Genomic DNA, 115343 nt, shown 5'->3' on the forward strand with positions numbered 1-115343 from the left:
TTCTCTGGCGGCGAACACCATCATGTGGCCAACCTGTCCCCGATAACTCATGCGCTGGGTGGCCAGTGTGCTGACGTATTGTTCTCCGAAAGCCTTGGCGGTCAAGGCGATATAGCGGTGGCTCATCAGATCACCTGGGTCGGGACGTGGGCTTGCGTGGTGCCCAGGGCTCCGTTCAACACCCATGAGCCGTGTTGAACCCATGCGTGGGCGGAGAATGGATCGGCAGCGATGCTCAACACGAGCCGAGCGTGCAGGCCGTGGGCGGCGAGAAAGCGGACCATCGCCAGCGGGTCGATCAGGCGGCGCGTGGGGATGGGCACGAAAGGACGCCCGCGATGGCATTGCATGGACGCTTCCAGCGGGCGCTGGTGGTAGCGGGCATCATCGTCGCCGGGTGGTAAAGCGTTCCGCTGCCGGTAGCCGCTCAAGGTCGTGAGAATGGACTTCAGGGGCCGCGTGTTCAGTTGCCTGCGTATCGCCGCGACGCTGAGAAACCCCTGGCTTGCCGCCGGGACCGAAGCTGGGATGTCGGCGTTGGGCACTTCAAGCGCGCCATGCCTGGGCGCCATGGTCTTGGTGGTGGCGCACGAGGTGGGCACCTCGGGGGAGAACACACCACGCTCGATCAGTGGAGCGACATCGACGTCCGTTCCATCGACGTCCGTTCGGTTGGGGGTGTCCAGGTAATCGCGCAACTGACGTTTCAGCGCCTGGCACCGCTGAAAATATCGGTCCTTCCGGATGTCGAGGACAAACAGTCGACCGTCCAGTTGGCAGAACGAAAGGTCTTCACCCAGATAGCCGATCATCGTCGTGGCCCAGGAAAAAGGGACGCGCCCAGTGACGCGTCCCAAGGGGTCAGCTTTCGGAAATACCCATGACCTGGGTGCCACCGATGGCCTCATCGTTACCGAGGCCGCCCTGGGTATCGACGCTGGCCAAGCCGAGTTCGATCACGTCTTCCGACGCCTGGGTGCGGGTGTCTTGGTGGGCGTTCATATCAGTCTCCTACTGTTGGCGTCGTCGCGGCTCCATGGCGAGGGCAACGTAGGAAGCAAATATTTTAATTATCAATTAATTATCTGATAATTATTTACGCAGTGTGACGCCCGTCACAGCTGAAGTCGTGATGCGTTCAACCGTCGTTGCAGGCTTTCAGAGCGAGGAAGTTGGCTGCCGAACCCACGCGGTTGTCATCAACGAGTGAGCATCCCGTCTGGTTTGAGTCACCGGCCCAGAATGGAGTCGAGCGGACACTGACAGTGGGGTTCCGGCGATCATTCGAAGCACAAGTGGCGACTGCAATTTATATATCATCGCTATACGGCTGATTGTATCGCCGCTATAGTTCATGCATGAACATGCGTGCCGCTTTGCTTACTGCTGCTTTGAAGGTGCTCGAGAACGAAGGCGAGGCTCGGTTCTCGACGCGTGCCGTTTGTCACTTGGCCAAGGTCACCGCCCCCACGCTCTATCACCACTACGGGAGTGCTGATGGGCTGTTGAGCGCAGCGATGACGGAGGCGTTCTCCCAGTTTCTGGCCAGCAAGAAAGCGGCAGCGAAGTCCAGCGATCCGGTCGTTGCCCTGCGAGAGGGTTGGGATGACTACGTCCGCTTCGCTGCGGCGCGTCCTCGCATCTATGCCGCGATGATGAGTCGTGTCCTTCAGGGCGCCCAGATTCCGGCGGCCCAGCAGGCGTTCGCGCTTCTGCTCGAGCGCATTTCAACCATTCAAGATGAGGGGCGGCTTGCACTTGAAGTCGAGGTTGCCGCTGACCTGATGTGGGCGTCGGCGAACGCTGCGTCGCAACTGTATGTAACGGCCCAACTGCGTGGCACCGAGCCACCCACCAAGGGCGTTCTCGAGGCCATTTGCGCAAACGCATTGAGCGCCATCCTGGTTCCAGCTGCTGTATCGGAGGGCTGATCGCCATGCGTATTCTTGTCACGGGAGGCACCGGTTTTCTTGGTGGCTACTTGATCCGGCAACTTGCACAAGCGGGCCACCAGGTGATTGCCCTGACTCGCTCATCGGCGTCTCATGGGCCGCTGCGGGCATTGGGCGCCTCCCCGGTCGATGGCGACCTTGCGAGCACGGGGCCACCATCGCTCCCGGCGATTGATGCTGTCGTGCATGCAGCGGCACTGTTTCGGTTTTCCGGACCGCGCGAACCGTTTTTCCGTACCAATGTGGACGGTACCGGCAGGTTGCTGGCATGGGCCAAGGAGGCCGGCGCGAAGGTTTTCATCTACATCAGTGCGGCAGGCATCATCATGGATGAAGCTGGCACGCCCGTGCATGGTGCCGATGAGCAGGCAGCGACATTCCCGGACCATTTCTCGGCTTACCTGGCAAGCAAGGCACAGGCGGAATCGATGGTGTTGATGGCCAACATGCCAGGTTTCCGCACGCTGGCGCTTCGTCCGCCGGCGTTATGGGGCCCTGGTGACCCATTTAGCCGGGCGCTACCTCAGGCCATCGACTCTGGACGGTTTGCCTTCGTCGACCGAGGTGACTATGCCTTCGACACCTGCCATGTCGACAATGTGGTCGAAGCGGTCCAATGTGCTCTGCAGCACGGCGAGGGTGGGCGCGCCTTTTTCATCACCGATCAAGAGCCACTGACGTTTCGCCAGTTTGTTGCCTCGCTCGCCAGCATCCAGGGCAGGTCCATCGAGCACGTGCGTTCAATCTCCTACGGCATGGCATCGACGCTTGGTCGCATGATGGATGCAATCTGGTCCATCGCGCGTAAAAGCGGCGATCCTCCGATTTCCCGTTCCATGATGCGTATGATCGGGCGCGAGTTCAGTGTCAGCGATCAGGCCGCGCGCTGCGAGCTCGATTATGTCGGGCGAACGTCTCGCGCCATGGGATTGCGCGGCTATGGATAGTCAAGCCGGCTTCGATGGGCGCCGAAGCAAGGCGATCTTTCGGGCTCTTGTTAGAGCCTGGCTTGAATTGTTCCAGCCCCAGGGGGGCAAGCCGATACCGCTTCTCCAGCAGGCGATGAGAGCCTTTAGTGAAGGTCTTCTGCACGCTCACTGAGCAGGCTCACAATGCAGGGAACCAGCTTTTTGCGATGCTCGTGATAGTCCCGGAGCGCAGACTTCAAGGCAGGTATATCGCTCTTCTGCCAGCAGGTCATCAGCTGCGACAGTTCGTCCTGGGTTTGCTTGACCAGGCTTTGCTTGGCACGGCGCACGGGCGCCAGGCGGTCGTTGGCGTGGCAAATGGCGCGCTGCAAGGAGTCATGCATGGTCGCGCGGGCCATCGCATCGAACAGCTGCCATGTCCGTTTGGCCATGTCACCGTTGAGCGTTGCATCCGACGTGCCGTGCCTGTGCTCAGCCGACGCCAGGTTCCTGTCGCAGGCCATCAGCAGCAGGCGTTCCATCCAGTCGTACAGGTCGCGCAGGGCGACTTCATTGAGCAACGGTACCTGTAGTCCACCGCGGGCATGGTCGGCGACCAGACCTTCGCCCACCAGGCGGTACAACGCGAACCGGACTGGCGTGGGACTGGTACGGAACTGGGTGGCGAGCATGGCCGGATCAATGCGTTGGCCAGGAGCGTAGTGCCCTGATCGAAGGTGGCATTTAACCTGCCGGTATACCAGGGCGCTTTTGGAGTAGGACGTGTTCATCGCGGGACTTCATGTCTGCGGATATCACTCCATTCAAGAATGCGTCTCATATCTATGTCCGCGCAAGACCGTCGACCGAGCCGCGTAGGTTTAGACGTGAAGCCGGTCGCTTTACGCCGTGCTGCTTGCCGGTGGTGCTGCGGGCCCTCTGGGCGTGCATGCGTTGGCCATGAAGGGGCGGCGCCTTGTCAGGTTCGTGTTTCAGCGCATCGCTGCGGTTTGGGATTTCATCCCAGATATTACCGAAACCTTACGAAATGCCTAAACTTCCTGGATGTTCGGCCGATAAGTCGATTAGGCCCTTCCCGCACAGCCGATGGTTGCGGGGGCCATCTCCCCTGGAGAGATCAAGGACGAGCCGGCGATGCAGGCAGCTATAGCCGCCAAGGGTGTCCTTATAAAATCGGGGGGAGCTTTATGCTCAAGCTCAGACTGAGTGTTAAGTACAAGATCAGCCTGGCCATGGCGGCCTGCGCGGTCGTTCTTGTGGCCATCGGTGGGACCGCGTTTTGGGCGTCTCATCGGCTCAATAGTCAGATTGAGGGCATTTACAATTCCAACGTCATGCCCCTGCGCTTGCTCAGCGAGGTGCGCAAGCATGTGGCTGGCAATCGCGATGCGATCCTGGTGGCGGAAATTGACCCAAAGGCCGACATCACGACGCTCGCGCAGACTTTCCAGACTCACGATAACGCCCGTTCCAAGGCCTGGGCGGGCTATTATCCGGAGCGTGTCACCGACCCGGCGGAGTTGGCGAAGGCCAAGAAGTACCTTACGGCTCAATCGGCCTACGAGGCGGCGCAAGACCGCGTTTTGGCGGTGTTTCAGAGCGGCGATCGAGCGGGCGCGGTAGCCCTGGCCCGTAGCGAACTGCGCACGCTTTATCCAGTGGTTATCGGTGCTCTTGATAGCCTGGTGGATATCAATGTGGATGAAGCCAACCGTGCCAAGGGTGCGGCGACGGTTGTCTACAGCGACACCCGTGTGGCCCAAGCCGTGCTGCTGGTGGCGGGACTGGTCGTTTTTGCGCTCATCGCGTTCGGTTTGATCAGGATGATCATTCGCCCGCTGTTTCGCGCCGCCGGTTTGGCGCAAGCGATTACGGCAGGCCGTCTTGGCAACTCGGTCGATGTGGAAGGGCACGACGAATTCGCCCAATTGCTGCGCAGCCTCAGGCAGATGGACCTGACACTCAGTCGGATTGTCGGCGAGGTGCGCGAGAGCTCGGCGTCGGTGAGTGAATCGGCGCGTCAGATTGCCCTGGGCAACGATGACTTGAGTCAGCGTACCCAGTCCCAGGCGGCCAGCCTGGAGGAGACTGCGTCGGCCATGGAAGAAATGACCGCGACAGTCAAACAGAACTCCGACAGCGTAAGTGCTGCCAGCCAATTGGCCACCGGTGCTCGTACACATGCCGAACGTGGCGGAGAGGTGGTCTCGCGGGCGATATCGGCCATGGAAGACATCAGCACTTCCAGCCGGCATATTGCCGATATCGTGGGGTTGATCGACGAAATCGCCTTCCAGACCAACCTGCTGGCGCTCAATGCAGCGGTGGAGGCCGCGCGCGCTGGCGATCAGGGACGAGGCTTTGCCGTGGTGGCCTCGGAAGTACGCGGCCTGGCGCAGCGAAGCGCTGCCGCGGCCAAGGAGATCAAGGAGCTGATCACCCATAGCGTGGCCAAGGTGAAGGTCGGCGGTGAGCTGGTTGGCGAGAGTGGCGAAGTGCTCTCCGAGATTGTCGAAAGCGTCAAGAAGGTCACGGAGATCGTCGCCGAGATTGCCGCGGCCAGTCAGCAGCAGTCGACCGGTATTGACGAGGTCAATACCTCGGTCATGCGCATGGACGAGACCACGCAGCAAAACGCGGCGCTGGTCGAGCAGGCGGCCGCCGCCAGCCGCTCCATGGAGGAACAGGCCAACCGGCTGATTGAGCAGGTCGCCTTCTTCCGTACCAGTGACACCCTCGCGGCAGGTGAAGGGCACGAGACCTCCCGCCGTCGCGCCGTCGATGCGTCCGACATGGCGCGGACGGCAACGCCGACTGCGGCGCATGGGGAGAGAGGTATGGCGCACGGACGGATGCTCAGTCACTCACATCAGAGCGGCCATCGTTCCCGCGACCATGAGAGTGCAGGCACCGACGCAGACGCATGGGCATCGTTCTGAATTGATGCCCAAGCTTTTCGGTGCACCCAGGAGTGGTCATGGGGCGCTCTGGGGTTGGAGCGAACCGACTGGGCGGCTCGTGTCCGCCCTTGTGGAGCTGGGTGTCTGCAGGTTCTGGCCAGGGAAGGCCCTTTGCTGGCGCGTGCGTACCCAAGCTCAGCGTGTATTAGCGTTGGCGCTGCCGTGGGTACGCGGCGTGGTGCGACCGGCACGCGTTGGCGCGCGCCGGTCGTTGTTGCGGGTTACCGGGTCAGCGCAGACCGCCGCCGGCGAAAATCTTTTCACCGGTGAGCCAGTAGGATGCATCCGATGCCAGGAAGGTGACGATCGAGGCGATGTCCTGTGGTTGGCCGAGGCGGCCAAGCGGGGTTTGCGAGACGATGCCTGTCTGCATCTCCGAGCCGATGAAACCGGCCGTGTGTGTGCCCTCGGTTTCCACCATGCCGGGGTTCACGGCATTGACGCGGATCTGGCGCGGTCCCAGCTCCTGCGACAGCACGCCGGTGATGGCGTCCACCGCTCCCTTGGTACCCGTATAGACGGCGCTGGCCGCCGGCACCGAGCGCGACACCACCGAACCGATGTTGATGATGCTGCCACCGTCGTGCATGTGCGCGGCGGCGGCCTGGGTCACTTGCAGCAGGCCCAGCACGTTGATGTTGAACTGGCGGTGGAATTCCTCGGCGGTGATGTCGGCCAGGGCGCCGAATGCGTACACGCCGGAGTTGTTGACCAGCACGTCCAGCCTGCCGAACGTGTCCACGGCGGCGTCGACAATACCCTTGGCCTGGGCGGCGTTGGACACGTCGCCCTTGACGGCGACGGCCTTGCCACCGCCCGCTTCGATGTCCGCGACCACGGCATCGGCACCAGCCTTGCTGGACGCGTAGTTGACCACAACCGATGCGCCGGCCGCGGCCAGTGAGCGGGCGATGGCCGCGCCGATGCCCTTGGATGCGCCGGTGACGACGGCGACTTTGCCTTCAAGCGTGTTCATGGGGATTTCCTGTGGCGGATGAGAGGTTGTTGTTCCGAAGTTCGTAAATTATGAACTATAGAACTGTAAATCAAGGCTTGCTACGCTTTCCCTTATGAAACCGCTGGTTCACCCGTCCATCGACGATGTCACCGTGGAGGGCATTCTGCATGCCCTTTCCGACCCGGTGCGCACGGCGATTTACCTGGGCATGGTCGATGCGGGCTGTGCGCAGACGTGCTCGACGTTCCAGCAGGTGAGCGACCGCGCCATCCCCAAGTCGACGCTGTCGCAGCATTTCCGCACGCTGCGCGAGGCCGGCCTGATCCGCAGCGAGCGGCAGGGCGTGGAAATGCGCAATACCACGCGCTGCGCGGAGATCGAGCAGCGCTTTCCGGGGCTGCTGTCGGCGATCATGGCGGCCTACCGCGCCCAGGCCGCGAAGGAATCCACCCACAGCGCAGATTGATGCGGTGAGATGGCGTCGACGTCACTGGCGCCGACGGAACCTTCCTCCGGTGCCCGGTGGCTTATTGCCGTGGGGCAAGTTCAGGCCGGGTGCCGTGGGGCGAGTCTTCTCATGATTTCCGGTTTGTCTTTCCTTATGGCCCTTGGCGTGGCTGGGAGATACCGGTGTCTCGTCGTTTGCGGTGCTGATTAGCGCCGGGGGCGTTTTCGAAATCTTCTTGCACGCGGCTGATGGCGCCTATACAGTGAACCATATGGTTCAGTATAAGGCCCGTCTCGACACAACCTTCGCCGCGCTCTCCGATGTCACCCGGCGCGGTGTGCTGGAGCAACTGGGACGTTCAGACGCCTCGATTACTGATCTTGCCCAGCGGTTCCAGATGACCCTGACGGGCATGAAGAAGCATGTCAGTGTCCTGGAGCAGGCGGGGCTTGTGACCACGGAAAAGGTCGGGCGTGTACGAACCTGCCGGCTGGGACCGCGCCGGCTGGAAGAAGAGGCGGCGTGGATCGAGCAACACCGCCAGCTCTGGAGCGCGCGTTTCGACGCGCTGGATGAGGTTGTTGAAGACTTGAACCGGAAGGAGAAGGCACATGCCAGTCGCAAAAGAAGGTAGTTCCGCTGCCACGAACCGCACCGTCGTGGAACGCAAGTCCGACCGCGAACTTGTCGTGACGCGAACGTTCAACGCCCCGGTGCACATCGTTTTCGAGGCCTGGAGCCGAGCCGAACTGTTCGCGCGTTGGTGGGTCCCGAAGTCGGTGAGCCTGACGCTACTGTCGTGCGACATGGATGTTCGCACCGGGGGCACGTACCGGCTGGTGTTTCGCCATCCGATGAGCGAAGAGCCGATGGCGTTCTTCGGCACGTACCAGGAGGTGACGCCGAATGAGCGTATCGTCTGGACGAACGAGGAAAGCGGCGAGGGCGCCGTGACCACGGTGACGTTCCAGGAACGCGCCGGCAAGACGCAGGTGACCTTCCACGAACGCTATCCCACCACTGCGGCCCTGGAAGAAGCTCTCGCCGGTTCGGCCGAAGGCTTGCCCGAGCAGTTTGCGCAGCTCGATGAGCTGCTCGCAGGCAGTTCCTGACCAGATAGCGTTTACCGAAGGTATGGAAGCGCGACGGTGGCTGTGTGTTCACCGTCGCGCGGGTGCATTCCACGTTGCGTGAGGACGACGTGCTGACACGTCATTGCTGCGATCCGATGCGGCCCGAGGTGGTCCAATGCTTTCTTGCCGCGGGGCTATCAACGGCCGGTCGGCGCGACGCGGCCACCTGAGTCCCCGGACCGCCACCTCCAGCATGTATGCTCAGGTTTCCGCCAAGTCTGGCGATGATGCGTGCCGATGCACGGAAGCCGCCGAATGAACGTCGACAAGAAACGCATCATCCGCATCCTGCGCGTTGTCATGCCTCTGGTGGCACTGGTGTGCATCGTGACGCTGCCACCGTGGGCGGGCATCAAGGCCTGGTTGTCGCCGTTACCCGATAGCGTTCAGCAGCAGGTCGATGACGCCGTGCACGATGGGCTGGATGGCGTCATCGTGTATGTCGATCAGGGTGGCAGGGCACCCCGGCTATACGCGGCTGGCTGGAAGGATGCCGCGCATCGGGTGCCGGCCGATCCGCACGCGCTTTTCAAGATCGCCAGTATCAGCAAGCTGTACATCGCCGCGGCGACGGTCAAGTTGGTGCACCGGCATGTCCTTTCGCTGGATGACACGCTGGCCCAGCGGCTGCCGGAACTGGCCGGCCACATTGCCAACGCCGATCGCATCACTTTGCGCATGCTGCTGCAGCATCGCAGTGGCATTCCCAATTTCGTCGACGCTGACGGTTTCGATTGGGCGCGGCGACAGGCCGATTCCAACGACAATCTGAAACTGGTACTGGACAAGCCGGCCGACTTTGCGCCGGGTGAGCGTCGCCGTTACTCCAACACCAACTACCTGCTGATCGGCGCCATCCTCGACCGGGCACTGGGTTACAGCCACCAACGCTATATCCAGCAAGAGTTGCTAAAGCCGCTGGGGTTGAACCACACCTATGGTTCGCTGCGCGATGTGAACCCCGCCGACCTGGCCAGTGGCCATCAGCACGGGATCGACGCGGACCTGAAAACGCTGGACTTTGAAACGCCCGGCGGTTCGATGGTGGCTACGGCGCGTGATGTCGGAGTCTTCGTGCGGGCTCTGAACGATGGCAGTCTGTTCGACCCCGAGGAGCGGGCTCTTTATGCCTCGGTCTATGAATACGGACATGCCGGCTGGCTACCGGGCTACCACAGCATTGCGCGCTATCACCGCGACATCGACACGGTCGTGGTCGAGTTCGTGAGCACCACCGGCGGTGATCGGGAGCTGCTGACCAATGTCGTCTACAAGCGGATAGTCCGTATCCTGCGGCGGCAAGCGCACGCGAAGATGGACCCGATGCCTGCCCCTTCAGCGTAGTTGAACGCCTGGACCTGCTCGACAAGGTTGGTGTGCGTCGAGGCCTGCGCTCCGCTCCAGCGGCTCAGGGCGCATTCTGCCGCCAGCTGTGTGCGGCAGACGTCCAGCCCAGACATGAGGGGAAACACGCGGCCACCGCGGGAGGTGCCGCAAAGGCGGCTGTCTGTGCGTGGTCAGCATCGTTTTCGGTGATGCGTTGTGAGCCAGCCGCGGTGTATGGTTCCAGCGTGCGGACAGCGCGTCGACCACCGCGGGCGGGCCGCGCATCGAGGAGTACGTGCAATGTCCGATCAGGCACCCCGGGCCTCTTGGCGCCACCCCGTCTGGTCGACGGCGCGAAAGGATGGCGTGGGCACGGCGCTAGGCACTTCCCGACTATGGTTCACCGTGGGCTCGGGCATTGTCACTGAAGTCTATTATCCGCGCATCGATATTCCGCAGGTCCGCGATCTGGGCTTCATCGTCGCTGATGACAACGGCTACTGGCGGGAGCTCAAGGCACGGCCTGAGGCCGAGATATCGTTCCAGGATGCTGACGTGCCTTTGCCGTCGGTGCGGCACCACTGCGACCGGTTTACCTTCTCGATGCAGGTATGCGTGGACCCCCGGCGCGATGTGTTGCTGGTGGACTATGTGCTGGAAGGGGATCCGGCACTTCGCCCCTATCTGCTATGCGCTGCACGGCTTGGTGAGGATGCCGCCAATAACCTGGCATGGGTTGGGGCGTGGGCTGGCAGACGCGTGCTGTGGGCCGAGCAGGGACCGTTCGGACTGGCCCTGGCTTGCCGTGATGCGGAAGGAAGCTGCGCACTCGGCCGCAGCTCGGTCGGCGAGGTGGGCGCCAGCGATCTGTGGCAGGACTTTCACCTGCACGGCCGCATGCGCGCGCACTACGAGCATGCCGGACCTGGTGAACTGGCCATGGGCGGGGAGTTGCCTCGTCGTGGCACGATTGCCCTGGGCCTGAGCACCAGCAAGGAGTCGGCGGCCACGCTGGCGTGGTCTTCGCTGACAGAGGGCTTTGCCCCGGTGAGCGATGCCTACCGCCGGGAGTGGCATGCATGGCGTCACCAGTGCCTTCCGCCCGAGCCGGTGCTGCAGGCGTTGAGCGAGCCGGCAAGGCTGCTTTACCGGCGCTCGGGCCTGGTACTTCGCTGCCACGAGGATCGGACGTTTCCGGGGGCCATGGTGGCCAGTCTTTCCATCCCCTGGGGCGAGGCCAGCGACAGCCGCGGCGGGTATCACCTGGTGTGGTCCAGGGATCTGGTGGAATCGGCCGGCGCGCTTCTGGCGGTCGGCGCCGTGCAGCAGGCACGCGATGTTCTGAGTTATCTCATCAGCACGCAACAGGCCGATGGCCACTGGCTACAGAATCAATGGCTGGGTGGAAAGCCATTCTGGCAGGGCGTACAGCTGGACGAGACGGCCTTTCCGGTGTTGCTGGCGGCGGCGCTGAGCGGGCAGGGCGCGCTTGCCGACGTGGCCGTGCATGACATGATCTGGCGGGCACTGAAGTTCATCATTGCGCATGGACCTGCCACTGTGCAGGACCGCTGGGAGGAAGACAGTGGCGTCAATACCTTCACGCTGGCCGTGGTGATTGCGGCCCTGGTGGAGGGCAGCCAGTTTCTGCAGGGCGAGGCCAGGGCATGTGCGCTGATGGTGGCCGATGACTGGAATGCGCGCCTGGAGGATTGGACCTTCGTGGATGGCAGCGCGCTGGCCGCTCGACATGGTGCGCGCGGATATTACATGCGCATCAGCCCGGCCGGCGTGCTGCTCAACGAGGCGGCCAAGGACGAATGGCTGCTGATCAAGAATCGCGCGGAAGATCCCCATTTATCGGCCGACCAGCAGGTGGGAACGGATTTTCTGCAGTTGGTTCGCTATGGCCTGCGTGCCGCGGATGCCCCGGCCGTTGTCGATTCGATAAAGGTGATGGACGGATTGCTAAAGACCGACACACCATGCGGGGCGGTCTGGCATCGATATACGGGAGACGGTTATGGCGAGCATGTTGATGGTGCGCCCTTCGACGGCACCGGCATCGGTCGGGGATGGCCTTTGCTGGTCGGTGAGCGCGGTCATTACGCGGCAGCGGCCGGGGATGACGTGTTGCCGTACATCGAGACCATGGCGCGGATGACTGGCGCTGGCGGTTTGCTGCCCGAGCAGGTCTGGGACGACGCTCCCATCCCGGACCGGGGGCTGTATCCGGGGCAGCCCAGCGGTTCGGCGATGCCATTGGTCTGGGCGCACGCGGAGTTCATCAAATTGTGTCACAGCCGTGTTCTGGGTTATCCGGTGGATCGACCAGCGGCGACCTGGGCACGCTATCAGGGGCAACGTCCGCAACCGGGCTTCCGTCTCTGGCGATTTCAGCAACGGCCCAGTGTCATTGGCGCCGGTCAGGAGCTGCGCGTGTTGCTGGATGCGCCTTTCACCTTGCACTGGGGCGTCGATGGCTGGCGGGACATCCAGGATGTGGCCTCCAGCGACTGGCAGTTCGGACATGTTGCGACCATCCCTGCGCTTGCCAAAGGCAAAGCCTCCCGGCTGCAATTCACGTTCCGCTGGCAGGAAAGTGGCCAATGGCAGGGTGAGGATTTTGAAGTCGGGATTGAGGCCGAGCCGTCCTGAGCCGGCGTACTGGCGCAGCCGAGGCTGGCGAGGGCAAGCGCAAGGACGATGGTCTGCCTGTTCATGGCGTCACTCCGGCTGGGGAGTGGTGCCGGTCCGGATCGCCCGCCGCTGGCGCTGCATAGGCGCAAGGTGGACGACAAAACCATGCAGATCCGAGCGCGAAGACGCCACGGATACCTGCAAACGATGGCGGGTAGTGACCGTGCGACATCGTAGATACGACCCGCTCCGTCGCGGTTGCACTGGCTCCAGCCGCCCCGCATTGGAAAGGGCGGACTCTGAGGTGGCCATGTGCATCGCTTCGTGAGCGCACATGGCTTTGGGGCGTCCAGCCATGATGTTGGCGTGCGGCTTTCAGCGGGAACCGGGGTGACCAATGGAACCGTCACCGCCATGGTCGTGATGGAGTCGAAGGGCAACGGCGCCCGCCATGTGATGACCGCACGCGTCTGGCAACGAAACCATCTTCAAGGCGAGGTGGAGTTGGCATTGGCGGGAAGAAGGCCACTGACATAGCCGTTGAACCGTTTGTCGCGCACTTGATGTGGATGCGATGGCCGCTGACGGCCACGGCGGGGCGCTATAAGTGAGGGAGCGCGATGAAACCGGTGCTGGCCCAGGCACTGGTGGAGGTCAGCCTGGTGGCGTGATCCTGAGACGTGATTCACGTATTTGAAAGCAATCCTTGAGGAATAGGTTCGAGGACCTAAAGCTTGATCAGGCAGGTGCCGAAGGTGCATATAGCCTGCAAGAGGCAGGTGTGGCCGGAATGGAGTTCCCGCGTCCAATGCTTAGTGCCGTTGAGTTTTTCCGTTCCATTGCGTCGAAGCTTGGATCTGCCGAACATCGTTACCGGGAGGCCCTGGTCCGTGGGCAGGCGGTGATCGACTTCCACGCGGATGGCACCATTCGGCGCGTCAATGACGACTTTCTTCAGCTGTTCGGCTATGCGCGCCATGAGGTGATCGGACATCACCACCGCATGTTTGTCGGCCATCACGCCGAGACGGACGAGTATCGTGCGTTCTGGGCCGATCTGGCCCATGGCCAGTTCAAGCAAGGCGTTTACAAGCGCTACACCAAGGCAGGGCGTGAGGTTTGGATCCAGGGCACGTACAGTCCGCTTTTCGATCGGCGAGGGCGTGTGGTGGGAGTGGTCAAGCACGCCGTCGATGTCACCGATAATCTGCTGAGACAGGCGGACATGCGCGGGCGTCTTGCCGCCATCGACCGTTCCCAGGCTGTCATCACGTTTGACCTGAACGGCATTATTCTGGATGCCAATGAGAACTTCCTGCGCGCCACCGGTTATGCGCTGGAGGAGATCGTTGGTGCCCACCACCGCATCTTCGTGCCTGGGTCAGAGCATCAGTCGCAGGCGTACGCCGATTTCTGGGCCCACTTGCGCAAGGGCGAATACCGAGAGGCGCTGTTCAAGCGTCTTCGCAAGGACGGCTCCGAGCTGTGGATACAGGCCACTTACAACCCCATCCTTGATGCCGCCGGTCGTCCGGTGAAAGTGGTGAAGTACGCCACGGATGTCACCGCGCGCACCCGGGCATCGATGTGCATGTCCAAGGCACTGGGGGATCTGTCCGCAGCGATACCAAGCATCGCCGAGCAGTCGATGGAGGCGGCCAGTCTGGCTTCCAGCGCCAGCGAACGGGCCAAGATGGGCAGTCACACCGTTGCCGAGTTGGACAAGGCCATCTCGGCGATCAACCAACACGCCAAGGACATGAATGAGATGGTCAGCACCATCAATGGCATTTCCTTTCAGACCAACCTGCTGGCGTTGAACGCCACGGTCGAAGCGGCTCATGCCGGTGCGCTGGGACAGGGTTTTGCCGTGGTTGCCAAGGAAGTACGCGAGCTGGCCACCCGCAGCGGTCAGTCCGCGACACAGATTCGCCAGGTCATCGAGCACGTCGCCGATGCGTTGACGCAATGCACGGGTCATGCCGCCCAGGCGCGCCAGGCCATGGAGGATATTCTGCTGTCGTCGGTTAATGTGAGTGATCACATCCGGCGCATTGCCGCGTCCACCCAGCGCCAGAGTGCCGACGTGGCGGAGATCGATCGGGCGGTGGGTACGATGAGGTCGCCCTGAGCCGATTGGAGGTAAACCGGAGACCGATCAAGCTGCCATTGCCGGAGTTTCTGCCGGGGGCACGAGCACAACGAAAAAGGCCGCCGGTCGCGACCGGCGGCCTCTTGTCTTGAGTTTCCCGTCCGATGCGGGTCAGCGTCCGAGCAGTTTTTGATCGATGCGCTCGCGCGCGATTTTGTGGGAAGTATAAAGTGCCAAACTCTCGGAGTTGGCCATGTGGGAGCGTTCAAAGCGCGCCAGCTGCTTACCGCCGCGCCACTCGATCCCCTTGAGATTGAAGATGGCGACACCACCCGGCTCCGTCTCCAGGCGCTCGATTTCCAGCGTGTAGCCCTCGCCCCTGTGCTTTCCGCGATCAGTGAAGCGATTCACACGGTAAGGATGCTTGGTGTCTGACATGGTCAGTCCTCCAGCGTTTGCGAGAGGTTCCCATCCTCCTCGGGGGTGAGGCATGACTTCAAGCAAGCCGATCACAGTCGGGGGGGGCGTGTTCAGGCCACGTTTGGACGGGTATTCACTGGCCGTTGTGCTGTCTCGGAAAGACGTGATGGCATGCGCGCCTGAACCGCGCCAGGGGCGGCGTCGGGCAGCGTTGGTTGCCAACAAGCCGACGGCCAACAGCCCGAAGGCGGCGAGCAGGTTGGGCTCGGGGACCGGTATCGGGTCCGTCCTGACTCCAACTGCCAGTAGCCGCTGGCTCCCGAGCAGAAGTCCTGATGACAAGGTTCGGAGTTTGTCGGCGATATAGCTCACGCTCCAAAGGGGAAACGATGGCCCTGCTGTGGAAGTCATTTGGTAGATGTGGTCCAGGTCAAAGACCGTGATGCTGCCGGACAAGTAGGTGGTGAACTGAACATTTGTCTGGATCGCCCAGTAGGAGAATCCCTCTTGCGCTCTCGGCGACAGCAGTCGTCCGCTGAAATCGGTACCCAGCAGGGGGGAGTGGGGATCCTCTTCCGGGATGCCATAGTGCAGGAATTCGTAATGCATGCTGCCGGCGCGGTAGGCGGCATCGGTGACTTCGAACGTTGCATGGGATGGCACGGGATAAGTCCCATCATCCTGGACCGTATGCCAGCCGTAAATGACGGTGGCGCCCGCAGGCAGGCTCAGCAGAACCCATAACGACACAGCGGCGACGAGCAAAGCCGCCAGCTTGATACGTTTCACGGCACCCCTCCTCATTGACGTTCGTCATGGATCGGTACGGATGAACCCGAGCCTGGACTGCCCGCTCTGGGGCGCTTTGATATGGATCAAGCCTTGTGGTCACCCGGGTGCGCGCTGCCGGCGGCTACATGGCCTTGGCTCATGTATGCCTTCATGCACATGTCCGGTCGTGTGTAGCGGGTTAGGTTCGATGGCTGTCCCCCATCGGTGTACATCATGGCTTCTGCACGTTTTTCCTTGTCCTTGCTGTCGGCGGTGGTGTCGCTGGCGCTGGGTAGCTCGGCTGTCGCTGCGCCTTCCGCGCCGCCGCCGACGCACTCGCACTATCCGAACCTGCCCAGCGAGACACCGGCGAACTTCAAGCCGGTGACCAAGGCCATGGACTACACCAAGCGGGTGGTGCAGGTGCCGATGCGCGATGGCATCAAGCTCAATACGGTGATCGTGATTCCCAAGGGCGCGCACAACGCCGGTATCGTGCTGGAGCGCACGCCCTATAACGCCGACCATTTCGCCAGCAACGATCGCGAATCGCACGATGCCATCCTGAAGGCCGGTTACATCCACGTGTATCAGGATGTGCGTGGCAAGTACGGTTCGGAAGGCGACTACGTCATGAACCGCTACGTGCGCGGTCCGCTGAACCCGACGCCGGTCTCCGACGCCACCGACGCCTCGGATACCATCGGCTGGCTGGTCAAGCACGTGAAGCAGAGCAACGGCCGCGTCGCGATCATGGGTATTTCCTATGATGGCTTCGAGGCGCTGATGGGCCTGGTGCATCCCAACCCCGCGCTGAAGGCGGCGGTGCCGGAAAACCCGATGGTCGATGGCTGGAAGGGCGACGACTGGTTCCACAATGGCGCCTTCCGCGAGCAGATGATGCCGTACATCTATTCGCAGGAGGCCACGCGCGCCAACAAGGACGAGTGGTGGTCGAACTATCACGACGACTACACCATGTACCTGGATGCCGGTAACCCCAGCGTGCTGGCCAAGCAGCACGGCATGGAGCAGTTGGGCTTCTGGAACAAGTTGGTCAAGCATTCCTCGTATGACCAGTTCTGGCAGGACCAGGCGGTCGACAAGATTCTGGCCAAGGAGCCGCTGACCGTGCCGACCATGCTGGTGGCCGGCGAGTGGGATCAGGAGGATATCTACGGCGCGCTGGCCGTGTATCGCGCGCTGTATGCCAAGGCCGGCAACCGCCAGAACCTGTATCTGACGCTGGGCCCTTGGTTCCACGGTGAAGAGGCCGGGCACGGCACGCACCTGGGTGCCATCAAGTTTGGCTCCGATACCTCGGCGTATTTCCGCAAGCACTTCCTGATGCCGTTCCTGGCTCAGCATCTGAAGAGTGATGGCGCCGACGCACACCTGGCGCATGTGAATGCCTACGTCACCGGTACCAACAAGTGGGAGCAGCTGCCAAGCTGGCCGGCGTGCCCGGGCGATTGCTCCATTCAGCACGATCCGATCTACCTGCAGGCCGATCATGGCTTGAGCTTCAGCGAGCCGACGGCGGGCCAGGGCAAGGGCTACGACCAGTACATTTCCAACCCGGATACGCCGGTGCCGTATCGTGCGCGCCCGGTGCCGCCGGCGGAAACCAAGACCTGGCCGCAGTGGCTGGTCGGCGATCAGCGTCCGGCCGCCGCACGCCCGGATGTGGAAACCTACGAAACGCCGGTGCTCAAGCATGCCGTGCGCATCAGCGGACGCCCGATGGTGCACCTGATCGCCTCCACCAGCGGCACCGATTCGGACTGGGTGGTCAAGCTGATCGACGTCTATCCGCAGCAGGATGCCAAGGAGCAGGACATGAGCGGCTATCAGCTGGCCGTGGCCATGGATATTTTCCGCGGACGCTTCCGCCAGAGCCTGTCGCACCCGACGCCGCTGACGCCGAACAAGCCGCTGACCTACGGCTTTGCACTGCCGGCCGCTGACCACGTGTTCCTGCCGGGTCACCGCATCATGGTGCAGATCCAGTCCAGCTGGTTCCCGCTGTACGACCGCAACCCGCAGAAGTTCGTCAAGAACATCTTCAAGGCCAAGCCGTCTGACTATATCGAGGCCACCCAGCGCATCTACCATAGCCCCGCGCACACCACCTACATCGACCTGCCGGTGGCCAAGAGCAAGTAAAGCCAAAAGCCTGATGGCGCCTGTCTGAGTCAGGCAGGCTGGAAAGCATGCGGCGGGGAGAGTCGATGATTCTCCCCGCCGCTTTTTGTGGGCAGCGATTGACCTGCGGATGAGTACGCCTGGTTCCCCGATTTATGAAAGGATGATCGGGTGCAGGCACTTTCTCGAGAGAGACGCCTGTTTTCACACCACAACGAAAAGGAAGTCCACATGCACTGGGCACGGATGATGACGCTTGTCGGGATGGTTTTTGCTCTGCCATTAGCGGCTCATGCGGACGCTTCAACGGCAAAGAGCGAGGCCAAGGCCAAGCTGATCGCCCAGCGCTGGAAGGTGGAGCACCAGCTGCAGCATCTGGCCGTTATTGATCGCCAGGTGATGATTAGAATGCGCGATGGCAAGCGCATGGCGGCCGATATCTATCGACCCAAATACGCCAAGGGCAGGGTGCCGGTGATCCTCTGGCGCACCCCATACAACACCAACTACTGGGATGTAACGTTGGGCGCGCCCGCCGACTTTCAGAAGCTGGCGCTTCCGGCCATCAAGCATGGTTACGCGTTCGCGGTGGTCACCGAACGCGGTCATTACTTTTCCGAAGGGAACTACGACATTCTGGGTGCGCCCACGACCGATGGCAGTGACGAGGTCCACTGGTTGGCCACGCGCCCGTGGTCCAACGGCAAGGTCGGAACGATGGGGTGCTCATCGTCCGCCGAATGGCAGTTGGCGGTGGTGGCGCGCGATGACCCCGGGTTAGCCACCTTCAACGTGCAGGGTTTCGGCGCGGGCGTGGGTCACGTGGGGCCCTATTACGAGCAGGGCAACTGGTTTCGCGGCGGCGCTGTGCGCATGGCATTCATCGAGTGGCTCTACTACGAGCAGAACACGCTGCGCCCCATGTTTTCGCATGACATGTCGCGCGCTGACCGCGTGCGAGCGGCGAAAATGTATGACCTGGAGCCGCACCTGCCAGCGGTCAAATGGGACAAGGCGCTGTGGCATCTGCCGGTGCGCGACATCATCAGGCATGCCGGTGGACCGGCGGGTATCTTTTCGCACGCCATGCCCGTGCCCGATGGCGGCGACATGATTGATCGCACGCCCAGTGACCCGGCCTGGCGCCAAGGTGGGCTCTGGCATCAATCGATGCCCATCACCAAGCCGGGGCTATGGTTCATGAGCTGGTACGACTATTCCATTTCGCCCAACCTCGCGGCCTATAACTATGTGCGCGACCATGCGCCCAAAGCGGTGGCCGACAAGCAATATGCGGTCATCGCCCCTGATCTTCACTGCGCCTATGGCATGGAGAAAAAGGACACCAAGGTCGGCCAGCTGGACGTAGGCGATGCGCGCTTTGATTATGACCAACTGATCTACGGCTGGTTCGATCACTTTCTGAAAGGCGAGCACAACGGCATTCTGCAAAGGCAACCGAAGGTGATGTATTACTTGCTGGGCGCCAATACCTGGAAGCACGCCGACACCTGGCCGCCGGCCGGTGTGGTAAAGCAAACCTTCTACCTCCACAGCGCGGGCCAGGCCAACACGTTGCGCGGTGACGGCTCGTTGCAGGCAAAACCGGCCGTGGGCGACTCCCCCGACCGCTTTACCTATGATCCGGCGCACCCGGTGCTGACGCATGGCGGGTGTTGTATTGGTGACTTGAGGCATGCCGGGCCCATGGATCAGACACCCTTCGAAACGCGCCAGGATGTGTTGGTCTATCAGACCCAGCCATTCAAACATGGCATGGTCGCGACCGGTCCGGTCAGCATGACGTTGTACGTGTCATCAAGCGCACGAGACACCGATTTCACCTTCAAGGTCATCGACGTCTATCCGGATGGCAAGGCCTATGACCTGGTCGACAACATCCAGCGCATGCGTTGGCGCGAAGGCTATAACCGGCCGCCGGTCTGGATGCATCCGCATCAGGTGTACAAGGTGAGATTCCAGCCGATCGATATCGGCAATGCGTTTCTTCCTGGGCACCGGCTGCGGGTGGAAGTCAGCAGCAGCGACTTCCCGCGCTTTGATCGCAATCTCAATACCGGCGGCAACAATGAGGCCGACAAGCATTGGGTGAAGGCCCATAACGCCGTTCACCATGGGGGTGTTTATCCGTCCCAGATCACATTCACCGTGATGCCTGGCGCAGCGCATGGTTGATACCCCGCGCTGCGTCCGGCATCACTAGGCGGCCAAGATGCAGGATTATCCGCCATAGACAAGCACGAGGCTTGTCAGGCTATTAAAAGACTTTTGAGGTCTTCATAAACGCTTTGCGCCGCTTATTTCCGAACGGCTTTGCGCTGGCGCAGCACACCCAGGCTGATCAACCCCAATCCCAGAACGAACATGCCCCAGGAGCCCGGCTCCGGCACAGATGTCACAGTGGCACCGTCAAGGCCTTCGATGACGTCATTGCCGCAATACATGGTCCAGTGAAAGCCCAGGTCTTCTGGATCCAGATCGAGGCCGGTGAGGTCGAAGCTGAAGTTCAGCACCCCGTCGCCGACGCTCCAGCTACCCGTGTTGCTGGTAGCGGTCGCGCGGTTTTTGTTGACCGCCACTTCCTGGCCATTGCGATAGGTGCAACGGCCCGAGCAATTGATGAAGTGGTCCGATAGCAGAGCGTCGGGGTTGTGATTGCGCGAGTTGCCCGCGCCCAGCGCGTAGATCGTGCCGTTGCCACCGGTATTGTTGAGCGGATCATCCAGCGAGAACGCGTAGGTCCAGTGGTTGCCATTGGCGGCGTTGTCACTGTTGTAGTTCCCCGAGCCGTAGGGGCTCCAGCCGGTCGACAGGAACAGGTCGCCGTAGCCGATGCCTGTATGGTTCGTGGTGTATTGCGAATCGACACCGGCATGCCCGGCGAAGTTGGTGTAGATGCTGACGGTGAGCCGATTTCCGGCGATGCTGGATGTCAGACCCTCGACGTTGAAGGTATCCACGCCGGGATTGGCGACCACGTCACCATAATTGTGGCCATTGGAACCGTTGTACGAGTCATGCAGGACGGTTGCGGACGCACCGGAGAAGACGGCTGACAGGCTAAGCGCCGCCAACCATAGTGACCATTTGGCTTTCATGAATGTCCCCTGTTTGCCGGTCTGCCCTGGAGAGGCGTCCCGGTTCTTGCGGTGCGGAGACATGGTGTCCTCCGCTGTTGAATAGGATGGATGGTATGTTTGCTTGTGATGCACTTAAGCAAAATGGGTGCCACAATAAAAATATATTTTAAATCAAAATAGTAAGATCACATTTGGTGATGATCTGAACGCTTTTTGTAAGTTTTTCCGACAAGCGTGAGCATCCGGTTCCTGTTCGTGTCCATTCAGAAGCATCGCGTGACCGGGACGGTGCTGCTCCATGGGGAAGAAAGGGCTAAAGTGGCGTATTTGGCGTGGGCCAGAGGCCAGGATAGGGGGCAATGCGTATGCGAATGCTCGGTGGAGGTCGGCGCGGAGGGGCTGGCATTGGCATCGCGCTATTTGGACTGTCTGCGCTGCTGATGTGGTTACCCGCTGTGCATACGCCCTTTTGGGGCGATGACTATGTTTTCCTGAGTGCCGCGCACGCGGCCAACGCGTCATCCCAGCCATGGTGGTCGCCCTTCTGGCCGATGCACCCGGTGCCGTTCTGGCGTCCGCTTTCGCAGGAAGGCTACTGGCGCCTGGTTGATGCCTGCTTGCACGACAACGTCGTGGCCGTTCATGCCGTGAGTCTGGTTTTGCATGTATTGGCCAGTGCCAGTGTCGGCTTGCTTGCGCTGATGGTGGCGCGTCGCTGCCAGTGGTCTGGGGCGCGCATGACGGCGGCGCTGGCAGGCGTGATCTATTTTGGGCTGGGCATGCACATGCTGCCGGTGCACTGGGCCGCGGCTGCGAACAACTCGTTTTTGACCCTGTTTACCAGTCTGTGCGTGGCGGCTTGGCTATATGCCGCCCTGGCGCAGCGTCCGTGGCGCGCCGCGCTGCTGATGACCGCGCCGCTTCTTCTCGCGTTGGCCTTGTTGAGCAAGGAGTCGGCGGTGCTCACCGTGGGGCTGATGATGGTGATGCAATTGTTCACTGCATCGTGGCGGATGCGCCGCGGCGAATGGTTTAGTTTGCTTGCCTGTGTGCTTGTCAGCGCGATATGGCTGGTGCTGCGCGCGCGCTTTGAAGCGCAGACCGATGACACCTACCAGCTGGAGCTGGGCGGGAACGTGCTCCGCAACGGGCTGGCTTTCGTGGCGTGGATGCTTAATGTGCCGCGCGAGGCCTTGCGTATGGCGGTAACGGGCAACCGGCTACTGGCACTGGCCTGGGTGGCGGCCACGGCGCTGCCGATGCTGATTGCGATGTTCCTGGGTTTCTGGCAGCGGCGCTCGCGGCTGAGCGGCCGTCAGTGGGCGTGCATGGTGATGTTTGCAGGGCTGGCGTACGGGCCGTATTTCCTGCTTGCCTGGAACAGCTATGCCTATTATGCGGCGATCGCCGCGATCCTACCGGTGATTGTGCTGGCGCGTTGCGGTCTCGACCATCCACGCCTGCTGTTGATGCTGGGCTTGATCGCCGTATCCTCGTGGGTGGCGGTGCAGGGCACGCGCATGCTCGATCATCCCGGCTTGATTGGCCGTGCGCGCTGGGGTGAGCGACTGCTCACCGATCTGAAGCACCGCAAGGTGACGACACCCTTGTGGGTGCAGGTCCCTGATCAGCATCGTTTCTACGCCGTGGGTGTGGCGGGGCTGTCGTGGCGGCTGGGTCTTCCATCCCATGCCATTCACGTCACCAGACACTGTCCGACCAAAGCGCATCAGTGCCTGAAGATCGATGAGCACGGCGACTGGCAGTTGACCGCGCCACTTCGATGACTTCGCGCTTTTGGCGGCCGGCGGCTTGAGCCTTCTGCCACAGCACAAGGCGGCCGGGTTCGCGCGGCGCAGCCCCATGGTCGCCTTCGCGGGTCAGTGAATGCGGCTTGCTTTTCGTCTTGACAGCACACCGCGCTGCCTTGTCTCGTCGGGTACACTTTGCCCTGAGCTTTTCAGGTTTTTTATAGCGCATGCAAACGCACGAGCCGGACGGGCGGTATGTCCGCATCGCGGTATTGGTGATGCTGTCGTTGGCCCTTGTATCGGGGCTATGTGCCACGGTGATCAGCTGGCTGGCTCCAGTGCACCGGTTGATGGATCAGATCATTCCGCCAACCATGAGCATTGCTCTGGTCAGCTTGATCGTGCTGCTGTTACGTCATCCCGAGCGCGTGCTGGGCATTGCCCGTATTGGCTTGCTGGCAAGCGGTCTGGCATTGATCGCGCCGGCGTGGTTCTACAGTTTGCAGGCCGCCTTCACGCCGGGTCTGGAGTTGATCCATACGTTGCCCCCGATTCCCTCGTTATTCGTGGTGCTCCTGGTGATGGTGATGACATTCATCCCCGGCAGGCGGGCCTTTGTTCTGGCGATCTTGAGCTGGGCACTGATCGCCTTGCCCATTCTGGTGTATCTGGGCTTTCATCCACAGGAGCTGATGTCGCCGCGTGGACGCGATCTGGTCATGGCTTATGGGCCGGTCAGTATCATGGTCGTGGCCCTGCTGCCCGTGCAGCACGGGTTGGCTGGCACCATCCGGCAAATGGCCGCGGAGCAGGCGCGAATGCAAAGCTTGTTGCAGCGTGACCTTCTCACCGGTGTACATAGCCGTCATTTTGGTGAGTTGCGGCTGCAAGAGGTGCTGGCATCGACCTTGCCGGGCGGTGTGATCATGTTCGACCTGGATCAATTCAAGGCCGTCAACGATACCCATGGTCATCCGGTGGGGGACCGGGTGTTGCAGGCGGTTGCCTCGCGCTGTCAGGCGCTGCTGCGCGAAGGTCAGTGCATCTCTCGCTGGGGCGGCGAGGAGTTCCTGGTCGTCGTGCCGGGCATCGATCTCACTGGTCTGCGAAGGCTGGCCGAGCAGCTGCGAGGCCATATTGCCGCGCTCAGGGTACCCTCAGTGGAGCAGGTGACGGCCTCGTTCGGAGCCGCGTTGGTGCGCACGGATGATTCCCAGGACAGCCTGTTGCGGCGAGCTGACAATGCGCTCTATCAGGCCAAGCATGGCGGTGGCAATAGTGTGGCGCTGGAGTCCTCATCTGCGATGGGGCCTGCTCATCGGGTGGCAACTGCGGTGTCGACGACCGAGCCGGCTTCGTGAGCGGCGCCGGTCTGGTCGCTTATTTACGTGATGTGGACTGACGCACCATTAAAAAAAGCCCGGTCCTTCGAGGACCAGGCTTTTTTTTGCACACGCGGGGTGAATGTCAGTCCGAGGCCTTGAGTGACGATACCTCGGTCCGCGACACCACTGGCAGCAGCACGGCGCTGTGGGCGCTTGGATTGTGCTCGATGGTGATGGTGGCCTTGCGGTAATCGGCCGGCTTGGCGAACAGGATATTCTTGACGTAAGTCTGCGGGTTGCGGTCATACAGCGGGAACAACGTCGACTGGATCTGCACCATGATGCGGTGACCCGGCTTGAACTCGTAGTTCACCGTCGGCAGGCGGAATTTGTACTCCTGGGTGGTATTGGCCGGAATCGGCGACGGGTGCGCAAAGCTCTTGCGATAGCGGCCGCGGAAGATATCCATTGACACCGGCAATTCGTAACCCCCCATGGTGGGGTTGGTCGGCACACTGCCCGGATAGACGTCGATCAGCTTGACCACGAAGTCGCCATCAGTACCGGTGGTCCGGGCGAAGATATCGGCAACCGGCGCACCGGTGACACGCACGGTCTTGGTCAGCACCGGCGTGGTGTAGGAGAGCACATCCGGGCGCGTTTCGACGAAGCGCTGGTCGTGGACCAGCCAGGTGCGCCAACGGTCCTCGTTCTTGGCCGGAATCGGGCGCGGCAGGTACGGCACCGGCTTGGCCGGGTCCGAGACGTAGCTGTCACTGCCACCGCTGGGCTGTTCAAAGCCCAAGCCGAAATGCGACTGCAGATAGATCGGCGTCAGCTTCTGGTTGCCAGCCACTTTCCAGGTCGCGAAGCGATCCCAGTGTTTTTCAGTGGGGTTGTAGATCATCGCTGCCGGCAGCGGCTTGGCCATCGGCGTGCCGCGCAGGTAGTGGTTGAACCAGGGGATGATCACGTTCTGGCGGAACTCGGCGGTGGTATTGCCCGGCCATTTCAGCGGGCCAATGTGCCAGCCGTCGCGATTGATCTGGCTGTGCCACCACGGACCCATCACCAGATGGTTGTTGGCGCCGTGACCGGCTTCTTTAAGGGCTTCCCAGGCGTGTACGGCACCGTAGATGTCTTCCTGGTCCCACAGGCCTTGCAACCACATGGTCGGCACGTTGGACGGATGCTTGGCGACCAGCTTGTCCAGCGCCTGCAGCTGCCAGAACGCATCGTAGGCCGGGTGCGCGGAGAAGCGATTCCACCACGGCAGCTGCTTGAAGCCGTTGGCGTCGGCGTAGGCACCGGCGGAGCCAGCTTGCAGGAAGTTGGTGTAGTCGTCGTAGTTTTCGCGCGGAATGCCGTCGCCCGAACCCTTGGCAGTCATCTGGCCGGTGAAATAGTCCAGGTTGACCTGACGCAGCGCGCCGTAGTGATACCAGTCATCGCCCATCCAGCCGTCGATCATGGGGCTTTCCGGCGCGGCGACTTTCAGTGCCGGATGCGGGTGCAGCAGCGCCATCGCCACGGTCCAGCCGTCGTAGGACGATCCGATCATGCCGACCTTGCCATTGGACTGCTTGATGTTCTTGGCCAGCCAGTCGATGGTGTCCCAGGCGTCGGTGGTGTCGTCGGTCTTGGTTGGGTTAAGCGGACCCATTGGCGGGCGCGTCATGATGTATTTGCCCTGCGAGCCGTATTTGCCGCGCACGTCCTGCCACACCAGGATGTAGCTGCCATCGGCCCAGTCCTTGTCGCCGGACCACACGGCGTCGGCCATGTGCGGGCTGTCATTGGGCGCGAAACCACTGGCGTTGTACGGCGTGCGCTCCAGCAGCATGGGCAGGTTGTGCGCGCCCTTGGGAATCATGATCACCGTATGCAGCTTGACGCCGTCGCGCATCGGGATCATCACGTCGCGCTTGATGTAGTTGAAGTTGCCTTGCGGCTGATTCCAGTGCGCCGGAATGTCCGACTGCGTCTGGATCATGTCCGGCGTTACCTGCGGCGTGTGCTGGCCCGGCGATGCCGCGAACGCGGCGGTCGAGAGAACATAGGCCAGCGAAGCGAGCGCCAGGCCTCGAGCGGCAGTCTTCATGTGCAAACCCCTTGGGACGATCGTGGCCGCAACCGCTGCGGCACGTACCAGCTCACTATGCGAAGCGGGCCAGGGTGTTTGCAACTGCAAGAAGGCATGCCGCTATGACGCGTCCATCACCACGGCACGGTGTCGCCCCTGAAGTCCAGGTATTCCAGACCCGGGCGGCCCATTTTTTCGAGAAGCACATTGACCAGCTTCGGTACGTTTTCATCCATGCTGTAGGGCGCGTCCGCGCCACCCAGTTCGGTACGTACCCAGCCCGGCGCCATTAATACCATGGCGCGCTGGCCGGAGGCGTGGCGGGCCGCATAGCTGCGCATGAACATGTTGAGCGCGGCCTTGCTGCCCCGGTAAAGCTCGCGCTGCCCGCGCGTGTTGTCGGTGATGCTGCCCTGGCCAGAGGACATGATGCCGATCATGCCGTCGCTGGTGACCTTGTCCTGAAGCTGCTCGATCACGCGCAGTGGACTGAGCGCGTTTGTCAGCATCACCTCAATGAATTCCTCGGTGGAGACTTCGCCGATGGTCTGGTTCGGATCGCGGTTGGTAATGCCGGCATTGACGAACAGGATGTCGAAGTGGCGATGGTCCAGGCGCTGCTTGAGCGCCTGCAACTGAGCGGCGTCACGTATGTCCAGTTGCTCGATGTCAAGGGCGTCGGTGTGCTGGGCAGCCAGTGCGTGTAGTGGCGTACCGGCATCGGCACGTACGGTGCCGGTGACGTGCCAGCCCTTGTGCAGGAACTGCGCGGCCATGGCGTGGCCCAGTCCGCGCGAAGCACCGATGATGAGTATGCGTGGTTGCGACATGCGTTGTGCCTGGTGGGAAGGTGCCGTCATGGTGGCACTGGCAATAAGGCATGCGCCAGACGCAAGACTTGCAACAAATAGTTGCATCAAACGCTTCTATGGGCGCTTTAGCCGCTATGCTTGGTGTCCATGGCAGACATCGATCTCAACCTGCTGCTGGCGTTGGACGCACTGCTGGCCGAGCGCAGCGTGACAGCAGCGGCGCATCGCCTGGACTTAAGTGTGTCGGCGATGAGCCGTACCCTGAAGCGACTGCGCAAGGTGACTGGGGACCCGCTGCTGGTGCGGGCCGGGCGCGGTCTGGTGCCGACACCGCATGCACTGGCCTTGCGTGAACGTGTGCAGGGTCTGACGCAGGAAGTGCGGACGGTGCTCAGCCCGCCGCGCGAGCGCTTGCAGCTGGCCACGCTGGCGCAAACTTTCACACTGCGCGCCAACGAATCATTTGTGCAGTTGCTGGCCGCGCCACTGGTGGCCGCTGTGGCCAAGGTCGCGCCGCGTGTGCAGCTGCGCTTCGTGGCCAAACCGGACAAGGCGCCCGCACCATTGCGGGAAGGGCGCATTGATCTGGAAATCGGCGTGGTCGATGACGCGGCGCCGGAGCTGCGCACGCAAGCGTTGTTCCACGATCGCTGGGTGGGTCTGGTGCGTCGCGGCCACCCCTTGCTGGCAGTTCCCACCATCACCGCCAACGACCTGACGCGCTATCGCCACGCGGTTGCCGCGCCGGGTGGGCGGGTGAGCCGTGTGGCGGATGAGGCGCTCGACGCGCTGGGGCTTGTGCGCGAGGTCGGTGTGGTAGTGCCAGGGTTTCCTGATGCCATGCGTATGGCCGCGGCATCGGAGCTGGTCGCGGTGGTGCCACATTCCTGCCTGGGCCATGCGATGATCGGCGAGGACGCCAGCGCGCACGGGGTGGAACACTTCGAGTTGCCGCTGGCGCTACCTGGCTTCACCATCAGCGCGATATGGCATCCACGACTGGACGCCGATCCCGCACAGCGTTGGTTGCGTGGGCTGGTCAGCGAGCTGTGCCGCCGTGCTTATCCTGCACACTGACGCGACCAGGGCATCCGGCTAAGTTCGCGTAGATACGTGCGTGGCGTCTGCAGGACATTGCTGTGAAGAGGCTCGACCAGGTTGCCGGCTGTCAGATGCTCGCGGGCGATGAGGTGATGGCCGTCGGCCAGCACTGCGCGCCAGGTGTGGTGTCGATCTGGGGCTTCTCTCAATGCCATCCGAAACGCGCCGCAGCGACTACCAGCGCGGCTGCAGCTGCAGCACCTATGAATCTGGTGGTGTTGATGGGTGTCTCATCGTTGGATTGGCGTGAGAAATCCAGGCCCACGTGCAGGAATATGCCAGTGGCCAGGCCGCTGAGCAGGCCGTCGCCGTGATTGCTGGAATGGCCCGCCCAGATGGCGACGGGAATGGCTACCAGTCCCACCGCGCAGGAGGGCGCCAGGAGGGGCAGGCGTGAATGTCCGATGCGCTTGCGCATGCGCGCAATGGCGAAGCCGGCGGGTAGTTTATGCGCGATGATCACTAAGCCAAGGGATACGCTCAGCGTTGGCACGGCGGTATAGGCCAGGCCCATTGCCGCGCCGGCCGCTGCCGCGTGCACGGTGATCGATATCAGTGCACTGTCGCCGCCAGCGCGATGGGGGCGGTGGGGAGTCAGCAAACGGTCCAGCGCCATGCCCAGAAGCAGGCCGATACACACGCCGAGGCCTCCGCCGCGTGGGTCGCCGTGCAGCGCCGAGGGCAACAGGAACAGGCACGCGCTGGCGATCATGGTGCCGGCGGCCAGCCCGTCGGTGATGGCCAGGCCGCGTCGTCCGGCGGGCAGCGTCAGTTCCGCCAGCAGCCAGCCCAGCAGCATGGCCGCCAGAGCCATGGCGGAAATCACCACCAGCTTGCCGTGATGCACGCCAAGGCCCAAGGCCATCAACGCCACCCATACCAGCGACAGAAGCGCCCACCACGATCGCCGATGTGCGTCGGCTTGCGGCGACGAGATCGGTGAGCGGGCGTTGGAATCGGAAACCGAGTGGTTCATGGGGCTGCAAGGAGATGGCTGGGCCTGCTGTGGCCGGCGGCGCCCAATGAATACGGGCGAGGAGTGTCCTGGCGGGTATCGGGAGGCGTGAGTGTTGTCTGCGATAAGCGGCTGTCTTTGATTGTTATAATATAACATTAAATGCAGGATGGCGAGTTCTGTTCTCCCGCGGTGATACAAAAAAACCCCGGACTCGTCACCGAGTCCGGGGCCGCACTTCGCAGCGGGGTTTACCCGGGGCCGAGCAAACTCCCGCTACGCGAGGGGAACGTGCGATTTACTTGCCGGGGCCGAACTTGTAGGTCACGCCCAGGTAGTACTGACGACCCGAATAACCCAGCGAGTTGAGGCGCAGCTTGGTGTCATCACCAAGATACGAACGGGTCGTGGAGCGGGTCAGGTTCATGATCGAAGCGGTCACCATGAAGTGCTTGTTGAACTCATAGTCACCGTTCAGATCCACCTGGTGGTACGGCGCCTGATACTCGGTCAGACCGGCCACCAGACCATTGACCACACGGCCGGTCCAGTTGGACGAAGCACGCAGCAGCAGCTTGTCATTCTGGTAGTACACCGACAAGTTGCCGGCAAACTTGGCGCTGCCGATCAGGGCCGATTCGCCGACCTTGGTGTCGCCAATGGATACCGCCGTCTCGTTGGTCTTGTTGAGCGTGTAGTTGGCGATCACGCCAATACCGTTGGAGAAGTCGTGCTGGGTGAAGATCTCCACGCCCTTGGACGTGCCCTTGCGGCCGTTCGCATTGGTGCTGTACTGCATGAACTGTTCAGGCGTGCCGTCGACGTTGACGGTGCGGTTGGTCACCGTGACCGGCACCACGAAGTTCTTCACCGTCTTGTCGAACAGGTTCATGCCGATCACCGAGTTCGGCGCGTAGTACCAGGCGGCACCGAAGTCGAACTGGGTGGCCGTGAACGGCTTCAGGTTCTTGTTGGCACCGCTGCCGTACCAGCCGGGCAGGGGCGAACCGAACTGCTTGCGGTCGTTGTAGTAGTCCTGCGAGTAGTAGGTCAGGTTGCCGAGCTGGGCCAGATCGCCGTAGTTGGCGCGGGCAATGGCCTTAGAGCCGGTCAGACGCAGCACCACGTTGTGCGGCAGGCTGTAGACGATGTTGAAGCTCGGCAGCACATTGGTGTAGCGCGAACGTTCCGAGTCGATGGCGTAGGTTTCGGTGTACTGCTGGCTGCGCGGAAGGTACTGGAAGTCACCCGGTGCACAGGCGCCGCCACCGGCGTTCACGCCCGAGTTCGGGCAGATCAGGATGTTGCCGTTGGCGTCGTGGTAGTAGACCGCGTGGTTCTTCGTGATCTTGTCGGCCGTATAGACGTCCTGCATGGTGCTGACAAAGCGCACGCCGACGTTGCCACGCCAATTGCCGGTGTTGTAGTTGGCCTGGATATAGGCTGCCGAGATCGCCTCCTTGATGAACGACTGGTCGTCCGGGTGCATCAGGCGCTGGGTGTCGTAGGTGTTGTTCAGATAGTTGTAGTAGGCCGGGAAGTTCAGGCCCGGGAAGATGCTGTCACTGAACACGCGGGTGTTGGAGGTCAGCGAATGCGGCAGCAGGAAGCTGGACTGCAGCGTACCGGCGCCTGGATCGCAGGACTGGAACTGCTCGGTCGTGCCGGGGCAATACCAGCGGATTTCGCCACCCTGCTGATGGGCGTGCGTGTCGCGGTACTTGGCGCCGAACTGGATCGAATCGAGCCAGCTGACGTTGGGCGTCCAGGTGAAGTCCAACTGGGCGAAGTTCTGCGAGGTGTCGGTGTTGACGAAACCCGAACCGGTGGAGCCCAAGTCCATCTGGCCGATACCGTTGAGCATGTTCTGCAGCACATCCGGCGATGCAGTCATGGTCGGCTTGCCGTTCAGCGTCCACTGGCTGATCTGGCTGCCGTCCTCCCAGTGACCGTTGACGAACACGCGCGGCTTGGCAGCGGCGCCAAATTCCACCGACGGGCCGCCCTTGGCCCAGGTACGGCCGATGTTGAACGAGCCGCTCAGGTAATCACCACTCCATTCACCGGTGATGTTGGCGACCTGCGAGGTGGCTTTCTCGACTGAGTAGTTGCCGGTCAGCCACGGCGTCTGCGTGGAGCATACGTCCACCGCCTGGCGCGCTTCGCCGGTGCTCGGATTGACCGTCGCGTTGCAGCCGGTGCCCGCGGCCGGCAGCTGATAGTTGGCGCCGGTGACAATGGTGCCGGACGAATCAAACGTCAGGCCATTGGGCGCCAGCAGGCGGCCTTGCTCACTGGAGTAGGGGCTGTTGGACAGGTTCCACTCCGGCATCTCGAACACGTTGGTGATCTGGGTGCGCTTTTCCTGGAAATGGAAATAGTTGGCCGTCAGCAGGAAGTTGTCGGTGGGCTTGAACTGCATGGTGGCCTGCACACCGGTGTTCTTCAGATCCAGCTGGGTCTGGCTGGTGCTGAACTGCTGCGGCATGAAGTAACCGGAGTAGGTGTTGCCGGCCTGGTCGACCACGCCACCACCTGGCCACAGGTCGATGTTCGACTCCTCAGATCGGGTTGAACTGGTTGCCGTGGACATTGGTCGGCGGCTGCGCGTCGTAGTCGTTGGCCCACCAGTGCCAGCTGGAGGCGTTGGCCGAATATTCGGTCTGATGGCGCTTGCGGTAGGTGCCACCGAGCAGGAAGCCGAAGGTGTCGTCCTTGTTGTGCCAGGAGTACAGCGCCGAACCGCTGGGTTCGGTCTTGTGGTTGGCGTCCTCACCGGAAGCTTCCACTGAGACGAAGCCCTTGTTGGACGGCATTTCCAGCGGACGGCGCGTGTGCAGCTCGACCACGCCGCCGATGCCGCCTTCATCCAGGCTGGACTGCTGGCTCTTGTACATTTTCACACTGGAAAACATGTTCGAGGGCAGCAGCAGGTAGTTGAACGAGCGACTCAGGCCCGCCGAGGTGTCGGCGGAGGCCACGTAATTGCCGTTCAACTCGGTCAGCGTCAGCTGCGGCGCCAGACCGCGGATGCTGACCGTTTTGCCTTCACCCTCGCTGCGGCTGATGATTACGCCAGGCACGCGCTGCAACGCGTCGGCGATATTCTTGGCTGGGAACTGGCTGATGTTCTGCGCGTTGATGACCTCGACCACGGCGTTGGAGTTGCGCTTTTGCTCCAGGTTCTCGTGGATCGATTGACGAAAGCCGGTGACCACCACCGTCTGCAGGTCAGAGGCCTGCTGCTTGGCGATCTTGGCCTTGGCGGCCTTGTTGCTGGTCGACTGCTGCACGGCCGTGGTGGCCGGCGAAGCGGCTGCGTCCGGTTGCGCCGCCATGGCGATGCCGGTGCTGGCCAGGTAGCCGCCCACCGATAGCGTGGCCACGGCGATGGCGGTATACAGCGGTTTGCGTGCGAATGCCTTGGATTGGTTGTTCACTTTGTGGTCCCTCCCCACATGTAAGGTCACGGTGACGAATGTCAGTGCGTCCTGATCCGGTTGGTGCGATGTGCCTTCATGGAACGGCTGATGTTATGTCTCGCAGGGCAGGCGCGATGGCTTGCCGGGCCCGGAACGTGTCGATCGAAAAAATGTGAATCGCTGGGTCGTATCTCTAGGTCAACTGAAAGGGCGTGAGCCTGCAGGTCTCGCCGTACGCGCATGTCCTCCTCTGGTTTTGATTAGAACGATCCAAAATTTGGACGTAATGAATCGCCGATGCAGCGGCGCCTGCATGACATGGTCATGCCTTCCATTCGTTTGCCCGCAAGTGAACGGTAACGTTACCTAGGGCACGCGATACCACTTTCGAAAGTCGCAGAGCTTGGTCAACCCCTTGAATCTCCGCGAGACGGGCAGTGCACCGGAAAACGGTGCGAGTAAAGCTGTCACAACAGTCTTATTCCCGAACCGTCTCCGCACAGGCCATGCATTCATGTGTGGAATGTCGTCCATGCGTGTGCGTGGAGGTAACGCTACCCAACTCTTTCTCCAGTTTCAACCTTTGTCTAATGTTTTTTTAAAACGAGCTATCCGCCCTGTACGCTGGATCGGATCGGCCGCGCGGCGTAAATTCAAGGCTACGTCGAGATTTTGGGCCACAAGGAGATGCGATTATGCTTCGACATAAAGGGTTTTTTGCGATGGCGGTTCTGGGGGCCCTGACGTTGGCGCCACCACTGGCAACGGCGAAAGATTCGCCATTACTAGGTCGTTGGATGATACCTCGCGTCTGCCGATGTCACCCTCGGCGCGACCCAAGCGCGTCATCATCACCCTGTCTCGGGTAGCCACGCACCGACTCAGCATGGATGTCGCCATCACCTATGCCGATGGCTCGAAGGTGCATAGTCACAATGTCGCTACGCTGGATGGTTCGGCGGTCAGGGTGACGGGCACGCCGGAGGCCGATCAAGCCGCCATGATCGAGCCGCGCGCCAATGTGCTGGTGTTGGCGCTGGGCAAGAACCACATGCCCGCCTCAACCCGCGTGTACAGCGTACAGAGCGATGGCCGGCACATGGTCGAAACCGCGGTGGGGTACGACGGCCAACCAACGATACATACACATTACTTCACGCGTCTGGTGTCGGGGCCTGCACATCAGGTGGTACCAGACCGATCGTCACATTGATGTCTCTGGCGGGTGGCTACGATGTCGTGCGCATACTCGGGTGCGGTTGTTGGTCGTGCGGCTGGTGGTTGCATCGCTTCGGCCAGCACTTGCGTGTAAACGCCGAGCCGGATCCGAAGGCTTATTGTGATCAAGCTTTGCCAATACATCCCTGCCAAGGCGCAAAAACCGATGACCTGCAGCCACGAGGGATGGGGCGGCCAGTGGGCATCCTTGAACTGTAGAAACAGGGCAGCCAGCAGTGGCAGCACGCCGAGCTTTTCCAGGCTGCCGGTGATCAGTGGCGTTTTCTGCATCATCAGCTGCTGGCGTTGTGCTGCGAACGCATGCAGTGTTGCCAGTTGGGCCTGAGGGTATTGACGCAGCCAGGCGGTCAGCTCAAGCCGCTGGGGCAGATCGAAGTCCAGCACCTCGGCGAAGATTCGTCGCTCATGTTTGAGTCCTCTACACATCTGTGGAAGGGTGCTTGCTACGAGCATGAGCAGACCGACCAGTTCGAGCACGAGCGCGGTGAAAAGCACCCAGCGCGTCCACTCATGCTGGTGTGGCAGAAGCTTGGCCAGCAACAGGCTGCCGCCACCTGCGGTGCAGATCAATGCCAGCCCGGTCTTTTCCAATCTTCCCATTCGCAGATCAAGCGATGCATGCTGCGGCATCTGATCGAGACGTGTCTCCAGTGTGCTGAAGCTCAGTCGAGGTGGGTCCATGGCCAGAGCGATCTCCGTGTGCTGTAGAGGCACGCCGAGCATGGCGCCTTTCGCTTCCCGCCGCCAAGCTCGGCGTCATGAACATGAATGTTGACCTGGACCCATGGCGGGTCTGTGAAGCAGTGCGCGCTTCTGTCGGATCAGTTTTCACATAACCGGACGCAGGTCGAAAATCGTTGACGCCGGCACTCCCAGTATGGATGGCGGTTTGCACGTGGGGGCGTGCGAGCCGGGTGCATGGCGCATGCGCCCGACAATCGTCAGAAGGACTTGATCCAAGGAGAGCAGCTATGAAACGGTTTACCTTATGGTTGGGCGTGCTGATGGCATGTCTGATGTTGCTGGTACCTGCCGCGCAGGCACAAACGGCCAGCGACTACAGCCAGGGCGTGGATGTGTCCGGGTCCACCGCCACTATTTGGTTTTTGCCGACTGGCACGGACACCAGCTGGGTGGATGTGCACTACACGCTCAATGGCGGGAGTCAGCAGAACCTGCGCATGAGTGCCGTCAACGGACGCTATGAGACAGCGCTGTCACCGGTATCCGCTGGCGGCACCATCAGTTATTGGTTCACCTACAACAAGGGTACGCCGGCCTACAACAGCGCGACCTACAGCTACACCGTCAGTGGTGATACCGGCGGCGGTTCCGGTGGCGATAATGGCAGTGGCGGCAGCTGGAATGGGCAGACCACGTTCCATATCGTCAACCACACCAACGGGCAGTGGGCCGACAACCAGGTCTACTGGGCCATCATCGGCAAGGACTGGAACACCGGGAAGTTCGTCTATGTGGACCAGTCAGGCAACCTGCATCCGATGTCCACCGCCGACAATGGCGCGCTGGTCAAAGATGGCGTGGGTTACACCAATTACTTCCACACCATCGCACAGGCCGGCGCGGTGACCATCCCTCCGATCAACTCGGCACGCATCCTGTTCTCGGTGGGCTCGCCGATGTATATCCGCGTGGTGAAGGACGCCAACGGCAATATCGGTTATGCGGGCGCCAATATCGATAATCCGAGCGATCCGAACATAGACGTCTATTTCGATTTCGGCGAAATGGCCATCCTGCCGCCGAGCAATGCCAACCCGGGCATCTTCGTCAACACCACGCGTGTGGATCAGTTCGGCTTTCCGTTGAAGCTGCGCGTGCAGGGGCTAAATGGTTACGACCAGACCGTGGGTGAGCCACTGACCGAGTCGCGCAGCCAGCTGATGTCGGAATTTCAGTCGCAGCTGCCGTCACAGTTTGCCTCGCTGGTGCATTCGCCGTATCGCATTGTGGCACCGGCTCACGGCAGCTTTGGCTCGGGGCAGGCCAACGTCAACTACATGCAGAGCTACATCGACTCGGTGTGGAGCTATTTCCGCACGCATGATCTGGTGTTCACGCTGGACAACATGGGTACCTTCCATGGTCATGTCGAGGGCAACACGTTTGTCTTCACCGGCGGCAATGCCAATGGCACCTACTACATCAACGGTGAGCCGAGCACGCAAGAGGTTTTCCTGGGCAATGGCCTGTTGAACGATCCCGCTGGTGCCAGCGATGTCGGCGTGCAGCTGCAGATCCAGGCCCAGCTTTGCGCGGCGCTCAATCGCCATGTCGCCGAGAATCCTTCACTCTGGTACGACCAGTCGGCGCATTATCCGGCCGGGCAAGCCGCCAACTGGTATGCCAAGTTCTGGCATGACCACAGTATCGATGCCAAGGCCTATGGCTTTGCCTACGACGATGTCGGTGGCTTCAGCCCGTCGCTGCACACCAATGCACCCACGGATGTGACTTTCACCATCGGTTGGTAATGGGCTCCGTCAGGAGCGTTGTGCAAGGCGTGGCAGGTACCAGCCGGCCACGCCTTTCTTCAGCCAGGCCGGAGCAGGCATGGACAACCGGCATTGGCACATGCACACTTGTATTTATATTTAAGTGAAATATAAAAAGTGCCTGCCTCAACCTTGCTACAAATTCGCGCGGAGCGAACGGCTGCGCTGCTGCGGGCTCTTGGCCACGCCAAACGCTTGCGGATCCTGTGCAGATTGCACGCGCAGGGAGAGGCGTGCGCGGGTACGCTCTCGCACGAGCTAGGTATTGGGCCTTCAGCGTTGTCACAGCATCTGGCGCGCATGAGGGAAGAGGGCCTGATACGCCAGGAGCGTCGAGCTCGCCGGGTCTTCTACGTGGTCGATGAGCAGTGTGCGCCAAGCATCGCTCCCCTGCTTGAGGGCATCTGTTCACCACTGATGGACGAAGATGCGCCATCGCAGGTGCCATCGGGTGCGCTGAAAGCTGTGATGGGACTCGGGAAGCTGCCATCTGGCTTGGGGCAGGAGGCCTCCGCGCCGGAGGTCTTCGCCGGGGAAGATGTCGGGACGAGCCTTCGCTACCGACCCGATGAGCGAGCATCTCATCGGCTGGTTTTCGCTTTGACATCGGCACCGGGCAAGGGCCTGGGGCATCCGGGGTTGGCTCGGGTGGCGCGGGTCCAGCGCCTATACACGGCAGCGGGAGTGCCCGCCTCGCAATTGCAGGTCAGCGTGGTAGTCAGTGGCGCCGCGCTTACATCTGTGCTTGATGAGCGTTCGCCAGATCAGGAGGCGCGACGGCACGCGGACGCAACGCTGATTCGGCAGCTGGTGAGGGATGGCGTTGAAGTTGTGGTCTGCGCGCAGGCCATGACGATGAATGGCCTGGGGGCTGCGGCGCTGCTGCCGGGCGTCGCGATGGCCTATTCCGCGGTCACCGCACTGGACCATCTGCAGCAGGCGGGTTACAGCCTGCTGCAGGCGTAGTGTCATTGGGACCCCTGGCATTGCCGGCCGTGGTCTGGGCCTGTCTGGTGGGGCTTGTCACCGCACAGGTGACTGCTCATACCCTCGCGCGTCGGGGCAAGCAAGATGCCGAGCAGGCCCTCTGGTGGAGCGTGCTGGCGGCTTGTGCCCTTGGTCGTGCGGTGTTTGTGACGCGATGGTGGCGGCACTATGGCACGGACCCGCTGGGCATGCTGGATATCCGCGATCGCGGCTTCGATGCCATCACGATGGTGGCGACCTTGCTGATGGCGGTCTTGTGGTTTGCTTGGCGCCGCTCCGCGCTGCGTTGGCCGCTTGTATGGTCGACGGGGACTGGCGGGCTTGTGGCGGGTTTCGTGTTCTTGACGGCGGGACTGCTGGAACACGCGACGCATCAGCCCCTGCCACACCTGAGTTTGCCGACACTGAAGGGCAGGCGCGCCGACATCGCGTCCGATTCGGGCCAGCCCGTAGTGCTCAATCTCTGGGCGACCTGGTGCGGGCCATGCCGCCGCGAGATGCCTGTGCTGGCTCGTGCTGCGGATCGACACAAGACCATCCGCTTCGTGTTCGCCAACCAGGGAGAATCCGCCGCCGTGGTGGGTCATTTCCTGCGGCACCGGGGCTTGGGGCGTGCGCATCAGTTTCTGGATACAGGGCAGCGACTGACGCGCCGGTTCAACGTTCACGGCTATCCCACCACGCTTTTTTTCGATGCCAGCGGCACGCTGAGAAGCGTGCACCTGGGTGAGCTTTCGCCGGGAACACTGGCCGAGGAGCTCGCCCACATCACCCCTTCTTCTCCCAACCCTCACGGAAAGACTCCATGAAACACTGGTTACCGCTGTTGGCGTTGGGCCTTGTGGCCTGTTCGCAGGCCAGCGATGCGCCCAACACCTATCCCGCTCCCATCCAGGCACTGCAGAACAAAGGGGTGAAGATAAAATCAACCATGCAGGCGCCGCCTGGCTTCAAAGGCTATCTGGGCGAATATGCCGGACATCCGGTGCCGGTATATCTGTTGCCGGATGGCAAGCATGTGTCTATCGGTGAGCTGTTTGATAGTGCCGGCGAGGATGTGACTCAGCAAGCCTTGCAGGAGGCGACGCAACAGCCACTGGGCGCGGCCACATGGAACCAGTTGGGTAAGGCGACCTGGATTGCCGAGGGTGCGACGCATCCAAAGCACGTAGTCTATGTGTTCACAGATACAGAGTGCCCGTTCTGCCATCGACTCTGGGCGGCTGTGCAGCCCATATTGTCCCGTGGCGATACGCAGGTGCGCTATATCCTGGTCGCGGTCATTTCACCTAAAAGTGAACCCCGCGCGGCAAGTATCCTGGATGCGGCCAACCCGCTTGCTGCCATGAAAAGTCACGAGGCGGGGTTTCGCCATAGTCCAGTCAAGCCCTCGATATCCATCTCATCTGCGACCCAAGCGCATATCCAGGCCAATACCCGGCTGATGAGTCATCTTGGTTTTCAGGGCACGCCTGCCACGGTCTACAAGGATGACAAGGGGCGTATACGAACAGCCGTTGGCATGCTGCCGCAGACGAGAGTCGAGCGGATATTCGGCCGTTAGCTGCGACCGCAGTGGCGGGCGGACTCAGTCTTTGCGTGTCCACACGCCGACGTAGTCCACCAACATGGAGTGACCGGGGTCGGTGCTGGCGACCGGAGTCCTGATGTTGCCGGCCAGCGCATTGGGAAACTCGCCGCCCATGGCCACATTCAGCAGCAGGAAGAAGCCGCGCTGATGCGTCAGGGTGTTCCAGACCTTCGCGGTTAGCTGGTCACGAGTGATGCGGTGGTAAAGCTTGCCGTCGACGTACCAGCGCAGTTGGTCGCCGTGGTGGCGCCGATCCCATTCAAAGCGATAGGTGTGGAATTGCCCGACGCAGCTCTTGTCGGGGCAGGGCTCGGCCTGGCCAATGCCGGAGGGTTCGTTGCAAGGCCCGCCCGGCGCATAACCACAATGTAGCGTGCCCCACACCTGATCCATGCCATTGACGCTTTCCATCACGTCGAACTCACCGGCGTGAGGCCAGGCAAAATGCTTGCGGTAACTGGCGCCGATGGACCAGAACGCGGGCCAGTAGCCCACCGCGTGCTTATCGCTGACGCCCGGCATGCGGATGCGCGCCTGGAACCGGACAATCCCGCCGGGTGGCGGCGCAAAGTCGGCGCGGCGTGTCTCGATGCGCCCGGACGTCCAATGACCGTTCTTGTCGCGAAGTGGGGTGATGCGCAGGTGACCGTGTCCGTCCAGGCTCAGGTTGTCGGGGTGGCGCGTATAGCGCTGGCGTTCATTGTTGCCCCAGAACACCGGGCCGCCCGAGTAACCGTGTCCGGTGTCGATAATCCACTTGCTGTGGTCGGGCAGCTGCCGTTGCGCGCCCTGGAAGTCATCGCTGAACTGCAGCGACCAGCCAGCAAGCTTCGGTACCTGCGCTCGAACCGGAACGGCGATAGCCGCCAGCAGGCAACCGGTAGCCAGCAGCACGCGCAAGGCGAAGTGACGCGGAGGGGTGGGATCGTTACCTGAATCGACGAAAGCTGACGTTTTCACAGATGGCGGCGTCCATGGAAAGGGCACCGGCTCAGCGCCGGTCGGCGGAGTCTGCAAGAACAGGGCCAGCCAGAAAAGGCCTGGCTGGTTCGACGGCTGTCGGCGCAGGCGTCGACCGGGCCGTCACGCGGCCATCTTCAGCACCAGTTTGCCGCGAATATGTTCGCACTGCAGAACGTCCTGCGCACGGGCAGCCTGCTTCAGCGGGAGGCTTTCGTGCACCGTCACGCTGACTTCTTTGGCGTCGATCATGCGGCCGATGCGCTGCAGCTGAGCGGCGTTGGGCTGCACGGTATAGCGTGTGGCGCGCATGTGACGACGATGCGCCTCGTCCTGTGAGGGCTCGCCAAGGGTCGAAACCAGCATGCCGCCAGGTTTGAGCACCTCGAACGAGCGCTGCTGGGTCTCGCCGCCGATCAGGTCGAACACCACGTCGACGTCGCCCAGCTGGGCAGAGAAGTCCTCATGGCGATAGTCGATCACCTGGTCGGCGCCCAGGGCTTCAAGAAAAGGCGCATCTTCGGCGCGGGCCGTGGTAAGCACCTGGGCACCGGCACCGCGTGCAAACTGCACGGCGAAGTGGCCGACGCCGCCACTGGCACCGTGGATCAACACACGCTTGCCCTGTGCCACATGGCCATGGTCGAACAGGCCTTGCCAGGCCGTCAGCGCCGCCAGAGGCACCGCGGCCGCTTGCACGGCGTCCAGCGTCGACGGCATCGCGGCGACCTCGCTGGCACGCACGGCGACATAGTCGCCATAAGTGCCGCGACCGGTGGCGGCCATGGCGTACACGGCGTCGCCTTTTTGCAAGCCTTCGACCCGGGCACCGACCTTGCTGATCACGCCGGCCACATCACGACCCATGCCGACCGGCAGCTGGCTGGCGACCACGGGCGGATAGTCGCCTTCGCGAATCTTGAAGTCGACCGGATTGATGCCGGCGGCCTGAATATGGATGACCACCTCGTCCGGCTCCGGCGAGGGCGTGGGCACCTGGTCGGTAACCAGGGCGCTGGAATCTCCAAATCGATGAATGCGGACCAGTTTCATAGCGGTCTCCTTCAGCGGTGAGCGAGGGGCAGCGCCGTATGGCGCCCTGGCCGACGCCAAGGCTGGCGGGCGCGGGCGCAAGGCGACGTGAAGGGGCGGCGTTTCAAAGCGCCTGTAGCGCGGCATCGATCGGCGTGTCGCCGCTTATCAGGTCAAAGGCCTTGTGCTGTGCGGATGGCATATCCAGACAGCGGGCGATCACATGAGCCACATCGGCTCGTGCGATCGAACCACCTTCAGGAAGGTCGGTCGCCACGTGCACGTGGCCGGAGCCGTCATCGTCGGTGAGTCGCCCCGGGCGCACGATGGTGAAATCCAGCCCACTGTCGACAAGCAGCCGATCAGCATAATGCTTGGCCGCGTAGTAGGGGCGAAGCACGTCTGACCAGTGTTCCCGGTTGTGGGCCTGCAACGCGCTCAACATGACAAAGCGCCGGATGCCGTTTTGCTGCGCGGCCTCGATCAGTTTGCCTGCGCCGTCCAGGTCGACCAGCAGGGTCTTGTCCGGCCCCGTCGAGCCGCCGGAACCGGCAGTGAAGATGATGGCGTCAGCGTCCTGGGTCGCTTCAATCAGTTTGGTGACGGGCTCTTCCAGCGATACCAGCGTGGCCGGAATGCCCCGGCCAGCAAAGCCTTCCACCTGTGCCTGCTTGCGTGCCAGCACGTGAGGTGTGTGACGACCTTCTTCGGCCAGGCGTTTGACCAGATGGCGGCCAACCTGACCGGTGCCGCCCGCGATTACAACCTTCATGTCCTGCCTCCTTGATTGAAATGCTGTTGCCAGAACACTTGGGGCAGGGCGAGGGCTTGCAAGCCGGGCCATCAGCGCGCGCTCAGGAAGCGAGTGGGTGACGTCGGTGTGATCTCGGTCACGTCCGCCCTGTTCATGTATGGCGCCAAGTGTTGGGGCTGTTTGTTCAGTGGGGTGCGCCGTGTGTATGTCTAATGTTCTGATCCTTGGACGAAAACGGGAGTTTGGCATCTTCCGGTGTTGTGTCGAATCTCTGAGAAGTGCCTCTCTCTGTGACTGAACTGGCCACCCATAGGGTGATGTCCGCTATCTGTTGTCGCCTAACCGTCAAGTTGCGCTGTTTCAATCGGATGTGATCGCCTCGCCTGGACGCGGCGATTGTCCATAGGGGAATCCGTTACCCGGTATCGACGCACCTTCGCGTTCGGTGCCCGTCCTTCTTCAAGGAGTCCTTTCATGTTTCGTCGTCGCATGTTTGGCCGTATCTGGTTGCCGGCATCGCTGGCCGCAGCAACTTTGATGGCTGCGGTTGGGGCGCAAGCCGTGCCCGGGCACTCGCTGGGAGCCGGCTGGGGAAACCAGGGTGGGCCCTGGCACGGAGGCTCATCACCGCAGGATCGCGTGGCCACCGCTACGCCGATCAAGCACCTGGTGGTGATCTTCAGCGAGAACCGCTCGTTCGATCACTATTTCGGTACCTATCCGCACGCTGCCAACCCGGCAGGAGAGCCGCGTTTTGTGGCCTCGCCGTGGACACCGCATGTGCACGGCCTGGACGCCGCACTGCTGATGCAAAACCCCAACAAGCTAAACGCGGTCAATGGCGAAGATGGCGTCAACCCATTCCGTCTGGACCGCACCCAGGCCAACACGGAAGGCCAGAGCCACAGCTACACGCCCGAGCAGCTGGCCTACGATAATGGCGCCGCCGATCGCTTCCCGGCCTACACCGGCAACAACAGCGTCAGCAGCACCGGCACGTTCGGCACGCATGGCCTCGTGATGGGTTATTACGATGGCAACACGGTGACGGCGCTGTGGAACTACGCGCAGCATTTTGCCATGGACGACAACGCCTACACCGACACCTACGGCCCATCGACGCCGGGTGCCATCGAAGTGGTCTCTGGCACCAACAACGGTGCGCGCATCGTCAAGGGCACAGGCGCCACCATTGCCGACGGGCAGGGCGGCCTGACGCTGATTGGCGACACCGACCCGGCTTACGATGTGTGCTCGTCGACGACCAGCACGCTGATGATGACCTCCAGGAACATTGGCGATCTGCTCAGCGCGCACAAGCTCAGCTGGGGTGGTTTCATGGGCGGTTTTGATCTGACCGCCACCAACGCCAATGGCTCCACCGGTTGCCAGCGCAGTACCTATTCCAGCGTGCTGGACGCCACCAAGACCGACTACATCCCGCATCACAACTGGTTCCAGTACTACGCCTCCACGTCCAACCCGACGCATGCCCGCCCGACCGCGGTGGCTGATATCGGTTACACCGATCCCAAGGACGCCACCGACACGCCGGTGCATCACGAGTACGATCTCAACGACTTCTTCGCCGCAGTGTCGGCGGGCAATTTCCCGTCGGTGAGCTATCTGAAGGCGCCGGCGGTGGGCGATGCCCATCCGGGCAATTCCGATCCGCTCGATGAGCAGGCCTACATCGTGCGCGTGGTCAATTTCCTGGAGCAGCAGCCGGACTGGAAGAACACCGCCATCATCATCACCTACGACGATTCGGATGGCTGGTACGACCACCGCTACGCTTCGCCGACCACTTCATCGTTCGATGCCGATACCCCGCAGAGCACGCATCAGGGCACGGTGCTGGGGGCCGATCAGCTCAATGGTCCGGGCGTGTGCGATGCGCCGGGTGCCAAGCCGGGCGTGGGTGTGCATGGCGGCAAGGTCAATGGCCGCTGTGGACCGGGCACGCGTATTCCGTTCATTGTGATTTCGCCATACGCGCGCCAGAACTTTGTTGACGACACTCGCCTTACGCAGTCCTCGGTGGTGCGTTTCATCGAAGACAATTGGCTGCACGGCGAGCGCATTGGCGAAGGCTCCAACGATGCCACCGCCGGCAACATCATGGGCATGTTCGACTTCCGCCGTCCGCCGGCGTTCGATGCCCAGCCGCTGATGCTTGATCCGGACACCGGAACCATCGTGCCGTCCACGGTGCATGGCCACGGTCATCATGGCTGGCCGTGGCCCGGTCACGGCTTCTGGCACGGTTGATGGATGGACGCGGCGCCAGCTGTTGGCGCTGGTGCCGCGTCAGCCTTTCCTCGTGCCGCGTGTGAACCGCACGCGGTGCGTTGACGCGGAACGCTTCATGCAACGACCGAACACGCCCGCATCACGGCGCCGTCGCGGTGGCGCATACACGCTAATCGCTTGTGCTGCGCTGGTGCTTGCCTTGAGCTTTGCCTGGCTGGCACGGGCCAGTGGGGTCTCTGCGTCCGTTTTGCCAGGGTCTAACCCGCATCCGGTAACACTCCACTTTCCCCGCAAGCGTGCACTGAGCGCGGTGGCGCAGCTGGGTAAGGCGCTGTTTTACGACCCGATGCTGTCGGCGTCGGGGAAGCAATCGTGCGCTTCCTGTCACGATCCAGCCTACGGCTACAACCCGCCCAATCACCAGACGCTGCAACCGGGCGGGCCGCACCTGCACAAACTGGGTAACCGGCCGCCGCCGTCGCTGGCTTATCTGTATCGCCAACGGCCTTTCAGTATTGGGCCGGATGCCGGCGAAGTGGAGGTGCCGGTCGATCTCAATACCGTGGCCGCGGCCCAGCGCGGGCAGGCGCGTGCGACCAAGTCGGCGGGCCAGTTGCCGACGGCGGTGCCGATGGTGCCGCAGGGTGGGCTGTTCTGGGACGGACGCGCCGATTCGCTGCAGCGCCAGGCCTACATTCCCATGCTCAATCCAGTGGAGATGGCCAACCCGAGCATCCAGGCGATTGCCCGCAAGTTGCAGCGCAGCCGCTACCTGAAGCAGTTTGCGCTGCTGTTCGGGCCGGGCGTGGCGCACGATCCCGAGCAACTGGTATCGGAGGCCATGTTCGCGATCGGGCGCTACCAGATCGAGGACAGCTCAATTCACGCCTTTACCAGCAAGTACGACGCCTGGCTGGAGGGCCGCGCGCGCCTGGGCCCCTCCGAGCTACGTGGCCTGCAGGCATTCAACGATCCGAACAAGGGCAATTGCGCGGCCTGTCACTTGAGCCAGGTCGGCAAGGACGGACTGCCGCCGCTGTTCACCGACACCCAGTACGAAGCGCTTGGCGTGCCACGCAACCGTGCCTTGCCACTTAATCGCGACCCGGCCTTCCACGATCTTGGCTTGTGCGGCCCGTACCGCAAGGACCTGGCCAGGCAGACCCAGTACTGCGGCATGTTTCTGACGCCGACGCTGCGCAATGTCGATCGCCGCGCGGTGTTCTTTCACAACGGCGTCTACCACTCGCTGCGACAAGTGCTCGACTTCTACAATCTTCGCGCCGTGGCACCGCAGAAAATCTATCCGCGCATCGCCGGCGGAAAGGTGGCGATCTACAACGACTTGCCCAGGCGCTTTTGGAAAAACGTCGATACCACCGACGCGCCTTTCAATCGCCGGCGAGGCGACAAACCGGCGATGAATGAGCGCGATATCAGCGACATCATTGCCTTTTTGCATACGCTGGACGATGGCTATATGGCGCGCCCTGCCGAAGAGCGTTCGAGATGACGCGTGGCGCGCTGCCACGCCCTGGCTGTGTTATCTGGCCCATCGAAGGCAGGCATGCGCAGAGGCTCTGGTTTAGCTCATTGGCTTGGGTGTCGCTCGCTGTGCGGAAGGCCGCCTGGTGGCGGAGTGGCTAGTGCCAGTGCGTGGGGTGACTGGCCCAACGTGACGCTCCGGTGGCGCAGGCTGCGGGGCTGGTGCTGGTCCCACGCGTAGTGCGACCGGGCAAGGTGCCCTCCGGAAAGGGGGTAAAGCACGGATACGAACGAGGGGGTTGACCGTCGCGCATGGCCCGTCCCATCGACGCAATCGACGGGTGCCGGCGGTTACGGCTGCAACCAGTGCCGACTTGGAGGTATCGGTTGTAGGTGAGCGGATATGACGTGTCTATCCGTGATCGCGCAGACGTGTCACGGGTTTTTGCCTGGCATCGGTCGCGCCTGGATAGCCTCAACGGGAGTTTTCTATGCCTCGTGTTCGTGCCACAGCGCTGTTGTTGACACTTACGAGCGTCGTCTCGCCATTGGCCATGGCCGCGTCAGCGCATGCGGCGGCGCCTGGTGTGGACGGCTATCGGTCCCACGCGCGGCTGTCGTCGACCAGGGACCATGGATGGCGCGCGGACATTGGTCGATATGCCAGGCGCATGATCGCGGCGGGCTTCTTTCCCGGCATGCAGGTTGCGGTCACACGCGGCAGCAGGGTGATATACACCGGCAGCTTCGGCTTGGCCGATATCGACAGCCGTCGCCGCGTGGATGACCGCACTCGCTTTTACATCGCCTCGACCACCAAGGCGCTGACGGCCACCGCTGTGATGCTGGAGGCTTCGCGTGGGTCGCTGCAGCTCGATGCCCCGGTGACGCGTTACATACCTGATTTACGCTTCAAGGCACCGTTGCGGGCAGACAGCGTGACCCTTCGGAGACTGCTGACCATGACCGACGGCATCGGGGCCTGCGAGCCGGTCGGGTTCCGTACGGCTTACAGTGGCGTGTTCACCCAGGCGCAGTTGATCGGGCTGATGCGCGATTGTGGCCCTGCGCGCACCGGTCACACCTTCGTTTACCGAAACCTGCCATACAACATCCTCGGTATCGTGCTGGCGCCTGGCCGGCGCGATGGCTGGAAAGCCGTGGTACGTAGAGATGTCCTCAAACCCTTGGGTATGGGCGAGACCACAGCAAGGGTTTCGACGCTTGCCACCGCGCGTATCGCCATGCCGCACAAGGCCACCGCGAGAGGGTTCCGACGCATTCGTCTGGCCAAGTCCGATGCCAATCTGCATGCCGCTGGTGGCTACTTTTCGACGGCAAGGGATCTGGCCAGATTCGTTGCCGTCAATGCCGCGGACGGCGAGCTGGACCGCCATCGTATATTCCCGGCCGATGTCATCGCGTCGATGCACGCAAGCCATGTTGCCCAGGACCGGGATTTCGGCCCCTACCATCGGTTTGGATGGGGTTTCGGCTGGGACTTGGGCCGCGTTGACGGAGCGATCATTGTGCAGCGTTTCGGCGCGTTCGCCGGGTATCGGTCACATGTCTCGTTCATGCCGCGCACGGGTATCGGCGTGGTCGTGCTGGTCAATGGCGTTGCGGTCCCCTATGCCGTCGACGAGATGGCCGACTATATCTACGACCGTCTGGATGGGCGGTTCGTGCAAAACCGCAAGCAGCACGCGGCCGCGTGGTTGAAGCTGGAACAGCGCAAAGCGCGTTACGCCCGTTATCTGCGTGCCAACGATCTGAAGCGGCATGCCCGCCAGAAGCCGTCGCTGGCCCATGCGATGTCCGCCTATGCCGGGCGCTATGCCAACGCGCAACTGGGCACGATGATCTGGAAAGTGGAAAACGGGCATCTTCATGTTTCGATCGGGATCGCCCGAAGCCAGGCGGAGATCTATGACGCCTCCAAGCAGCAGATGCGTGTGGAACTGACTGGTCGCGGCGAGGTGGTGAGCTTCCAGTTTGGCGATGGCACCGGCAAGGCCAGCGCCTTGCGCTATGACGGGTACAGGTTTGTTCGCATCGGAGGCGGCGCAAGTAAGAGTCTTGGCTCACACCCAGAGCGATGAGTGGACGTTAGGGATGATGCACCCACACGCGTCCGGTCAATCGCCGGCGCGATGAAAAGCCCGCAAAGCAGCCAACTGGACAGCGCGACGGCGCGGGCGCTCCAGAATCGGCGCGAACGATGTTAGTTTTGGCGTTTCGTTCATGTTTACGCCGGAGCTTTCCATGTCCCGAGTTTCCCTAGTCGCCTCGCGTCTCGCGCTGGCTGTGTCGATGGCGCTGGTGGCGACCGCGGCCGGTGCGCAGCAGAACCGTCAGGCCAACGTGCCGGCGCCCAAGGATGTGCCGTATCCGGGCAAGGTGGCCATCCATGTCGACGCCACCGACAACGCGCAGGGCATTTTCCGCGTGCACGAGTCGATTCCGGTGGCGCCGGGCAAGACCACGCTGCTGTATCCGGCATGGATTCCTGGCGCACATTCGCCCAGTGGCCCGATCTACGCGCTGGCGGGCTTGAAGCTCACCGCCAACGGCAAGCCGGTGAAGTGGACGCGCGACAAGTACAACGTCTACGCCTTCCATCTGGATGTGCCGCAGGGCGTGTCCACGCTCCAGGCCGACTTTGAATACCTGTCGCCGCGCCGCGGTGGTTTCGAGATGACCGACCGCATGCTGATGCTGGAATGGGACAAGATGTCGTTGTACCCGGCCGGCTACTACACGCGCGACATCACCTTCGAGCCCACGCTGACGCTGCCGGACGGCTGGAAGTACGGCAGTGCGCTGCGCGCGCAGTCCCGCTCGGGCGATACCACCACCTTCAAGCCGTTGACCTACAACAATCTGGTCGATTCGCCGGTGTACGCGGGCAAGTACTTCAAGCGCGTGGACCTGACGCCCAAGGGCGGTGCACCGGTGCATCTGGATATCGTGGCCGATGCGCCGAAGGACCTGGCGATCACGCCCGAGCAGCTGAGCAAGCACCGTGCACTGGTCAAGCAGGCGGTGACGCTGTTCGGCTCGCATCACTACGATCACTACGACTTCCTGTTCTCGCTGTCGGACCACCTGGCCGGCAACGGACTGGAGCATCACCAATCCAGCGAAAACGGCGTCGAGGCCGATTATTTCACCGCCTGGAAAACCAACGCGCCCAATCGAGACTTGCTGGCGCACGAATACACCCATTCGTGGAATGGGAAGTTCCGCCGCGGCGCCGATCTTTGGACGCCCAATTTCAACGTGCCGATGGGCGATTCGCTGCTGTGGGTCTACGAGGGACAGACCCAGTACTGGGGTTTTGTGCTGACGGCACGCTCTGGCCTGTGGTCACCTGAGCAGTTCCGCGATGCCTTGGCGATGGTGGCGGCCAACTACGACCGCAACCGTGAAGGTTTCCAGTGGCGCACGCTGGAAGACACCACCAACGATCCCACTGCCGCGCACCGCGCGCCGCTGCCGTATCGCAGCTGGCAGATGAGCGAGGAGTATTACAGCGCCGGCCAGATGATGTGGCTGGCCATCGACGCCAAGATTCGCCATCTCACCCACGACAAGAAGTCATTGGATAATTTCGCCAAGGCGTTCTTCGGCATCGACAACGGCAGCTACGTGACGCACACCTACACGTTTGACGATGTAGTGGCGGCACTCAACGGCGTGGTGAAGTACGACTGGAGCGACTTCCTGCACCAGCACGTCGATTCGCTCAACCCGCCGCTGCTGGGCGGGCTCAAGGGCACCGGCTGGAAGCTGGTCTACACCGACAAGCCCAGCACCTACGAGAAGGAATATCAGAACCGGCCCGAGTCACCGCGTCATATCTACAACTTTGCCTGGTCGATCGGCATGACCATGGCGCGCGATGGCTCGGTGAACGACGTGCGCTGGAACGGCCCGGCATTCAAGGCCGGCGTCAGCACCGGCGCCACGCTGATGGCCGTCAACGGCACCGAGTATTCGTCGGATGTGCTCAAGCAGGCCATCACCGACGCCAAGGGTTCGAGCACACCGATCAAACTGACCTTCAAGTTCCAGGGCAGTGTGCGCACGGTGGATGTGGACTATCACAAGGGGCTGCAATACCCGCATCTGGTGCGAGTAAAAGGCACGCCCGATTATCTCAGCCAGATCATCGCGCCGAAGAAATAAGCCGCGGCCCATGCCCGCCGCCCGCGTTCACCCAGACGCGGGCGGCCTCGGCTGGACACGGTCTTGCGTGGCGGGTGTGACAAATGGCTGTCGCTTCGCCGTGGGCATGTCTGCACCATGAGGTCTTCCATGATGGGCGGAGTCGGTTTCATGCAAGCACGTAGTTACCTGGCCACGGCGTTGGCCTTGGGCCTCACCAGCGGCATGGTTTGGGCGCAGGGCACGCAGGCACCGGTGCCGGTCAAGGGTGATCGTGGTGTGGCCATCGCCGATGCCGGTGTGCCGCGTCCGACCACGCAGCCGTGCGTGGTGTCGCTATACAGCGAGGTGAAATTCAACGCTCACGGCGACCCCACCTCTCGCGCTGCACACCCGCATACCTGGGACTACGCGCCGCCGGCCAAGTGTGCAGGGCCGTGGTCGAAAGTGGTGCTGGAAGCGGACTTCTCCGTCAACGCCGGGCGTCAGTACGATCGCACCGCCAGTCTGTGGCTCGATGGCGTGAACCTGTACTTTGGCACCACGCAGGAGCCCAGTGCCGACGTGGGGCCGCACTGGCATATCGAGCGCGATGTCACCGACTACGCCAGCCTGTTCCGCAAAGCCGGGCAGGGCCAGATGATCCTCAACAACTGGGTCAGCGCCAAATACACCGGCGTCATCAAGGGCAGCGCGCGGCTGGTGTTCTATCCGGCCGCTCCAAAGGCCAAACCGACGCGGCCGGCCGATCAGGTGATGGGCCTGGTCGGTGCCGGCAACGGCCATCCGGTCGGCGTACAGGACGGCACGCAGGCCTTGTCGCGTACCTTCACGCTGCCGCGCAATGTCGAGCGCGCCTATCTGGATGTGATCGCCCAGAGCCAGGCGGTCGATGAGCAGTGGTACATGTGCATCGACGATGCCGACGTCAAACGCACGCGCAATTATTCGCTGGGCCCGCCCAACGCCGGCGATCCGTTGGAGCAGTGTGGCGGCGGCAATTACCGCGAGGTGGCGGTCAGCATCGATGGCCAGCCGGCTGGCCGCGCGCCGGTGTATCCGTGGACCTATACCGGGGGCGTCAATCCGCTGCTGTGGCGTCCCACGCCGGATATCCAGACGCTCAATTTCAAGCCGTATCGGGTCGACCTGACACCGTTCGCCAGCGTGCTGGATGATGGCAAGCCGCACACCGTATCTGTTCGCGTGCTGGGCGCGCATGACTTTTTCAGCGTGGCCGCCAACCTGCTGATCTATCGCGATCACGGCCGCAAGGTGCTGACCGGCAAGCTGATTCGCAACACGCTGGCGATGGACCCGGCGCGTTTGAAACCCGAGATCAGCCGCCATTGGAGCAGCGCGCTCAACGGCCACATCGATACCGTGCAGCACGGTGACTACATGATCGAGGGCGAGCTGCAAACCTCGCACGGTCCGGTGCGCACCCTGGTCAGCCAGCAATCGAGTTTCGCCAACCGTCAGCATTACAAGCATCCGGACAAGGCCACCTGGGATCAGGTGATCGATATGGACACGCAAGTGTCCAGCACGGTCACCACGCAGCGCGAAGGCAGCACGGTGACGCACCGCACGCATGTGCACTATCCGCTGCGCGTCGATGTGCACAAGGTGGTCAAGCCGGATGGAAACTTCAGCGCCGACATCACCATGAAGCAGGGTTATCAGCGCCAGCGCCAACGCATGCAGGGTGGACACAAGGCGTTCCACTCCACGTTGGACAACCAACTGGTGAGCCAGGCCTCGGCCGAGTTCAATGCCGGCGGCACCGCGCTGCTGGGTACGCACGGCCAGCACGGCAACCAGGTGTACCGGTTCAGCGATTCGCTGGGCAGCTGCTACGCGCGCCGCATCGCCACGCGCGATCAGGCCGTGACCAAGGTCAGTTCAGGTCAGGGTTGCCCCGGCGGACACAACCATCTGGTGGCTGGCTCAAAGCTATGAGCCGGCCACGCCGGCCTTGTTACGCGTGATGGCGAAGATACTCTTCCAGCGCACGTAGCGCCGCGCTCACGTCGCAGGCGTGTGAGGCAAAGTCTAGCGGCACATCCAAAGCCGCGCCGTTGCGGATTACCGCATCGGGCAGGGTCAGCGCCGGCGCGCACTCAAGGACATGCATCTTGACCGCGCCGGCCACCTGCCGAAGCTGCGCGGCGCACTTGGCACCGCCATGGCCACCGTAGCTGATGATCAGCGCCGGCTTGTCGCGCCACTCGGCGTAAAGGTGGTCGATGGCGTTTTTAAGTATGGCCGGGTAGCCCCAGTTGTACTGGGGCGTGACCAATACCACTGCGGCCGCGTGCTGGACCTTGGCGCTCCATGCGCGCGTATGTGGCTGCGTGTAGAGGCCGGCGGCGGGAACGCCGGGCTCGTCATCCATGGGTAGAGGCCACTGCGCCAGGTCGATGGTTTCGTAGTCGAGGCCGGTGTGGGCTTGGCCCAGCTCGCCGACCCATTGCGTGATGGCGGGGCAAAGTCGTGCCGCGCGCGTGCTGCCCATGATCAACAGGACCGGGCCCGTGGGTGCGTTCATGATCACTCCAATGCATGTATAGTGCATGCAGTTTGCGGCAAGCGTGCGCCGGAGTAAAGCATGGTTGATACACGTAATTTGGACGCGCTGGCGACGGCGTTGATGGAACTGACCGGCTGCCTTAATAGCCCGCGCCAGGATGATGTGCTGCTACGTGAAGCCGGCGTGACCCTCGATCGCGCGCTGTTCCCGCTACTGGTGCGCTTGCACACCGCAGCGCCACTTCCGGTGGCCGCACTGGCCGAGCAGGTGGGCCGTGATGCATCGACGGTCAGCCGCCAGCTGGCAAAGCTGCAGGCCGATGGTCTGATTGAACGCACGCGTCTGCCCGAAGATCAGCGTACTCGTGCCGCCGCCATCACGGCACAAGGCATCGACACGCTCAAGGCCATTACCCGTGCCAGGCGTCGCTTGCTCAATGAAGCGTTGTCAGACTGGACGGCGCAGGAGCGTGCGTCGTTTCCACAACTGGCCTTGCGCCTAGCCTCCGCGATGAAGGCGCGCGTCGACGCCGATCGTCGCTGAAGCGGTTGAATACTAGCGCTTGCTGTTGAACGGCGGGCGCGTCAGCCACAGGATCGGCACCAGCGCCACGAACACCCATCCCAGCACGTGCATGATGTCGTTGAAGGCCATCTGGAAGCCTTGCCGGGTGATCATGCCGTTGATCACTTCCTCGGCACGCTTGATGTGTCCGCCGCGGGCCATGTTTTGCAGCGCGTTGCGGGAGATGGGGTTGTAAGGCGTGATGTGCGAGGCCAGCTGGGCATGGTGCACCACCGCGCGCCGGTCCCACACAAAGGTGGTGATCGAGGCGGCAAAGCTGCCACCCAGCGTGCGCAGAAAGGTCGAAAGCCCGGAGCCTGCGGCGATCTCGCCGGGTTTCAAATCCGACAGCAAAATGGTCAGCACCGGCATGAAGAACAGCGCCACGCCCAGACCCTGGAAGCCGCGGGTCAGGAAGATGTGCATGAAGTCGATGCCGATGAAGTATTGCGACTGCTCAAAGCAGGTCAGCGCCAGCACGATGAATGATGCGCCGGCGACAAGGCGCAAGTCGGTCTTGGGCGCGTACTTGCCGACGAAGAAGGTCAGCAGCACCGGCAAAATGCCCACCGAGGCGCCGGCCAGGCCGGCCCAGCTGGCGGTGTAGTCCAGCGTGCGTTGCAGCCACAGCGGCAGCAGCAGCCCCATCGAGAAGAACGTCGAATAGGAAAGAATCAGCAGCAGGGTGCCGAAGGCGAAATTGCGATGCCTGAACAGCTTGAGATCGACGATCGGATCCTCGTCGGTCAGCTCCCAGATCACGAAGAATATCAGCCCGATGGCGGCGATGATCGACATCACCACGATGAAGCTGGAGTGGAACCAGTCCGCATCGTTGCCCTTGTCCAGAACGATCTGCAACGAGCCCACGCCGATGATCAGTGAGATCAGGCCGAAGATGTCCACGCGCGGGCGCTCGGTGGTCTCCTTCTTGCCGGCCAGCTGTGTGCCGATGACGATGCTGGCGAAGATGCCGATCGGCACGTTGATGAAGAAGATCCACGGCCAGGAATAGTTGTCGGTAATCCAGCCGCCCAGCGTGGGGCCGACGATCGGCGCCACCACCGTGACCATGCCCATCAGCGCCAGCGCCATGCCGCGTTTTTCGGCCGGATACACCGCAATCAGCAGGCTTTGCGTGACCGGGTACATGGGCCCGGCCACGGCACCCTGCAGTGCGCGGAACACCAGCAGCATGCCCATGCTCTGCGAGATGCCGCACAGGAACGAGGTGATCGAGAACAGCAGCGTGGACCACACAAACAGCTTGAACTCGCCGAAGCGACGCACCAGAAAGCCGGTCAACGGCAGCGAGATCGCCATGCATACGGTGAACGAGGTGATCACCCATGTGCTCTGGTTGTAGCTGACGCCCAGATTGCCGGCGATGGTCGGCAGTGACACGTTGGCGATGGTGGTATCCAGCACACGCATGAAGGTGGCCAGGGATAGGCCAATCGTGGCCAGCGCCAGGTTTGGCGGCCGGAAGTGGGCGTCTTCGCTCATAGGTGTCATGGCAGGTAATTAACCGCTCAGCTTCCCGATCTGAGAGCCGCTGTCAATGCGTGATTGACGCTCAAAAAAAATAAATACTTTATTTTCAATAAATTATAAAATAAATATAAGGTTTTATATCACCTTTAGGAGCAGACTAAATTGACGTGCTAGCAGTTGGTAGGGGGACGGATGCCCGCGCTTTCCCAAAGGCTTCGGGCAGGCTCTGGTGGATCGCGCGGCCGCCTCATTCACGGCAAAGGACGCATGCGGACGTTGACCTGGGTGCTAAAGTGCCCAGCCCGCCAGAGATGCAACAAGGAGCGCGCGCATGAACGCCCATACTTATCCCATCGGTACGCCCGGGCAGCCCTGGGGTGAGGCCGAGAAGGCCGACTGGCTGGCGCGTCAGCGCCGCCGGCGTAGCTATGTGGATGACGTGCTGAGCCGCATTGGGCCGCTGCGCGAGGCGTTTGACATATCCCAGTACGGCGAGCTGGATTACGTGGGCGAGCGCTTCCCGCTGCTTGCGGTGAAAAGCCGCGATGGGCGTGATGATCTGCCCACCGTGCTGGTGACAGGCGGTGTGCACGGCTACGAGACCAGTGGCGTGCACGGCGCGCTGCAATTTCTGGAGCAGCGTGCGGCCGACTACGCCGGGCGCATCAATCTGGTGGTCGCGCCTTGTGTCAGCCCATGGGCATACGAGCGCATCCATCGCTGGAACATGTTTGCGCTGGACCCGAACCGCTCTTTCGTGGCCGATAGCCCGGCACCGGAATCGGCCGCGCTGATGGGTCTGGTGGCGCCGTTCCGGGAACACGCGCTGCTGCATATCGATCTGCACGAAACCACCGATTCGGACGAGTCCGAGTTCCGCCCGGCGCTGGCCGCGCGCGATGGCGTGGACTACGAGCCGGGTGAGATTCCGGACGGTTTCTACCTGGTCGGTGACAGCGACAATCCGCAGCCGGCGTTCCAGCAGGCCATCATCGAAGCGGTGGCCAAGGTCACGCACATTGCGCCGGATGATGCCAAGGGCGAGATCATCGGTTCGCCGTCGGTGGCGCCGGGCGTCATCAACTATCCGCTGAAGAAGCTGGGTTTGTGCGCCGGGATCACCAACGCGAGCTACACCACCACCACCGAGGTGTACCCGGACAGCCCCAAGGCGACGCCGCAGCAGTGCAACGATGCGCAGGTGGCGGCGGTCTGTGCTGCCATTGATTTTGCACTGGCGCACGCGCCTTAACGAGGCGCTGCGTCAACGCAATGCGCTCAGGCGGCTCTCCCGCGTGAGCGCTTCACACATCGGCGCTGGCGTCGGCCACGCTGATGCCTCGGTCGCGGTTTGCCGAGGCCAGCAGGGCGTGGATCAACCGATGCACGCCCAGGGCACTGGCACCGGAGGCCACCGGTTCACGGCGCTGCCTGATGGCCTGCAGCATGTCGACCATGACATCGCGGTGCCAGGTGTGGGTGAACGCCATGGGATCGGCGCCGCCGCCCGAGCGGGCCGTGTCGCCATGGCGGTCGGTGTGCCCGTCCTGATGACGAACGGTCAATTGGCCGGCCTCCAGGTGCACGCTGGCTTGTTCGAAATCCAGCGCCAGATATTCGCTTGCGCCGGGATAATGCGCGGTAGTGGCACTCAATGAGAGCAGGGCGCCGTTAGCCCAGCGCAGCGCGCCCTGGACGGTGTCTTCCGATTCCATGCGGTGCAGGCGCGAGGTGCCGGTCATGGCCATGACGGAGGCTGGTTCGCCCAGCAGCCAGACGGCGAGATCCAGCGTGTGGATGGCCTGACTGATAAGCACGCCGCCGCCATCGCGTGCGTGGCTGCCGCGTCCGGGCACATCGTAATAGGACTGCGGGCGCCACCAGGGCACCACGATGCGCCCGCCACACAGCGCACCGAGCTGGCCTTCATCCAGCAACGTTTTCAGCACCTGCGAACTTTCGCGAAAGCGGTGTTGCAGCATGACACCGTGCGTCACGCCGGCACGTTGGCACAGTTCGACCAATTGTTGCGCTGTAGCCAGGTTGCGCTCGATGGGTTTTTCCATCAGCACGTGTTTGCGTGCTTGCGCGGCCATCGACACGTACGGCGCGCGAGCGTTCGGCGGTGTCAGCAGCAGCACCAGGTCGACATCCTCGCGTGCGATCAGCTCATGCGCTTCGCCTTCCCACACGGGCAGGGCAAAGCGCGTGGCGAGCGCATCGCGGCGGTCGGCGCCTCGGCTGTAGATGCCGCGCACGGTCACCGTGTCGGCCAGGTCGGCCAGCGCGCGGGCGTGTGTGTCGGCCACCATGCCGGCGCCGATCATGGCGATGCCAAGCGTCATGGGTTGGCCTTTGCTGCAGTGGAAAACAGGGGCATCGGTGCGACCTTTGAAGCGCAAATGTTTGGAAAAATGGTAGCGCTAACGTATAAGAAAAAGGCATCACGTCAATGCCACGAGGTCATATCACGATGTTCAAGCAGGTGCGGTCGGTTCGAGGAGTGAGGGTGCGCAGTGCACTGATGTGCGCGCTGCTGGGCGCCATGACGCTGGGCGCAAGCGCGCATGCGGCCACCAGCGGTTCGACGTGGGTGGGCAGCTGGGCCTCGTCACAGCAGATTCCCGAACCGCGCAATGTGCTGGCGCCGGCATCCATGAACCAGGCCACGGTGCGCCAGATCGTGCATCTGTCGCTGGGCGGGCACACGCTCCGTGTGCGCTTCTCCAATGCCTTTGGCACGAAGCCGCTGCGTATCGATGCCGCGCACATCGCGCGCGCAGTGGCACCGGACAGCTCCGCCATTGCGGCAGGCTCGGACAAACCGCTGACCTTTGGCGGTGCGGCGCAGGTGACCATTCCCGCCGGTGCTGAATACTGGTCCGATCCGGTGCACTTGCAGATGGCGCCGGGTGCCAGCCTGGCGGTGAGCTACTACCTGCCCAAGGCGCCCGCGCGTGAAACCAGTCACCCTGGCTCGCGCGCCACCTCGTACTACGTGGCGGGCGATCACGTGGCGGATCACGTACTCAAAGGCGCGAAAACGGTCGATCACTGGTTTCAGCTGTCGGGCGTGGATGTAAAGGCCGATACGCATGCCCGCTGCATTGTCGCGCTGGGCGATTCCATCACCGATGGTCACGCCACGCAGACCAACAAGAACCAGCGCTGGACCGACTACCTGGCCGCCCGCCTGCAGCATCACGCCGGCACGAATGATGTGTGCGTGCTCAACGAGGGTATTGGCGGCAATCGCCTGTTGCACTACGGCTTGGGTCCAGCGGCGATGGCGCGGTTGAATCGCGACGTGTTGGCACAGACCGGCGCGCGTTATGTGATCGTGCTGGAAGGCATCAACGACATCGGCACCCTGGGGCTGGAAAAGCACGTCACTGCGGCGCAGCACACGGCGCTGGTGCATCAGCTGATTCTGTCGTTCAAGCAGATCGTTGCGCGGGCGCACGCTCATGGCCTGGAAGTGATCGGCGGCACCATCATGCCGTTCGCCCATTCCGATTATTACCACCCCAGCGCGGCCAGTTTGCGTGATCGCGATCAGGTCAACGCGTGGATCCGCGCGCCCGGTCACTTCGACAAGGTGATCGATTTCGACAAGGCCATGCGTGATCCGGCGCATGCCGAGCAGCTGAATCCGGCCTATGATTCAGGCGATCATCTGCACCCTGGGCCGAAGGGTTATCAGGCCATGGCGAGGGCGATTCCGCTGTCGCTTTTCACCGCGCGCTAGGGCTTTTTTTTCCGTCGTTTTCACGGTGCGCTGCACAATGGAAATAGCGGGTCTGCGTGCTATGGTAGCGCTATCATTCTGGCTCGACGCATCGTGAATGCGGTGCGCCGGGGTCGTCTATCAAAGCGGCGCTGTGGCGCCAACGCACGTAAGGGAAGGGGATGGCCGTGACACTGCGTGTTGCCCGCTGGAAGTCTCGCTGGATGCCGTTTGGTACCTGTGTCTTTTCGCTGGCGCTGATGGGGGGCGCAGCTCACGCCGCCACGACGCAAAGCGCGCCGTGGCGCAACACCCAGTTGCCTTTGAAGCAGCGTGTGCACGCCTTGGTGTCACGCATGACGCTGGCGCAGAAAGTCGGCCAGATGATGAACCAGGCACCGGCGATTCCCAGCCTGGGCGTGCCGGCCTACAACTGGTGGAGCGAAGGTCTGCACGGCATTGCGCGTTCCGGCTACGCCACGGTGTTTCCGCAAGCCATCGGCATGGCCGCGACGTTTGATCCGGATGCGGTCGGTCAGATGGCCGACATCATTTCCACCGAGGCCCGCGCCAAGCACAGCTGGGCGTTGCGTCACGGCATTCACAGCATCTATTACGGGCTGACGCTGTGGGCACCCAACATCAACATCGTGCGTGATCCGCGCTGGGGCCGCGGGCAGGAAACCTACGGTGAGGATCCGTTCCTTACCGCCACCTACGCGGTGCGCTACGTCAAAGGCCTGCAAGGCGACAACCCGAATTATCTGAAGACGGTGGCAACGCCGAAGCATTTTGCGGTCTACAACGGACCCGAGCCGCTGCGGCACAAGATCAACGTGGTCGCCTCGGCACATGACCTGGAAGCGACCTACTACCCGGCGTTCCGTGCCGCCATTGTCGATGCGCATGCCGACTCGATGATGTGCTCGTACAACGCGATCGATGGCGTGCCCTCGTGCGCCAATCGCAAGTTGGCGCAGGTGGTGCGTGGTGACTGGGGCTTCAAGGGTTTCATCACCTCAGACTGCGGCGCCATCTCCGACTTCTACCGCAAGGACGGCCACGGTTATTCCAGCGACGAGGCACACGCCGCGGCCGCTGGCGTCAAGGCAGGCACGGACACCGACTGTGGCGATGCCTACAAGGGACTGATCAAGGCGGTGCATGAAGGCTTGGTCTCCGAAGCGGACATCAACCAGGCCGTCGAGCGACTTTTCACCGCACGCTTTCGGCTGGGCATGTTCGACCCCGACAGCAAGGTGGCCTACGCACGCATACCTTTCAGCGAGGTCAACTCGCCGGCGCATCACCAGGCGGCGCTCGATGCCGCGCGCAAGGCCATGGTGCTGCTGAAGAACAAGGATGACGTCCTGCCTCTGAAGAACGGTCAGACCATCGCCGTGGTCGGCCCCAACGCCGCCGAGCTGTCGGCGCTGGAAGGCAACTACAACGCGGTGCCCTCGGCGCCGGTGATGCCGGTCGATGGCATCGCCGAGGCATTTCCGGCCAGCCGCGTACTGTATGCGCAGGGCGCTTCCTACGATGCACGTTTGAGTGTGCCGATGCCACGCAGCCAGTTCCGTATCGAGCAGGGCAGCGCGCAGCAGGGCTTGACCGCGCGCTATTACGACAATGCCCAGTTCAAGGGCAAGCCGGTGCTGACGCGCGTCGACAAACAGATCAATTTCGACTGGAACGCCGCCAGCCCGGCCAAGGGCGTACCGGCGAACCATTTCAGCGTGGCCTGGACCGGCACGGTGCAGGTGCCAGCGGCGGGCGACTACCGTCTGCAGCCGACGCTGGCGCACTGCTATCCGTGTCACGACCGCGAAGTGTTCCGCATGTGGGTGGACGGCAAGGAAGTGACCCACGCGACGACCAAGGCGGCCGATGCCTCGCGCGATGTCCGCATGCCGGCCTTCACCGTGCATTTTGCCGATACCCACCCGCACACGGTGCGTATCACCTACACGCACCGCTCCAAGTTGTTTGGCGCGGGACTGACGCTCAACTGGTATCCGCCGCAGGCCGCGCTGCGCAAGCAGGCTGTCGCCACCGCCAGCAAGGCTGACGTGGTGGTCGCGGTGATGGGCCTGTCGCCGGATTTCGTCGGCGAGGAAATGCCGATCAAGGTGCCCGGCTTCAAGGGCGGCGATCGCACCCGCTTGAGCCTGCCGGCCTCGCAACAGAAGCTGCTGCACGCGCTGGCGGCCACGGGCAAGCCGGTGGTGCTGGTGCTGATGAACGGTAGCGCCTTGGCCGTGGACTGGGCCGAGCAGCATGCGGCGGCCATGGTTGAGGCCTGGTATCCGGGTGAGGCCGGAGGTCAGGCGATTGGCGAGACCCTGAGCGGGGCCAACAACCCCGGTGGCAAGTTGCCGATCACGTTCTATCGCTCGGTAAAGCAATTGCCGCCGTTCACCGACTACTCGATGGCCCATCGCACCTACCGCTACTTCACCGGCAAGCCGCTGTTCCCGTTTGGTTTCGGGCTTTCCTACACCACGTTCGACTTCAGTCACGTGCGTGTGTCCAGCGCGACACTGCAAGCCGGCCAGCCGTTGACCGTGCAAGCCGATGTGCGCAATACCGGCAAGCGCGCTGGTGATGCCGTGGCCGAGCTTTATCTGGTGCCGCCGCAGGCGGGGCTGAACCCGCGTCACGCACTGCGTGGCTTGCAGCGCGTACACCTGGCGCCCGGTCAAACCCGCCACCTGGTGTTCAAGCTCGATCCGCGTCAGCTCAGCCTGGTCGATGCCAAAGGCCAGCGCGCGGTGATGCCGGGCAGCTATCGCATCTTCATCGGTGGCAGCCAGCCGACCGCCGTCAGCGCGCAGTCGGCCACGCTTACCATTCAGGGCCGTCAGGCTTTGCCCAAATAGGAAGTACGCATGAGCTTTTCTCTCCGGCCGCGTGGTTTGCACGGCGCCTTGTGTGCGGCCCTTGTCCTGGCGGTATCGCCCTTGGCCGCGCATGCTGAAACGGGCGCCGACGGGTGGTTGCGCTATGCGCCGACCAAGCTGGCAGCGAAGGTGCCGGCGCAGATCCAGGTGCTGGGTTCAGCGGCGCAAATCAAGAGTGCCGGCAGTGAGCTTCAGCGTGGCCTGAAGGCGATGAGCGGACATGCGCCGGCAGCGGTATCGGGTGAGGGCGGTAAGGGCACCGTTCTGGTCGGCACCTACGCGCAAGTCAAGGCGCAGCTGCCCGCGTGGCAGTCGCCTTCCCATGCTGTGCCCGGCAGCTATCAGATCAAGGCCGTCGAGCATGCCGGTCACACCGACTGGGTGGTGGCCGGCGCCGATGCGCGCGGCACGCTGTATGGCGCCTTCGCGTTGCTGGAACAGTTGGGCGAGCAGCCACAGCGCGCCGCCATCGACGCCACCTCGTCGCCATCGGCACCGATCCGCTGGGTGGATGAGTGGGACAACCCCGACGGCAGCATCGAACGCGGATACGCCGGGCGCTCCATCTTCTTCGACAAGGGCCACGTTCGCGCCGATCTGTCGCGCGTCGGCGATTACGCGCGCCTGCTGGCCTCGGTGGGCATCAACGGCTGCAACGTGAACAATGTCAATGCCAGCCCGAAAATGCTGACGCCGCAGATGATCGCCGGTCTGGCGCGCATTGCCGATGCCATGCGGCCGTGGGGCGTGCGCATTGCCATTTCGGTGGACCTTCGCAGCCCTCAGGAGATCGGCGGACTGGATACCTTCAATCCGAAGGATCCGCGTGTGATTGCGTGGTGGCAAAGCAAGGTTGATGCGCTGTACCAGGCCATTCCCGACTTTGCCGGCTTTACCGTCAAGGCCGATTCAGAGGGCCAGCCAGGTCCCTCGCAGTACGGCCTGTCGCCGGCCGCCGCTGCCAACATGCTGGCCAAGGCGTTGGCGCCGCATGGCGGCGTGGTGATGTACCGCGCGTTTGTCTACAACCATCATCTGGATTGGCACAACGCCAAGGCCGACCGCGCCCGCGCCGCTTACGACATCTTCCATCCGCTGGACGGAAAGTTCGACAACAACGTGGTGGTGCAGATCAAGAACGGCCCGATCGACTTCCAGGTCCGCGAGCCGGCCTCGCCGTTGTTTGCCGGTCTGCGCAAGACCAACCAGGCCATCGAGCTGGAAGTGACGCAGGAGTACACCGGTCAGCAACGCCAGACCGTGTACCTGGTGCCGATGTGGAAGGCGACGCTGGACTTCGACATGCACGCCGAAGGGCGCCATACGCCGGTCAAGTCCATCGTCGAAGGCAAGGCCTTTGATCGCCCGCTGGGTGGCTACGTGGCGGTCAGCAATGTCGGCCTGGACACCAACTGGATGCGCAATCCGCTGGCCATGGCCAACCTGTGGGGCTACGCGCGCTTGGCTTGGAATCCCGACCTGAGCGCGAAAACCATTTCCAGCAACTGGACGCGCCTGACGTTTGGTACCGATCCGGTGGTGGTCGATACCGTCAATCAGGTCTTGCTGCCGTCCTGGCGGACCTATGAGGACTACACCGGTCCCCTGGGTCTGCAGACGTTGACCAATATCCTGGGGCCGCATTATGGCCCGGCGCCACAGTCGCAGGAGCACAACGGCTGGGGGCAATGGTTCCGCGCCACCCACAAGGGTGTGGGCATGGATCGCACCGTGGCCACGGGCACCGGCTACATCGGCCAGTACCCGCCGCAGGTGGCGGCGATGTTCGAGTCCAAGCAGAGCACGCCGGACGACTTGATGCTGTTCATGCACCACGTGCCGTATGGCTACACGTTGCACAACGGCAAGTCGGTGATCCAGACCCTCTACGATCTGCACTACACCGGTGCGCAAAAAGCGCAGGGCTTTGTCGATGCGTGGAAGAAACTGCACGGCCGCATCGACGACGCGCGCTATGAGAAGGTGCTGAAGATCCAGCGCTATCAGGCCGCCTACGCCATCGTCTGGCGCGATGCGGTGACGCGCTATTTCCACAAGATGTCCGGCATTGCCGACGCCATGGGGCGGGTGGGCCATTACCCGGACCGCATCACCGGCGAGCAGATGAAGCGCGTCGGGTATACCTCGCACAAGCTCAAATACTTTGAGAACGCGTCGCACGGTCAGGCGCAGGTGTGCCTGAAGCGCGCCACGTGCACGGCCAGTGCCACCTTCCATCGTCCGGCAGGCACCTACAATCTTGGCGTGCAGTATTTCGATGTCCGCACCGGCACCTCGCACTTCACACTGAAGCTCAACGGCAAGACCATCTCGCATTGGACGGCCGATGCAACGCTCCCGGGCACGACCATCAGCGGCGATACCTCCACGCGCCATCTGATGCGTGCGGTCCGTTTGAAGCCGGGTGACACGATCACCCTGGTCGGCCAGCCACAGGGCGGCGAGCCGGCACCGTTCGACTATCTGGTGGCTTATCCCACGTCGCGGCAATCGAAGATGCATGACTGATCTGCAGCAACCTCCCCGGGTGTCTGCATGGACTAGGGCGCCTCAGGGCGCCCTCTTTTTTCGGCATCTGGCGGGCGAGGGAGCTACCATGCGCAGCGGATTTTTCGGGAAATGACCATGCACGCACGTTGCTCTTGGACTCTGGCTGCCTTGGCACTGACGCTTGGCGTCGGTCACGCCATGGCGGCGCCGGTAACGACGGCCGCCTCGGCCAGCACCCAGCAAACCGTGGGCCAGAAGCGCGAGGGCTTGCTGTTCTGGACACAGGCGCAACGGCATGCGCGTTTCTCGCACATGTACACGTTGTTCCCGAGCCTGCCGGTGGCGACGGGCGAGCACGTGCACCGCTTGCCGAAAGGCAAGCCGCTGACGCCGCAGTGGCGCGACGGCACCACCCTGGACAGCTACATGAAACGCTTCGATGTGCAGGGCGTGATGGTGCTGCAGCGGGGCCGTGTGCGGCTGGTGCGTTACGCCAAGGGCTTCGGCCCGGCCTCGCACTGGACCTCGTTCTCGGTGGCCAAATCGTTCACCTCCACCTTGCTGGGCGTGGCCATGCAGCGCGGTGACATCCACAGCCTGTCCGATCCGCTCCAGCGCTATATTCCCGAACTGAAAGGCTCGGCCTATGGCAAGGTCAGCGTGCGCCAGCTATTGACCATGACCTCGGGCGTGCGCTGGAACGAGGATTACAGCGACCCCAAATCCGACGTGTCGCAGATGTACCGCAGTGCCTGTCAGGGGCACGAGGCGCACGTACTGCCGTATCTGGAAAAACTGCCGCGCGCCTATCCGGCCGGCACGCACTGGAACTACAACACCGCCGAAACCGACCTGCTGGGCGTACTGGTGCAGCGCGCCACGCATCAATCGCTGGCCACGCTGCTCACTGATGCCATCTGGAAGCCCTACGGCATGGCTACACAGGCGCACTGGCTGACCGACGAGTGCAGCGGCCGCAACACCGGCGGCAGCGGGCTTTCGGCCACGTTGTCGGACTACGCGCGCATGGGTCAATTCATCCTCGGCGGTGCCAAGATCGATGGCAAGCGCGTGGTGGCCAAGGCCTGGCTGGATGGCGCCTTCAGCAAACACGAAGGCGTGGGCGAACCGGGCCGAGGCTATGGCTATCAGTGGTGGACCTACGACGACGGTGGCTACGCCGCGATCGGCATTTTTGGGCAGCTGATCTACATCGACCCGTCACGTCAGCTGGTGATCGTGCAGTTGGCCAACTGGCCCAGCGCCGTGGGTGAAAAAGCCATCGCCGCGCGGCATGACTTCATCCAGGCGGTGCGGCGCGCAGCCGGGAAGTCCTGACTGACGAGGCGTGCGTGTCCGCGGCGCCGGGTTTCGCGCTTACCCATGGTCTGCATCAAGGGCGTCGACAGCGTCGCTTGCCCGGTCCGGCGCCTGGCTTTAATGTCCAGATACGGGCCGGTGTCGGGATCCTTGCCGGCCAAATCAAATATTCAACGAATACGTGCGAGGTGAGCATGAAGCTGGAGGCTCTGTTCGACAAGCTGCACGAGCTGCCGACCATCCCCAAGGTGGCGCAGGATCTGATCCTGCAGTTCGATAGTTCCGACACCAACATCGATGCACTGGCACGCAATATCGAACGCGATCCGGTGATTGCCGCCAAGGTACTGCGCCTGGCCAATTCGGCAAGGTTTCATGGCGCGCGCGATTCGACCACCATTGAGGACGCGGCGATGCGCGTGGGCTTCAATGCCCTGCGCACGCTGGTGCTGGCCTCGGCCATGACCAGTGCGTTTCCCTCCGGTGGCAGCATCGATCTGAAGCAGTTCTGGCGCCACAGCTTCGAGGTGGCCAGCATCGCCCGTTTGCTGGCCCGCCAGCAGGATGCTGACCCGGATACGGCCTTTACCTGCGGCATGATGCACGCCATTGGCGAACTGCTGATTCAGACTGCGGCGCCGGCGTTTGCCGGCCAGTTGCGCAGCACCGCCTCGTCCACGGCGCATGCGGCCGATGAGACGTTGCAGCTGGGCTTTGGTTATCCCGAGGTGGGTGCCGAACTGGCGCGACGTTGGCAGCTGCCGCCGGTCATTCGCACCGCCATCCACTATCAGGCGCGTCCGGCGCAGGCACCCAGGGGCGAGAAAATGCCGCTGATTGTGGCCCAGGCCGTGCATGTGGCCGATGCCATGGCTCGTCACGATGGTCTGGGGACCGAGGCGCGCAAGGCCATCGATGGCCCGCTGATGCAAGGCGTCAATCTGGACACCCTGTTCTTTGCGTTGCCGGAGGTGATTCAGGCTGATCGCGCATTCGCCGACATATTGGCCTAAGCTAGATACTGCAGGCGATCGCCGGGCTCAAGGACGAGAGCGTACTGACTTTCGCGTCATTGAATGTCCGCCTCGACTTTTGGCTTGAACATCGTTCTATACAGATGCGTGGCGCGCTGGATGCTGGCTGGCGCCACCTCTGGCGCGCTGGTGATGGCGCTGTCTGCGTCGCTTCCGACTCACCCCGCTTGGGGCGGGCTGCTATCAGACCGAGGTGTTGACCAGGCGGCCGGCGACTGCTTCGCCACTCTGAAGCAGGTACTGCGCCAGCTCCACCGAGGCGCTTTGCAGCGCACTGCTGGTCTGTGTGACCTGCGCCTGCAGCAGCTGAAGCTGCGTCTGGCTGGTGCTGGGCCGATCCTGCGCGGCGTTGAGCTCGCGTTGTGCCTGCTTGAGCTGCTCTTCCAGCTGCGACATGCCTTTCTGCATTTTGCGCAGCGCATTGGTGTCCGGTCCGGCACTGCGCTGACTTTGCTGCTGGGCATCTCTGGCTTGCGCCGCCTCGCGCTCGGCGGCACGCGTCTGCTCCTGCGATGGGTTCGCCGCCGCCGCGTCGGCGGAAGCGTCTGCCTGCGGGCCATTGGCCGCCGGCAGGTTGCTCTGGGCGGCTGAGGTGGCCGTGCCTTGGGAGGCGAAGGATGTGACCGATGCATTTTTCGACGGCGCAGCAGTAGACGCCGGCACCGTTGGCTGGGTGTCGGTGGTGCTGGGTGCAGTGCCTCGCAAGGCGCTGGCCTCGGGCGCAGCGCTGCCAGCGGTGGTCGAAGCCGGCTTGGCAGAGGCCGTTGCAGCGCTGATGTTTACGCTGCTCAGTTGCATCGGAGTGGCATCCTTTTGAGCGATTACGGGATGGGACGCTGTAAACATCGGCCGTTCTGAAAAGAACTTTAGGCCCCGATGCAAAAAATTTTCTTGCCGCTCGACGCGGTGCCATCAGCAGGCGTTCTTAGGCCGACGAGACCCGCTGCAACCAGCGCTCCAGCGCCTGATTGACGGCCTCGGGCTGCTCACGCGTGGAGGCATGGCCACAGGTCTCGATGATGCTCAGTTCGGCACGGGGAATGGCTTGGGTCATATCGCGAGCCACCTCCGGCGGCGTCAGCGGGTCGCCATCACCGACGATGACGGCGGCCGGCACATGGATATCGGCCAGCAGGGGACGGCTGTCATGGCGCTCCATGATGGCCTGCTGCTGTCGCTCCATGGCCTCGATGCCAACTGCCAGGCCCATGCGCACCTGGGTTTCCAGGAGTTCGGAGTCATCGCGGTGATCCGGGTGCAGCAGGCCACGCAGCGTGCGTCGCAGCACGGCGGCAAAATCGCTGCGCCGGGCCAGCGCCAGCAAATCGCGCCGCTGCTGGCTTTGCTCGGGAGTATCGGGCAGCGGCGAGGTGCTGATCAGCGCCAGCGCGGTGACCCGATCCGGCGCCTGGCGCAGTATCTCAAACGCCAGATAGCCGCCCATGGAAATACCACCCAAGGCAAACTGCGGCGGTGCCGAGGCCAGGATCGAGGCGGCCATCTGCGCCATGCTGCGCCCCTTGAGGGTAGAGGCGATGGTCACCGGGCCGTGTTGCCACAGCGCCGGCAACTGTGGCGCAAAGACGTCGGCCGTACACAGCAGGCCGGGAACCAGAACCATCGGTGTCATGAAAACCTCGCCTCGTTGCAAGTGTTGAACGTGGGCGAGCCTGACACACCGGCTCTGAAGCTGCGCCAGCGGTCGCCGCAACACCGGGCTTGGGCTGCTGGCTTGCGGCGCGCTATCGTGCGCATTATGCGTGTCCCTTTAGACGGGGCGCGCCTGCCGTCGCCGTCCGCGGACCGGATGGGGGACCTTTCGCCAGACGGAGTCACAACCAACGTGAATACCCAGGTTTCGGGCGGCCTTGCGCCGCGTAGCGAGCTGACCATCCGTGGTGTGGTCATCGGCGTGTTGATCACGCTGGTGTTCACCGCGGCCAACGTGTATTTCGGCCTGGAAGCGGGCCTGACCTTTGCCACATCGATTCCCGCCGCGGTGATTTCGATGGCGGTGCTGCGCAAGTTTTCCGATGCCACCATGCAGGAAAACAACATCGTGCAGACCATCGCCTCGGCCGCTGGCTGCCTGTCGGCGATCATCTTCGTGTTGCCGGGCCTGGTGATCGTCGGCTGGTGGGCCGGCTTCCCGTACTGGGAAACCATGCTGATCTGTGCGCTGGGCGGCATTCTGGGCGTGATGTATTCCATTCCGCTGCGTCGCGCGTTGGTGACCAATTCCGATCTGCCTTACCCGGAAGGCGTGGCCTGCGCCGAGGTGCTGAAGGTCGGTGCCAGCCATCGCGAAGGCGCCAACGATGCCGAAGCCGCCGCCGTGGGGCGTTCGGGCTTTATGGCGGTGGTGGTCGGTTCGCTGGTATCGGCGGGCTTTGCCATCGTCGAGGCCACGCAGATTTTCGCCAAGGATGTGTCGGCTTATTTTCGTGTCGGCGATCGCGGCTCGGCCACCGGGTTTGATTTCAGCCTCTCGTTCGCATTGCTGGCCGTGGGCCATCTGGTCGGCCTGTGGGTGGGTATTTCCATGCTGCTGGGCACGCTGATCGCCTGGGGCTGGGCGGTGCCGCATTACACGGCGCTGGCGCACGCGGCAGGTTCAGCCGCGGATATCGCCGGCTCGGCCTTTGGCGAGAAGGTGCGCTTTCTGGGCGCCGGTACCATTGCCTCAGCGGCGATCTGGACGCTGGTCAAGTTGGTCAAGCCGGTCGCGTCGGGGCTGGCCGGTGCAATGCGCTCCTCGCGCATGCGCAAGGCCGGTCAGGGCGCCGATTTGCCGCGTACCGAGCACGACATTCCCATTGGCATCGTGGCGCTGGTGACGCTGGTCTGCATGCTGCCGATTGCCTGGCTGCTGGGCGATTTCAGCGCCGCGGCGGGGCTGGGTCAGGATATGTGGGTGCTGGTCATCGGCGGTGTCGCGTTTGTCGCCCTGATGAGCTTTTTTGTGGCCTCGGTGTGCGGTTACATGGCCGGCCTGGTCGGCTCGTCCAACAGTCCGCTGTCGGGCATAGGCATTCTGGTGATCGTGATCGCTTCGGTGCTGCTGGCGATCGGCGCACAGAGCAGCCTGCCGCCGGAGGCTGGCAAGGCGCTGGTGGCCTTCGCGCTGTTTACCTCGTCGGTGGTGTTCGCCGGGGCCACCATTGCCAACGACAACCTGCAGGATCTGAAAACCGGCCAGCTGGTCGATGCCACGCCCTGGAAACAACAGGTCGCGCTGATCATCGGCGTGATTGCCGGCGCCTTCATCATCCCGGTAGTGCTGAATCTTCTGAGCAAGGCTTACGGCTTTGTCGGTGCGGCCAATGCCACCGAGCACGCGCTGGCGGCGCCGCAGGCCGGCCTGATTGCCGCGCTGGCGCAAGGCGTACTGCAGCACAATATCGACTGGAGCCTGATCTGGCTGGGCGCTGGCATCGGCGCGGTCATCATCGTGATCGACGAGATTCTGGGCCTGTTCGGCAAAACGGTACGCCTGCCGCCACTGGCGGTGGGCCTGGGTATTTATCTGCCCAGCGAAATCACCCTGATGATCGTGGTCGGGGCCATCGTCGGCTGGTATTTCGATCGCCGTGCCGCGCGCCAGCCCAAGCCGGAGGCGACACGCCAGCTGGGCGTGCTGATGGCCTCGGGTTTGATCGTCGGCGAGAGCATCATCGGCGTGATTATCGCTGCCATTGTGGTGTTCTCACACCATGAGACGCCACTGGCACTGGTCGGCAAGGGTTTTGCCTCGACCTCGATCTGGCTGGGTGGTCTGGCCTTCGCGCTGGTCACGTTCTTGCTGTATCGCTGGGTCACGCGTCTGGCCAATCGGCCCGTGTCGGCCTGAGGCTGAGTGACGGTGTTGCATCGACGATCGGCTACGCCATAAAGAAGGCGGCCTGCGGGCCGCCTTCTTCCTTGCCGGAAACTCCTTATGCTCGATATCCGTGCCGATGATCTGAGCCACCCGCTAATGCGTGCGCTGCTGGCACTTCACCTGAAGGATATGCATGCGCAATCGCCGCCGGGCACGGTGTTTGCGCTGGACCTTTCCGCGCTCAGCTCGCCGTCGGTGCAGGTATGGAGCGGCTGGCATGGCGAGCGCGTGGCCTGTATCGGTGCGCTGAAGCGGCTGTCACCTGGTCAGGGCGAGATCAAATCCATGCGCACGCATCCGGACTTTTTGCGCCAGGGTGCGGCGGCGGCCATGCTCGAACACATCATCGCGCAGGCTCGTGCCACGGGCATGTCCTGTTTGAGTCTGGAAACCGGGCGCGGCCAAGCGTTCGAGCCCGCGTTGGCGCTGTACCGTCGTCGCGGCTTTGTAAGTGGCGCGCCGTTCGCCGATTATCAGGCCAGCGATTTCAACCAGTTCTTGCATCTGGCGCTTTGAGCCGTGCGCTGGTGATGCCTTGTCCCACGGCGCTACACGTGCATCCGATGCAGATTTAGCTGCCGGGTGGGTTGAGCAGGTGCAGGCTTTGCTGGGCCAGGAATACGCCGTCGCGGGGCAGGGCGGCGGCGTCTTCGGCATCCATGCGCTCGCGAGCGGTCAGCCAGTTTGGTTCGGCTCTGGGGCCTGGAACGTAGCTCATCCAGTGGCCATAGGTTGGCAGATCGAGATGGCCATCGTTGCGCAGGATAAAGGCCACCGGGATGCGTACCACCCAGTGATCCTTGTGGGCGTTGTCGCCCTGTATCGGCAGCTGAAAGGTCCAGTGCGACAGCGTGCGCGTGGCGGTCGAGGCCAGCACTTTGCGCCACTTGCGCATGATGCCTTCGGGGCCGCGTGCGCGCAGGTCGACCTGCTCGGCGGCGATGCGTGAGACGTGGCCATCGGCCTGCACCCGGGCCACGACCATGACCCGACCTTCCAGGCGCGCTTGCACGGCGGCTCGCGGATAGATCGGATTGGGTCGTTTGAGCGCGCGCACCCCTGCGCTTTCCGCTCCGTTGCCGAACCATTGCCCGGCCAGACTCAGCTTGAAGTGGCTGTCATCGGTGGGAATGGCGACCACGCGCAGGTGCATTTCGGCCTTGGCCGCCACCGCGTGGCCCTGGCGCACGACCGGGGCAAAACGCCACTGCGGTACATTGTTGGCAATCAACGTACGCACCACCTTGGGCACCTTTTCAGGGTGGTCGATGGCGTAGCTGCTTACCGCGCCCTGCGCAGTCACCACAATGTGGCCGCTCAATACCATGCTGGCATTGGCCGGATGCTTGGTGACGTGGCCAAGCGCCGATCCTGCGCCAAGTATGACCGTGAAGACGCTGGCAACAAGTAATCGAGCTTTCATGGACAAGTTCTGTTCCGTGGGCTTTCGGCGCGGACGATCCGCTCCAACCTTTGTGGGGCGGAAAATACGCACTTGGATGGACGAGGGTCGGCCCTGGAGGGGTGCTGCAAAATTGTTGTGGCCCGAGGCGCCTGGTGCCCTGGGTCAAGGCGTAACCGCACCGTGTGGCGTGGCAGGTTCACCACGCCCGGCTCTTGCTACGCACCAGGTGCGAAGGCGGTTGTAAACCACTGCATTATTGGGTGTTGGCATTTCCAGGCCTTATCCACCCTGAGTAAACCAGCGCCACGCCGCGCTGTGTTTGAGCTTGCACCGGTCCCAGTGAGGCTATGGATAGGGTCGGGACGGTAGCGCTTTTCGTATCGACACGAGTGCTTGCTGTCAGCCACTGCGGCGTCACTCGAGGGCCCGGCGCGTAACTTAGCCACTGCCCGTAAGTCGGCGGGTTCGGCCGGCTAATGCTGTCAGGCAACGTAAAGTTCACCGGGATGCGCACCAACCAATGTGCGTTGTTCGCTTCATCAGCGTGGTTCGGCACCTGGAACGTCCAGTGCGCCAGCGTGCTGGTGGCCGCGGAGGCGAGTAGCTGACGCCACTGCTTCATCATGCGTGCGGGACCATGTGCCTGAAGGTTGACTTGCTCGGCGGCAATACGCGAGACGTGGCCGTCGGCCTGTACCTGGGCCACCACCATGACCGACCCCTGCAGGTGTGCATGGACGGCCGCTTGAGGGTACATCGGCTCGGGATGGCGAACCGCGCGCAGGCCAGAGTTGGCGACCGTGCCATCGCCGAACCACTGATCGGCCAGGCGCAGCTGGAACTGCCTATCTTTGTTGGGAGTGGCGACGACGCGAAGATGCATCTCAACCTTGGCGGTCACTGCGTGTCCTTGGTGCACCACCGGGGAGAAACGCCACGTTTGCACGTTTTTGGCAATTAGCTTGCGAACGGCCATGGGCACCTGAGCGGCGTGGTCGAGTGTGTAGCTTTTCACGGTGCCTTGCGGCGACATCACCAGTTGGCCATCCAGCACCATGCTGGCATGTGCCACTGGCTTGCCTGCATGGGCGTGAGCAGTCGCCGTTGCGAGTAGCGCCAGAAGGGCCGAACGTATCACTTGGCTTTTCACGGGCTTTCTCCTTGTCCCAGGAATGGAAGTGCCTACCTTAGGTGTGCGCCAGCAATGCGCGCTGGGCTTGGTTGAAGATGGTCATCTATGCGGTTTGCTTGACAGCTGCATGCTCTGCTTGGCCAGGAACGTCCCTTGCCAGGGAATGGCATCGATATCGGCGACGCGCATGGTGGGTGTGAGCCAGGGGATGGGCTGCACCGGGCCACGCACGTACCCCGACCATGAGGCATAGGGGCGAGTCGCCGCAGCGCCGAGTGGTAGCACCTGATAGCCAATGGGTGCGCGGACGAACCAGTGTTTCCTGTGTTCTGGTCCACCGTTGGCTGGCACCTCGAACTGCCATTGTTTCAGTGCAAGAATGGCCGATTGCGCCAGTACCTTACGCCAGTGCTTCATCTGGGCGGGGCGTCGAAGCGTATCCAGATTCACCTGTTGCGCGGCGACTTTTGCGACCTTTCCGTCATTACTCACCATGGCGACCAGGTAAACCGTGCCGCCAACGCCAGCCTTGATCGCCGTGAGCGGATAGTCGGGGTCAGGTTGGTGCGATTTGACGTGTATGCCATCGGCGCCGGGGCTACCGAACCACTGGCCGCTGACACGCAGTTGCACGTGCTGCTTGTCGGTAGGTGTAGCCACAACACGCAGATGCATCGGCGTTTTTACCGGCACCGGCTGGCCGTGCGATCGCGCCGGTTCAAACCGCCACTGATTCACCGTTTTGCGAATCAGCTCAAGGATCGGTTTGGGGACTTTATCTGCCTCACGAATCTGGTAGTCCTCTACCTTCCCTGTGGGACTGACTGTGATCTGGCCGTCGAGCACCATAGTGAGGTCGAGCTTGCGAGGGCTGGCACGCGCGAAAGCCGTAGGAAGCAGCACGCCGCCCAGCACAAGAACCAGGCCTGTACGAATCTCTCGCTTCATGTGTCATATCCCTGACAACAGCATGTACAGCTTACTCCCGGACTCACAGCCGGCGCCAATAGCCCTTGTGACTGGGGTTTACGCAGGCATGGGCATTCCGTAAAGCGATGGTACGCCTGTCATCAATCCCGGCTTAGCCTCGGCGCAGTGGGTGGTCAGCATTGATTCACGCGGTTTACATCACAGCTGGTATGTAAACGTGACATGAGGCTCGCTGCGTGCAGAAAGGTATATCCGTAACCGAAGTACGGCGTATTGGGCGCGCCGGGCCGTGGTCGGCGGCGTTCACTGTGGTGTTGTGGCACCTGCTGAGCGCTCGGCTGAGCGTGCATGTGCCGTTTGTTTTCGGTGACGAAGCCGGCTACCTGACCAAGGCCGCGGCACTGGCCGGGCACTTTACCGACGCCTATTCCTCGTATTACCCCGGATATGCGCTGTTGATCGCGCCGTGGTTTCTGGGTCATCTCAACCCGGGGCATGCCTTTGAAATGGTGCAGGTGTTCAACGCGCTGTTGGCGGGGCTCGGCGCCAGCGGGTTGTGGGTATTGGCCGGTGAATGGATGCCCGAATCCCGACCGATGCGCCGCTGGGTGGCGGTGGTGGTTGTGGGCATGTATCCACCGTGGGTGGCGTACTCGGGGTTCGCCCTGAGCGAGAACGCGCTGATCGTGCTGATCATCTGGCAAGCCGTGCTGGTCTGCCGGCAGGCAGCGCATCCGCGCGCCCGATATGCATTGGCGCTCGGATGGCTGGGCGGCTTCATGTGGCTGGTGCATCCACGTGGCGGGGTGCTCTTGGTGGTGGGGAGTGCGGCCTGCCTGTTCGGTGAGCAGCCGCGGCGGCAGGGGCGCTGGAGTGGGGCGGCTCTGCTGCTGGGGGCGGCGGTATTTGTGGTCTCGCACACGTGGCTTGATGCCTACTTCAAGTCGCACATGGGCTATTTCGATGACGACCTTAGCGGCCATTACCCAGGCTTGGCCGCACTTTGGACATCGCTTGCTCAGTTATTGAGTGTCAAAGGCATCGGCGGATTTGCAAGCAACGCAGCCGGGCAGGTTTTCTACCTGTTAACCGCCAGCGCAGGTTTGGCGGGCGTGGGTGCTTTGGCGCTGGTGGGGTCCGGTTGGCAGGGGAGGGCGTCGCCTGCGCCGGCGCGGCGTGCGTTGGCCGTGTTCGCCATGGCAAGCACGGTATTGCTGGTGGCGATGACCGCCTTTTTCATGCGTGATGGCGCTCGTGTCGATCAATGGTTTTATGGGCGTTACGCGGAAGTGGCCTTGCCGGTGCTGATGCTGCCGGGCCTGCTATGCGCCGGCTCTGGCGGACGCTGGCTTGTCACGGCCCTGTTGACGGCCCTTTTGGCAGGCACACTGATGGCGGTCCATGGCGCCGTTATCCACGGTTGGGTGGTGCAAGTGGATGTGTTGGGCTGGGCGCTATGGAATGCGTTCGGCGTCAACGCCTTTGGTGGACACCGTCTGGGGCTGTGGCTGATTGGTGCCGGCAGTGTCGGCCTGATGCTGTTGTTGGCGTGGTGGCAGCGTACTCGCTCCTGGCCGCTGGGCGTGGCGGCGGCGTTCCTGGCTTGCTCGGTAATGGCGACGCTGACCTATCTGCGGCCGCTCAGCGATCAGTTCAGCCAGCAGCAGCGCATCCCGCGTTACCTGAAACAGCATGTGCCGGGTCTGGCCTGCGTCAACGAGGATCGTCACGCCAGCGAATACTGGGAGCATTACAACCTGCAGGTGTTCATCTTGCCGATGCGTCTGCATCCGGTGGATTTGTTCACCGAACCCAAGACCCGCAAGCGCGATCGCGACGCTTTGACCCTGTGCAGCCGCTGGCTGATCAGCACGCGAAAGGATCTGGCCACACGCCTGCCGAGTGCGCGCCTGGTGGTGCACGAATATGCCTCGGGCGAGCGTCTGTGGCGCCTGCCTGATGGCGCGGCGAAGCCACCGCGATAACACGGCCGCTCCCTACCGGCGCGTATGGCCGCCAGTGCGTTTACAATGGGCAGTCCTGTGACGTGTTTGAGGTTACCCGTGATCATCCAACCCAAGGTTCGTGGCTTCATCTGCACTACGGCGCACCCGGTCGGCTGCGAGAAGAACGTGCATGACCAGATCGAGGTCACGCAGGCTCACGGCGTACGTGAGGATGGCCCCAAGCGGGTGCTGGTGATCGGTGCCTCCACCGGTTACGGACTGGCCTCGCGCATTGTGTCGGCCTTCGGCTTCAAGGCCGACACGCTGGGCGTGTTCTTCGAAAAACCCTCTACCGATAACAAGACTGGCACTGCTGGCTGGTACAACTCGGCGGCGTTCGACAAGTTCGCCAGCCAGGCCGGTGTCTACAGCCGTTCGATCAACGCCGATGCGTTCTCCAACGCCACGCGTGATCGCGTCATCGAGCTGATCAAGACCGAGATGGGCGGCAAGGTGGACCTGGTGGTCTATTCGCTGGCCTCGCCGGTGCGCAAGCTGCCTGACACCGGCGAAGTGGTGCGTTCGTCGCTGAAGACCATTGGCGAGCCGTTCACCGCCTCGTCGGTCGACACCAACCGCGACCAGGTGGTGCAGGCCAGCGTGGAGCCGGCGACCGAGCAGGAGATTGCCGATACCGTCACCGTGATGGGTGGCGAGGACTGGGCGCTGTGGATCGACGCGCTGGCCAGCGCCGGCGTGCTGGCCGAGCAAGCCACCACCGTGGCCTACAGTTATGTCGGCACTGAGATTACCTGGCCGATCTACTGGCACGGCACGCTGGGGCAGGCCAAGCAGCACCTGGATGCCACCGCCCGGTCGCTGGGTGAGCGCCATCCGGGTTTGCGCGCCTATGTCGGCGTGATGAAATCGGTGGTCACCCAGGCCAGCGCGGCCATTCCGGTGATTCCGCTGTACGTGTCCATGGTGTTCCGCATCATGAAGGACAAGAACATCCACGAAGGCTGCATCGAGCAGATCGACCGTCTGTTCCGTGATCGCCTGTATCGCGAGGATGACCAGGCGCCGGCCACCGACGAGGAAGGCCGTCTGCGTCTGGACGACTGGGAGCTGCGCGAGGACGTGCAGACCGAGTGCAAGGCGATGTGGCCGACGGTGACCACGGAAAATCTGTGGGAGAAGACCGACTACGCCGGCTACAAGCACGACTTCATCAACCTGTTCGGTTTTGATCGTAAGGATGTCGATTACAGCGCCGATGTCAGCCCGAATGTGAGCTTCAACGTCGAGCAGCTGTAAGCGATCCCGCGCTATCCGGCCCATCGCCGATTAACGCGTTGATGCTGCCGTAAAAAAGCCCGCCCCGGATCGCCGGTGCGGGCTTTTCTTTGGTTCATCGCGGATTAGCGGGAAAGAGTGCATTGACAGGCAAAAAGCGGGGGTGAGGGCGGCAAGCACTGGCTAAGCTAAAGCTCTCACACAAAAGCGGTCCAAGCCGCCGCCCTCATGCATGATGCTATCGATGTTGCCGGGTTTTGGGCAGGGTTTCGTTTGATCGAGACCCGATCGTTGTCGGCCACACATTTGCTCGTTCGTCTGGAGCCCGATGAGCGGACCGATCCGCGCTGCGGACGATGCCTGGCGCCTTGCGGGTTGGTGCACGATCGCTCGGTACGCCGGGTGCGCGAGCGGGATCTGTTCGACCAGCAGGTGTGGTTGGAGGTGCCCTTGCGGCGGGTGGTATGCCTGGCCTGCGGCGTGTCCACCGAGCATGTGCCTTGGCTGCCTGCACGCAGCCGATTGACGGCCCGACTGATCGCCCACGTCGAGGTCTTGCTGCGGCTGCTGCCCCTCCTGCACATCAGCCAGCTCACCGGGCTGCACTGGCATACCCTGCGTGCCATCGACGCCCGACGGCTGGCGCGGGAGGTGCCGCCGCCGGACCTGTCGCGGGTTCGCCGCCTGGTCATGGACGAGTTCGCACTGTTCAAGGGCCATCGCTACGCCACGGTGGCGATCTGCGCCGATACCCGGCAGGTGCTGTGGGTGGGCGAAGGCCGTTCGCGCAAGGAGATTCGGCCGTTCTTCGAGATGCTTGGCCCGGCGGTCTGCGCACATATTGAAGCGGTGGCGATGGACATGAATACGGCCTTCGACCTGGAGGTCAAGGCCCATTGCCCCCATGCACGTGTGGTCTACGATCTGTTCCATGTCCTGGCCAAGTTTGGCCGAGAGGTCGTCGACCGGGTGCGGGTCGATCAGGCCCATGCGCTCAAGGCCGATCCAGCCGCGCGCCGCGTCATCAAGCGCAGTCGTTGGTTGCTGCTGCGCCATCGCGGGAACCTCACCGGCGAACAGGCGCTCAAGCTCGACGATCTGCTGGCCGTCAATGCTCCGCTGATGACCGTCTACTTGCTCAAGACCCAGCTCAAGGAGCTCTGGTATGCGCCCAACGAACAGCAGGCACAGCTGCGCTGGTATGAGTGGCAGCAACTGGCGTTGCAGAGCGGCCTCAAGCCGGTGGTTGCCTTTGCCAAACGCCTGAGCGGCTATGTCGAGGGCATCGTTGCCAGCGCCATCTATCGCCTCAATACCAGCGTCCTGGAAGGCATTAACCATCGCATCAAGGTCATCAAGCGGATGGCTTACGGTTACCGCGACACGGACTACTTCTTCCTCAAGATCAAGGCCGCGTTTCCCGGTAAGGCGCGATGAACCTTTTCTTTTGTCGGGAATATCAGGCGAGGACGGTTTATCGAAGCGCCGGCTCGTTGTACGCGCCAAACTCGGCAATGCCCGGCGGCTGGCCGTCAGTTTCCATGTGCAGACGAAGCCGCTCTACGACCTGGGCGTTGCCGGTGCGCAGGAATTCAAAATGCTGTGGTGTGCCGCCGGCGAACAGCGGCCGCCACCGGCCCGCGATCATGGCCTCGATGCGGTAGTGGCGAATGCGGCTGGCGTGGCCGTAATCGCCCAGACCGCGGGCTTCGACCACGCTGAGCGTGTTGATCGGCGTGGGCTTAGGGAACGCCACTTCCAGCCAGTGCGGCGCGTGGCCGGCATCGGCCTGCCAGTAGCTGCGAAGGTCATCGTCAAAGGCCAGATCCGGCCCCGAGGCATCGGCCAGGCTGCTGGCGTGCGAGGGCTGGTTCTTGGCCAGGTTCGGCGTGGTGATTTCAAACGCCGGCGCCACCCGGGGCACGGTGCCGGAGGGTTGCCACAGCCGGCCAATCTCGGCCAGCCGCGCCAGCACGTTGTCGTCCATCAACCCGTCGCGATTGGGCGCGGCATTCAAGATCAGGTTGCAGTGCTGGCGATTGAACGGCTTCAGCCAGTCGTGGACGATCTGGTGTGCATCGCGCAGCGTCGAGGTGGGATAGCTTTTCTTCCAGAACCAGTCTTTCTGCAGCGTGGTGGCCGATTGCGAGGGAATCTCGCTGTGCGGCGGAATCTTCTGCCCGGCGTGCTGCTCGTACTGTTTGACGTCGGTGTAGTAAAGCGCGGTGCCGGGGTAGCTGCCGTCGTTGTAGTCGGAGATCAGGCAGTCCGGCTGCAGGCGTTTGACCAGATCGCGAATTTCGTGGAAAGGCAGTTCGTCGTAGCCGATGCGCGACCACGAGGCGTTCCAGCCATCAATCACCAGCGCCGTGATTGGACCATAGTGGGTCAGTAGCTCGGTGATCTGCGTCTTGATGCGGGCCACCTTGGCCGGCGTGATCACATGCGGGCGGATGTCGGCGCGAAGATCCAGAATGGAGAAGTACAAACAGGGTTCCAGGCCCTCGGCGCGAAACGCCTCCACGTACTGGCGAACGATGTCGTGCGGGTAGGACGAATCCATCACATTGGCGCTACCGCTTTTGGTCGGCCAAAGGCAGAAGCCATCGTGATGCTTGGTGGTCAGGCAGCCGTAGCCCATATGCGCCGAGCGCGCGGCGCGGGCCCACTGACGCGCGTCCAGGTGTTTGGGGTTGAAGCGCTTGGGCGAGGTCTTCGGGTCGCCCCATTCGCGCTCCTCGAAGGTCGCCATGTTGAGGTGGATATACATGCCAAAGCGCAGGTCCAGAAAGGCCTGCTGCGCCGCGTGCAGACGGCTGTCGGCCAGCATCGGCGAGGCGGCCTGCCAAGGCCCGGTGCGGGCGCCGGAAGGCGCTTTCAGTACACGCGACCAGGCGCTGGCGGGCAGGGCGCCGCCGGCAAGGCCCGCGGCGGCAAACAGCTTGGTGAATTGACGACGATCCATCAGGTGCTCCGGGGAAAGGGGCGACGATCTTCGACGCCAGGGCGGTAAAGCCGTTGGCTTTGCGGCCCTGGCGTCAAGGCATTAGCGGCTGGCGTGCTGGCCAGGCCAGACGCGGAACATGGCCACCGCATGGGTCGGCACGCTGGCCTTGATCGGGCCGGTGCTGGTGGCGGTGTGGTGCGTCCACAGGTTGCGCACGGTGTAGTGAGCCGAACCTTTCAGGCCGATCTCATGTGCGGTGGTGGCGATGTTGATCGGCCCCTTGCCACGATTGAGCAGAATCACCGCTACCGAACCATCGGACATCGGCTTGGCCCAGACCTCGGTGCTGCCGTCATCGCGTACCTTGTAGCCCTGGCGGCCGCCCCAGTCCTGGTCGACCGCTATCACGTCCTTGTTGGTGAGCACGGCGCGCACCTTGTCGGACATGTGGCGGATATCGTTGCCGGCAATCAATGGCGCATTGAGCAGCGCCCACAGGCTGAAGTGGGCACGGTTTTCATTGTCGGTCAGGTAACCGTTGCCCACCTCCAGCATGTCCGGGTCGTTCCAGGCGCCCGGATGCGAGGTCTTCGACAAGCCGGCCTGCTGATCCAGGATGTCCATGATGCCCTGTGGGTAGCTGTTGGCCGGTTGGTCGGTTTCCCAGCGCGGCGTGATGTCCTGAGTAGTGCGCCACAGGTTGCCGATCGACTGGGCCCAGGTCCACGGCGCCTTGTTGCCCCATTCGCACAGGCTGTAGACGATGGCACGGCCGGACGCGGCCAGTGCATCGCGCATGGCGGTATAGCGCTGGCGGTAGGTTTCGCCCTGGTAGTCACCGCAGTTGTCGTATTTGAGGTAATCCACGCCCCAGCTGGCGAACTGCTTGGCGTCCGAAGCCTCGTGCCCGATGCTGCCGGGGTAGCCGGCGCAGGTGGTGGTGCCGGCCGACTCGTAGATGCCCAGCTTCAGACCCTTGCGGTGCACGTAGTCGGCTACCGCTTTGATGCCATGCGGGAATTTCCTGGGGTCGGGTACCAGCTTGCCGTCGGCGCTGCGCTTTTTCAGCAGCCAGCAGTCGTCGATATTGACGTACTGGTAGCCGGCGGCCTTCATGCCCGAGCTGACCATGGCGTCGGCGGTGGCCTCGACCAGTTTGGCGCTGACGTCGCAATGGAAGCTGTTCCAGCTGTTCCAGCCCATCGGCGGCGTGCGTGCCAGGTGATTGTCCAAGGCGTGTGCCGGCGCCAGCAGGCACATAGATAACGTTATCACGGCCGCGTAAAGCATCTTGTGCATGTGAATGGTCTCCCCTCCGGTAAATAGTGGCCGCGGCGCACGACTCTTCCGCGGATGGTTCGAGCTTAGCAGCCCGCGCCGCTACTGGCGTGCTGCAGCGCACGCTTGGCGATCTGGGGGCGTGGACGGCTAGGCGTCTGTGTGCCACGGAGGGCGCCGGGGCCATGCATCGCCAGGTGATCGCCTCGGTAGCGCTGGGTGCAGCGCTTGAGTGAAAGGCAGACACACCCAAAGCGCTGGTCAAATGTATCGCGCAGGCGGCGAAGCTCCGTCATGCGTCCAGTCCAGCAACTGGCGCCATTGTTGTGACAGCTTCTGCCAGTCATCACGGGCGGGAATGCGTCCATTCGGCAGGCCCGCCAGCATGTCATCCATGCGGGCAAGATCCAGGCCCACGCTCTGTGCGGCGCGGATCACCGCCAGGCGGTGCAGCACGTTACACCGGTAACGATGCTGGTTGCCGGCGTTGCGGCGGCTTTGAATCAGGCCGCGCCCTTCGTAAAAGTGTAGTGCCCAGATGGGCACACCGCTACGCTTGGGCCACCTCGCCGACGTCCATGTCGTTGGCCACGTTTGACCTCAAGTGAGCGTGAGGTTCTATGCTGCGCGTCGCTTTAACGTAAGGTCAACGCGCCTTCTGGATTGTCCATGTCCGACGCTGTTCCGGTTTCATCCACTGCTGATGGAGTGCTTTCGCCACGCTACCGCGCGCTGACTATTGGGCTGGTGGTGCTGGTGGCGGTGCGTGCATTCGAGGTGCTGGCGGTATCCACGGCGATGCCGGCCGTGGCGGCCGACCTGGATGGACTATCGCTGTATGCGCTGGGTTTTGCCGCGCCGCTGGCCTCGGGCATTGTCGGCATGACGCTGGCCGGCGAGCGATGCGATGCACGCGGTCCGGCTGATACCGTCTGGCTGGGGCTCGCGATCTTCCTGACCGGCGTCATTGGCGCCGGACTTGCGCCCAGCATGGGCGCTTTTGTTGCCGCGCGTACCTTGCAGGGCCTGGGCGGCGGCGCGATTACCGTGGCCTTGTACGTGGTCGTGGCCAAGGCGTATCCCGAGCGACTCAGGCCGCGCGTGTTTGCCGCGGCCAGCGCGGGCTGGGTGGTGCCGTCGATGGTCGGGCCCACCATCAGCGGCGTGATGGTGCAGACACTGGGCTGGCGTTGGGTGTTTGTGCTGGTGCCCTTGCTGGCCTTGCCCGCTGCCTGGATGGTGCGTCCGACGCTGCGTGGTTTGCATAGCGCCTCGACACGGCCAAAGCCGAAGGCGCATATCCGTGTCGGTTGGGCATGTCTGGGCGCTGCGGGTGTTTTGGTATTGGGACTGGCCGGCCATCATGGCCACTACGTTTGGTTGCTGCCAGCAGTGATCGCGGTGATCGTCGCGGCGCATTTCCTGTTGCCGCCAGGCACCCTGCGCTGGCGTCGCGGGCTGCCCAGTGTGGTGGTGGTACGCGGCATGCTGGCCGCCAGCTTTCTGGGCAGCGATGTGTTTGTGCCGTTGTTGCTGGTGCGTGAGCGCGATTGGACACCAACGCTGGCCGGTGTGGCGCTGACGGTCGGAGCACTGGGCTGGTCGGCCGGCTCCTGGTGGCAGGGGCGGCACAGTCATGATGGCTCGCGCCTGCGTTTGATCCGCGTAGGTATGGCGCTGGTGGGTCTTGGCCTGGTGCTGGTACCGCTGGTGCTGATTCATGCGGTGCCAGGCTTCATTGCGGTGCTGGCGTGGGCCGTGGGCGGCACCGGCATGGGGCTGGCCTATCCATCGCTGTCGGTGGCCTTGTTGGCCTTGTCGCCACCGGCCCAGCACGGCGAGCACAGCGCGGCCCTGGAGCTGGCCGAGGCACTGGCCATTGCCACCCTGCTGGCCATCACTGGCGGCTGGTTTGCGGCTTGGTTTGCCACGCAACCGATGCTGGCCTTCGCCGGTTGTTTTGCGCTTCCAGCGGTGATGGTGATGCTGACGATGTGCCTGTCTGGGCGTGTCCGGCCGGTTTAAGACGCAGGGTATTTAGCGAGGTACCTGCGATACGTCATACGCCGGTGAGGGCGTCGCACCAGCCGTCGCCCGAGTGGCATTGGGCTGCCAGCCGCCACCCAGCGCCAGGAACAGGTCGATCTGATCCAGCGAGACTTGCCGCGCGTTTTCCGCCGCCTGCGCGCGCGCTTGAGCCAGCGTGCGTTCGGCATCCAGACTGCTGAGGTACGGCGCGCGGCCGCCACGGTAAAGCTGGCGATTTTGCGCTGCGGCGGCCTTGGCCTGGTCCACTGCATCGGCAAGTGCTGCCTGTTGCTTCAGTGCCTGCTGGTAGCGGCTGAGCGCGGTTTGCGTATCGCGCAGCGCGTCGAGCACGGTTTCGTCGAATGCGGCCAGGGCGGCATCGGCGCCGGCGTTGGCGGCATGAATGCGCGCACGCGCGGCATTGGTGGGGAAGGTCCAGTGAATCAGTGGGCCAATCGACCAACTATGAGCGGCGGGTTCGCCGACATCCTTGAGCAGCCCATTCACCCCCGCCGAAGCGCCTATCGAGACATCCGGATACAGCGCTGCCGTAGCGACGCCAATGCGTGCGGTGGCCGCCGCCAGTTGCCGTTCGGCCATGCGCACATCCGGACGCCGCGCCAGTAATTGCATGCCGTTACCGAGGGGAATGGGCCTGGAAAGCGTGGGAGCATCGGTGCAGTCTTGCAGACCCGCGGGCAGTTGCCCCGGGGTGTCGCCGAGCAGGGCGGCAAGCGCATAAGCGGCCTGCTGGCGCTGCGCTGTCAGCGGCGGTAGCTTGGCCTGTAGCAGGGCCCGCTGCGCTCGCGCGCGTTCCACGTCGGTGATAACGCCACGACCGGCGCGGTACAGGCGCTCTGCCACGTCCACGCCGCGCTGCTGCAAGGCCAGCGAATGGCGGCCGATGGCCAGTTCCCGATTGGCATGACAAATCGTGACGTACTCACGGGTGACCTCGGCGGCCACGGTGATGCGTGCCAGCTGCAACGCGGCCTGGCTGGCCTGCGCCTGCGCCTGGGCCGCTTGCGTGGCCCGCTTGAGTTTGCCGAACAGGTCGAACACGTAATCTAAGTGGATGCCGCCTTCAGCGATGTTGAATACGGGCAACTTTTCCTGTTGCAGCAGGCTTTCGGCGGAGATTTGCGCGCGCTGCACGGTGGCATCGACACTTTCGCCGAGGCCACCTTGGTTCTGCGCCTGGTCATAGACGGCAACGGCCTGACGAAGGTGCGCGCGGGCCTGGCGAATGGTGGTGTTCGCATGCAGCGCCTGATGCACCAGCTGGTTGAGCCGAGCATCGTTATAAAGCTGCCACCAGGCGGCGGGCACGGGGGCGCCCGGTTGCACCGTGGAGGCGTCGCCAGTGTCAACGAAGGCGCCCTGCGCGCTGGGCCGGTTGATGACCGCCTGCGCCGGCAGATGATAGTCCGGGCCCACCGTGGCGCAGCCTGCCAATAGCGTCGCCAGGGTAAGCAGGAGCGTGATACGGCGACTCATGGTGCTTCCCGATGGAGCGTCTGGCCGTTCGTCTTATGGGGGTGGCCAGCAAGAACGTTGACCGTCGCCGTGCGGCCCACCACCAGCCGCAACCCGGGCGGTACCCGATCGATGGCGATGCGTACCGGAATGCGCTGCGCCAGACGCACCCAATTGAAGGTGGGGCTGACCTCGGGCAAAAGTTCACCGGACGGGCTGCCGTTCTTGCCGGCGATGCCCCAGGCGATGCTGGTGACGTGGCCACGCAGATCGTGTTGCGCGCCCATCAGCCGGATGCGCACTGCGTCGCCAACGTGGATATGGCCAAGCTTGGTTTCTTCGAAAAAGCCGTCGATACGCATGGAATGGCGGTCGATTACCGACAGCACCGGATGCCCGGTGGACACGTAATCGCCCACGCGAACGGTACGGTCATTGACGTAACCATCCACCGGGCTGCGCACCTGGGTGCGATGCATATCCAGTTCGGCGCGCTGCTGCGCTACCTTGGCCGCATCCAGCGTGGCCTTTGCTGTGTCCAGGCGAGCACGGTTCTGCTCGGCCGATTCACTGGAGACCAGGCCCTTCAGATGATGATCGCGGGCGACCTCGCGCCGCCATTGAGCCAGCGCCGCACGGGCCTTGGCCACATCGGCTTTCGCCTGCGCCAGGGCCAGGCGGTAGTGCGAGCGATCGACCACGAACAGCACCTGGCCCTTGTGTACGCGCGCGTTGTCGGCCACTTGCACATCGGTAACCAGCCCCGAGACATCCGGCGCCACTTTCACCACGTCGGCGCGCACGTAGGCATCGCGGGTCCATGGCGCGTCGTTGTAATAGCGCCACAAGTGCACGATGACGAACACCGCCGCGGTCACGGCCAGCAGGGTCAGCACGATGGCGCCGGTGGAGCGGATGGTCTTGTTCATGAAGTGACCTGACGAAACATGGCAAAAAGCCCGCCGAGCAGCAGCACGAACAGGGCGAAGTTGAACAGCGCCGGATGCCAAATCCAGCGATAGAAAGTCGTGCGCTGCAGCAGTGCTTGCACGCCGGATTTGAGCGCGTAGGCGGCCAGCATCAGGCACAGCAGGGTGGGTACGAAAACCCCGTAGATATCCAGTTCGGCGGGCATGGCTCAGGTCGCCTCAATGATGACCGCCGACGATGCGGCGCGTGGCGTGACCTGGGCGGATGCGGGGCTGCGAAACAGGGCCAGTCGCAGCCCGGCCAGTGCCTGCGCGGCGTATTCGGCCGCCGGCTCGTCCTGGCTGGACAGCCGCATTACCAGCGCGTCGGCCTGATCGGCCAAGTGCTCCGGGGCGGGCAGGGCATGATGTGAATCCACGCAGGCCTGAAAGTAGTCACCGACGGCATCGATCAGCTGGTCCAGCGCTTGCTGCGATGACGGCGTCAGAGCTTGCCGGTGCGAGCGTATGTCCAGCAGGCGCAACGCAATGCGCAGGTCGCGTACTGCGTCCAGCTGCGCCATGCGCTGCTCGCGCAGCGCTACCTCGCGCGGGAACAGCTGGCAGGAGCGGTCCAGCAAACGCGACAAGGTACGCGCGGCATCTTGCTCGTTGGCATCACGTGCGATGCGCACCAGATCACGCCATGTACTGAGCGCCAGGCGCCGCGCCACCGCCGCTGTGCCGAAGGGTTTGGTCATGCCGGTCCAGGCCAGCAGCACCACCATGCCCAGCACCAGCGCGAGGCTGGCGTTGGCAAAGTGGGTGAAGTCGGCGCTGTAGGTCTGGCGCAGGCCGATGATGGTGACCGCCTGCACCGGAAAGATCACCGCCGCCAGCGCGTGGCGGGGGCTGCTGACCAGGGGACCGGTCACTAGCAACACCGGCGCCAGCACTGCCACCAGCCCCCAGAAGTGCTGCATGTAAGGCAACACCAGAAACAGGTACACCAGGGCCACCAGGGAACCGACCAGCGTCCAGATCAGGAAGCCTGTCTGTTGCGGACGCGGGTCATCGGCGGTGGCGAAAAAGCAAGCACAGACCGCGGCCATGATGACGGCGCCAGCGCCATACGGGTTGGCCGTGGCGATCCACAGCGAGCAAGTGAGAAAGGTGACCATGCCGGCGGACAAGGCACCCCAGGCCAGCAGGCCGTGGTCGTGGTAGAGCACGTTCTCGCTCAGCCGCGCGTTGCGATAACCAAGCGCGACCCGCTCATGGTCGGTGCCGCGCGCCGCGTAGGCCCGGTGCAAGGCGAGATTGTCCTGCCACAGATCGATGACTTCCTGCGCTCGCAGTACGGCGTTGCGCATCAGCACATGATCGATATTCGCGGCCGAGGCGGTGTCCAGCAGTTGGCTTGCGCGGGCGCGTAGGGCCTTGGCGCGATCCCCGTCACCGCGACTGCCCAGGTCCATCCACGCCAGCACTTCCTCAAGCAGCGCCAGCACCGGTGCCGCCTGTGTGGGTGCACGCCGGCGCAGCACCACCACTGGATCGTGCAGGGCCGCCGCCTGCGGGATCAGCAAGATGATGCGTAGCCGTAGCTGCTGGGCGTGAGCCACCTGCGTGCGCGATTCGGCGTCGTACGCCATTTGCCGGATCATCGCATCGAGCGCGGCCAGATCGCCGACCAGTCGCCGACGCAGTTGCTGTGTGGCGTGATCGCTGACCTGCGGGGTGAACAACAAGCGCGTCCAGTGCCCGGCGTCATCCATCAATTGCGCCATGCGGGTGGCCAGCAGCGGACCCATGCGGCGCGGAAACACCACGGTGTTGACCACCGCGGCGCAGGTGATGCCGAGCACGATTTCCAGCGTGCGCGCCAGCGCGATATCCCATATGTGTGTGGGTTGCGTCACCGCCGGCATGGCAATGATCGGCAGCGTGTAGGCGCCCAGCATGAAGATGTAGCCACGTGGCGTGCGGTCGAGCATGGCCAAATACAGCAACACGCTGACCCATAGCGAGGTGGCGGCCGACATCAGTAGCGGATGATCGACCAGCACGGGAACCAGGGTGACCGCCCCGATGGCGCCGAAGGTGGTGCCCAGCGCGCGATACAGCGCCTTAGAACGCGTCGCGCCGGAGAGTGGATTGGCCACGATATAGACCGTGGTCACGCACCAGTACGGGTTGGGCAGGTCCAGCTTCAGCGCAATGAAAAAAGCCAGCATCGCCGAAGCGAACGCCTTGGCCGAGAACAGCCAGTTGCGCCAGTCGCGCAGGGCGTTCATGCCCCGGACTCGTCGGCCGCCTCGGCAATGGCACGCGCCAGCGAGGCCTGCACGCGCGCGGCCGCCTGAAGGTCGGCCAGTGGCACATCGGCAAAGACGCGCTCGCGCAGATCGTCGAGGCGTTGCTCCAATTGCTTGGCCAGCGCTGTCCCGCTGGGTGTCAGCCACAGTGTGTTGGCGCGGCGATCGTGGTGATCCGGGCGTCGTTCGACAAGGCCCGCCTTGCACAGGCGATCGAGCAGCCGCACCAGGGTAGGGCCGACCACGCCGGCCGCGTCAGCCAGTTCCACCTGGTGCAGGCCGCCGCCGGAGCGGCCAATCAGGATCAGTGGGATCACGCCGCCGGTAGAGACATCGCAGTCGGCCAATTGGGTCTCGATCAGACGCTGCCAGTGACGGCCGGTCTGGGCCAGACTCGAGGACACCTGGGTGCGTAGTTGGGTCAGCTCGTCGCGCTTCATGCCAATAATGATAGCTGGCTATTAATTGCTTAGGCAGGTATACCTTGGTCGAAGCGACAGGAGGTCGGGCCGTGCGACCCCATGTTGTGGCATGGTGAGTACTTTGCTGAGTGCTCGGGGCGGGAAACAAGGTGACCAAAAACCAGAAGATGCCGCGTGCCGGCGGTGTGGTCATGGGCGTGCTGATGGGCTTGATCGGCGCGCAGGCGCATGCAGCCGCCACCGCGCCCGGACAGATACGCAGTTTTCACATCGACGCGGTGCAACCGGCATTCGGCGGCAAGGTGCCGCCCGGCGCGAAGGGTGCCTACGAGGTGATTCGTGCCACCGTCACCGGCACGCTGGATCCGTCGGCAGCGGCCAACGCTGGCATCGTCGACCTCAGGCATGCGCCGCGTGATTCGCAGGGGCAGGTGCGCTATCGCAGCAACGTGGTGGTGCTGCGCCCGGTGCATGCCGCTGACGCCTCTCGCGTGCTGATCTACGACGTGGCCAATCGCGGCGGGTTGCTCGGCAAGGGCACGTTTGTCGGTGGCGGCGCGCTGGTCGGGGGTGACCCGCCCGATGCGCGTTTTCCGTCGTGGCTGGCGCACGGCTACACCGTGGTCTGGAGCGGTTGGCAAGGCGACATTCCCCTGGCCAGCAAAGGCCTGCGCCTGGGCACCGATTTTCCGCTGGCGCAAATCAATGGGCGTGCCGAGACCGGCTTGAGCCGAGAGGAATACATCCCAGACAACGCCGGCGGTCCCGCCGATACCTTCCGACTTTCCTACGCACCGGCCAACAAGGTCGATCATGCGCATGTGCAATTCACCGCTCGTGACACCTGGCGTGACGCCAAGGGGCGCCAGACTTACGCCGCGCCCTCGGCGGCCGTGACGCAGTGGCACTACACCACGCTGGATGGCCAGCCCGCCGTGACCTTCACGCCACCGGCGAAAGTGCCCGGCGTGCACGGCCAGCCGGTGAAGCCCGATGCCGGCACCATCTACAGTTTCGTTTACAAGGCGCGTGGTTCGCGCGTGGATGGCATCGGCTTTGCCGCCGTGCGCGATCTGGTTCAGTTCCTGCGCCACGGTGCGCGCGATGGCGAGGGGCAGGCCAATCCGCTGGCCGATCTTCGCCGGGCGCATTGCGTGGTGGCGACGTGCCCGGCGCATGCGTCGGACACGGTGGATATCGCGCTTGGCGTGGGCATCTCGCAATCGGGCCGCTTCCTGCGTGATTTCCTGTACCAAGGCTTCAACAACACCGGCGACGGACAGCGCGTGTTCGATGGCCTGATGCCGATCATTGCCGGTGCACGTCGCACCTGGGTCAACACACGCTTTGCGCAGCCGGGGCGCTGGTCCAAGCAACATGAGGACCATTTCATGCGCGGCTTCCAGTTTCCGTTCGCCTACAACGTGATCACCGATCCGGTGAGTGGCCGTCGCGACGGCCTGCTGAAAGCCTGCCGCGCCAGTCAAACCTGCCCGAAGATCATGCAGGTCGATGGCAGTTTCGAGTGGTGGAATGGCGCCGGGTCGCTGGTCACCACCGATGGCGCCGGCCACGATCTTAGCCTGCCGGCCAATGTGCGCTATTACATGGTGCCGGGTACGGGTCATGGTGGTGGGCCGGGCGTGCAGGGTGGGCTGGTCGCCGGGTCGCATCCACCCGCGTGCCTTTATCCCGATTCACCGATCAGCGAGGAGCCGTTCGATCGGGCTTTGTTCGCGCGATTGGTCGATTGGGTGAAAGATGGCCGTGTGCCGCCCGCGTCGCAGTATCCCGAGGCGTCTGACGGCACCGCTGTCGCACCCGATGCGGTGGGCTTCCCGTCGCTAAGCGATGCGCAAGTCGCAGGCCCCAAGGGCGCGGCCGTGCCGCTCTCGGTGGCGTTTACGGGCGTGCACAACCAAGTGTTCGTGACGCACTATCAGCACGCCGTGCCGCAGGTGAGCCTGCACCAGCGTTATCGGGTGCTGGAGCCGGCGGTCAATGCCACTGGCAACGAGCGCGCCGGTATCGCCACGCCCGGTGTGACGGTGCCGCTGGCCAGCTATACCGGATGGAACCTGCGTGCGCCCGGTCATGCCGCTGGCGAGCTGTGCGGCATGCACGGTGCCACCTTGCCGCTGGCGCGCGATGCGGCCATGCACAGCGCGAGTGATCCGCGACCGGCGCTGTCGCAGCTGTATGCCACACGTGCCGATTATCAGCGCAAGGTCGATAGCGCCGTCGATGCGCTGGTCAAGGGCGGTTATCTGCTGCCTGCCGATGCTCGCGCCATCTACAGGGCCCGCGCCAGGCAGGTATCGAAGAAGTTGCTGCCGTAACAGCGCAAAGCAAGCGGCCCGCCGTCTTGGTGGGCCGCTCGGGCCGTTTACGACTTGAGCTTGTAGCCAGTGCGGAAAATCCACCAGATGGTGCCAAGGCATACCGCCAGGAAGCCAAGAATGGCCACCAGGCTGATCGCGATATTGACGTCGGCGATACCGTAGAAGCTCCAGCGAAAGCCGCTGATCAGATACACCACCGGATTCAACAAGGTGATCTTCTGCCAGATCGGCGGCAGCATGTGGATGGAGTAGAAGCTGCCGCCCAGGAAGGTCAGCGGGGTGATCACCAGCAGCGGCACCACCTGCAGTTTCTCGAAGTTGTCCGCCCAGATGCCGATGATGAAACCAAGCAGGCTGAAGGTGATGCAGGTCAGCAGCAGAAAGGCCACCATCACCAGCGGGTGCTCGATACCGTAATCGACGAACAGGCGCGCCGTGGCCAGGATGATCAGGCCGACGATGACCGACTTGCTGGCCGCCGCGCCGACATAACCGGCAACAATTTCCAGGAACGACACCGGCGCCGAATGCACTTCGTAGATGGTGCCGGTGAACTTGGGAAAGTAGATGCCGAACGAGGCGTTGGACACGCTCTGCATCAGCAGCGAGAGCATGATCAGGCCGGGCACGATGAAGGCGCCGAAGCTGACCCCGTCGATGGCGGTGATGTGCGAGCCCATGGCCGCGCCGAACACCACGAAATACAGCGAAGTCGAAATCACCGGCGAGGCGATCGACTGCATCAGCGTGCGCCAGGTGCGGGCCATTTCAAACAGGTAGATGGCGCGGATGGCATACAGATTCATGCGCGCTTCTCCTGCACCAGATCCACGAAGATTTCTTCCAGGCTGTTCTGCTTGGTGCGCAGATCACGAAGGTGCAGCCCGGCCGCGCTGATCGCCGCGAGCAGGCCGGTGATCCCGGTGTGATCCGATTGCGTATCGTAGGTGTAGGTCAGCTCGCTGCCGTCGGCTTCAAGTTCCAGCGCATAACCCGATAGTGCCTCCGGGATGGCCTGGATCGGTTCCTGCAGCTGCACCGTGAGCGACTTCTTGCCCAACTTGTGCATCAGTGCCGAGGTCTGTTCGACGAGCATGATCTGCCCCTTGTTGATCACGCCGACGCGGTCGGCCATTTCCTCGGCTTCCTCGATGTAGTGCGTGGTCAGGATGATGGTGACGCCGTTGTCGCGAAGGCGGCTGACCAGTTGCCACATGTCGCGGCGCAACGACACGTCGACACCGGCGGTGGGTTCGTCCAGGAACAGCACGGTCGGTTCGTGCGAGAGCGCCTTGGCGATCATCACGCGCCGCTTCATGCCGCCGGACAGCTCCAGCATCTTGTTGTCGCGTTTTTCCCACAGCGAGAGATCGCGCAGGATCTGTTCGATGTAGGCCGGATGCTTGGGCAGGCCGAACAGGCCGCGGCTGAAGTTCACTGTGTCCCACACCGTTTCGAAGGCATCGGTGGTCAGCTCCTGCGGCACCAAGCCAATGCGCTTGCGCGTGGCGCGGTACTCGCGCACCACGTCAAAGCCGTCGACCCGGATGTGGCCGACACCCGGATTGACCAGGCCGCAGATGATGCCGATCAGCGTGGTCTTCCCTGCGCCGTTGGGGCCGAGCAGGGCGAAAATTTCGCCACTGCGGATGGAAAGATTCACATCCTTGAGCGCCTGGTGGCCCGATGCATAGACCTTGCTCAGGCCGCTGACTTCAACGGCGGGTGTAGCGCTGTCGGCTGCCTTCGTGCTTGTGCTCATGGTGTGGCCTTCAGCTGCTGCCAGGCCACGTTCTGCAGTGCGGCAGCCTGCTCAGGAGACAAGCCCAATTCCTGCGCGGCCTTCTCGCCACGACCCAGACTGCGCGGGTCCTTGCCGGTGATGGCGCCGAAGTCGACCAGGGAGTCCAGGTAATAGCCATACACGCTGGCGTGGTAGTGATCGAACGACCACAGATCCACCTGTCCGTAGCGGGTGCCATCGTACGGATCGGGATCGGCCACCTTCATGGCGATGGCACGATTGAAGGCCAGGCCGACCGGCAGCACGTCGTCGATCTGCGGGTTGTGCGAAGCCACCGCGTGATACGCCTTGTAAAGGTCGCGGGCCATCGCGGTGATCGGCTGGCCGTACCAGTGGCCACTCTTCTTGTAGGTCTGGTCCGGGCGCGACCAGGTGGCCAGCAAATGCACTTTCACGCCAGGGTTCTTGGCGTGGAACATCGCCGCCAGCTTGCCGGCGTAGATGCGAAAGTCGGTCGGATCACCCGGCTTGGTCGGGCTCAGCGTGCTGTATTCCTGCATCACCACCTGATCCCAGACCTGGTCCAGGCGCTTGGCGCGGTGGGTGTAGTGAAATTTCAGCGTTTGCCCGGCGTCGGTTTCCAGGCTGACGTTGTAATCAAGGCCGGCTTCCTGGGTGAAGCGCTTGAACAGTGCCGGCACGCCGCCGACACCATCGCCGTTGAGGTCGTGCACCGTGTTGGCGCGGTAATGCCACACCGGCGAATTGGCGCCGAAGGTGAAGCTGTTGCCGATGAAAACGATGCGTTGCGGCGAAGCGGCTACGGCGGGCAGTGCGAGGCAGGCCAGGGCGGCAGCGGCGAGCCAGCGAAAGGGACGCAAGCGGGAAGGGATTCGGGACATGGGCACGGACATCGGTGCGGTGGCGAAGCGTCCATCCTAGCCCCAGCCGTGGACAACGCGAAGCGCCAAAAGGGCCATGGGCGTGCGTCGCGGCGAACGCTGCGTTCGCTCGCCGGTTGGTTCCGCTGCAGCTTGTGCGTCCTAGCATGGGGGTAGGGCGCCGCCCGGTGGCGCCGCTAACGCCGTTTCCATTTCCGCAGGAGGCAAGTCGCGATGAGCAAGGTACTGGTTCTGTACTACAGCACGTGGGGTCACGTCGAAACCATGGCCGAGGCCGTGGCCAAGGGCGCGCGTTCGGTCGAAGGCACTAAGGTCACCATCAAACGGGTGCCCGAAACCATGCCCGAGGAAACCATCAAGGCCATCCACGCCAAGACCGACCAGGCCGCCCCCGTGGCCAAGCCGGAGGAACTGGCCGACTACGATGCGATCATCTTTGGCACGCCCACGCGCTTTGGCAACATGTGCGGGCAGATGCGCAACTTCCTGGACCAGACCGGTGCGCTGTGGGCCGAGGGCAAGCTGATCGGCAAGGTGGGCAGCGTATTCGTCAGCACCGCCTCGCAGCACGGCGGCCAGGAAACCACTGCGACCTCGTTCCACAACACGCTGCTGCACCACGGCATGGTGATCGTCGGTGTGCCCTACAGCTGCCAGGCCCTGGTAACCATGGATGAAGTGAGCGGCGGTACGCCGTATGGCGCCAGCACGCTGGCGGCGGGCGATGGCAGTCGTCAGCCCAGTCAGAACGAACTGGATATCGCCCAGTTCCAGGGCAAGCATGTGGCTGAGATCAGCCGTCGCATGGCCGGCTGAACCGGTTAGTGCTGCGCCGCGCCGGTGGCCTGTTGTCCGGCCCCGGTGCGGCGCAGGTGGCGCAGGGCCACGCCTGCTGCGAGCACACCGGCGCTGGCGCCCACACCCATGGCCCAGCGTGGCCCCAGGTGATCGGCAATCCAGCCGACGATGGGCGCGCCGATCGGTGTGCCACCCATGGCGATGGCGATACGCAGCGCCATCACGCGTCCACGCATGGCCGGTTCCGTACTCAGCTGCATCAGGCTGTTGGTGGAGGTGCCGAAGGTAAGCGCCGACAATCCGGTCAGCACCAGGGCAGCGGCGAACAGCCACTCATCCGGGGATATCGCCGCCAGCGCGCAGCCAATGCCAAACACCAGCGATGCGATGCACAGCAGGCGCATGGTCGGATGATCGCGCCGCGCCGCCAGCAGGGCGCCACTGACCGAGCCGATGGCCAGTGCCGAGGTGAGCAGGCCGTATTGGCCGGCGCCGCCGTGGAATACGGTCACCGACATGGTGGAAATGTAGATCGGGAAGTTGAAGCCCAGCGTGCCGATCAGGAACAGCATCACCAGCGTGGTCTTCAGATCGGCACGCTTCCACACGTAGCGAAAGCCTTCGGTCAGGCCGCCGCTCTTGCGCGCCGCGCGGTGCCCGGTGTGCAGCTCATCCACACGCAGCAGGAACAGCGAGCCGAGCACGGCGGCGAACGACACCGCGTTGATCAGGAACACCCAGCCGGTACCCACCGCGGCGATCAACAGACCGGCGACGGCTGGCCCGATCATGCGCGCGGCATTGAATGAGGTGGAATTGAGCGCTACCGCATTGGACAGCTGCTGCTCGCCAACCAGTTCGTTGACGAAGGTCTGCCGCGCCGGCGCATCGAATGCGGTGACGCAGCCCAGCCCGAGGGCAAAACCGTACACCTGCCACAGGTTGACCACGCCCGTCACAGTGACCAGACCCAGCCCCAGTGCGAGCAGGCCAAGCAGCCCCTGGGTCAGCATCAGCAGCTTTCGCCGGTCGAAGTGATCGGCGGCATAACCGGTGAACGGCAGCAGCAGCAACTGCGGTCCAAATTGCAGCGCCATGGTCACGCCCACGGCGCTGGCGTTGTGCTGGGTCAGTACGGTGAGCACCAGCCAGTCCTGGGCCACGCGTTGCATCCAGGTGCCAATGTTGGACACCAGCGCGCCGCCGGCCCAGACCCGGTAGTTGTAATTGCCCAGCGAGCGGAACATGCCATTGGACTTCATGGACGGTCGCTTTTCTCCAGCGGGTATCCGCCATGCAGCCGGCCGAAATGACGCGCCATCCAGATGCCCAGCACCAGACCACCAGCAAGGGTCAGCAGTACGTTGCTTATGCGGTGCACATCAAACGCAGGCGAAAGACCCAGCAGTAGCCAGGCCGCCAGCAGATTGACAAAGCCCCACACCACATTGACCTGCGACGAGGACAGACCCCGTCCGTGGGGTTTGGCGAATGGGCTCTGGAAGGGGCGCCCGGACAGGCCGTTGGCCAGGTGCGGTATGGCGTTGGTCAGCACCGCGCCGCCGAAAAAGCACATGAAGTCATGCAGCAAGGTCACGTTGTTCTCCGCAAGGGGGGGTATCAGACCTGCTAGAGCAACGCGATGATGTCGGTGCTGGCGCCGGTTTCGCCCAATCGCGGGAAGATGCGCTGCACGCTGTTGTCGTGCGCCTCGGCGCTACGGTCGGTCATGGCATCGGTGGCCAGCGTGACGTTGTAGCCGTATTCGTAGGCCTGGCGTGCGGTCGACTCCACGCCGATGGACGTGGCCACGCCGGCCAGCACCACCTGGGTAACGCCCAGTGCCTTGAGCTGGGCATCCAGGTCGGTATGCACGAAGGCACCCCAGGTGCGCTTGGTGATCTTGAGGTCGGACGGCTGCACGTCCAGTTCGGGAATCAGCTCGGCAAAATCATCCGGCCAGGCGCCACCGTGCGGCGGCTGCTCGTTGCGGCCCGGCGCCACGCCGGTCACGTTGACCAGCACCACTGGCCGGCCCTTGGCACGAAAGGCCTGCGCCAATTTGGCCGACTGCTCGACGATGGCCGGCATCGGATGCGCGCAGGGCAGGCCGACGATGCCTTTTTGCAGGTCGACGATGATCAGTGCAGTTTTCGGATCAAGTTCGGTAACGGCCATGGGGATGTCCTGGTGGGTTGAGGGAGGAATCAGTACTCGACCAGCCGGCTGAGCAGGGCCACGCCGCGCGCCAGCGCGTCCTGCTCCTCGGCGGAAAAGTGTTCGGTAATGGTGCGCACCAGCCAGCCTTCGCGCGCGGCGCGGCTCTTTTGCACCCATTCGGCGGCCATCGGCGTAAGGCTGAGCCAGGTGCGTCGGCCGTCGTTGGGATCGGGCTCGCCGGCAATCAGACCCAGTGTTTCCAGGCTGGCAATGGTGGCGCCCATCGATTGCGGACGAACATTCTCGGCGCGTGCCAGCGCGGTAACCGTGCTGGGGCCGTGCCGATCCAGGCGCCCCAGCACCGAAAGCTGTGACAGGCTCAGGCCCTCGTAGCCGCCTTCCTGACGCAGGCGTCGTTTGAGGCGTCCGACCAGAGCGCGAAGCTCGCTGGCGGTGGCGGCGGCCTGTTCGGTGCGGGTAAGAGGTTTGGCGATCATCATCGCTGACTCTAGCTTATATAAAGTTAAACTGCAAAGTTAACCTTACTAATTTTCGGTGCGTGTTGATCACGTTCCGGCAACCATCGATCCAGATGCCCAGTTCGTGCGGCATACAGCGGGTACGCTGCGAGCATGCGGCTAGTACTCGCTGGTACCTGCAAGGCAGCCGCTCACTACCCGCTAGGGGGCGCTGCCGCAACCGCTTAAATGATCATTGGGGGAGACGCCGTTACCATGGACACATGATCGATTCGCCACGCTTCTCACTTGATCACCCGGCGCTGATGCGCGCGCTGCTCGAGCATCGCAACCTGCTGCTGATCCAGGACCTGGACGGCGTCTGCATGGAGTTGGTACGCAACCCCTTGAGCCGGCGCATGGAGCGTCGCTATGTGGATGCCGCCGAGCGCTTGCGCGGGCACTTCTACGTGCTGACCAATGGCGAACATGTCGGGCGGCGCGGAGTCAATCCGATCGTCGATGCGGCGCTGGGGCAGGGCGATCACGGACGCTATCTGCCTGGTCTAGCTGCCGGCGGTGTGCAATGGCAGGACGCCGACGGCGCGATTGCGCATCCTGGCGTCAGCGACAGGGAGCTGGCGTTTCTGGCCTCGGTGCCCGAGCGTGCCGCCGCCTTTCTTGCTCAGCAGTGGGCCACGTTGGCGCCGTCGCGGGAGGCGCACGACGTGATCCAGGCCTGCGTGCTCGACAACCGTGCTTCGCCCACCTTGAACCTCAACGCCGCCTATCGCGCCTTGGGCGCTGATGCCTCGCGCTACGCGCCGTTACAGCAAGCCGCCGCCGGCTTTATGCAGGAGCTTTTGGCCGAGGCCGCCCGGCAGGGCCTGGGCGACTCTTTTTTTGTGCACTTTGCACCGAACCTGGGTCGCGACGATGCCGGTTACGAACGCCTGAAGCCGGCCAGCGAGGCGCAAGCGGGCACCACGGATTTCCAGTTCATGCTACGTGGCGCGGTGAAGGAGGCCGGCGTGCTGGCCTTGCTCAACCGCCATGTGTTCGAACAGCGCGGGCACTATCCCCTGGGCGAGCACTTCAATGCCCGCCAGGCCCCCTCCGATCATGCCGGGCTGCTGGCGCTGGCCCGCGAACATTTCGACCCCGCCGACATGCCCTGCATCGTGGGGGTCGGCGATACCGTGACCTCGCAAACGGTCCAGGATGCTGTTTGGCGCGGCGGCAGCGATCGCGGTTTTCTGACCCTGGTGCAGGAACTGGGGCGCGCCTTTGGCACCGACAACAGGGTGCTCTTCATCGACAGCAGCGGTGGCGAAGTACGTCGGCCGGGCGTGCGTACCGCGCAACTGTCGCACGATCCTTGGGCTGCGCTCGAAGGCATCACGGATGCGGATGATCCCCTGCGCCTGGATGTGATTTTCCCAGGTGGCCACACGCAGTACATCGATTTTTTCTGTGAGCTGGCGCAGCGCTGGCCGCAGGGGGCAGCTGCAACCGCCTAGTGACAATGGGGCTGCATGCACGGCGCGCTGTGCAGCGGCTCGTAGAAAGGATCCTGATCGTCCAGGGAAGGCGCCGCTGCCGTCAGTGGCACGTCGATCGGGGCGTGTGCACCTGGCGTAGGCGGCTCCTTCACCGCGCTTGTGCGATTTACGAACACGATCTTCCAGCTGACCTTTACCGGCGCTGTGTGAGCGGTGGCGTGTTGGGAGACGATGGCCGGGGCGGTGGGCGAACGTGTGCAGGCCACCGATGGCTGGGCGCCGGCAAGCATCAGTAATAGTCCGATCATGAGCGTGACACCTTGGCGCTGGACGGAGGGTGCCGCTGAGCCTTAGCCCCATCATGCGCTCAAAAGCGGCCCAAGTGCATCGAGTCGTATTGTGTTGCGTATGACGCCTTGCATTGGGATGATATCGATAACAATACCAACGAAGACGTTTGGGGGAGATGCTTATGTCGCGCGCACACGTGTCCGCAGCGCTGGCCGCTGCTTTGATGCTGGGATCGGTCAACGCCGGTGCCACCAGCCCGCCGCCAGCCTCGCCGCAGCGCACGCTCGGCTACATCCACAAGGCCTGGGGCATGCTCACCCGGTCGATGACCGACTGCAAGTCGCTGGGGGACAGCAAGGTCAACCACCGCCCGGTGATGTATCTGCCGGCTGACCTGCCGATGCCCAAGGCACTGGCCGCGGTGCAGCAGCGCTGCAACGTCGATGTGCGCCGCTTGCCGCAGCCCATCCAGCAGCTGGGTGATTTTCAGCCGACCCGACTCAAGCAGCAGGGCTTGCTGTATCTGCCGCATCCTTACGTGGTGCCGGGCGGCAAGTTCAATGAAATGTATGGCTGGGACAGCTACTTCATCATGCTGGGTCTGTTGGCCGATCAGCACGTGGACATGGCCCGCGGCATGGTGGAGAACTTTCTGTTCGAGGTGCGCCATTACGGCGCGGTGCTCAACGCCAACCGCAGCTATTACCTGACCCGCTCGCAGCCGCCATTCCTGGGCGAGATGGTGCGCGAGGTACTGGCCACGCCGCAGGCCTTTGCCAGCAAGGTGGCCGCCGATCGCTGGCTGGCCCAGGCCTATCCGTTGCTGGTGAAGGACTATTCCACCTGGACGCGCAAGGCGCATCGGGCCGGCGATACCGGGTTGGCGCGCTACTACGGCTATGGCGGCCAGCAGCCGGTGATCGAGATGGATCATCACGTCGATTACTTGACCGGCGTGATCAAGTTTCTGATCAGGCATCCCGGTATGGACCAGGGCTATTTGCTCAAGGCAACGCAGCATCCGGATGCTGCCGAGCGCGCCCATCTGGCCAAGGTCAGTTGCGATGTCAGCTTGACCGATACCTGCGCCAAGGCCTGGTACCGGGGCTATCGCCTGAGCGCACGCTTTTACGAGGGCGACCGCGCCATGCGTGAATCGGGCTTTGACACCACGTTCCGTTTCGGGCCTTACAGTGGCTCGGCCGCCGACATTGCGCCGGTGGGGTTGAACAGCCTGCTGTATCGCTATGCGCTGGATCTATCGGCGTTTGCCAAGCGCCTGGACAAGCCGCAGCAGGCTGCGCGCTGGCAGCAGGCGGCCGATGCGCGAAAGGCGGCTATCAATCGCTACCTTTGGCAGCCGGCGCAGGGGCAGTTCACCGACTACAACTTCGTTACCGGCAAGGCATCGCATTACGCCTTCATCACTACCTTCTATCCGCTGTGGGCGGGACTGGCGAGCAAGGCGCAGGCCGAGGCCGTTCGTGATGAGCTGCCCTTGTTCGAGCGGGCTGGCGGCCTGCAGACCAGCACCCACGATACCGGGGCGCAGTGGGATGCGCCGTTTGGCTGGGCGCCGACCAACTGGCTCGCCGTGGCCGGTCTGGAGCGCTATGGTTACATCGATGACGCCAAGCGCGTGGCCGGCAAGTTCAACGCCACCATCGACCGCAGCCTGGCGCACGACGGCACCATCCGCGAGAAATACAACATGGCCACCGGCAACGCCGATGTCACGATCACCGCCGGTTACACCGACAATGTGATCGGCTTTGGATGGACCAACGCGGTCTATCTGAAAATGCGTCAGGTGATGCAAGGCAAGGTGGTGGATACGATCACGCCGTGAGTAAGGTTGGCCGGGTGTGGCCGGCGATGTTTGCCGCTGGCTGCCAAGTGCCAGGTGCCAAGTGCTCTGCAGATGGCATGAAAAAACGCCCGCATCATCATGACGCGGGCGTTTCCTTCATTGGATTGAGTCGGTCGCTCACGCCATGGCGTCGAGCTGGCGCTCCATTTCCTGGCGATAGGAGGTGGCCAATTGATGCTTGTCGTTGTCCGACAGTGCCTTGCCGGCCACCTGGAACACCTCGTGCTCTTCTTCGTCCAGGTGATGCGTCACCAGGTGCTGCAGCTTCTGCGCCGTGGCCAGCCAGCCGGATGAGCTGGGGTCGGTGGCCTCCAGCTGCTCGATCAAGTCATCGATTTCCTTGTGTTCGGACACGCTGTGGCGAGATTTTTCCACCGTCATCTCGTGCCCCATCAGCGGCCGGTAGAAGTTCATCTCTTCAGCCACGGCGTGGGCGCGCAGCGCGCGGCGTGTACGGTCGAAAAGTTCACCCCCGACCTTCACTGTCACCGTGTGTCTTGATCAATAGGTCAAGCAGGGTGCGCTGGGTATCGTGGTCTTCGCGAAGGGCTTCGAAAATGGTGCTCATGGGGCCTCCTGGCGGGTTCGGCTAGGGCCGTTTGTTAATGATGCCGGTGAGCTTAGGAGGCCTGCCGTGGCGTCGGCGTGGAGGCGGTTCGGCCGGGTCGCGACACCGCCTCCACAAACCTTTCATCGAGATGGGTTACTCGTCCTCATCCTCGGCGATATCGATGTTGCGAGGCTTGGCCTTGGCGCCGTTGGCGACGGTGATTTCCAGCAGTCCGTTGCGTACGCTGGCGGAAATGTGGTCCTGGTCCACGCCTTCGGGCAGCAGCATGGAGCGGCGGAACGCGCCATACACACGCTCGCGCGTGTAATAGACCACGTTGTTGTCGAGTTGGCTGTCGCGATAACCGGAAATGGTCAGTACACCGTTGGATACAGTCACCGAAACCTGGTCACGGCGGATGCCGGGCAGTTCGCAGCGCACGATCAAATCGTCGCCCTTGGCGAAGATGTCGGCCGGCGGTACATACGCCGAGTCGTGCGAGCGTGGCGCCTGCGCGCCCTCGGAGCTAGCACGCATCCAGTTGGACTGCACACGGTTCATTTCGCTCATCACGTCCATGAAACCACGGAACGGATTGCGGGCGGATTTCGAATGCGGTTTGGGCTTATCGGTCATGACATTCCCCTTCAACCAGAATGAGAGACGGGAGCCGTATCATGCGGCTCCCGCCAGCGTTGCAATTACGATTGGCGATGCGGCGGTTCGGCAAACTTCAGTTTGGGAAGCGCGGCGACGCCATCGTCCTGTTTCAGCGCCTTGGTCAGCGACCAGCACATCAGCAGCAGCACCAGGCAGAACGGCAGGCCGGATGTCACCGCGGCCGTTTGCAGAGCGCTCAAGGGGTCCTTGCCTTGCGTGGCGCCACCGACAGTTCCTGCGATCAGCAGCACCGCGGCCACCGCACCTTCCATCACCGCCCAGAACAGACGCTGCTGCCAGATCGGATCGGGATCGCCGCCGTTGGTCAGGATGTCCACCACCAGCGAGCCCGAATCGGACGAGGTGGCGAAGAACAGCGTGACCACGATGATGGTGAGTACCGAGGCGGCGCCGGCCACGATCTGGCCCACCGGCAACTGGTCCATCAGCACGAAGATGGCGTGTGAGGCATCGGCATTCATCAGCGCCGCGTCACTTCCGTGCAGCATGTGGAACAGCGCGGTACGGCCAAAGATCACAAACCAAACCAGCGAGGCACCGGTCGGAATGAGCAGCGTGCCCAGAATGAACTGTCGGATGGTGTAGCCGTAGGAAATGCGGGCGATGAACATGCCCACGAACGGCGACCAGGAAATCCACCAGCCCCAGTAGAACAGCGTCCAGGCCTTCTGGAATTTCTGGCCCTTTTCATCACTGAAAATGTTGAGGCTGGTCTGGACCAGATGCTGCAGGTAGTAGCCGGTGTCGGTGGCCATGTTCGACAGCAGGTACAGCGTCGGGCCGACGATGAACACGAAGATGGCCAGGGCAATGGCCAACCACATGTTGATTACCGACAGCCTGCGGATGCCGGCGTCCACGCCCAGCATCACGCTGACGATGGCGATGGCCTCGACTACGCCGATGACCAGCAGCTGGGTGCTAAGACCATCGGAGACGCCGAACAGGTCGTTGAGACCAGCGGCGATCTGGCTGGCGCCCAGGCCAATGGAGGTGGCCAGTCCGAACAGGGTGCCGAACACCGCGAGGATATCGATCAGATGGCCAATGGGACCATTGATGCGATCACCGATCAGCGGATAGAACGCCGAAGCCGGACGCAGCGGCAAACCCTTGCGGAACGAGAAGTAGCCCAGCGCCAGACCCAGCACGATGTAGATCGCCCACGGGTGCAGACCCCAGTGGAAGAAGGTGTAGTTCATCGCACTTTCGGCCGCCTGTGGCGTACCGCCCTGGACCACTGGCGGGTTCTTGAAGTGCATCAGTGGCTCGGAAACGCCGTAGTACACCAGACCGATACCCATGCCGGCGGTGAACATCATCGAGATCCACGACCAGGTGTCGTATTCGGGCGTGGAGTCATCCTTGCCCAGGCGAAGTTTGCCCCAGCGGCTGAGGGCGATCACCACCACGAAGATCAGGAAAATCGTGGTCGAGAAGATGTAGAACCAGCCGAAGTAGGTAGCGATGAAGTTCTGCGTCGCATCGGCGGCGCTGGAGAACGTATCGGGAAAGATCGACGCGGCCGCGACCATCAGAATGAGCAGTGCGCCGGAAATCAGGAACACCGGCGGATTGGTGTGCTTCTTGAGATAAGACGTAATCGTAGACATGGCCCCTTGCTAGCTCCCTGTATGTCGCCGGGCATGCTCCCGGCGCAGAGCGCACGCTGCCAAATGCAACGTGACGCTGGATGTGCGGCAAAGGTGCGCTGCACGCACATCCGGTGACTTCTCGCTTCATCGACCCACCGGTGAACGTCCGGTCGGCAACGAAGCATTCGAGAGCATCCAACACGTACGTTGTGCCACTGGCCAAAGGCCGTTGTAACGGGCAGCAGGCGAACTGGCAGGCTGGATGCGAGTGCGCACGGCCCCAACCGTGCGCATAAATGCTTGGTCTACCGGCTCAGGATGACATAAATCGCATGAATGAGCCCCGGGATATATCCGAGCAGGGTCAACAGGACGTTGAGCCAGAACTGCGCGCCCAGGCCGACCTGCAAAAATACACCCAGCGGGGGAATGATCACCGAGAAGATCAGGCGAATGATGTCCATTGAGTCTCCATGAAACCGATTAAAGACTCATGCAAACATGTGCCGCCTTTACCTGAGCAAACGATGCCGGCAGCGCTTTCAGGCTGCTTTCATGGATCAATAAATGGGCCTGGACCAAAGGCGCCAGGCCAGTGGTCATCATCCAGCCCGGCCAGCTGCGTGGCCGGAGCCGGCATGCGAAGGTGGTGGAAGCGCAGGATGTTGGCGTAATTGCGGATACGGCGTATGTAGCGTACCGGTTCGTTGCCGCGCGCGTAGCCGTGTTTCAAGGTGCGGTAATACCTGGGCACGCTCAGCTTGGGCAGCACCTGGGCAACGCTGCGCCACTGGTCCGGATTGCGCCCCAGGCGCTTGGCCAGTGCACATGCATCGCGAATATGTCCCAGCCCCACGTTGTAGGCGGCCAGGGCGAACCAGATGCGATCGGGCGGTTTGATGGCCGCCGGTAGTCGCTGTCGAAGATGGGCCAGGTATTCGGCCCCGCCGCGAATGCTGGCGCGCACGTTGAGGCGGTTCTTCACGCCCAGCTGATGGGCGGTGCGACGGGTCAGCATCATCATGCCGCGCACGCCGGTGGCGCTGGTTGCGGCCGGGTTCCAGTGCGACTCCTGGTAGGCCTGCGCGGCCAGGATGATCGGTGGCAGCTGGTATCTCGCTGCGGCCTTCAGGAACAGCGCCCGGTAGTCTGGATAGCGCTTGTCGATGCGGCGCACATAGGTGCGGATATCGACATAGTCGAATACTTTGTACGGGCTGTAATACTGGCGGTCGATGGCGGCCAGTTGCGTTCTTCCCTTGGCACTTTCCATCCAGTCGGCGATGGCCTGGGAAAGCTCATCGGAGCCTTTGGGCATGACCCAGGCCAGCGGTTGCGCCGGGCTCAGCGCGAAGGCCACTTTCAGGTTGGGAAAATAGCGCCGGTTGATGGCCACGATGTCCGAATCGGCCACGGTGCAATCGAGCTGGCCTTTCCATACCTGGCGCAACAGCGACTCGGTACCCACGCCCTTGACCGCCGTCCAGGCCAGCGCCGGATGCTGGCGCTTCAGTGCGCGAAGGCGCGACACGTAGCTGGAATCGGCAATCACCTTCAGTGTGACGCCATCCAGATCGGCCGCGCTCTTGGGGCGCGGACCGCCGCGCCGGCACACCACCTCCTCGGTGACCTGCTGATAGTGCGGGCCAAAATCGAACTGCTCGCGGCGTGCCGTGGTCGGCGTGAGCCCGGCGGCGATCATGTCGCCTTCGCCCTTGGCCAGCGCATGCAGCAGGCCACCCACCGACGACTTGACCACGAATACCGGCTTGACGCCCAGCGAGGCGGCAAAGTCACGGATGCGGGCGTATTCGGCGCCCATGGCGCGGTCATCGCGGCCGATGTAATAGGTGGTGGGCGCATTGCGCGTCAGCACGATCAGCGTGCCGCGCTTGTGGATGCGTGCCAGCGACCCGGGGCCGGGCGGGGCGCATCCCAGCAGGGTGGCGGCCACGCCGGTCAGCAACCAGCGCAGTGGCCGTACCGGTGTGCGCGTCATGCGTCCCTCCCCAGGGCGACGTCCCTCAATGGACAGCCCGCACAGCCTAGGCCATGCACGCCGTCGACACCAAATAGGCGACGCCCCCAGGCGATGTCAGCGGCGCTTGCCGTTGAAGGGCGGCTTGGTCAGCCAGAGCACCGGTACCAGCGCGATGAACACCCAGCCCAGCACATGCATGATGTCGTTGAAGGACATCTGCGAGGCCTGCTGCGTGATCGAGTGATTGATCACCGCCGCCGCCTGCTGCTTGCTGTGACCCAGACTGTGCAGTGCATCGCGCGCCTGGCGGTTGTACGGAGTGATGCTCTCGGCCAGCTGCGCGTGATGCACCACGGAACGCCGATCCCACAGGAAGGTGGTGATCGAGGCAGTGAAACTGCCGCCCAGCGTGCGCAGGAAGGTGGAAAGGCCCGAGCCGGAGGCGATCTCGCTGGTTTTCAGATCCGACAGCAGAATGGTCAGCACCGGCATGAAGAACAGCGCCACGCCCAGGCCCTGGATCAGCTGCACCATGGCGATGTGGTTGAAGTCCACCTGCGTGTTGAAGTGCGATCGCATCAGGCAGGTCACGCCAATGATCACAAAAGCCACCGCCGCCATGATGCGAAGATCCATGCGTGGCCCATATTTGCCCACGAAGAAGGTCAGCAGTACCGGCAGCACGCCAATCGGTGCGGTGGCAAAGCCGGCCCAGATCGCGGTGTAGTTTAGCGATTGCTGCAACCACAGCGGCACCAGCAGGTTCATGCCGAAGAAGGCCGCATAGGCCAGTACCAGCAGCAGCGTGCCGGCGGCGAAGTTGCGGTGCCGGAACAGTTTCAGGTCGACGATGGGGTTGTCGTCGGTCAACTCCCAGATCAGGAAGATGGCCAGGGCAATGGCAGCGATGATCGCCAGCGCTATGATGAAGCTGGAGTGGAACCAGTCGGCATCGTTGCCCTTGTCGAGCATGATCTGCAGCGCGCCGACGCCAATGATCAGCGTGAACAGGCCGATGTAGTCCACCTTCGGCCGTGATACCGGGTCTTTCTTGCCCGCCAGCTGTGTGGCCGCGACCACACTGGCAAAAATGCCGATGGGCACGTTGATGAAGAAGATCCACGGCCACGAATAATCATCGGTGATCCAGCCGCCCAGCACCGGGCCGGCAATCGGCGCGAGCACCGTGATCATGCCCAGCAGCGCCAGCGCCATGCCACGCCGCTCGCCGGGGTACACCGAGATCAGAAGGCTTTGCGTGACCGGATACATCGGCCCGGACACCGCACCCTGGATAGCGCGGAAGAACAGCAACATGCCCATGCTTTCCGACAGCCCGCACATCAGCGAGGTGATGGCGAACAGCAAGGTGCACCAGACGAACAGCTTCACCTCGCCAAAGCGCTTGGACAAAAACCCGGTCAGCGGCAGCGAGATGGCCATGCACACCGTGAACGAGGTGATCACCCAGGTGCCCTGGTTGTAGCTGACGCCCAGATTGCCGGCGATGGTCGGCAGCGACACATTGGCAATGGTGGTGTCGAGCACGCGCATGAAGGTGGCCAGCGACAGGCCGATGGTGGTCAGTACCAGGCTGGGTGGTTTGAAATGCGCGTCGTCGCTCATGCTGTCATGACAGGTAATTCAATCGTCTCAGGGTCCGCATTTGTGGCGCGCTGTCAACTCGCGCTGGCTGCACACGTTCAACAAGAGTACGAAAATCGTCCTTGTCGGGGCTGTCTTGCCGGTATCGTGCCCTGGGTGGGGTGGTGTTCAGCAGGTGGGGCTAATGTGAGCCCATGTCGGGTTGGAACACGGCCACGCGGGAAAGGCCCCGCACCAAATAATAGGAGCGAGCTGTCATGAAACCATGGTTGCCTGTTGTTGCCCTGGGCCTTTCATCCCTGATGGCCGTGCCGGCGATGGCTGCCGATCCGGCTTATGTGACCGCTGACCTGACGCTGCGCGCCGGTCCGGATATCGGCTATCCGCGCATTACCGTTTTGCCTGAGGGCTCGGAAGTGATGATCCAGGGCTGCCTGGATGACTGGAGCTGGTGCGATGTGATCGCCGGTCCGGATCGCGGCTGGGTGGCCGGCGCCTATCTGGAATCGGAGTATCAGGACCAGCCGGTCTACGTGGAAAGCTACGGACCGCGCATCGGCATTCCGATTGTCAGCTTTGTGCTGGGTGCGTATTGGGGTTCGCATTATCGAAACCGCTCCTGGTACCACGAGCGCGATCGCTATCGCCGTGCGCCGCCACGTCATTCGGCGCCGCGTGCGCCGCACCGTCGGCCGCCGCCGATCCATCGCCAGCCTCGCCACGACGACTCGCATCGCGGCGACGTGCGTCGTACGCCCGAGCGTCGCGGCGATGGTGACCGGCGCACGCCGACCGTGCGCTACCAGCATCCGCCGGGTCATTCGAGCACGCCCACGCACAGCTATCGCACACCAGCGCACGAAACCCAGCGCCGCGTGCCCGACCGTTGGCAGCACACGCCGTCACCGCGGGTACCGGCACAAAGCCGCACGCCTGACCGCGGTACGCGCGTCGAGAGCGGCCATCATGGCACCGTGCAGACGCATGTTCCGCCGCGCGTCGAGTACGGCGGCAAGACCTCCACGCACGGGCGTTCCGGCCAGGCGTCCAGCCATCACGACAGCAAGCGCAACGCGCACGGTCACGGCGATCACAGCCAAGACGATTCGCACCGCGATCACGGTCACTGATCGATTGATCAGCGCCACATGGTGATAGAGGCTGAGGGCGGCCGCGGTTAAGCGGCCGCCCTCAGAACCATTTGCGTACCTTGAAATAGGCCAGCTGCAGCGCGACCACCACCACCAGGATGCCGACCACGATGGCGAAGGCAGCCTTGTTGTCGGTGCCGGGAATGCCGCCCACGTTGATGCCCAGCAAACCGGTGAAGAAACTCAGCGGCAGGAACAGGGCGGCCACCAGCGACATCACGTACAGCCGCGCGTTGATGCGCTCGGACAGGCGGTTGCTCAGTTCTTCCTGACTGACCATGGCGCGCTCGCGCACCGCATCCAGGTGTTCGACGTGGCGTTCGAGCTGATCGGAGGCCTCGCGCACCCTCAGGCGGTCCTTGTTCGACAGCCAGCTGTGTTCGTCGCCATACAGCGCACGCATGGCCTCGCGCTGCGGCGCCAGATAGCGACGCAGCATGATGGTCTGGCGACGGATGTCCGAAAGCTCGCCGCGCAGGGTCTTGTCGATGCCGTCTTCGAACACGTCCTCTTCCAGCTGGCCGGCGCGATCTTCCAGCTCGGCCATCGGGCCTTCCATGCGCTGCGTGATGCGGATGCTGAAGCTGGCCAGCAGACCGCCGGTGGTACGCGGGCCGCGACCTTGCTCAAGCGCCTGCATGACATCGCCGACCGACAGCAGGCTGCGCTTGCCGGCGCTGATGATGCGCTCGCGGTCGATCCACAGACGGATCGACACCATGTCCTCCGGATCGGCCTCGGGATTGAGGTTCACGCCGCGCAACACCACCAGGGTGCCTTCGCCCATATTGCTGGTGCGCGGGCGGGTTTCCTCGCGCAGCAGGGCGCGGGTGGCCACTTCATCCAGCCCGCTTTGCTCGCTCAGCCACTGGCGGGCGTGCTCGACGCTGTAGTCCAGGTGGATCCAGACCGGGCCGGTGGCCGGCTGCCAGCGGCGGATGTCGTCCCAGTCCATGGCACGCGCGCCACCTTTGCCATCGAGCTGACAGGCGTGGATCAGGCCGCTTTCATTCATGCATCACCTTGCGAAGGGAGTGGGCGCTCGACGGACCGGGCTTTCGTGGCCCCGGCCCACGTGACGTCGACACGCGACGTGGCACACTTTAGCGATGATTGATCGATTGCACAGCGCCCCGACGGCGCAGCGGGGCGCGCATGAGCGATGAGCGCGCCTACCATGATTCCCTGAAAGCCAGCTGGTGGATTGCGGCTATCGCCTTGCTCAGCGGCGTCGGCGGCGGCGTGGTGTTTCCGATTCTGCCGATGCTGGGTGTGCAGCTGGGCCTGTCGGCGGTGCTGGTCGGCTTCATCCTGGCGGCCAATCGCATCACGCGCATTTTCTTCAACCCGTTCACCGGCTCGCTGATCGATCGCTTCGGCGCGCGCTGGCCGGTGGCGGTGGGGCTGTTTCTGGAAACGGTCGCGGTACTGGCTTTCAGTCTGGCGCTGCACTCGGGCTCGCCGGGGCTGTGGTTCCTGGTCGGGCGAGTGGTGTGGGGCGTGGGCTCCTCGCTGATCCTGGTGGGGGCGTTGGCGGCGGTGATGGCCATTTCCGTGCCGCGCAATCGCGGACGCCTGACCGGCCGCGTGCGCACCTCGATGACGCTGGGACTTCCCGCCGGGATGCTGATCGGTGGCCTGATTGCCGACCTGGCCTCGCCAAACGCGGCGTTTCTTTCCGCCGCCGCCATCACCCTGGTCACCGGCGTGTTCGCGCTGTATGCGTTGCCCCGCGATGCCCATGGCGATGCCGGCGCCTCGCACGAGCGCGGCTGGAAGGTCTGGAAGGGCTTGCTGCGTTTGCCGCAGCTGCAGGTGATCTGGTGCGCCAATGCGCTGATCTTCTTTGCCGTGTCCGGTGTGCTTTTGGCCACGCTGGTGGTGATGATCGACAAGCGCGGCATCACCGTGTTCGGCCTGGGCAGTTCCGGCAGTGCCGGCTTGATGATGGCGCTGCTGATGGTGTTTCGCGCCATCGCGGCCCTGGGGGCGGGCAGTTTTCTTGATCGCCGACGCGGTCGCACCGCGCTGCTGTTGCCGGCGGCACTGGTCACGGCCGCCGGCTTTGCCGCGCTGGATGTGGCCGGCCACGACTGGAGCATGGCGCTGGCGCTGGCCGTCATCGGCCTGGGCAGTGGAGCGTTGACCATCCCACTCTTGACCCTGCTCAGCGACACCGCCAGCCAGCGTACCCAAGGGCGAGCGATGGGTTTGTACCAGGTTTACGGCGATATCGGTGGCAGCCTGGGGCCGGTGGTGGGCCTGCAGTTGGGCGCGATGAACGGCTATGGGCCCATTTATCTGGCAGTGGCGGCGGCCATGCTTGCGACGGCGTTGCCACTTTACTGGCTGGTAAGGCGTGAGCGTGCCGAGCACGCGACGCAGACACAGGCTTGATGCCGCTTTCGCGCCGCTGAACATCGCCGGCTCATGTTGAGTTATGTGCAGGTTGGCCAGACCACACTCGAAGCTCCCCGTATGTGATTGTTGACCAGGAGCGCCGCGAATGACTGCCCAGTATCAAACCATCAATCCAGCCACCGAGGCGGTGATCGACACCTATACGCTGCAGAGCGACGCCGAGGCGCGCTCGCAGCTGGACGCCACGCACCAGGCGTTTCTCAAGTGGCGCGATACCTCGATGCCCGAGCGTGGCAAGGTGCTCAAGGCCGTCGCCCGCTTGTTGCGTGAGCGCAAGGATGACCTGTGTGCGTTGATGACCGAGGAAATGGGCAAGCCCATCGCGCAGGGTGGGGCCGAGGTCGAGCTCTGTGCCTCGATCTGCGAGTACACCGCCGACAACGGCGCGGATGCCCTGGCCGATGAAGCGCGCGAACTGGAAGGTGGCCGCGCCCTGGTCACCTATCAGCCCATCGGCGTGGTGCTGGGCATCCAGCCATGGAACTTCCCGCTCTACCAGGTGGTGCGTTACTCCATTGCCAACCTGATGGCCGGTAACGGCGTGTTGCTCAAGCATGCGCCCAACGTCTGGGGCTGCGCGCTGGCGCTGGCGTCGGTCTATCGTGATGCCGGCCTGCCGGATGACCTTTTCGCCGTACTGAGGATCGAGGCTTCGCAGGTGGCCGCGCTGATCGAGCGCCCCAAGGTGCGTGGCGTCACTCTGACCGGCAGCCCCGCCGCGGGCGCCAAGGTGGCCGCCAAGGCCGGCGAGTGCCTGAAAAAGTCGGTACTGGAACTGGGCAGCAACGATGCCTATCTGGTGCTGCATGACGCCGATATCGAACGCGCGGTCGCCACCTGCGTGCAGGGGCGCATCAACAACAATGGCCAGACCTGTGTTGCGGCCAAGCGCTTTGTGGTGGTCGATGCTGTCTACGAGCAGTTTCGAGATGCCTTTGTCGAGCAGATGGCGGCAATCGAATATGGCGATCCGACTGATCCCGATACCCAGCTTGGGCCGATTGCGCGCAAAGACCTGCGCGAGAAGCTGCACAATGGCGTGATCAATTCCATTGAGGCCGGCGCGCGTTGCGTGACGGGCGGCGAAGTTCCCGACGGCAAGGGATTTTTCTACCCCAGCACGGTGCTGGAAAATGTGCAGCCGGGCATGCCTGCCTATGACGATGAACTGTTCGGCCCGGTGGCTGCCCTTATCCGCGCCAAGGACGACGAGGATGCGTTGCGCATCGCCAATGACTCGCGCTTTGGCTTGGGTGGTGGCATCTTCTCGCGCGACGAGGCCCGCGCCGTGCGCATGGCGCGCGAGCGCTTCGACACCGGCATGGTCAACATCAACGGTTATCGCCTGGCGCAGCCGCAGCTGCCGTTCGGCGGTGTCAAGGACAGTGGTTACGGCCGCGAGCACGGCGGCTTTGGTATCCGCGAGTTCGTCAATGCCAAGACGGTAATGATCGTCGACTGACATGGCGCAAGCGCGCTGCACCTGAAGTCCGTCAGCTGCGGTGCAGCGCGCGTGTGCGTCCAAGGTCGGCTAGCATGAAGGCGATGAACAAGAGCGTTTCCACTCCCTCATTGGCCCAGCGCCTGACTCCGTTTCGCCACCGTCGTGGCGAGGCGCTGGCCAGCCTTGGCGGTTTTGCCGTGGACGCCGGCCGCATCCAGGTTCTGGAAGGCCCGGCAGCGTTTCGCCAACAGCTGATCGACGCCATCGGTCGTGCGCACCGACGCATCATCATCGTCGCGCTGTATCTGGAAAACGACGAGGCCGGCCGCGAGGTGATGCAGGCGCTGCATGCGGCGCGCATAGCCAATCCGCAGTTGGGCATCGATGTGTTTGTCGATGGCCATCGCGCCCGTCGCGGACTGCTCGGACACGGCCAGAGCGCCGGCAATGCGGCCATGTACCGCGAGTACGCGCAACGCTTTGGCGAGGGTGTGCGCGTGTGGGGTGTGCCAGTGCAGAACCGCGAGCTGTTCGGCGTGTTGCACTTGAAGGGCATGGTCATCGACGACACCGTGATCTACAGCGGTGCCAGCCTCAACAATGTGTACCTGCATCGTCACGAGCGCTACCGGCTGGATCGCTATCACCTGATCGATTCGGCTGCGCTGGCCGACAGTCTGGCCTGGTTCGCGTTCACCAACCTGCGCGACAACGCGGCGGTAGTGCGTCTGGATCAGCCAGACCCGCCGCCGTTTCGCGAGCGCCCGCAGGCCATCCGCGATCTGCGCCAGCAGCTTCGAAGCGCGCATTACACGGTCGCCGGCCAGCGTCTGGCGGCCGGTGAGGTCTCGGTCACGCCGCTGGCCGGTTTCGGGCGCAAGGACAATGCGCTGAACGCGGTGATCCTGGATCTGGTGCGTTGCGCGCGCCAGCATATCGTGCTGATGACACCGTATTTCAACCTGCCGCGGCCGGTGCGCGTGGCGCTGGGGCAGGCGCTGCGCAGGGGTTGTCGCATCGACATGATGGTCGGCGACAAGTGCGCCAACGACTTCTACATTCCGCCCGATCAGCCGTTCAAGAAAATCGGCCTGCTGCCTTATCTGTACGAAGCCAACCTGCGCCGCTTCGTGTCCACGCACAAGCGCCACCTTGCCCGTGGCCAGCTCAACTTGTGGCTATGGCGCCACGAGGCCAACAGCTTCCATCTGAAGGGCATGCTGGTCGATGACACGCATGCACTGCTGACCGGCAACAATCTCAATCCCCGCGCCTGGGCACTTGACCTGGAAAACGGACTGCTGATCCGCGATCCGCACCAGCTTCTTCGCGAGCGCCATCAGGCCGAGTGGGAGCGCCTGCGCCAGCACGCCACGCGCCTGGTCGATACGCACGATTTGCAAAATCCGCGCAGCTACCCGCCATCGGCGCGCAAGCTGTTGAAGCGCATTCGCCGCTTCCGTTTCCACCATTTGCTCAATCGCCTGCTGTAGCGCCGGGTTACGCGAGGCTCTGTGGCTGGCAAGGCCATGGCGGCTGACTGCTCCCCCTGGGTCGGGCACGTCGTTCACGGCAGTGAACACGTATTCCGCGGGCGCCCCCCCCCCGCGTCGGCTTGGCCTCGGGTAGCCGACGCTGGATGTTGTACCGGCAGTCCACTGGCGCGTCGCAGAACAGGGCTCTCGTTGCTTGCAATCGGTTGAGGTTGTCGCTGATTTTGGCGCTGCGTATGTCCATAATTCGGCGACCTGTTGCGGATGCAGTCATGGCGATATCGTTACCTCCATGTGGCCATAGTGGAGAGGGGAGCCGCAGACGCGACAGTTTATTTGTAGTACCTATAGAGCGGTCAAACGATCCCCGCGGGATATGCCATGAACGAAAAGCCGACCTCTCCATCACGACGTGACTTCCTGCAGCGCTCCGGCGCAGCCGGCGCGGCGGCCTTGCTGCCGGTGGGCGTGGCGATGGCCGGGCAACGGGGTGAGCCTGACAAGCCGATGATGCAAGGTGTGCCGCTACTGCATGCGCATGACTCCAAGCTGCGGAGCCAGGCCTTTTACCTGTTGCCTACAGGCGCGGTCACGCCGCGCGGCTGGTTGCGTCGGCAGCTGGAAATTCAGGCGGCGGGGCTTGGCGGCCATCTGGACGAGACCTGGCCGGATGTGGGCCCGGACAGCGGCTGGCTGGGTGGCAAGGGTGAATCCTGGGAGCGCGGGCCGTATTTCCTGGATGGTCTGGTGCCCCTGGCCTGGCAGCTCGATTCGGATGAACTCAAAGCCAAGGCACAGCGCTTTCTGGACTGGACGCTCGATCATCCCTGGCCCAACGGCATGTTTGGCCCGCGCAGCAACAATGACTGGTGGCCGCGCATGGTCATGCTGAAGGTGCTGACGCAGTATCACGAGCTGACCGGCGATCCCCGCGTCATCGCCCTGATGCAGCGCTATTTCGCCTATCAGTTGAAAACCCTGCCGCAGCGCCCCCTACGTGACTGGGGCCGCATGCGCTGGCCCGATGAATTGCTCTCGGTGCTGTGGCTGTATCGGCGCACGGGCGATCCGGACCTGCTGAAACTGGCCGCGCTGCTCAAACAGCAGGGCTTTGACTGGCAGGCCATGTTTGCCGACTTCACCTTCACTCACAAAGTCGACCCCAAGGCACTGAAGGCCAAGGCACACGGCGGCGATGTGTTCATGGAAGACATCGGCCTGCGCGTGCACGGCGTCAACAATGGCATGGCGATCAAGGCCTCGCCGGTGTGGTGGCTGGTGTCGGGGCAGGCGGCCGATCGCGCCGCCGTGCACCATCAGCTGGCCATGCTCGATCGCTATCACGGTGAGCCCAACGGCATGTTCTCCTGCGATGAGCATCTGGCCGGTCGCAGTCCATCGCAGGGCACCGAGCTGTGCACCGTGGTCGAGACCATGTTCTCACTGGAAACGGCGCTGGCCATCCTCGGTGATGCCGCGCTGGCCGACCGCCTGGAGACCATCGCCTACAACGCTTTGCCCGGCACCTTCAGTGACGACATGTGGGCGCACCAGTACGACCAGCAGAGTAATCAGGTGGAGTGCAGCCTGCACCGTCGTCCGTGGACTACCAACGGGCCGGAGTCGAACCTGTTTGGCCTGGATCCGCACTTTGGCTGCTGCACCGCCAATTTCCACCAGGGCTGGCCCAAGCTCACATCGAGCCTTTGGATGGCCTCGGCTGACGATGGACTGGCCGCGGCGGTGTACGCGCCATGCCATGTCGAGACGGTGGTGCGTGGCGTGCCGGTGCGTGTGGACGAGAGCACCGACTATCCGTTCCGCTCCGAGATCCGTATCCACGTCGAGCCGCGCCAGGCGCTGCGGTTTCCGTTGTCCTTGCGTGTGCCGGGCTGGGCCAAACATGCCAGCATCCGCGTCAACGGCGAAGCCGTCACGGTGGCCAAGGCCGGTCAGTTCACGCGAATCGACCGGCACTGGCAACCGGGCGATGTGATCGAGGCACGCTTCGAGGCCGAGGTCGAGCGCGTGCCCGGTTTCAACGATTCGGTCAGTTTCCGCCACGGTGCGTTGGTGTTTTCGTTGCCGATCGACGAGGCGTGGGTGAAGTGGCGCCGGCGCGGCCTGACCTCGGACTGGCAGATTTATCCGGCCTCGCGCTGGAACTATGGTGTGCCCGCCGACGCCAAAGTGCAGGTATCGCATCAGCCAGTGGGCCCGACACCATTTGCGCGCAGCCAGCCGCCGGTCACGCTGCAGGTGGCCGCGCATCCGGTGCCGGCATGGAAGGCCGAAGAGGGCGCTGCCGATCCGGTGCCCAAGGCTCCCAAAGCCGCAGGCGACGAGCCAGCCGTGATGCTGACGCTGATTCCCTACGCGGCCGCCAAATTGCGCATCACCGCCTTGCCCGTGCTGGGTGCAGGCACCGTGTCGGACAAGGACACGCGCCACGTCGACGCGGTCACCTGACATGCCGCCGGCGCTTGTACCGTGCGCGGGCGAAATTTAAGGTGGACGGCGAATTTTCAAGGAACGCATTCAGGTGACTGAGAATCCGCAACGCGCCGCATCCGCCCGCCGCCTGGTGACCGGGCTGGTGATTGTCGCCATCGGCCTGGCCATCCTGCTGGGTAACCTCGGTGTGCATTTCACCATCTTCGATTACCCGCACTGGTGGGCGTTTGCGCTGATGCTGCTGGCGTTGGTGCCGCTGCTGCAGGCGGTGCAGCGCTATCGCGCCCAGGGTCGCTTTGACGCTCAGGTGGGACGCTCGGCGTTGGCCGCGCTGATGCTGTTGACCCTGGGTGGCGGTTTCATCGTTGGCGCCACCTGGCACACCTGGTGGCCGGTGTTCGTGATCTATGGCGGCCTGTGGGTGATGCTGCGTCCGCGTTGAGTCGGGCGATGACCTGTTGCGGTTGACAGGCCTTTACCGGCTGGCAAAGCTCGGTGCTTTGATCGCAAAGGGGAAGGGACATGGGCAAGCGCAGCC

96 protein-coding genes (2 of these 96 cut by a window edge) are annotated in these 115343 nt (G+C 63.1%); 49 read left to right on the top strand and 47 right to left on the bottom strand.

What is annotated here, in order from left to right:
- The 3 genes in view from HBF24_RS02200 to HBF24_RS02210 are tightly spaced (at most 49 nt apart) and all read right to left on the bottom strand, a layout consistent with a single transcriptional unit that may run on beyond the window.
- On the bottom strand, nt 1-126 hold the 5' end (the start) of the coding sequence (locus HBF24_RS02200) for a hypothetical protein (protein WP_167168236.1). Its footprint begins 501 nt before the window's first position; 126 of the gene's 627 nt are visible here — the first part of the coding sequence; the start codon lies at nt 124-126; its stop codon lies off the left edge, out of view.
- Nucleotides 126-812, bottom strand: a complete 687-nt coding sequence (locus HBF24_RS02205; RefSeq protein WP_167168238.1) for a lasso peptide biosynthesis B2 protein — start codon at nt 810-812, stop codon at nt 126-128. Before HBF24_RS02205 ends, HBF24_RS02200 begins: the two co-directional genes overlap by 1 nt.
- Before the next feature lie 49 nt (nt 813-861).
- Entirely contained in the window at nt 862-1002 is a 141-nt protein-coding gene (locus tag HBF24_RS02210; protein ID WP_167168241.1) for a benenodin family lasso peptide, read from the bottom strand.
- A gap of 356 nt (nt 1003-1358) precedes the next feature.
- Here HBF24_RS02210 and HBF24_RS02215 point away from each other — a divergent pair, with 356 nt between their 5' ends.
- Entirely contained in the window at nt 1359-1931 is a 573-nt protein-coding gene (locus HBF24_RS02215; protein ID WP_167168244.1) for a TetR/AcrR family transcriptional regulator, read from the top strand.
- 5 nt (nt 1932-1936) lie between these two features.
- Nucleotides 1937-2899: an NAD-dependent epimerase/dehydratase family protein gene (locus tag HBF24_RS02220; protein WP_167168247.1), complete on the top strand. Its 963-nt coding sequence runs from the start codon at nt 1937-1939 to the stop codon at nt 2897-2899.
- A 125-nt stretch (nt 2900-3024) separates the two neighbouring features.
- Here HBF24_RS02220 and HBF24_RS02225 read toward each other — a convergent pair whose 3' ends face one another.
- Entirely contained in the window at nt 3025-3651 is a 627-nt protein-coding gene (locus tag HBF24_RS02225; RefSeq protein WP_167168250.1) for a GntR family transcriptional regulator, read from the bottom strand.
- Between the two features lie 417 nt (nt 3652-4068).
- On the opposite strand from HBF24_RS02225, the gene HBF24_RS02230 reads away from it, so the two are divergent.
- Entirely contained in the window at nt 4069-5820 is a 1752-nt protein-coding gene (locus tag HBF24_RS02230; protein WP_167168252.1) for a methyl-accepting chemotaxis protein, read from the top strand.
- A 250-nt stretch (nt 5821-6070) separates the two neighbouring features.
- Here HBF24_RS02230 and HBF24_RS02235 read toward each other — a convergent pair whose 3' ends face one another.
- Nucleotides 6071-6817 (bottom strand): glucose 1-dehydrogenase, encoded by a 747-nt coding sequence (locus HBF24_RS02235; protein WP_167168255.1) that lies wholly within the window; start codon nt 6815-6817, stop codon nt 6071-6073.
- A gap of 94 nt (nt 6818-6911) precedes the next feature.
- Between HBF24_RS02235 and HBF24_RS02240 the strand changes: the two genes are divergently transcribed.
- The 7 genes from HBF24_RS02240 to HBF24_RS02270 all read left to right on the top strand — a co-directional run bounded on the left by HBF24_RS02240 (nt 6912) and on the right by HBF24_RS02270 (nt 14477).
- Nucleotides 6912-7265, top strand: coding sequence for a helix-turn-helix domain-containing protein (locus tag HBF24_RS02240; RefSeq protein ID WP_167168258.1), 354 nt, complete (start codon nt 6912-6914; stop codon nt 7263-7265).
- A gap of 253 nt (nt 7266-7518) precedes the next feature.
- Nucleotides 7519-7881, top strand: coding sequence for a metalloregulator ArsR/SmtB family transcription factor (locus HBF24_RS02245; protein ID WP_167168261.1), 363 nt, complete (start codon nt 7519-7521; stop codon nt 7879-7881).
- Nucleotides 7859-8359, top strand: coding sequence for an SRPBCC family protein (locus HBF24_RS02250; protein ID WP_167168264.1), 501 nt, complete (start codon nt 7859-7861; stop codon nt 8357-8359). The genes HBF24_RS02245 and HBF24_RS02250 overlap by 23 nt, the downstream gene beginning before the upstream one ends.
- A 276-nt stretch (nt 8360-8635) precedes the next feature.
- Nucleotides 8636-9724, top strand: coding sequence for a serine hydrolase domain-containing protein (locus HBF24_RS02255; protein WP_167168267.1), 1089 nt, complete (start codon nt 8636-8638; stop codon nt 9722-9724).
- Nucleotides 9725-10006: 282 nt separating this feature from the next.
- Nucleotides 10007-12364, top strand: a complete 2358-nt coding sequence (locus HBF24_RS02260; RefSeq protein ID WP_167168270.1) for a glycoside hydrolase family 15 protein — start codon at nt 10007-10009, stop codon at nt 12362-12364.
- Nucleotides 12365-12658: 294 nt separating this feature from the next.
- Nucleotides 12659-12883 carry a hypothetical protein gene (locus HBF24_RS02265; RefSeq protein WP_167168273.1) on the top strand — a complete coding sequence of 75 codons (225 nt, stop codon included), beginning with the start codon at nt 12659-12661 and terminating at the stop codon, nt 12881-12883.
- 271 nt (nt 12884-13154) lie between these two features.
- Nucleotides 13155-14477: a PAS domain-containing methyl-accepting chemotaxis protein gene (locus tag HBF24_RS02270; protein ID WP_167168276.1), complete on the top strand. Its 1323-nt coding sequence runs from the start codon at nt 13155-13157 to the stop codon at nt 14475-14477.
- A gap of 132 nt (nt 14478-14609) precedes the next feature.
- On the opposite strand, the gene HBF24_RS02275 is transcribed toward HBF24_RS02270, so the two are convergent.
- A complete protein-coding gene (locus HBF24_RS02275; RefSeq protein ID WP_167168279.1) occupies nt 14610-15647 on the bottom strand; it encodes a hypothetical protein in 1038 nt (345 codons plus the stop codon).
- Between the two features lie 216 nt (nt 15648-15863).
- Between HBF24_RS02275 and HBF24_RS02280 the strand changes: the two genes are divergently transcribed.
- A complete protein-coding gene (locus HBF24_RS02280; RefSeq protein WP_167168282.1) occupies nt 15864-17795 on the top strand; it encodes a CocE/NonD family hydrolase in 1932 nt (643 codons plus the stop codon).
- Between the two features lie 210 nt (nt 17796-18005).
- Nucleotides 18006-19970 (top strand): CocE/NonD family hydrolase, encoded by a 1965-nt coding sequence (locus HBF24_RS02285; protein WP_206064127.1) that lies wholly within the window; start codon nt 18006-18008, stop codon nt 19968-19970.
- A 122-nt stretch (nt 19971-20092) separates the two neighbouring features.
- On the opposite strand, the gene HBF24_RS02290 is transcribed toward HBF24_RS02285, so the two are convergent.
- Entirely contained in the window at nt 20093-20956 is an 864-nt protein-coding gene (locus HBF24_RS02290; RefSeq protein WP_167168285.1) for a PEP-CTERM sorting domain-containing protein, read from the bottom strand.
- A gap of 704 nt (nt 20957-21660) precedes the next feature.
- Here HBF24_RS02290 and HBF24_RS02295 point away from each other — a divergent pair.
- Together HBF24_RS02295 and HBF24_RS02300 are read left to right on the top strand one after the other, a co-directional pair.
- Nucleotides 21661-22662, top strand: coding sequence for a hypothetical protein (locus tag HBF24_RS02295; protein WP_167168288.1), 1002 nt, complete (start codon nt 21661-21663; stop codon nt 22660-22662).
- 191 nt (nt 22663-22853) lie between these two features.
- Nucleotides 22854-23987 carry a GGDEF domain-containing protein gene (locus HBF24_RS02300; RefSeq protein ID WP_167168291.1) on the top strand — a complete coding sequence of 378 codons (1134 nt, stop codon included), beginning with the start codon at nt 22854-22856 and terminating at the stop codon, nt 23985-23987.
- Nucleotides 23988-24093: 106 nt separating this feature from the next.
- Here HBF24_RS02300 and HBF24_RS02305 read toward each other — a convergent pair whose 3' ends face one another.
- Both HBF24_RS02305 and HBF24_RS02310 read right to left on the bottom strand, forming a co-directional pair.
- Nucleotides 24094-26052, bottom strand: a complete 1959-nt coding sequence (locus HBF24_RS02305; RefSeq protein WP_167168294.1) for a CocE/NonD family hydrolase — start codon at nt 26050-26052, stop codon at nt 24094-24096.
- Nucleotides 26053-26168: 116 nt separating this feature from the next.
- Complete coding sequence (locus HBF24_RS02310) at nt 26169-26864, bottom strand: SDR family NAD(P)-dependent oxidoreductase (RefSeq protein ID WP_167168297.1); 696 nt, start codon at nt 26862-26864, stop codon at nt 26169-26171.
- A 129-nt stretch (nt 26865-26993) separates the two neighbouring features.
- Between HBF24_RS02310 and HBF24_RS02315 the strand changes: the two genes are divergently transcribed.
- On the top strand, nt 26994-27923 hold the full coding sequence (locus HBF24_RS02315) for a LysR family transcriptional regulator (RefSeq protein WP_167168300.1): 930 nt from the start codon (nt 26994-26996) through the stop codon (nt 27921-27923).
- A 169-nt stretch (nt 27924-28092) separates the two neighbouring features.
- Here HBF24_RS02315 and HBF24_RS02320 read toward each other — a convergent pair whose 3' ends face one another.
- The 3 genes from HBF24_RS02320 to HBF24_RS17265 all read right to left on the bottom strand — a co-directional run bounded on the left by HBF24_RS02320 (nt 28093) and on the right by HBF24_RS17265 (nt 32342).
- The gene (locus tag HBF24_RS02320; protein WP_167168303.1) at nt 28093-28923 is read right to left on the bottom strand and encodes a ZIP family metal transporter; all 831 of its coding nucleotides are present in this window, start codon (nt 28921-28923) and stop codon (nt 28093-28095) included.
- Nucleotides 28924-29200: 277 nt separating this feature from the next.
- Nucleotides 29201-31495 carry a TonB-dependent receptor gene (locus HBF24_RS02325; RefSeq protein ID WP_240922053.1) on the bottom strand — a complete coding sequence of 765 codons (2295 nt, stop codon included), beginning with the start codon at nt 31493-31495 and terminating at the stop codon, nt 29201-29203.
- On the bottom strand, nt 31464-32342 hold the full coding sequence (locus HBF24_RS17265; RefSeq protein WP_343162686.1) for a TonB-dependent receptor plug domain-containing protein: 879 nt from the start codon (nt 32340-32342) through the stop codon (nt 31464-31466). The genes HBF24_RS02325 and HBF24_RS17265 overlap by 32 nt, the downstream gene beginning before the upstream one ends.
- Nucleotides 32343-33117: 775 nt before the next feature.
- Here HBF24_RS17265 and HBF24_RS02330 point away from each other — a divergent pair.
- Nucleotides 33118-33537, top strand: a complete 420-nt coding sequence (locus tag HBF24_RS02330) for a hypothetical protein (RefSeq protein WP_167168305.1) — start codon at nt 33118-33120, stop codon at nt 33535-33537.
- Here HBF24_RS02330 and HBF24_RS02335 read toward each other — a convergent pair.
- Nucleotides 33507-34286, bottom strand: coding sequence for a hypothetical protein (locus HBF24_RS02335; RefSeq protein WP_167168308.1), 780 nt, complete (start codon nt 34284-34286; stop codon nt 33507-33509). The genes HBF24_RS02330 and HBF24_RS02335 overlap by 31 nt on opposite strands.
- Nucleotides 34287-34534: 248 nt before the next feature.
- Between HBF24_RS02335 and HBF24_RS02340 the strand changes: the two genes are divergently transcribed.
- The 4 genes from HBF24_RS02340 to dsbG all read left to right on the top strand — a co-directional run bounded on the left by HBF24_RS02340 (nt 34535) and on the right by dsbG (nt 38630).
- Complete coding sequence (locus tag HBF24_RS02340) at nt 34535-36058, top strand: glycoside hydrolase family 64 protein (protein WP_240922058.1); 1524 nt, start codon at nt 34535-34537, stop codon at nt 36056-36058.
- A 138-nt stretch (nt 36059-36196) separates the two neighbouring features.
- On the top strand, nt 36197-37045 hold the full coding sequence (locus tag HBF24_RS02345; protein ID WP_167168311.1) for a metalloregulator ArsR/SmtB family transcription factor: 849 nt from the start codon (nt 36197-36199) through the stop codon (nt 37043-37045).
- On the top strand, nt 37045-37875 hold the full coding sequence (locus tag HBF24_RS02350) for a TlpA disulfide reductase family protein (protein WP_167168314.1): 831 nt from the start codon (nt 37045-37047) through the stop codon (nt 37873-37875). The genes HBF24_RS02345 and HBF24_RS02350 overlap by 1 nt, the downstream gene beginning before the upstream one ends.
- Nucleotides 37872-38630, top strand: a complete 759-nt coding sequence (gene dsbG / locus HBF24_RS02355; RefSeq protein WP_167168317.1) for a thiol:disulfide interchange protein DsbG — start codon at nt 37872-37874, stop codon at nt 38628-38630. The genes HBF24_RS02350 and dsbG overlap by 4 nt, the downstream gene beginning before the upstream one ends.
- A 24-nt stretch (nt 38631-38654) precedes the next feature.
- Here dsbG and HBF24_RS02360 read toward each other — a convergent pair whose 3' ends face one another.
- The 3 genes from HBF24_RS02360 to HBF24_RS02370 all read right to left on the bottom strand — a co-directional run bounded on the left by HBF24_RS02360 (nt 38655) and on the right by HBF24_RS02370 (nt 41421).
- The gene (locus tag HBF24_RS02360) at nt 38655-39617 is read right to left on the bottom strand and encodes a glycoside hydrolase family 16 protein (RefSeq protein WP_343162687.1); all 963 of its coding nucleotides are present in this window, start codon (nt 39615-39617) and stop codon (nt 38655-38657) included.
- 123 nt (nt 39618-39740) lie between these two features.
- On the bottom strand, nt 39741-40670 hold the full coding sequence (locus HBF24_RS02365; RefSeq protein WP_167168320.1) for an NADP-dependent oxidoreductase: 930 nt from the start codon (nt 40668-40670) through the stop codon (nt 39741-39743).
- A 103-nt stretch (nt 40671-40773) separates the two neighbouring features.
- Complete coding sequence (locus HBF24_RS02370; RefSeq protein ID WP_167168323.1) at nt 40774-41421, bottom strand: SDR family oxidoreductase; 648 nt, start codon at nt 41419-41421, stop codon at nt 40774-40776.
- A 456-nt stretch (nt 41422-41877) separates the two neighbouring features.
- On the opposite strand from HBF24_RS02370, the gene HBF24_RS02375 reads away from it, so the two are divergent.
- The 5 genes from HBF24_RS02375 (at nt 41878) to HBF24_RS02395 (ending at nt 51273) form a co-directional block, all read left to right on the top strand.
- The gene (locus tag HBF24_RS02375) at nt 41878-43674 is read left to right on the top strand and encodes an alkaline phosphatase family protein (protein WP_240922060.1); all 1797 of its coding nucleotides are present in this window, start codon (nt 41878-41880) and stop codon (nt 43672-43674) included.
- Between the two features lie 292 nt (nt 43675-43966).
- Entirely contained in the window at nt 43967-45169 is a 1203-nt protein-coding gene (locus tag HBF24_RS02380) for a cytochrome c peroxidase (RefSeq protein ID WP_343162688.1), read from the top strand.
- 463 nt (nt 45170-45632) lie between these two features.
- Nucleotides 45633-47243 (top strand): serine hydrolase domain-containing protein, encoded by a 1611-nt coding sequence (locus tag HBF24_RS02385; protein WP_167168329.1) that lies wholly within the window; start codon nt 45633-45635, stop codon nt 47241-47243.
- Nucleotides 47244-47406: 163 nt separating this feature from the next.
- On the top strand, nt 47407-49332 hold the full coding sequence (locus tag HBF24_RS02390; RefSeq protein ID WP_167168332.1) for a M61 family metallopeptidase: 1926 nt from the start codon (nt 47407-47409) through the stop codon (nt 49330-49332).
- A gap of 150 nt (nt 49333-49482) precedes the next feature.
- Complete coding sequence (locus HBF24_RS02395; RefSeq protein ID WP_167168335.1) at nt 49483-51273, top strand: peptide-N4-asparagine amidase; 1791 nt, start codon at nt 49483-49485, stop codon at nt 51271-51273.
- Nucleotides 51274-51292: 19 nt separating this feature from the next.
- Here the strand turns inward: HBF24_RS02395 and HBF24_RS02400 are convergent, their stop codons facing one another.
- Nucleotides 51293-51862, bottom strand: a complete 570-nt coding sequence (locus HBF24_RS02400) for an NADPH-dependent FMN reductase (protein ID WP_167168338.1) — start codon at nt 51860-51862, stop codon at nt 51293-51295.
- Between the two features lie 60 nt (nt 51863-51922).
- Between HBF24_RS02400 and HBF24_RS02405 the strand changes: the two genes are divergently transcribed.
- Nucleotides 51923-52387, top strand: coding sequence for a MarR family transcriptional regulator (locus HBF24_RS02405; protein ID WP_167168341.1), 465 nt, complete (start codon nt 51923-51925; stop codon nt 52385-52387).
- 12 nt (nt 52388-52399) lie between these two features.
- Here the strand turns inward: HBF24_RS02405 and HBF24_RS02410 are convergent, their stop codons facing one another.
- Nucleotides 52400-53914 (bottom strand): DHA2 family efflux MFS transporter permease subunit, encoded by a 1515-nt coding sequence (locus HBF24_RS02410; RefSeq protein WP_167168344.1) that lies wholly within the window; start codon nt 53912-53914, stop codon nt 52400-52402.
- Nucleotides 53915-54233: 319 nt separating this feature from the next.
- Here HBF24_RS02410 and HBF24_RS02415 point away from each other — a divergent pair, with 319 nt between their 5' ends.
- Nucleotides 54234-55154 (top strand): M14 family metallocarboxypeptidase, encoded by a 921-nt coding sequence (locus HBF24_RS02415; RefSeq protein ID WP_167168347.1) that lies wholly within the window; start codon nt 54234-54236, stop codon nt 55152-55154.
- A gap of 52 nt (nt 55155-55206) precedes the next feature.
- Here the strand turns inward: HBF24_RS02415 and HBF24_RS02420 are convergent, their stop codons facing one another.
- On the bottom strand, nt 55207-56247 hold the full coding sequence (locus HBF24_RS02420; RefSeq protein WP_167168350.1) for a Gfo/Idh/MocA family oxidoreductase: 1041 nt from the start codon (nt 56245-56247) through the stop codon (nt 55207-55209).
- A 164-nt stretch (nt 56248-56411) separates the two neighbouring features.
- Between HBF24_RS02420 and HBF24_RS02425 the strand changes: the two genes are divergently transcribed.
- The 5 genes from HBF24_RS02425 to HBF24_RS02445 all read left to right on the top strand — a co-directional run bounded on the left by HBF24_RS02425 (nt 56412) and on the right by HBF24_RS02445 (nt 65376).
- Nucleotides 56412-57650 (top strand): SGNH/GDSL hydrolase family protein, encoded by a 1239-nt coding sequence (locus HBF24_RS02425; protein WP_343162689.1) that lies wholly within the window; start codon nt 56412-56414, stop codon nt 57648-57650.
- 167 nt (nt 57651-57817) lie between these two features.
- Entirely contained in the window at nt 57818-60511 is a 2694-nt protein-coding gene (locus tag HBF24_RS02430; protein ID WP_343162690.1) for a glycoside hydrolase family 3 C-terminal domain-containing protein, read from the top strand.
- A 9-nt stretch (nt 60512-60520) separates the two neighbouring features.
- Nucleotides 60521-63061 (top strand): alpha-glucuronidase family glycosyl hydrolase, encoded by a 2541-nt coding sequence (locus tag HBF24_RS02435; RefSeq protein WP_167168353.1) that lies wholly within the window; start codon nt 60521-60523, stop codon nt 63059-63061.
- A 117-nt stretch (nt 63062-63178) separates the two neighbouring features.
- Nucleotides 63179-64381 (top strand): serine hydrolase domain-containing protein, encoded by a 1203-nt coding sequence (locus HBF24_RS02440; protein WP_343162691.1) that lies wholly within the window; start codon nt 63179-63181, stop codon nt 64379-64381.
- 176 nt (nt 64382-64557) lie between these two features.
- Nucleotides 64558-65376 carry an HDOD domain-containing protein gene (locus HBF24_RS02445; RefSeq protein ID WP_167168356.1) on the top strand — a complete coding sequence of 273 codons (819 nt, stop codon included), beginning with the start codon at nt 64558-64560 and terminating at the stop codon, nt 65374-65376.
- A 204-nt stretch (nt 65377-65580) separates the two neighbouring features.
- Here the strand turns inward: HBF24_RS02445 and HBF24_RS02450 are convergent, their stop codons facing one another.
- Complete coding sequence (locus HBF24_RS02450; protein WP_167168359.1) at nt 65581-66195, bottom strand: hypothetical protein; 615 nt, start codon at nt 66193-66195, stop codon at nt 65581-65583.
- A gap of 127 nt (nt 66196-66322) precedes the next feature.
- Nucleotides 66323-67027 carry an alpha/beta hydrolase gene (locus HBF24_RS02455; protein WP_167168362.1) on the bottom strand — a complete coding sequence of 235 codons (705 nt, stop codon included), beginning with the start codon at nt 67025-67027 and terminating at the stop codon, nt 66323-66325.
- A gap of 213 nt (nt 67028-67240) precedes the next feature.
- Between HBF24_RS02455 and HBF24_RS02460 the strand changes: the two genes are divergently transcribed.
- Entirely contained in the window at nt 67241-69247 is a 2007-nt protein-coding gene (locus tag HBF24_RS02460) for an oligopeptide transporter, OPT family (RefSeq protein WP_343162692.1), read from the top strand.
- Nucleotides 69248-69334: 87 nt separating this feature from the next.
- Nucleotides 69335-69793, top strand: a complete 459-nt coding sequence (locus HBF24_RS02465) for a GNAT family N-acetyltransferase (protein ID WP_167168365.1) — start codon at nt 69335-69337, stop codon at nt 69791-69793.
- A gap of 55 nt (nt 69794-69848) precedes the next feature.
- Here the strand turns inward: HBF24_RS02465 and HBF24_RS02470 are convergent, their stop codons facing one another.
- The 3 genes from HBF24_RS02470 to HBF24_RS02480 form a co-directional block, all read right to left on the bottom strand.
- Complete coding sequence (locus HBF24_RS02470) at nt 69849-70700, bottom strand: energy transducer TonB (RefSeq protein WP_167168368.1); 852 nt, start codon at nt 70698-70700, stop codon at nt 69849-69851.
- Nucleotides 70701-70935: 235 nt separating this feature from the next.
- Nucleotides 70936-71832, bottom strand: coding sequence for a hypothetical protein (locus tag HBF24_RS02475; protein WP_167168371.1), 897 nt, complete (start codon nt 71830-71832; stop codon nt 70936-70938).
- Between the two features lie 81 nt (nt 71833-71913).
- Nucleotides 71914-72762 (bottom strand): hypothetical protein, encoded by an 849-nt coding sequence (locus tag HBF24_RS02480; RefSeq protein ID WP_167168376.1) that lies wholly within the window; start codon nt 72760-72762, stop codon nt 71914-71916.
- 218 nt (nt 72763-72980) lie between these two features.
- Here HBF24_RS02480 and HBF24_RS02485 point away from each other — a divergent pair, with 218 nt between their 5' ends.
- From HBF24_RS02485 to HBF24_RS02495, 3 genes are all read left to right on the top strand, one after another.
- Nucleotides 72981-74729: a hypothetical protein gene (locus HBF24_RS02485; protein WP_167168379.1), complete on the top strand. Its 1749-nt coding sequence runs from the start codon at nt 72981-72983 to the stop codon at nt 74727-74729.
- A gap of 78 nt (nt 74730-74807) precedes the next feature.
- Nucleotides 74808-76007 carry an enoyl-ACP reductase FabV gene (gene fabV / locus HBF24_RS02490; RefSeq protein WP_167168382.1) on the top strand — a complete coding sequence of 400 codons (1200 nt, stop codon included), beginning with the start codon at nt 74808-74810 and terminating at the stop codon, nt 76005-76007.
- 207 nt (nt 76008-76214) lie between these two features.
- Nucleotides 76215-77423: an ISL3 family transposase gene (locus HBF24_RS02495; protein ID WP_167168385.1), complete on the top strand. Its 1209-nt coding sequence runs from the start codon at nt 76215-76217 to the stop codon at nt 77421-77423.
- Nucleotides 77424-77460: 37 nt separating this feature from the next.
- Here the strand turns inward: HBF24_RS02495 and HBF24_RS02500 are convergent, their stop codons facing one another.
- The 3 genes from HBF24_RS02500 to HBF24_RS17270 form a co-directional block, all read right to left on the bottom strand.
- On the bottom strand, nt 77461-78951 hold the full coding sequence (locus HBF24_RS02500) for an alpha-L-fucosidase (RefSeq protein WP_167168388.1): 1491 nt from the start codon (nt 78949-78951) through the stop codon (nt 77461-77463).
- Nucleotides 78952-79032: 81 nt separating this feature from the next.
- On the bottom strand, nt 79033-80232 hold the full coding sequence (locus HBF24_RS02505; protein ID WP_167168390.1) for a glycoside hydrolase family 27 protein: 1200 nt from the start codon (nt 80230-80232) through the stop codon (nt 79033-79035).
- A gap of 240 nt (nt 80233-80472) precedes the next feature.
- Nucleotides 80473-80757, bottom strand: coding sequence for a MerR family DNA-binding protein (locus tag HBF24_RS17270; protein ID WP_343162693.1), 285 nt, complete (start codon nt 80755-80757; stop codon nt 80473-80475).
- A gap of 123 nt (nt 80758-80880) precedes the next feature.
- Between HBF24_RS17270 and HBF24_RS02515 the strand changes: the two genes are divergently transcribed.
- Entirely contained in the window at nt 80881-82236 is a 1356-nt protein-coding gene (locus tag HBF24_RS02515; protein ID WP_167168392.1) for an MFS transporter, read from the top strand.
- 12 nt (nt 82237-82248) lie between these two features.
- Here HBF24_RS02515 and HBF24_RS02520 read toward each other — a convergent pair whose 3' ends face one another.
- Genes HBF24_RS02520 through HBF24_RS02540 form a run of 5 tightly spaced genes read right to left on the bottom strand, consistent with a single transcriptional unit; the run spans nt 82249 to nt 87381 of the window.
- The gene (locus HBF24_RS02520; RefSeq protein ID WP_167168395.1) at nt 82249-83736 is read right to left on the bottom strand and encodes a TolC family protein; all 1488 of its coding nucleotides are present in this window, start codon (nt 83734-83736) and stop codon (nt 82249-82251) included.
- Complete coding sequence (locus HBF24_RS02525; RefSeq protein ID WP_167168398.1) at nt 83733-84644, bottom strand: HlyD family secretion protein; 912 nt, start codon at nt 84642-84644, stop codon at nt 83733-83735. The genes HBF24_RS02520 and HBF24_RS02525 overlap by 4 nt, the downstream gene beginning before the upstream one ends.
- The gene (locus HBF24_RS02530) at nt 84641-84850 is read right to left on the bottom strand and encodes a DUF1656 domain-containing protein (RefSeq protein WP_167168401.1); all 210 of its coding nucleotides are present in this window, start codon (nt 84848-84850) and stop codon (nt 84641-84643) included. The genes HBF24_RS02525 and HBF24_RS02530 overlap by 4 nt, the downstream gene beginning before the upstream one ends.
- A 3-nt stretch (nt 84851-84853) precedes the next feature.
- Nucleotides 84854-86920 carry an FUSC family protein gene (locus HBF24_RS02535; RefSeq protein WP_167168404.1) on the bottom strand — a complete coding sequence of 689 codons (2067 nt, stop codon included), beginning with the start codon at nt 86918-86920 and terminating at the stop codon, nt 84854-84856.
- Nucleotides 86917-87381 carry a MarR family transcriptional regulator gene (locus tag HBF24_RS02540; RefSeq protein WP_167168408.1) on the bottom strand — a complete coding sequence of 155 codons (465 nt, stop codon included), beginning with the start codon at nt 87379-87381 and terminating at the stop codon, nt 86917-86919. Before HBF24_RS02540 ends, HBF24_RS02535 begins: the two co-directional genes overlap by 4 nt.
- Nucleotides 87382-87512: 131 nt before the next feature.
- Between HBF24_RS02540 and HBF24_RS02545 the strand changes: the two genes are divergently transcribed.
- On the top strand, nt 87513-89702 hold the full coding sequence (locus HBF24_RS02545) for an alpha/beta hydrolase domain-containing protein (RefSeq protein ID WP_206064130.1): 2190 nt from the start codon (nt 87513-87515) through the stop codon (nt 89700-89702).
- Nucleotides 89703-89749: 47 nt separating this feature from the next.
- Here the strand turns inward: HBF24_RS02545 and HBF24_RS02550 are convergent, their stop codons facing one another.
- From HBF24_RS02550 to HBF24_RS02560, 3 genes are read right to left on the bottom strand one after another with little or no spacing between them, the layout of a single operon-like run.
- The gene (locus HBF24_RS02550) at nt 89750-90511 is read right to left on the bottom strand and encodes an ABC transporter permease (RefSeq protein WP_167168411.1); all 762 of its coding nucleotides are present in this window, start codon (nt 90509-90511) and stop codon (nt 89750-89752) included.
- Entirely contained in the window at nt 90508-91467 is a 960-nt protein-coding gene (locus HBF24_RS02555) for an ABC transporter ATP-binding protein (RefSeq protein WP_167168414.1), read from the bottom strand. Before HBF24_RS02555 ends, HBF24_RS02550 begins: the two co-directional genes overlap by 4 nt.
- Entirely contained in the window at nt 91464-92351 is an 888-nt protein-coding gene (locus HBF24_RS02560; RefSeq protein ID WP_167168417.1) for a DUF4886 domain-containing protein, read from the bottom strand. Before HBF24_RS02560 ends, HBF24_RS02555 begins: the two co-directional genes overlap by 4 nt.
- A 213-nt stretch (nt 92352-92564) precedes the next feature.
- Here HBF24_RS02560 and wrbA point away from each other — a divergent pair, with 213 nt between their 5' ends.
- The gene (wrbA, locus tag HBF24_RS02565; protein WP_167168419.1) at nt 92565-93167 is read left to right on the top strand and encodes an NAD(P)H:quinone oxidoreductase; all 603 of its coding nucleotides are present in this window, start codon (nt 92565-92567) and stop codon (nt 93165-93167) included.
- A 5-nt stretch (nt 93168-93172) separates the two neighbouring features.
- Here the strand turns inward: wrbA and HBF24_RS02570 are convergent, their stop codons facing one another.
- From HBF24_RS02570 to HBF24_RS02585, 4 genes are read right to left on the bottom strand one after another with little or no spacing between them, the layout of a single operon-like run.
- Complete coding sequence (locus tag HBF24_RS02570; protein WP_167168422.1) at nt 93173-94411, bottom strand: MFS transporter; 1239 nt, start codon at nt 94409-94411, stop codon at nt 93173-93175.
- On the bottom strand, nt 94408-94746 hold the full coding sequence (locus HBF24_RS02575; protein WP_206064131.1) for a hypothetical protein: 339 nt from the start codon (nt 94744-94746) through the stop codon (nt 94408-94410). The genes HBF24_RS02570 and HBF24_RS02575 overlap by 4 nt, the downstream gene beginning before the upstream one ends.
- Before the next feature lie 32 nt (nt 94747-94778).
- Nucleotides 94779-95327, bottom strand: coding sequence for an isochorismatase family protein (locus tag HBF24_RS02580; protein ID WP_167168425.1), 549 nt, complete (start codon nt 95325-95327; stop codon nt 94779-94781).
- A gap of 29 nt (nt 95328-95356) precedes the next feature.
- Nucleotides 95357-95809, bottom strand: a complete 453-nt coding sequence (locus HBF24_RS02585; protein WP_167168428.1) for a MarR family transcriptional regulator — start codon at nt 95807-95809, stop codon at nt 95357-95359.
- A gap of 242 nt (nt 95810-96051) precedes the next feature.
- On the opposite strand from HBF24_RS02585, the gene stpA reads away from it, so the two are divergent.
- The gene (gene stpA, locus HBF24_RS02590) at nt 96052-97287 is read left to right on the top strand and encodes a glucosylglycerol 3-phosphatase (protein WP_167168431.1); all 1236 of its coding nucleotides are present in this window, start codon (nt 96052-96054) and stop codon (nt 97285-97287) included.
- Here the strand turns inward: stpA and HBF24_RS02595 are convergent.
- Nucleotides 97284-97577 carry a hypothetical protein gene (locus HBF24_RS02595; protein WP_167168434.1) on the bottom strand — a complete coding sequence of 98 codons (294 nt, stop codon included), beginning with the start codon at nt 97575-97577 and terminating at the stop codon, nt 97284-97286. The genes stpA and HBF24_RS02595 overlap by 4 nt on opposite strands.
- Nucleotides 97578-97741: 164 nt before the next feature.
- On the opposite strand from HBF24_RS02595, the gene HBF24_RS02600 reads away from it, so the two are divergent.
- A complete protein-coding gene (locus HBF24_RS02600; protein ID WP_240922062.1) occupies nt 97742-99409 on the top strand; it encodes an alpha,alpha-trehalase in 1668 nt (555 codons plus the stop codon).
- A 138-nt stretch (nt 99410-99547) separates the two neighbouring features.
- Here the strand turns inward: HBF24_RS02600 and HBF24_RS02605 are convergent, their stop codons facing one another.
- The 6 genes from HBF24_RS02605 to HBF24_RS02630 all read right to left on the bottom strand — a co-directional run bounded on the left by HBF24_RS02605 (nt 99548) and on the right by HBF24_RS02630 (nt 105863).
- Nucleotides 99548-99919 (bottom strand): hemerythrin domain-containing protein, encoded by a 372-nt coding sequence (locus HBF24_RS02605; RefSeq protein ID WP_206064132.1) that lies wholly within the window; start codon nt 99917-99919, stop codon nt 99548-99550.
- Nucleotides 99920-100133: 214 nt separating this feature from the next.
- Nucleotides 100134-100616 carry an Hsp20/alpha crystallin family protein gene (locus HBF24_RS02610; RefSeq protein ID WP_167168439.1) on the bottom strand — a complete coding sequence of 161 codons (483 nt, stop codon included), beginning with the start codon at nt 100614-100616 and terminating at the stop codon, nt 100134-100136.
- Between the two features lie 65 nt (nt 100617-100681).
- Complete coding sequence (locus tag HBF24_RS02615) at nt 100682-102274, bottom strand: BCCT family transporter (RefSeq protein WP_167168442.1); 1593 nt, start codon at nt 102272-102274, stop codon at nt 100682-100684.
- 287 nt (nt 102275-102561) lie between these two features.
- The gene (locus HBF24_RS02620) at nt 102562-102720 is read right to left on the bottom strand and encodes a YqaE/Pmp3 family membrane protein (protein WP_167168445.1); all 159 of its coding nucleotides are present in this window, start codon (nt 102718-102720) and stop codon (nt 102562-102564) included.
- Between the two features lie 89 nt (nt 102721-102809).
- Complete coding sequence (mltF, locus tag HBF24_RS02625) at nt 102810-104255, bottom strand: membrane-bound lytic murein transglycosylase MltF (RefSeq protein ID WP_167168448.1); 1446 nt, start codon at nt 104253-104255, stop codon at nt 102810-102812.
- A gap of 96 nt (nt 104256-104351) precedes the next feature.
- Nucleotides 104352-105863, bottom strand: coding sequence for a DHA2 family efflux MFS transporter permease subunit (locus HBF24_RS02630; protein WP_167168451.1), 1512 nt, complete (start codon nt 105861-105863; stop codon nt 104352-104354).
- 236 nt (nt 105864-106099) lie between these two features.
- Here HBF24_RS02630 and HBF24_RS02635 point away from each other — a divergent pair, with 236 nt between their 5' ends.
- Entirely contained in the window at nt 106100-106972 is an 873-nt protein-coding gene (locus HBF24_RS02635) for an SH3 domain-containing protein (protein WP_167168454.1), read from the top strand.
- A gap of 61 nt (nt 106973-107033) precedes the next feature.
- Here HBF24_RS02635 and HBF24_RS02640 read toward each other — a convergent pair whose 3' ends face one another.
- On the bottom strand, nt 107034-108008 hold the full coding sequence (locus HBF24_RS02640) for a zinc transporter ZntB (RefSeq protein WP_167168457.1): 975 nt from the start codon (nt 108006-108008) through the stop codon (nt 107034-107036).
- Between the two features lie 140 nt (nt 108009-108148).
- On the opposite strand from HBF24_RS02640, the gene HBF24_RS02645 reads away from it, so the two are divergent.
- From HBF24_RS02645 to HBF24_RS02670, 6 genes are all read left to right on the top strand, one after another.
- Nucleotides 108149-109390, top strand: coding sequence for an MFS transporter (locus HBF24_RS02645; RefSeq protein ID WP_167168460.1), 1242 nt, complete (start codon nt 108149-108151; stop codon nt 109388-109390).
- Nucleotides 109391-109499: 109 nt separating this feature from the next.
- Entirely contained in the window at nt 109500-110876 is a 1377-nt protein-coding gene (locus HBF24_RS02650; protein WP_167168463.1) for an NAD-dependent succinate-semialdehyde dehydrogenase, read from the top strand.
- Between the two features lie 83 nt (nt 110877-110959).
- A complete protein-coding gene (pssA, locus tag HBF24_RS02655) occupies nt 110960-112351 on the top strand; it encodes a CDP-diacylglycerol--serine O-phosphatidyltransferase (protein WP_167168466.1) in 1392 nt (463 codons plus the stop codon).
- A gap of 381 nt (nt 112352-112732) precedes the next feature.
- A complete protein-coding gene (locus tag HBF24_RS02660; RefSeq protein WP_167168469.1) occupies nt 112733-114820 on the top strand; it encodes a beta-L-arabinofuranosidase domain-containing protein in 2088 nt (695 codons plus the stop codon).
- 73 nt (nt 114821-114893) lie between these two features.
- Complete coding sequence (locus tag HBF24_RS02665; RefSeq protein ID WP_167168472.1) at nt 114894-115247, top strand: hypothetical protein; 354 nt, start codon at nt 114894-114896, stop codon at nt 115245-115247.
- Between the two features lie 80 nt (nt 115248-115327).
- Nucleotides 115328-115343, top strand: partial view of a glycoside hydrolase family 2 TIM barrel-domain containing protein gene (locus HBF24_RS02670; protein WP_167168475.1) — the 5' portion only. 2633 nt of this gene lie beyond the right edge of the window; only the first 16 of its 2649 coding nucleotides appear in the window; the start codon lies at nt 115328-115330; the stop codon falls past the right edge of the window.

The sequence above is a fragment of the Oleiagrimonas sp. C23AA genome (assembly GCF_011759385.1).
Classification (GTDB): Bacteria; Pseudomonadota; Gammaproteobacteria; order Xanthomonadales; family Rhodanobacteraceae; genus Oleiagrimonas.

What these genes read in the sequence shown, in the direction of transcription:
- HBF24_RS02480 (WP_167168376.1), bottom strand. Translation starts at nt 72,762, where the DNA reads ATGAAGCGAGAGATTCGTACAGGCCTGGTTCTTGTGCTGGGCGGCGTG.
- HBF24_RS02280 (WP_167168282.1), top strand. Translation starts at nt 15,864, where the DNA reads ATGGCTTCTGCACGTTTTTCCTTGTCCTTGCTGTCGGCGGTGGTGTCG.
- HBF24_RS02600 (WP_240922062.1), top strand. Translation starts at nt 97,742, where the DNA reads ATGTCGCGCGCACACGTGTCCGCAGCGCTGGCCGCTGCTTTGATGCTG.
- HBF24_RS02255 (WP_167168267.1), top strand. Translation starts at nt 8,636, where the DNA reads ATGAACGTCGACAAGAAACGCATCATCCGCATCCTGCGCGTTGTCATG.
- HBF24_RS02580 (WP_167168425.1), bottom strand. Translation starts at nt 95,327, where the DNA reads ATGGCCGTTACCGAACTTGATCCGAAAACTGCACTGATCATCGTCGAC.
- HBF24_RS02250 (WP_167168264.1), top strand. Translation starts at nt 7,859, where the DNA reads ATGCCAGTCGCAAAAGAAGGTAGTTCCGCTGCCACGAACCGCACCGTC.
- HBF24_RS02335 (WP_167168308.1), bottom strand. Translation starts at nt 34,286, where the DNA reads ATGCTCGGCGTGCCTCTACAGCACACGGAGATCGCTCTGGCCATGGAC.
- HBF24_RS02535 (WP_167168404.1), bottom strand. Translation starts at nt 86,920, where the DNA reads ATGAACGCCCTGCGCGACTGGCGCAACTGGCTGTTCTCGGCCAAGGCG.
- HBF24_RS02660 (WP_167168469.1), top strand. Translation starts at nt 112,733, where the DNA reads ATGAACGAAAAGCCGACCTCTCCATCACGACGTGACTTCCTGCAGCGC.
- HBF24_RS02540 (WP_167168408.1), bottom strand. Translation starts at nt 87,381, where the DNA reads ATGAAGCGCGACGAGCTGACCCAACTACGCACCCAGGTGTCCTCGAGT.
- HBF24_RS02440 (WP_343162691.1), top strand. Translation starts at nt 63,179, where the DNA reads ATGCACGCACGTTGCTCTTGGACTCTGGCTGCCTTGGCACTGACGCTT.
- HBF24_RS02220 (WP_167168247.1), top strand. Translation starts at nt 1,937, where the DNA reads ATGCGTATTCTTGTCACGGGAGGCACCGGTTTTCTTGGTGGCTACTTG.
- HBF24_RS02205 (WP_167168238.1), bottom strand. Translation starts at nt 812, where the DNA reads ATGATCGGCTATCTGGGTGAAGACCTTTCGTTCTGCCAACTGGACGGT.
- HBF24_RS02645 (WP_167168460.1), top strand. Translation starts at nt 108,149, where the DNA reads ATGAGCGATGAGCGCGCCTACCATGATTCCCTGAAAGCCAGCTGGTGG.
- wrbA (WP_167168419.1), top strand. Translation starts at nt 92,565, where the DNA reads ATGAGCAAGGTACTGGTTCTGTACTACAGCACGTGGGGTCACGTCGAA.
- HBF24_RS02520 (WP_167168395.1), bottom strand. Translation starts at nt 83,736, where the DNA reads ATGAGTCGCCGTATCACGCTCCTGCTTACCCTGGCGACGCTATTGGCA.
- HBF24_RS02595 (WP_167168434.1), bottom strand. Translation starts at nt 97,577, where the DNA reads ATGATCGGACTATTACTGATGCTTGCCGGCGCCCAGCCATCGGTGGCC.
- HBF24_RS02340 (WP_240922058.1), top strand. Translation starts at nt 34,535, where the DNA reads ATGAAACGGTTTACCTTATGGTTGGGCGTGCTGATGGCATGTCTGATG.
- HBF24_RS02615 (WP_167168442.1), bottom strand. Translation starts at nt 102,274, where the DNA reads ATGTCTACGATTACGTCTTATCTCAAGAAGCACACCAATCCGCCGGTG.
- HBF24_RS02445 (WP_167168356.1), top strand. Translation starts at nt 64,558, where the DNA reads ATGAAGCTGGAGGCTCTGTTCGACAAGCTGCACGAGCTGCCGACCATC.
- pssA (WP_167168466.1), top strand. Translation starts at nt 110,960, where the DNA reads ATGAACAAGAGCGTTTCCACTCCCTCATTGGCCCAGCGCCTGACTCCG.
- HBF24_RS02375 (WP_240922060.1), top strand. Translation starts at nt 41,878, where the DNA reads ATGTTTCGTCGTCGCATGTTTGGCCGTATCTGGTTGCCGGCATCGCTG.
- HBF24_RS02415 (WP_167168347.1), top strand. Translation starts at nt 54,234, where the DNA reads ATGAACGCCCATACTTATCCCATCGGTACGCCCGGGCAGCCCTGGGGT.
- stpA (WP_167168431.1), top strand. Translation starts at nt 96,052, where the DNA reads ATGATCGATTCGCCACGCTTCTCACTTGATCACCCGGCGCTGATGCGC.
- HBF24_RS02325 (WP_240922053.1), bottom strand. Translation starts at nt 31,495, where the DNA reads ATGTCCACGGCAACCAGTTCAACCCGATCTGAGGAGTCGAACATCGAC.
- HBF24_RS02285 (WP_206064127.1), top strand. Translation starts at nt 18,006, where the DNA reads ATGCACTGGGCACGGATGATGACGCTTGTCGGGATGGTTTTTGCTCTG.
- HBF24_RS02300 (WP_167168291.1), top strand. Translation starts at nt 22,854, where the DNA reads ATGCAAACGCACGAGCCGGACGGGCGGTATGTCCGCATCGCGGTATTG.
- HBF24_RS02385 (WP_167168329.1), top strand. Translation starts at nt 45,633, where the DNA reads ATGCCTCGTGTTCGTGCCACAGCGCTGTTGTTGACACTTACGAGCGTC.
- mltF (WP_167168448.1), bottom strand. Translation starts at nt 104,255, where the DNA reads ATGACGCGCACACCGGTACGGCCACTGCGCTGGTTGCTGACCGGCGTG.
- HBF24_RS02395 (WP_167168335.1), top strand. Translation starts at nt 49,483, where the DNA reads ATGCAAGCACGTAGTTACCTGGCCACGGCGTTGGCCTTGGGCCTCACC.
- HBF24_RS02290 (WP_167168285.1), bottom strand. Translation starts at nt 20,956, where the DNA reads ATGTCTCCGCACCGCAAGAACCGGGACGCCTCTCCAGGGCAGACCGGC.
- HBF24_RS02435 (WP_167168353.1), top strand. Translation starts at nt 60,521, where the DNA reads ATGAGCTTTTCTCTCCGGCCGCGTGGTTTGCACGGCGCCTTGTGTGCG.
- HBF24_RS02630 (WP_167168451.1), bottom strand. Translation starts at nt 105,863, where the DNA reads ATGAGCGACGACGCGCATTTCAAACCACCCAGCCTGGTACTGACCACC.
- HBF24_RS02620 (WP_167168445.1), bottom strand. Translation starts at nt 102,720, where the DNA reads ATGGACATCATTCGCCTGATCTTCTCGGTGATCATTCCCCCGCTGGGT.
- dsbG (WP_167168317.1), top strand. Translation starts at nt 37,872, where the DNA reads ATGAAACACTGGTTACCGCTGTTGGCGTTGGGCCTTGTGGCCTGTTCG.
- HBF24_RS02270 (WP_167168276.1), top strand. Translation starts at nt 13,155, where the DNA reads ATGCTTAGTGCCGTTGAGTTTTTCCGTTCCATTGCGTCGAAGCTTGGA.
- HBF24_RS02310 (WP_167168297.1), bottom strand. Translation starts at nt 26,864, where the DNA reads ATGTCGCAACCACGCATACTCATCATCGGTGCTTCGCGCGGACTGGGC.
- HBF24_RS02420 (WP_167168350.1), bottom strand. Translation starts at nt 56,247, where the DNA reads ATGACGCTTGGCATCGCCATGATCGGCGCCGGCATGGTGGCCGACACA.
- HBF24_RS02470 (WP_167168368.1), bottom strand. Translation starts at nt 70,700, where the DNA reads ATGAAAGCTCGATTACTTGTTGCCAGCGTCTTCACGGTCATACTTGGC.
- HBF24_RS02515 (WP_167168392.1), top strand. Translation starts at nt 80,881, where the DNA reads ATGTCCGACGCTGTTCCGGTTTCATCCACTGCTGATGGAGTGCTTTCG.
- HBF24_RS02230 (WP_167168252.1), top strand. Translation starts at nt 4,069, where the DNA reads ATGCTCAAGCTCAGACTGAGTGTTAAGTACAAGATCAGCCTGGCCATG.
- HBF24_RS02610 (WP_167168439.1), bottom strand. Translation starts at nt 100,616, where the DNA reads ATGACCGATAAGCCCAAACCGCATTCGAAATCCGCCCGCAATCCGTTC.
- HBF24_RS02235 (WP_167168255.1), bottom strand. Translation starts at nt 6,817, where the DNA reads ATGAACACGCTTGAAGGCAAAGTCGCCGTCGTCACCGGCGCATCCAAG.
- HBF24_RS02215 (WP_167168244.1), top strand. Translation starts at nt 1,359, where the DNA reads ATGAACATGCGTGCCGCTTTGCTTACTGCTGCTTTGAAGGTGCTCGAG.
- HBF24_RS02495 (WP_167168385.1), top strand. Translation starts at nt 76,215, where the DNA reads ATGCATGATGCTATCGATGTTGCCGGGTTTTGGGCAGGGTTTCGTTTG.
- HBF24_RS02650 (WP_167168463.1), top strand. Translation starts at nt 109,500, where the DNA reads ATGACTGCCCAGTATCAAACCATCAATCCAGCCACCGAGGCGGTGATC.
- HBF24_RS02405 (WP_167168341.1), top strand. Translation starts at nt 51,923, where the DNA reads ATGGTTGATACACGTAATTTGGACGCGCTGGCGACGGCGTTGATGGAA.
- HBF24_RS02550 (WP_167168411.1), bottom strand. Translation starts at nt 90,511, where the DNA reads ATGAATCTGTATGCCATCCGCGCCATCTACCTGTTTGAAATGGCCCGC.
- HBF24_RS02245 (WP_167168261.1), top strand. Translation starts at nt 7,519, where the DNA reads ATGGTTCAGTATAAGGCCCGTCTCGACACAACCTTCGCCGCGCTCTCC.
- HBF24_RS02640 (WP_167168457.1), bottom strand. Translation starts at nt 108,008, where the DNA reads ATGAATGAAAGCGGCCTGATCCACGCCTGTCAGCTCGATGGCAAAGGT.
- HBF24_RS02320 (WP_167168303.1), bottom strand. Translation starts at nt 28,923, where the DNA reads ATGAACCACTCGGTTTCCGATTCCAACGCCCGCTCACCGATCTCGTCG.
- HBF24_RS02455 (WP_167168362.1), bottom strand. Translation starts at nt 67,027, where the DNA reads ATGACACCGATGGTTCTGGTTCCCGGCCTGCTGTGTACGGCCGACGTC.
- HBF24_RS02465 (WP_167168365.1), top strand. Translation starts at nt 69,335, where the DNA reads ATGCTCGATATCCGTGCCGATGATCTGAGCCACCCGCTAATGCGTGCG.
- HBF24_RS02500 (WP_167168388.1), bottom strand. Translation starts at nt 78,951, where the DNA reads ATGGATCGTCGTCAATTCACCAAGCTGTTTGCCGCCGCGGGCCTTGCC.
- HBF24_RS02505 (WP_167168390.1), bottom strand. Translation starts at nt 80,232, where the DNA reads ATGCACAAGATGCTTTACGCGGCCGTGATAACGTTATCTATGTGCCTG.
- HBF24_RS02370 (WP_167168323.1), bottom strand. Translation starts at nt 41,421, where the DNA reads ATGAAGGTTGTAATCGCGGGCGGCACCGGTCAGGTTGGCCGCCATCTG.
- HBF24_RS02295 (WP_167168288.1), top strand. Translation starts at nt 21,661, where the DNA reads ATGCTGCCGGTGCACTGGGCCGCGGCTGCGAACAACTCGTTTTTGACC.
- HBF24_RS02560 (WP_167168417.1), bottom strand. Translation starts at nt 92,351, where the DNA reads ATGTCCCGAATCCCTTCCCGCTTGCGTCCCTTTCGCTGGCTCGCCGCT.
- HBF24_RS02450 (WP_167168359.1), bottom strand. Translation starts at nt 66,195, where the DNA reads ATGCAACTGAGCAGCGTAAACATCAGCGCTGCAACGGCCTCTGCCAAG.
- HBF24_RS02240 (WP_167168258.1), top strand. Translation starts at nt 6,912, where the DNA reads ATGAAACCGCTGGTTCACCCGTCCATCGACGATGTCACCGTGGAGGGC.
- HBF24_RS02530 (WP_167168401.1), bottom strand. Translation starts at nt 84,850, where the DNA reads ATGCCCGCCGAACTGGATATCTACGGGGTTTTCGTACCCACCCTGCTG.
- HBF24_RS02365 (WP_167168320.1), bottom strand. Translation starts at nt 40,670, where the DNA reads ATGAAACTGGTCCGCATTCATCGATTTGGAGATTCCAGCGCCCTGGTT.
- HBF24_RS02210 (WP_167168241.1), bottom strand. Translation starts at nt 1,002, where the DNA reads ATGAACGCCCACCAAGACACCCGCACCCAGGCGTCGGAAGACGTGATC.
- HBF24_RS02555 (WP_167168414.1), bottom strand. Translation starts at nt 91,467, where the DNA reads ATGAGCACAAGCACGAAGGCAGCCGACAGCGCTACACCCGCCGTTGAA.
- HBF24_RS02390 (WP_167168332.1), top strand. Translation starts at nt 47,407, where the DNA reads ATGTCCCGAGTTTCCCTAGTCGCCTCGCGTCTCGCGCTGGCTGTGTCG.
- HBF24_RS02260 (WP_167168270.1), top strand. Translation starts at nt 10,007, where the DNA reads ATGTCCGATCAGGCACCCCGGGCCTCTTGGCGCCACCCCGTCTGGTCG.
- HBF24_RS02400 (WP_167168338.1), bottom strand. Translation starts at nt 51,862, where the DNA reads ATGAACGCACCCACGGGCCCGGTCCTGTTGATCATGGGCAGCACGCGC.
- HBF24_RS02570 (WP_167168422.1), bottom strand. Translation starts at nt 94,411, where the DNA reads ATGAAGTCCAATGGCATGTTCCGCTCGCTGGGCAATTACAACTACCGG.
- HBF24_RS02225 (WP_167168250.1), bottom strand. Translation starts at nt 3,651, where the DNA reads ATGAACACGTCCTACTCCAAAAGCGCCCTGGTATACCGGCAGGTTAAA.
- HBF24_RS02525 (WP_167168398.1), bottom strand. Translation starts at nt 84,644, where the DNA reads ATGAACAAGACCATCCGCTCCACCGGCGCCATCGTGCTGACCCTGCTG.
- HBF24_RS02315 (WP_167168300.1), top strand. Translation starts at nt 26,994, where the DNA reads ATGGCAGACATCGATCTCAACCTGCTGCTGGCGTTGGACGCACTGCTG.
- HBF24_RS02585 (WP_167168428.1), bottom strand. Translation starts at nt 95,809, where the DNA reads ATGATGATCGCCAAACCTCTTACCCGCACCGAACAGGCCGCCGCCACC.
- HBF24_RS02410 (WP_167168344.1), bottom strand. Translation starts at nt 53,914, where the DNA reads ATGAGCGAAGACGCCCACTTCCGGCCGCCAAACCTGGCGCTGGCCACG.
- HBF24_RS02305 (WP_167168294.1), bottom strand. Translation starts at nt 26,052, where the DNA reads ATGAAGACTGCCGCTCGAGGCCTGGCGCTCGCTTCGCTGGCCTATGTT.
- HBF24_RS02635 (WP_167168454.1), top strand. Translation starts at nt 106,100, where the DNA reads ATGAAACCATGGTTGCCTGTTGTTGCCCTGGGCCTTTCATCCCTGATG.